The following is a 115343-nucleotide window of genomic DNA, read 5'->3' on the forward strand; positions in this document are numbered from 1 at the left end:
GCTCATCATGACTCATCGTCCTGTTGTGGCGGATTCTTGGTTTGATGATTTCAAGAAAATGAAGATGAGCGCCGATGGGTATGATTATGGCTCAGTCAATCAAGGAGAAACGCTTGAAAACCTGAAGCGAGGAGAAAAACCTTTTGTGTATTTTGCTTCAATCCAATTGCTTCGGTACAATGGCGGACAAACCAATCTGAAAGATTTTGCAGATGTGAATTGGGATTTGATTATCATTGATGAGGCGCACGAGGGAACGCAAACCGAGCTCAGTGATACCGTTATGAAAGAATTGGTCAGAGAGCATACAAAGATACTTGAACTATCTGGGACACCTTTCAATCTTTTGGATCAATTTGACGAGGAGCAAGTCTATACTTGGGACTATGTCATGGAACAACAGGCTAAGAAGAAGTGGGAATTAGAACGACCAAGTGAGCCAAATCCTTATGAAACTTTGCCAAAAGTATCGATGTTCACTTTTGAAATGAAGCATAAGGAACGTTTTTCTGATGAGAGTAAATCGTTCAACTTTAGGGAATTTTTCCGTGTGGCTGAGGATGGTCAACTTGTTTATAAGAAAGAGGTTCGCCAATTCTTAGATAATATCACACATCCAGATAGTCGTACGAACTACCCTTTTTCAACGAAGTCTTATCGTGAAGAGTTGCGTCATACGCTTTGGCTTATGCCAGGTGTTAAGGAAGCTAATGCTTTTGAGGACTTGCTTAAAGAACACCCTATTTTCGGGAAAGAATATAAAATTGTTAATGTTGTTCGAGGAGCAAGTAGCGATGATGGAATTGCTAATGATGCGGACATAGAGAAAGTTCGTTCTGCTATTGGTAAAGACCCTTCGCAGACAAAAACTATTACCCTGACGGTTCGTAAACTAACTACAGGTGTAAATATCCCAGAGTGGACAGCAGTCCTGTTTTTGTCAAATACCAATAGTGCCATGAACTACCTACAAGCTGCCTTTCGTGCTCAGACGCCTTTTTCTCATGAGAAATTGGGAATGAAGACAAATTGTTATGTCTTTGATTTTGCTCCTGATAGAGCCTTGACTGTCATGGCGGAGAGTGCTCAGATTAACTCAGGTGTAGGGAAGAAAAATACGCAAGCGCAAAAGCAAGCTATGGCTCGTCTGTTAAACTTTATGCCAATTTTAGGGGCTTCTGAGCATGGGATGAAGACTTATGATGTCGATAGAATGTTGACACAGCTCAAGAAAGTTTATGCTGAAAAGGCAGTGCGGTCAGGTTTCGAAGATGACAGTCTATATAATGACAATCTTTTAACTTTAACCGCTGATGATGCAAGCATGTTTACCAAACTAAATGCTATCGTTGGTAAGACACAGAGTCAAAAAACACCTAAAAAAGTCATTATTAATGATAATGGTCTAACGGATGAAGAACATGAGCAGGCTGAGCGAGCCAAGAAGAAACCAAAAGCCAAACGGACACCAGAAGAGCTAGAAGCCATCGAAAAGCAAAACGAAGCTAAGAAACAACGTAAGAATATGATTTCTATTTTGCGTGGGGTATCTATCCGTATTCCTATGATGATTTATGGCATGGCGGTTGACTTATCAAAAGATATCACTATTCAAGAATTTATCCAGCAGGTGGATGATGAATCGTGGAAAGAGTTCATGCCAAAAGGTTTCACTAAGGGAATGTTTAGTGAGATTACCAAGTATTATGATGCAGAAGTCTTTATTGAGGCTGGAAGAATTATTCGCCAGCGAGCAAAATCTTTTGATAGTTTGGACTTTATTGAACGGGCAGAAAACATCGCTGAGTTGTTTAGCACCTTTAAAAATCCTGACAAAGAAACTGTGCTGACACCGTGGCGTGTAGTCAATCTTCAAGTGATAAAATCAGTAGGTGGCTTGAATTTCTATGATGATAATTTTGAGTCGGTAACAGATGGAGCGACTTCAAACCTACACTGGGTAGAAAATGAGGTCACATCATCCATCTATCAAAAAGAAACAAAGATCTTAGATATTAACTCGAAGACTGGTCTTTATCCTCTTCACAGTGCTATTAGCCTGTATTATCAAAGAGTGGCGGAAAATGATGACAATCATTTTGAAGCTGACCAGATCTATCAAGAGATTTTAGCAAATAATATCTATGCTATTGCGAAAACACCAATGGCAAAAACCATCACCGAACGCACATTGACCGGTTATCGGAATTACAAAACCAATGTAACCTATATTGAAAACCTAACGGATACCCTAAAAACAGACCTAGACAAAGGGAAAACTCAAGTGGAGGAGGCATTTAGAAACGTGAAATTTGATGTAGTAATTGGAAATCCTCCGTATCAAAATGAAGGAGTTGGAGAGGTAGCCCGTGACGAGCCAATCTATCATAAATTTATGGATTTAGCTTATGAAGTCGCAGATAAGGCAGTTCTGATTACACCAGCTCGTTTTCTCTTTAATGCTGGTCAGACTCCAAAGGTATGGAATCAGAAAATGTTAGAAGACGAACATCTTAAAGTGGTTTACTTCGCTCAAAAATCAGAAGAAGTCTTTCCAAATACAGATATCAAGGGTGGGGTAGCCGTCACTTATCGGGATGTTAATCAAAACTTTGGTGCTATTGAGACCTTCACACCGATTGAATGGCTAAATGACTTGTTGCATTTAGTACGCAATAAAGTTAAGAAATCGTTTAATGAATATCTTTATGGTAAGAGTAGTTATAAATTTAGCAGTAGTCTTTACAATCGTTATCCAGAATTGAAGGGAAGAGTTTCTTTAGCAGAAGAAAAATCGATTGGATCAAATATTTTCGAGAAACTACCAGAGATATTCTCGGATAAAAAACAATCAGATAATCAAATTGGGATATACGGACGTATCAATAATGAGCGTGTTACAAATTGGCTTGATAGCGATTTAATTGAAGAACATCCTAATCTGAATAAATACAAAGTGTTTTTACCTGCTTCCAACGGAAGTGGGGCGATAGGCGAAGTTCTATCGACCCCACTCGTGGGTACCCCACTCGTGGGTACCCCACTCGTGGGTACCCCACTCGTGGGTCATACACAAACCTTTATTTCTTTTGGTGCATTTGATACTGAAGTGGAAGCTGAAAACTGTTTGAAGTACATCAAAACAGATATAGCTCGTGCGATGCTAGGAACACTCAAGGTAACTCAACACAATCAATCGAAAGAGGTTTGGAGCAATGTTCCTTGGTTTGATTTTAATGATTATTCTCAAATAGATTGGTCGAAGTCGGTTGAAGAGATTGAAAGACAGCTTTATGATTATTTTAATGTTCCAGACAATATTATTGCTGAACTGAAAGCGAATGTTAGAAGAATGGACTAGAAATAGAGGAAACGTCGAATTCGGACATTGATTGGTCACAATCAATCGCTGAGTTAGACGGGTAACTCTATCGAAAATAAGGACTTTCAGATGATGAAATTGCCTTTATTGAAAGTAAAGTGAAGGAGATGGAGTAAGGAAAATTTGAAAACGGAGGTGAAGATGACAGAATTTAAATTTAATAAGTTAACACCATTAAACGATGTTGATATCGATGCGTCGCATGAAGCAGCGATGAATTATGCACTAGAAGATAAAGGTATTAAAAATGTAGCGATATCTGGAAATTATGGCTCAGGTAAAAGTAGTTTTATAGAAACTTATAAAAGTAAAAATGGAAATTTCAAACCATTACATATTTCATTGGCACACTTTTCCTCTCTGAATCACCTTGAAAATGGGAGCAATGCTCAATTGGAAATAGTCCAAGGGCGGATTGAAAATAGCGATTCGCTGGAGCAAATTAATATCATTGAGGGGAAAATAATTAATCAATTGTTACATCAGATTGATGCAAAGTATATCCCAATGACTATTTTTAAGTCAAAAAAGAATCCCGTATCATTTGAAGTTATTAAATTTTCTTCCGTATTATTACTATTTTTATTACCTATTTTATTTCTATGGAATTATACGCATTTAGCCATCTTAGTTAGAGAAGGCTTCCCAAATTTTCCTCACATTGGAAGTATCATTCGTTTGCTTGCTTACCTAATTTTAACGTGCAATATGATTTATTCAGTATATAAATTATCTGAATTACAGTTAAAAAGACGTTTAATCAAAAATCTTTCATTTCGTGGTGCGAATATATCTGGAGATGTTGAAGTATTTCAAAGTGAAGAAGACTCCTATTTTGATAAATATTTAGATGATGTTTTATATCTCTTTGATAACTGTCAGAGTGATATTGTCATCTTTGAAGATATTGATCGATTTGAAACAAACCTAATCTTTGAGAAACTAAGAGAAATAAATACGCTTGTTAATAATAAGAGAAAAGATGGGAAGAAACTTTTATTCATCTATCTTATCAAAGATGATATGTTTATTTCGCGAGATAGAACTAAATTTTTTGATTTCATCATTCCAATTATTCCAGTAATTACCTCATCTAATTCAGGTGAAAAGCTAGGAGAAATACTAACAAATTTAGGTGAAGTACACAGTGTTAGTAAAACATTGTTAAAACAAGTGGCGATTTACATTGATGATATGAGACTGGTGTATAATATTTGTAATGAGTTTGTTTTATATAAGAATAACTTATTTAGTCAGAAAGAAAATGATAATAATAAGCTGAATCTTTCATCAGATAAAATTTTTGCAATCATTGTTTATAAAAATATTTTTCCTAAAGATTTTTCATTACTCCAGAAAGACTCAGGATTTGTTCATCAACTTTTTAGTAAGATTAATGATTTGAGACAGGGGAATCTAGATAAAAAATCAACAGAAATTGAGAAAATAGAAGAAAAGATAATTTCTTCTGAACAAGAATTTTCTAGAAATAAACTTGAACTTTATTCAACGTATCTGAAGGTTCCTGAGGGAAGGGTAGCTATTCGAGTAAATGGTAAAACCGAGAGTCAATTTCCTAATAGGTTAGATTTTATACGTGAAATTCTATCGGAAGATGCGAAAATTACTTCCATCGTACCAGATTATTATAACCGAGAGGATAGCAGAGAAGAAACTATTAATAGTATTTTTGCTTTGGATGATATTAGTTTTCAGGAACGGATGAGTGCTATAGAAAATAGAGACCATCTTAAAGAGTTGAATTCTAAATTAGAAAAATTACGCGAAGAGTATGAAAGTGTTAAATCAGAAAAGTTGTCTGTTCTCATTAATCGTAATTTCTTCGAGACTATAATGGAAGAGTATCCTTACTTGAAGACAGAGAAAAACTCTCTAATCATGTATTTATTGAGAAATGGCTATATAGATGAGAGTTTTCCAGACTATATTACTTATTTTTATCCTAATAGTTTGAAGAAGCAAGATAAGGAATTTTTAAATGCAGTTCAAGGTGAGATCAAACTTGACTGGGATTATTCTTTGATAGAAGTTTCAGAAGTCAATGAAAGACTTGATGACTCCGATTTTACGAGAATTTATGCCTTAAACTTTGATTTGTTTGAATATCTTTTACAGAAAAAAGATATGACAAGATTGAAAAGTTATTTATCGGAGTCTAATGTAAAATTTGTTAACAAGTTTTTACAACAAAACTCACGACCTCTTGCAGCAAAAATTTCTGTTCTTTTATACTTAATTGATTTAAATCAGGGAACCTTAAAGTTACTTTTGACTTCTGATGGTATCCTTGAAAAGGAAAAACTGCAGACGATTATTTTATTGTTGTCATTTATTGATTTTTCTGAAGTCAGCTGGCAAGAAGATCTACAAGAGGTAATGTATTCTTTTGTAAATAGTAACTGGTCAGCTATCCAAGAAACCGTTGATAATTTTAACGAGCTCATCAATAATACTCAGATTCAAGATAATTTGAAGTTTATGGAAGTTAAAATTAAAAATTTTAGTTTTGAAGATAGCCATAAAGTGATGAGTGATTTTGTTTATGAAAATAATTTATATGATATTAACGTTCAAAATATCCTAAGTTTGCTCTACTATATGGATGGTGATGTATCAGCTGAATCAGTTAAAAATAAACCGTTTTCGATACTTGAGCAATTTGACAATCTTAATAATTATATTGGTAAGAATTTAGAAACTTATATGTCACAAATATTACCTTTCTTGAATGAAGTCATTCGTGATGAGTTACAAGTGGTTTATAGGATTGTAAATAACACAGCAGTAGCCGAAAACCTCAGAGTTGAATATTTAAAGAAAGTACACGACCACTCTCTTGAAATATCAGAATTAGCAACAATGCCTATTTTAGATGCTGCTATTGAGTTTAATAAGGTAGGATATAACACAGAAAATATTCTAAATTACTTTTGTGAGTATGATACATGGAACGAAAGATTGATTGAATTTGTGAATAATGGTGAGCATTTAGAATTTTCCCAGTTAGTGTTCAAGGAATTTTCAGACAATTTGCAAGAAGAATTTTTTGAAGAAACCGTTAAATGTAACCAATTAGCTAATGATAAATATAAAGAGATTCTTTCAAAATTGGGATGGTGTTTTACAGAATTTAAGAAGGATGATATTCCTGATGATAAAGTAGCTATTTTAATTGATGAGAAAATTATCTCAGAAGTTTTTTCTCTAAACACATTGGATTTTATAAGAGAAAATTACTCAAATCATGTTATTTCATATCTCAAAAAATATTTAGAGGGTTATCTGGCAGAAAAGACAGGCAATTTTGTGGTTTACCATGAACATGAAATGTTAAGTCTTCTTGAACAAGGGCTAACTGATGAAGATAAATTTAAAATTATTGATAGATTTTCTAACAATATATCCCTATCTGACAAGAATTATTCTACAGCAGTTATTGACTATATCTTGCAAAATAAATTTGATGAATCTGATTTAGAATATATTCTGTATGGGTACACTTCTTTTGAATTCAGTACTAGAAAGTTAGTAGAAAAAATCTTTGCGGATTATTTCGATGACATTCTAGAGGAAGGATACTCAGTCAATAAGGAATTATTGCAATCAGTCATCGAAAATACTGATATAGATTTAAGTGAACGTCGATTAATATTGGCAAAATACCTTAATGAGTTTACATATGATGAAGTTTTGAGTTTATTTAGAGTTTTAGATCTTACCGAAATTATTTTGGCGTTAACTGATAGAAAGAATCCTAAGATTAAAAATACAAATTATAATAAATCAATCCTCCAGTATCTAAAAATAAATAAAAAAATTGCCTCCTACCAATTAGAAGGTGATGGATATAGAATATATAGCCGTAAAAAAATAAAGTAGAAGAGGAGTTACAAGTTGGAAAATAAGGAATATTTATCTAATGATTTATCCCTCTACCAATTCTCTCCAGAAAGCCAATATCTAGATAGAAAATCAGCACGCAAGAAGCCTCAGGAATTGCTTAAGCACTTGATTGCTTTTGCAAATGCGGACGGCGGTCAGTTGGTGGTTGGTATTGAAGATGAGAAGCAGGACAATATTATCACTGGTTTCAAGGATGGTAGATCTTATCCCATAGACGATTTCAAAAAGATTGACCGTGAGATGCGGGAGACTCCTCTGGATTTGTCCTTTGAGGAAATCCCTGTGGTTAATCATAAGGGGGAAGATGACCTGATTTTGGTTATCTCAGTTGAATTGTCATCTAACCGAGTGATTGCTGCGCCTAATGATGAGGTTTATCTGCGTCAGGGCGATGAATCGGTTAAATTAAGCTATGAGCAACGTACTCAGCTCAGCTATGATAAGGGACAACGTTTCTTTGAAGATGAAGTAGTACCTGATGCAACCCTGGAAGACATTGATGATAACTTAGTGCAAGATTTCAAAAATCGGTTTGATATTTCAGAACGTTCGACAGAGGAAATTCTTAAAGTACGGCGTTTTCTCGTGAATGGTAAACTGACCAAGGCAGCAATTCTACTTTTTGGTAAATGTCCGTCAGCGTTTTTCCCACAAGCTCGTGTTCGCTTTCAACGCTTTGATGGCACGGATATGGGGACAGGCAGTAGCTTTAATGTCATCAAAGAAGTGACTTTTGATGATGCTTTGCCAGTACTGATTATAAAAGTTCGAGATTTTATCCGTACTCAGTTGCGGGAATTTCAGTACTTAGACGGTAATGGTCAATTTCAAATATTGCCTGAATATCCTGAGTTTGCTTGGTTTGAAGGTGTTGTCAATGCAGTAACTCACCGTGATTACTCTGTCTATGGAGATCACATTCGTGTACTCATGTTCGATGATCGCTTAGAGATTCACAGCCCAGGGAAATTACCCAATATCGTCACCGTTGACAATATCAAGCATGAACGTTTTTCAAGAAATCCTCGGATTGCGAGAACCCTGACTGAATTTGGTTGGGTTCGTGAAATGAACGAGGGTGTTAAGCGTATCTATTCTGAAATGGAATCAGCTTTTCTTCATGAACCTAAATATTCTGAGCCAGGTAATAAGGTAGTTCTAATCCTTGAAAATAACATTGTTAGTCGACATCTACGAACACGAGACAGTTTGGAAAAACAGTTTTCTGATTTTGGAACTCTAAATGCAGATGAACAAGCTATCGTTCACTACATGTATAATTCTGGTGATAAAATGACAACGGCAAAAGCGATTGAAATTACTGGTAGAAGCCGTAAATTTATTGTAAAAACTATGAAAAACTTACAAGAATTGGGCATCCTTAATTGGTACGGCGCAAACAAAAATGATAGAAATCAGTACTATACTTTGGTTGACAGATAGTTTATCCTTTATGAAGTAGGATACAGTAGGATACAGTAGGATACAGTAGGATACAGTAGGATACAGTGTTGGATATCGATTAAAGTAATATGATAATTAAAGAATAAAAATATTCAATTTAAGTTTATATATGACAGAGTTTTAATTTTAAATAGTTTTTATTTGAATTTATATATGTGTAGGAATGTTTAATGGTCGTTGAAGGTTACTATTTTGTTGGTTGCAGTATAGGTCGTAGACTATTACATAGAATAGGTAAAGAGGAGTATGAACTTTTAAAGAAATTCAATCTTGATTTTAATAAATTTTCAAATGTTGTAGATTGTTATAAAAATTTTATAAAATCTAAGAATATGTTAGAAGAGTACATTAATAAAATTGAGACAGATATAGAAGAGATGGAAAAAATATATTCTGAGTTGAAGTTTTTAGTGTTAACAAATATCCTTTTAGGAAGACTATTTGTTGATAACTGTAAAGCATTTTCTACGCAATTAAAATTAGTAGAATTGAAAGAACTGATCAGAATATATGAGCAGTACGATGAGATTCGAATTCTGAAAATATTGCGTGATTTTGGACAACATTTTTCTATTCCAGTCGATAATTTAGTGCAACAAGTAGATCTCCTTAAAGAGAGGGCGACTGTTAAAATATATATTTCGAAATCTGAGCTTGAAAGAAATAAGGGTTCTAATAAACAAAATGACAAATTTATAAGTGAAATCTCAGAAAAAGAAATAGAACTTATTGAGTCTTTCAAAAAATGGTCATTTATCCTTGATAAGGTATTTTTGGATTTAAAAAGCATATACTACAATCAAATATCTTCTGAGATAAAGAGAATAGTTGGAAAGTATTTTAGTCCAGTTATATTGGGAAATAATATTTATCGACCGAATTACATATCAATAGAGTCTTTAGACCAATCAAATATTAGTTTACCGGATAATCCAGATAAAAGATTCAATACATATAGAAATATTGCATTTACTCGGTTTAGTAGGATAGCTATGGATGAATTATTTAGTTTAGAGTTTGATAATGTTCTGTGATAATTTATCCATATAATCAAAAGTATATAGAAACTATATCTTTGATAAAATTGAAAATGTGATATACTACTTCTTAATATAGTATGACCTGATATAATTAAGTTGTAACACCTGTGTATAGTTTGGTAAAATACATACATAATCCAAGGAGATGTTACAATGACAAACAATCGTTACGAGCCTGAGCTCAAACAAAAGGTTCTTCGCCTCTATCTGGAAGAGGGACGAACCAAGAAAAGCCTGACCGAAGAATATAATCTTGGACAAGGCACGCTGACATACTGGTTACAGCAATACCGCAAAGAATGTGATAACAGCCCAACAAAACGGGAAGAATCTGATTCATACGAAGTTGCAAAAAAGCTACGCAAAGAAATTGAAGAACTCAAAAAAGAAAATGATTTTTTAAAAAAAGCGGCAGCATTCTTTGCGAAGGAAATCGATTAGCTCAGTACCAGTTCATCCAGAAATATCAACAGACATTTGGGGTCAGATGGCTTCTTAGAAGAATGAACATCTGTCCAAATGCTTACTATAATTATCTTAAAAACAAAAAACATGCTTATCGTCAGGAAAAGGCAGAGATTCAACGTAAAATTGTTGAAATCTACCACCGAGAAAATGGAGTTCCTGGATACCGAATGATGAACGATTATCTTAAGGGTATCGGAAGCATTCGTTCAGATCTGACAATACATCATTTTATGAATGAATTGGGCTTACGTTCCATCACACGTCGAAAGAAACCAAACTATGTAAAAGGAACTGCCAATAAAATCTTTCCAAACCTTCTGAATAGGGAATTTGATGTAAAAGAACCCAATAAAATATGGTGTACTGATTTTACATATTTAACTCGTCCAGATGGAACAATGCGTTACAATTGCACGATTATAGACCTTTGCGGTCGTGAAGTGGTTGCATCATTAAACAGCAGTCATATCGATATTGAATTGGCAAAGGAAACCTTGAAAATCGCACTAGAACGTCGAAAACCAGCAAAAGGAATTATCCTGCATTCTGATCAAGGGCGTCAATTTACCGCAAAAGAATTCAATAAATTTTGTGATAAAAACTATGTCCAACAAAGTATGAGCAAAGCAGGCTGTCCATATGACAATGCCGTTATGGAAAGATTCTACAATACGCTCAAACACGAATTCTATTATCTCTACATGTTTGATTCAAATGACATTCTTGACCAAAAGCTCTATGAATTCGTTTATGGGAAATATAATCACGTAAGACCACATCGTGCAAACGGTGGACTTACACCTTATGCTGCACGATGTCGTGCAGCGTAAGAAATTTTATACACTAGTGTTACAAAAATGCTTGACTAGGTCAGTATGTGCTGGATGATTATTTATTCCTCAACTACATAAGCTCCGAAAACAGATTTTTAGTAATCTAATGGTAATCCATTGTTTGTAAGATTGGGTTATAATTGCTTATTTATAATGAAAATGGACTTTGAAAGCTTTATTCAATAGCCTTTTACAGATAGTTGACTTATATCACCCAAAACCAGGTCTTAAAAAAGCTCGTAAAGCTTCACAATTCTCAAAACGTTAATTCGTTGCTGGGAAGAACAATACAAACGAAAATACTTTGCAACTTGCAAGGTATTTTTTTGTATGAGAACTGGCTGTACACAATTAGGCTAGCTCTAACGACTTTAGTCGCATAGAGATATGCTATGCACAGTTGCCTCAAGAAAACAAGTAGAGCGATGTTTGATTGGATGGCAACCACTACATAATGGAAATATCTAGAAATGTCTATTATAACTAAATAAAAAAGTTTCAGGAAAATTCATACTTTTCAGAAAGTTAGCTATTAATATTTATCATTTATCAATGATAAAAACAGCATGTTTTAAGGGACTGACCCCAAAAAGTGAGAATTAAATAAAAAGACTTGCCATAATTCGTTTACAATGATAAACTTATTTTAAACATATTCGTTTACATATGTAGACAACTAGGGGGAGGAGGCTGAGCACAATAGAATTTAATACTTATATCACAGATGCAGAATGGGAAGTCATGAGTGTAGTTTGGGCAAATGATCGAGTAACTAGTAAAAAAGTCATTTCCGTATTGCAAGAAAAAATGGACTGGACACAATCCACTATCAAAACGATCTTAGGTCGATTAGTTGGAAAAGGCGTACTAAATACAGAGCAAGAAGGTAGAAAGTTTATTTACACTGCCAATATTGTAGAGAAAGAAGCCGTAAGGGATTATGCAGAAGATATTTTTAACCGTATTTGCAAAAAGAAAGTCGGAAATGTAATAGGAAGCATCATTGAAGATCATGTCTTAAGCTTCGATGATATAGATCGACTAGAGAAAATATTAGAGATAAAAAAATCTTTCGCAGTAGAAGAAGTGGATTGTCAGTGTACAGAAGGGCAATGCGATTGCCATGAAGGCTGTTAAAGAACTTAGAAGACGCGGTGTTGAAGTAATCATGATTACTGGAGATAACAAACGAACAGCCAAAGCGATTGCTAAGCAAGTGGGTATAGACAGTGTATTAAGTGAAGTATTACCTGAAGATAAAGCAGAGGAAGTCAAAAAACTACAAGAGGCAGGCAAGGAGGTAGCGATGGTTGGAGACGGCATTAATGATGCACCCGCATTAGCTCAAGCAGATGTCGGAATTGCAGTTGGATCAGGTACAGACGTGGCGATTGAATCGGCTGATATTGTCCTTATGCGTAATGATTTAACCGCTGTATTGACTGCGATTGATTTAAGTCATGCAGCGCTACGAAACATTAAACAAAACTTGTTCTGGGCTTTTGCTTACAACCTTGTAGGTATTCCAGTTGCGATGGGTCTTTTGTATATTTTTGGCGGACCATTGATGAGTCCAATGTTGGCGGGGCATTCGCCATGAGTTTCAGCTCCGTATCGGTCTTGCTCAATGCTTTACGGTTAAGACGATTCAAACCAGCAGTTGTTTAGAAAACACTTAGCTTATCTGGGATTTAAACTTCTTCCTATTCTATATAATAGGAGAAGATAAAAAAAAGGGGAATAAAATAATGAAAAAAGAAGTCTTATTAGATGGCGTAAAATGTGCAGGTTGTGCGAACACGGTACAAGAAAGATTTTCAGCTATTGAAGGGGTTGAATCTGTAGAGGTTGATTTAGCGACTAAAAAAGCAGTACTTGAAAGTCAAACAGAGATTGATACCGAAACGCTCAATGCTGCTTTAGCAGAAACTAACTATTCAGTATTAAGTGCATAAAGTACGAATACCATTTATTCATAGATAGTAGCTAGAGATAAAGTATAGAACCCTTTTCGTGAGAATTATATGCAGTGTTAGATGAGAAGGTTCTAAAACTTTAAAATCAGTCTCTAATATAATAAAGAGGAATTAAAAATGAGGAATAACAAAAAACATTCGTCACATAGTCATCATAATCACGGTGACATGGATCACTCAAAACACGACCATAATGAAATGGAACATAGTCAGATGGATCACAGCAAGATGAATCATAGTGCGATGGATCACAGTGAAATGGATCATGGCGCAATGGGAGGGCATGCCCACCACCATCACGGAAGCTTTAAGGAACTTTTCTTAAAGTCATTGCCACTAGGAATCATTATTATGCTCTTAGTCCCTTTGCATGGATTTGAACTACCATTCCAGTTTACTTTTCCATATTCTGATATTGTAGTAGCTATTTTATCTACTATATTAATTATTTATGGTGGACGTCCATTCTATCAAGGTGCAGTTGACGAATTTAAACAAAAAAAACCTGGAATGATGGCACTCGTTTCTTTAGGTATAAGTGTTTCATATTTATACAGTATTTATGCTGTGATCATTACCTACGTAACGGGTGAACACGTGATGGACTATTTCTTTGAATTTGCTTCATTACTATTAATCATGTTATTAGGTCACTGGATTGAGATGAAAGCTATTGGAGAAGCAGGAGACGCACAAGCAGAATTGGCTAAGTTAGTGCCGAAAGATGCTCACGTTGTATTAGAAGACGATTCAATTGAAACACGACCAGTTGCTGACTTAAAGGTAGGTGATTTAATTCGTGTTCAAGCCGGAGAAAATGTGCCAGCAGACGGGATTATCGAGCGTGGCGAATCACGTTTAAATGAAGCTCTTTTGACTGGAGAATCAAAAGCAGTTAAAAAAGGCCCTGGCGATGAAGTAATCGGGGGCTCAACAAATGGAGAAGGGGTTCTTTATATTAAAGTGAATGAGACAGGTGATCAATCCTTCATCTCTCAAGTTCAGAATTTAATCAGCCAAGCTCAAAGTCAGCCTTCCAGAGCAGAAAATATTGCTCAAAAAGTTGCAGGGTGGCTCTTCTATATTGCTGTTATTGTCGCGCTAATTGCCTTTGTAGTGTGGATGGTTATAGAAGATATACCAACGGCAGTTATATTTACTATTACTACATTAGTTATTGCTTGTCCGCACGCATTGGGTTTGGCTATTCCATTGGTAACCGCCCGTAGCACGAGCTTAGGAGCTAGCCGTGGCTTACTAGTAAAAGACCGCCAAGCCTTAGAAATAGCTCAAGATGCAGATGTGATGATTTTAGATAAAACGGGTACTTTAACAACTGGTGAATTTAAAGTATTAGATGTAAAACTTCTTAATGACAAATATACAAAAGAGGAAATCATTGCCTTATTGGCAGGTATTGAAGGAGGATCTAGCCACCCAATTGCTCAATCAATTATAAGTTTCGCCGAGCAGCAAAATATACGTCCAGCATCTTTTGATTCGATTGATGTGATTTCCGGTGCTGGAGTAGAGGGCGAAGCAGGTGGGCACCGTTACCAACTAATCAGTCAAAAAGCCTATGGACGTAATCTTGATATGGATATTCCAAAGGGAGCAACTCTTAGTGTCTTAGTAGAAAACGATGATGCCATTGGTGCTGTAGCTTTAGGGGACGAATTAAAACCAAAGAGTAAAGAGTTAATTAAAGCTCTTAAAAAGAACAATATTCAACCAATTATGGCAACAGGTGATAATGAAAAAGCAGCTCAAGGCGCGGCAGTAGATTTAGGGATTGAATATAGATCAAATCAATCTCCACAAGACAAATATGAGTTAGTTAAAACACTTAAAGATGAAGGAAAGAAAGTTATCATGGTAGGTGATGGTGTAAATGATGCTCCTTCTCTTGCCTTAGCAGATGTTGGTATAGCTATAGGTGCTGGAACTCAAGTTGCATTGGATTCAGCTGATGTCATATTGACTCAATCCGATCCAGGAGATATTGAATCATTCATTGAATTAGCACACAAAACAACTCGTAAGATGAAACAAAACCTATTTTGGGGAGCTGGTTATAACTTTATAGCTATCCCTCTAGCTGCAGGAATTTTGGCTCCTATTGGTATCACATTAAGCCCTGCATTAGGAGCAATCCTAATGTCTGTGTCAACAGTCATCGTCGCCATTAATGCTATGTTATTAAGTTTAGATCCAAAAAATAACGGTTAACAGATCGAATGATTGAAACTCCTTAAAGTATCAAGATACAATAGTTTTACAGGAGAAAAAGAGATGTAAGTACTGGCTCTTTGTAAAATCGTGTTGGTAGAAGTAGACGATTTTTCTACCAACACGATTTTTAATTTATTATAGAACTGATTTCTTTTAAAATCCTAAAAGCCACCTATTTCGACAGTTTTATAGCTTGTTATTCTATTTTCTTGACAATAATACCACCGTCTCCACACGTTTTTTAACCATAAAAAGACACCTCCATGAGCATTTGATTATATTATATCAAATCCAACTTGGAGGTGTTTTTATTTAATTCTCATTTACGGGGGTCAGTGCCAATTAAAATTGTGTATTTTTTATTTAAAATGTATTAGAATTAAATTCATATAAAATATGCACGAAAAATAAATCAAAATTAAAAAGTACAAATTAATGAAGTGATTATTGATAAAAATAGTTAATAATTGGTTAAACAAAATATATAACTTGTTTATAAATTTGTAGAAATGAACCATTATAAATCTCCTCTTAAATATTGAAAAAACCATTGGCAGTGGACATATTTTAAGACTATATATTTCTGAAACTAGTTTCACAATACAAATATTGACATGCAATTATTAATTGGTGGATTTTAAGTTGATATCTACAAAGTTTAATGTTAAAATACATTCAAAAATATATTTGAATGAGGTGTTTTATGATTCAAAATGTTGTTACTTCAATAATCCTGTATTCTGGGACAGCCGTAGACTTACTTATTATCCTAATGTTATTTTTTGCCAAAAGAAAAAGCAGAAAAGACATCATTAATATCTATTTAGGACAATTTCTAGGCTCTGTTAGTCTAATATTGCTAAGTTTGCTTTTTGCATTTGTCTTAGATTATATTCCTAGTAAAGAGATTTTAGGTTTGCTCGGTTTGATTCCAATTTTCCTAGGCCTCAAAGTTTTGCTTTTAGGAGATTCTGATGGAGAAGCTATTGCCAAAGAAGGTTTGAGCAAAGATAATAAAAACCTGATTTTTCTAGTCGCTATGATTACTTTTGCAAGTTGTGGTGCTGACAATATTGGTGTCTTTGTCCCATATTTTACTACCTTAAATTTAGCAAATTTGATAGTGACTTTACTTACCTTTCTAGTCATGATTTATCTCTTGGTTTTCTCTGCCCAAAAATTGGCACAAGTCCCTTCTGTTGAAGAAACTTTGGAAAAATATAGCAGATGGTTTATTGCCGTTGTTTATTTAGGATTGGGAATATATATCCTGATTGAAAACAACAGTTTTGACATGCTATGGACTGTGTTAGGCTAGGAGAAAATATTTTGAAAATAGATAGTATCTGCCAAGTGAATGTTATAAATCAACAAAATGTTACAACAGCAACGAACTACCTTGAAAAGGAAAAAGTCCAAAAATCACTTCGCATTTTATCAAAGTTTACCGATAATAAACAGATAAATATCATCTTTTATCTCCTTGCTGTTGAAGAACTATGTGTCTGCGATATAGCCTGTTTACTAAATCTCAGTATGGCATCTGCCTCCCACCATCTTCGTAAACTAGCCAATCAAAACATCTTGGACACTAGAAGAGAGGGGAAAATTATATATTATTTTATAAAAGATGAGGAAATCAGAGATTTTTTTAATCAACTAGGATAACAACTATTTTTACTACTTTACCCATGATTATATATAGGACTTATCTATGAAATTTTTTGATGAAAATTACTCACAAGAAATACCTACTCGTATCAAATGTTTAAGAAAAAAGTATAATTTAAAGCAAAGCGACCTAGGTAATACAGGTCAAGTTAGCCAAGTTGAAAAGGGAGGAATTTGAAAGAATTTGTATTTTTTTTGTTTCATTTATGCCCTATGCTATTGGAATAGTTAGTAGTCATTTCATGAATCATACGGCACAGCTCTTTTATGGACTGATCGTTATTGTTTCAACGGTAGCAAACTGGTTTTTACATAAAGTAATTGATAAACCCAATATAGATCATAAAGAATTACTTGAAGCTACCGCACAATATAGGAAGTTATTGATACCTGACCTAATAATTAAAGGAGTGGGATTGATTCTATCCTTAATTCTCTATCCTCCGATTATGATGTATAGTGTTTTAATTGCGGCATTTTACATCATAACTTTAAAAACACTATCCGAAAAAAGAGTGAATAACTAAAAAACGGTGACCAAAGTTAGGTGTATTATTTTAATGCTTAGATACCTAAACTATTACCCTATTTTAAAAATATTGATTCAGATTTTATGAAATTAAAAAGTAGATATTGTTCAGAAAATCCTTGATATTACGCTGTTTTTAGTCCAACTGAAATCCATACTTTCCAAACCAGGTCTTAAAAAAGCTCGTAAAGCTTCACAATTCTCAAAACGTTAAGAATCGGCTACAATACAGCAATTAAAAATACTTCATGGTTCACACCATGGGGTGTTTTTTATAGTAAGAGGATTTATTTCTACTTTTCTAATCTACCAAGAGTGACTAAGTTTACTTTAGAGCTTTCCTATAGGCAAAACTAAAGAGAGGTTTACATTTTATCAAAAAAATAGTTGACAGTTTTTTCTAAGTTTAGTATACTAGATAAGCTATCGCAAGAGAGCAGGTTTCAGGTTTACAGAAAAGCTAAAAAAGTTCTTGACAAAGTAAGCTTGAGATGATACACTAATATAGTTGTTGTCCGAGAGGGCGGCAGAAATCGGTTTGAAACAGAATTGAAAAAACTTTAAAAAAGTGGTTGACAAGCTATTTCAGATTTGATAGAATATAGAAGTTGTCTCACGAGAGACAAAGACCTTTGAAAACTGAACAAGACGAACCAAACGTGCGGGTTGAGAAATCGACCTGTTAAGAAAATAAATCTGTCAGTGACAGAATGAGAACAAGATTAAATGAGAGTTTGATCCTGGCTCAGGACGAACGCTGGCGGCGTGCCTAATACATGCAAGTAGAACGCTGAAGACTTTAGCTTGCTAGAGTTGGAAGAGTTGCGAACGGGTGAGTAACGCGTAGGTAACCTGCCTATTAGTGGGGGATAACTATTGGAAACGATAGCTAATACCGCATAATAGTGTTTAACACATGTTAGAGACTTAAAAGATGCAATTGCATCACTAGTAGATGGACCTGCGTTGTATTAGCTAGTTGGTGGGGTAACGGCCTACCAAGGCGACGATACATAGCCGACCTGAGAGGGTGATCGGCCACACTGGGACTGAGACACGGCCCAGACTCCTACGGGAGGCAGCAGTAGGGAATCTTCGGCAATGGGGGCAACCCTGACCGAGCAACGCCGCGTGAGTGAAGAAGGTTTTCGGATCGTAAAGCTCTGTTGTAAGAGAAGAACGTGTGTGAGAGTGGAAAGTTCACACAGTGACGGTAACTTACCAGAAAGGGACGGCTAACTACGTGCCAGCAGCCGCGGTAATACGTAGGTCCCGAGCGTTGTCCGGATTTATTGGGCGTAAAGCGAGCGCAGGCGGTTTAATAAGTCTGAAGTTAAAGGCAGTGGCTTAACCATTGTTCGCTTTGGAAACTGTTAAACTTGAGTGCAGAAGGGGAGAGTGGAATTCCATGTGTAGCGGTGAAATGCGTAGATATATGGAGGAACACCGGTGGCGAAAGCGGCTCTCTGGTCTGTAACTGACGCTGAGGCTCGAAAGCGTGGGGAGCAAACAGGATTAGATACCCTGGTAGTCCACGCCGTAAACGATGAGTGCTAGGTGTTAGGCCCTTTCCGGGGCTTAGTGCCGCAGCTAACGCATTAAGCACTCCGCCTGGGGAGTACGACCGCAAGGTTGAAACTCAAAGGAATTGACGGGGGCCCGCACAAGCGGTGGAGCATGTGGTTTAATTCGAAGCAACGCGAAGAACCTTACCAGGTCTTGACATCCCGATGCTATTTCTAGAGATAGAAAGTTTCTTCGGAACATCGGTGACAGGTGGTGCATGGTTGTCGTCAGCTCGTGTCGTGAGATGTTGGGTTAAGTCCCGCAACGAGCGCAACCCCTATTGTTAGTTGCCATCATTCAGTTGGGCACTCTAGCGAGACTGCCGGTGATAAACCGGAGGAAGGTGGGGATGACGTCAAATCATCATGCCCCTTATGACCTGGGCTACACACGTGCTACAATGGTTGGTACAACGAGTCGCAAGCCGGTGACGGCAAGCAAATCTCTTAAAGCCAATCTCAGTTCGGATTGTAGGCTGCAACTCGCCTACATGAAGTCGGAATCGCTAGTAATCGCGGATCAGCACGCCGCGGTGAATACGTTCCCGGGCCTTGTACACACCGCCCGTCACACCACGAGAGTTTGTAACACCCGAAGTCGGTGAGGTAACCTTTTAGGAGCCAGCCGCCTAAGGTGGGACAGATGATTGGGGTGAAGTCGTAACAAGGTAGCCGTATCGGAAGGTGCGGCTGGATCACCTCCTTTCTAAGGAAAAAACGGAAGCACGTTTGGGAAGTCTTGTTTAGTTTTGAGAGGTCTTGTGGGGCCTTAGCTCAGCTGGGAGAGCGCCTGCTTTGCACGCAGGAGGTCAGCGGTTCGATCCCGCTAGGCTCCATTGAATCGAAAGATTCAAGTTGATTGTCCATTGAAAATTGAATATCTATATCAAATTCCACAATTAGAAATAATTGTAGAAAGTAACAAGAAATAAACCGAAACGCTGTGATTTAATGAGTTTAAGGTCAGAAGACCAAAATAAGGTTAAGTTAATAAGGGCGCACGGTGGATGCCTTGGCACTAGAAGCCGATGAAGGACGTGACTAACGACGAAATGCTTTGGGGAGTTGTAAGTAAACATTGATCCAGAGATGTCCGAATGGGGGAACCCGGCATGTGATGCATGTCACTCATTACTGTTAAGGTAATGAAGAGGAAGACGCAGTGAACTGAAACATCTAAGTAGCTGCAGGAAGAGAAAGCAAATGCGATTGCCTTAGTAGCGGCGAGCGAAGCGGCAAGAGGGCAAACCGATGTGTTTACACATCGGGGTTGTAGGACTGCGCTGTGGGAAGTCAAGATTATAGAAGAATTACCTGGGAAGGTAAGCCAAAGAGAGTAACAGCCTCGTATTCGAAATAGTCTTAAACCCTAGCAGTATCCTGAGTACGGCGAGACACGAGAAATCTCGTTGGAATCTGGGAGGACCATCTCCCAACCCTAAATACTCTCTAGTGACCGATAGTGAACCAGTACCGTGAGGGAAAGGTGAAAAGCACCCCGGGAGGGGAGTGAAATAGAACCTGAAACCGTGTGCCTACAACAAGTTCGAGCCCGTTAATGGGTGAGAGCGTGCCTTTTGTAGAATGAACCGGCGAGTTACGATATGATGCGAGGTTAAGTTGAAGAGACGGAGCCGTAGGGAAACCGAGTCTTAATAGGGCGAATTAGTATCATGTCGTAGACCCGAAACCATGTGACCTACCCATGAGCAGGGTGAAGGTGAGGTAAAACTCACTGGAGGCCCGAACCAGGGCACGTTGAAAAGTGCTTGGATGACTTGTGGGTAGCGGAGAAATTCCAAACGAACTTGGAGATAGCTGGTTCTCTCCGAAATAGCTTTAGGGCTAGCGTCGATGTTAAGTCTCTTGGAGGTAGAGCACTGTTTGATTGAGGGGTCCATCCCGGATTACCAATATCAGATAAACTCCGAATGCCAACGAGATATAATCGGCAGTCAGACTGCGAGTGCTAAGATCCGTAGTCGAAAGGGAAACAGCCCAGACCACCAGCTAAGGTCCCAAAATATATGTTAAGTGGAAAAGGATGTGGGGTTGCACAGACAACTAGGATGTTAGCTTAGAAGCAGCTATTCATTCAAAGAGTGCGTAATAGCTCACTAGTCGAGTGACCCTGCGCCGAAAATGTACCGGGGCTAAAACATATTACCGAAGCTGTGGATACCTTTTAGGTATGGTAGGAGAGCGTTCTATGTGTGATGAAGGTGTACCGTGAGGAGCGCTGGAACGCATAGAAGTGAGAATGCCGGTATGAGTAGCGAAAGACAGGTGAGAATCCTGTCCACCGTATGACTAAGGTTTCCAGGGGAAGGCTCGTCCTCCCTGGGTTAGTCGGGACCTAAGGAGAGACCGAAAGGTGTATCCGATGGACAACAGGTTGATATTCCTGTACTAGAGTATATAGTGATGGAGGGACGCAGTAGGCTAACTAAAGCGTGCGATTGGAAGTGCACGTCTAAGCAGTGAGGTGTGATGTGAGTCAAATGCTTACGTCTATAACATTGAGCTGTGATGGGGAGCGAATTTAAGTAGCGAAGTTAGTGATGTCACACTGCCAAGAAAAGCTTCTAGCGTTAATTATACTCTACCCGTACCGCAAACCGACACAGGTAGTCGAGGCGAGTAGCCTCAGGTGAGCGAGAGAACTCTCGTTAAGGAACTCGGCAAAATGGCCCCGTAACTTCGGGAGAAGGGGCGCTGGCTTTAAGTCAGCCGCAGTGAATAGGCCCAAGCAACTGTTTATCAAAAACACAGCTCTCTGCTAAATCGTAAGATGATGTATAGGGGGTGACGCCTGCCCGGTGCTGGAAGGTTAAGAGGAGCGCTTAGCATTAGCGAAGGTGTGAATTGAAGCCCCAGTAAACGGCGGCCGTAACTATAACGGTCCTAAGGTAGCGAAATTCCTTGTCGGGTAAGTTCCGACCCGCACGAAAGGCGTAATGATTTGGGCACTGTCTCAACGAGAGACTCGGTGAAATTTTAGTACCTGTGAAGATGCAGGTTACCCGCGACAGGACGGAAAGACCCCATGGAGCTTTACTGCAGTTTGACATTGAGTATCTGTACCACATGTACAGGATAGGTAGGAGCCTAAGAAGCCGGGACGCTAGTTTCGGTGGAGGCGTTGTTGGGATACTACCCTTGTGTTATGGCTACTCTAACCCAGATAGGTGATCCCTATCGGAGACAGTGTCTGACGGGCAGTTTGACTGGGGCGGTCGCCTCCTAAAAGGTAACGGAGGCGCCCAAAGGTTCCCTCAGAATGGTTGGAAATCATTCGCAGAGTGTAAAGGTATAAGGGAGCTTGACTGCGAGAGCTACAACTCGAGCAGGGACGAAAGTCGGGCTTAGTGATCCGGTGGTTCCACATGGAAGGGCCATCGCTCAACGGATAAAAGCTACCCTGGGGATAACAGGCTTATCTCCCCCAAGAGTTCACATCGACGGGGAGGTTTGGCACCTCGATGTCGGCTCGTCGCATCCTGGGGCTGTAGTCGGTCCCAAGGGTTGGGCTGTTCGCCCATTAAAGCGGCACGCGAGCTGGGTTCAGAACGTCGTGAGACAGTTCGGTCCCTATCCGTCGCGGGCGTAGGAAATTTGAGAGGATCTGCTCCTAGTACGAGAGGACCAGAGTGGACTTACCGCTGGTGTACCAGTTGTCTTGCCAAAGGCATCGCTGGGTAGCTATGTAGGGAAGGGATAAACGCTGAAAGCATCTAAGTGTGAAGCCCACCTCAAGATGAGATTTCCCATGATTTTATATCAGTAAGAGCCCTGAGAGATGATCAGGTAGATAGGTTAGAAGTGGAAGTGTGGTGACACATGTAGCGGACTAATACTAATAGCTCGAGGACTTATCCAAAGTAACTGAGAATATTGACAGCGCGTCGGAAACTTGTTAAAATATATAGGTATTCAATTTTGATTGGATAATCAATCAGAGTTAAGTGATGATAGCCTAGGAGATACACCTGTTCCCATGCCGAACACAGAAGTTAAGCCCTAGAACGCCTGAAGTAGTTGGGGGTTTCCCCCTGTTAGATATGGTAGTCGCTTAGCTTTTATCCGCCATAGCTCAGTTGGTAGTAGCGCATGACTGTTAATCATGATGTCGTAGGTTCGAGTCCTACTGGCGGAGTAAAGAAGACGGTAACAACGGCTGAGGCTGTTGTTTTTTTCTTACTTCATAAGCATTTTTGGACCATGACATTTTTGTCATGGTCTTTTTGCGCTTTCCTTTTTATAATGGGATTACCTTTTAAGTAAGGGAAACTAACTGTCAAGGAGATTCGAAAATGATGGAAACATTTGAAAGCTATTTTGAAAAGGTCAAACCGATTGTGCTTAAGTTGCGTCGTCACTATTTTGTCAAATTATGGGACTATGATGATTGGTTACAAGAGGGACGGGTGGTTCTGTTCCGTCTCCTGCAAGAAAAGCCTAATTTGTTGCAGGACGACTTGTCTCTTTATGCCTATTTTAAAACGAAGTTTTCCAACTATCTCAAGGATGTGATTCGCCATCAAGAGAGTTTGAAACGCAAGTTTAATCAGCTGCCATATGAGGAGATTAGTGACGTGGGGCATTGTTTGGCGCAAACAAGGTTTCTGGATCTGGCGGATTATGTGGCTTATCAGGAGCGGCTGCAGGCGGTTGAGCAGCGATTAGGAGTGGGAGCAAAAGAAAAACTAGCGAAGGTGATGCGAGGGGAGCGCTTTGAGGGGAAAAAGGCCTTCTTGACTAAAATTGAGCCCTTCTTTAATGAGTTTAGGGAAAAATAGCAAATAGAATTTTAAAACATGAATTTTTTTAAAAAAATATCAAAAATAATTCGCTTTTTGATGAATTTGTATCCGAATTAAATGGAATTTTTCTAAAAATTATGATAAAATTGAACCAATATTATTTTGGAGGCCTCTCATGAAAGCAATTATTACTGTTGTTGGTAAGGATAAGACAGGTATTGTAGCAGGTGTTTCAGCAAAAATTGCTGAATTAGGTTTGAATATTGATGATATTTCTCAAACTGTTTTGGATGATTTCTTTACGATGATGGCTGTTGTTTCATCTGATGAAAAGCAAGATTTTACTTATTTACGTTCAGAATTTGAAGCTTATGGTGAAACGTTGAATGTTAAAATTAATATTCAAAGTGAAGCTATTTTTGATGCTATGTATAACATTTAAGGAGGAAAGACGTGGATATTAAACAAGTTACTGAAACCATTGCGATGATTGAGGAACAAAATTTTGATGTTCGTACCATTACAATGGGAATTTCTCTTCTTGATTGTATTGATCCAGATATTAATAAGGCTGCAGATAAGATTTATAAGAAAGTTGTCGAAAAAGCTGGTTCTTTGGTAGCTGTTGGAGATGAAATTGCGGCTGAATTAGGTATTCCAATTGTCAATAAACGTGTTTCTGTAACACCGATTGCTATTATTGGAGCGGCGACTGATGCGACTGACTACCTTTCGTTGGCTCATGCTTTGGATAAGGCTGCGAATGAAATTGGAATTGATTTTATTGGTGGTTTTTCTGCCTTGGTTCAAAAGGGTTACCAAAAAGGTGATAAAATTCTTATCAACTCTATTCCTCGTGCGCTTGCTGAAACATCAAAAGTTTGCTCATCCGTCAATATTGGTTCTACAAAATCAGGGATTAATATGACAGCAGTTGCTGATATGGGGCGCATTATTAAGGAAACGGCTGAATTGTCTGATTTGGGTGCAGCAAAATTAGTCGTGTTTGCAAATGCGGTTGAAGATAATCCATTTATGGCTGGTGCTTTCCATGGTGTTGGTGAAGCTGATGTTGTCATCAATGTCGGTGTTTCTGGTCCTGGTGTTGTAAAACGTGCTCTTGAAAAAGTTCGCGGTGAAAGTTTTGACGTTGTTGCTGAAATGGTTAAGAAAACAGCCTTTAAGATTACACGTATTGGTCAATTGGTTGGCCAGATGGCGAGTGAACGTTTAGGGGTTAAATTTGGTATTGTTGATCTTTCTCTTGCGCCTACACCAGCGGTTGGTGATTCTGTGGCTCGTGTTCTTGAAGAAATGGGGCTTGAAACAGTTGGTACTCATGGAACAACTGCAGCGCTTGCACTTTTAAATGACCAGGTTAAAAAAGGCGGTATTATGGCTTGTAACCAAGTTGGTGGTTTGTCTGGTGCTTTTATTCCTGTATCTGAAGATGAAGGTATGATTGCTGCTGTTCAAAATGGCTCACTTAACTTGGAAAAACTTGAAGCAATGACAGCTATTTGTTCTGTTGGTTTGGATATGATTGCTATTCCTGAAGATACTCCTTACGAAACAATCGCTGCTATGATTGCTGATGAAGCAGCTATTGGTGTGATTAATCAAAAAACAACAGCTGTTCGTATTATTCCAAAAGGTAAAGAAGGCGATATGATTGAATTTGGTGGTCTTCTTGGTACAGCACCTGTAATGAGTGTTAATCATAATTCATCTGCTGATTTCATCAAACGTGGTGGTCAAATTCCTGCTCCTGTTCATAGCTTTAAAAACTAATTACTTTGTTTGATATTTACCTAGAGTAAGCAAAGATTGCTATCCTAGGTATTTTTTTTGCTTAAATTTTAAAAAATGATTTCAGGTTATCAAAGCTGCGTGTCAACTGATGAAGCTTTTGAAAAATATGATATAATAAAAGAGCTGAAAAAAGTAAAAAATTCATTATTTTTGTTGTCGTACACCTATGTTTTTTATAGGAATTAATTCTGGGAGGAAGCGTTATGGTTAAAACAAGATTGTATATTGCTCGTCATGGAAAAACGATGTTCAATACGATTGGTCGTGCTCAAGGTTGGAGTGATACTCCTTTAACTGTTGATGGTGAGCGTGGGATTCAAGAGCTTGGTTTAGGGTTGAAAGATGCAGGAATTGTTTTTAAAGAGGCGTTTTCGAGCGATAGTGGACGTACTTTACAGACAATGGAGATTATTTTACGTGAATGTCAACAGGAAAATATTCCATATACTCGTGATAAACGTATTCGCGAATGGTGTTTTGGTAGCCTAGATGGCGCATACGATGGCGAGCTCTTTAATGGTGTGTTGCCACGTGTATTTGATAAGGATATAACTAAGTTGTCTTATCAAGAATTGGCGGCAGGTATTTATCAAGTCGATACAGCTGGTTGGGCTGAGACTTGGGAAGTTTTGAGTAGCCGTATTTTAGAGGGATTTACTGCTATTGCTGAGAAAATCGAGACTTTGGGTGGTGGAAATGCTATTGTTGTTAGCCATGGGATGACTATTGGAACGTTTTTGTGGTTAATTGACCACGCAACGCCAAGAAGTTTGGGGTTGGACAATGGTAGTATTTCCGTTGTTAGTTTTGAAAATGGAAAATTTACAATAGAGTCTATCGGCGATGTTAGTTATCGTTTACGTGGTAGGCAAATATTAGAAGAAAGAAAAAATGAGAAAAAAGCGTAGTTTACCAACTCTTATCCTAGGGTTGTTAGTTATTGTAATTTTTATAATCGGTATTTTTGTTTTTGTCCAAGGTGACAAATTGTCATTGAGAGGAAATGCTCAAAAGTCATCAACGGATAGTTCAAGCTTAGTGAGCTCTAAGTCTTCAACGAGTTCAACAGCTTCAGCGACGGATTTGCCAGATTGTTCATCGAGTGATTGGGAGCTTGTTTTAGTTAATCGTGATAATATTACAGCTGAGATGAATCCTGATTTAACGCAAATTGATAATATCTATGTGGATTCACGTATTGCTGATAATGTTCGAAACTTTTTGGCAGCAGCGCAAGCTATTGATAGCAGTGAACATTTGATTTCTGGCTACCGAAGTGTGGCTTATCAAGAAGAATTATTTAATTCCTATGTGTCACAAGAAATGGCAGCTAATCCAAGCTTAACGCAAGAAGCGGCGGAGGATTTGGTTAAGACGTATTCACAGCCTGCTGGTGCTAGTGAACATCAGACTGGACTTGCTATTGATATGAGTACGGTAAATTCTTTGAATGAGAGTGATGCTAATGTTGTTGCGCAAGTCGCAGCTATTGCTCCTGAATATGGTTTTGTCCTACGTTTTCCTGAAGGTAAGAGTGATTCAACGGGAGTCAATTACGAAGATTGGCATTTCCGCTATGTTGGTGTTGAATCTGCTAAATACATGACAGAAAGCAACTTAACCTTAGAAGAATATGTGGCTTTGTTGAAGGAGAATAATCGATGAAATCTCGCTTTTCTCTGAAACAATTTTTGACTTTTGTTTTTATCTTTTTTATTGGAATTCTTTTGCTTTGCTTGCACCATGCAACGCCAAGTGCTACGAAGAAGCAGAGTGTTTCTTATACGCAAACAGAGTTTATTGAAGAAATTGCTCCGACGATTCAAAAAGTAGCAGCGTCATATGGCGTACGTCCTTCGATTATCATTGCCCAAGCTGTTTTGGAATCAAATTATGGGACGAATTTATTGGCAGTAAAATATCATAATTTATTTGCGGTGCAGGCACAGGATGGTCAAACGGCGATAAAATTAACTTATAAGAGTTATTTTGTTAATGAGTGGCAGACTGAGACAGTTCGCTTTGCGGTTTATAAATCTTGGACGGCTGCTATTTATGATTATTTTGATTTATTACAATCTGGCAAATTAAGTGATGGGGCGTATGATATTTTAGTGTCTAATACGGGTTATAAAAAACCAGCACAATCCTTGCAGGATATGGGATTCAGTACAGACCCTGACTATGCTACGAAATTGATTGCTATTATTGAAGAAAACAACTTAACAGCGTATGATAAATAGAAAAATAGCACTCTACTAAAAAGAGTGCTATTTTTTGAGTTTTTCTCTTGACATTCGTTTTTAAAGGAGTATAATAAAATTATAAATTAGCAGTCGTGGTTTATGAGTGCTAAGTGTAGAAAGGAGCAAGGTTATGATTACCCGACGTCAAAGTGATATTTTGAATTTGATTGTCGAATTATTTACACAGACGCATGAACCTGTCGGCTCTAAGACTTTACAGGCAACCATTAACTCGAGTAGTGCAACGATTCGTAACGATATGGCGAAGCTAGAAAAGTTGGGCTTACTTAAAAAGGCTCATACGTCAAGTGGGCGAATGCCAAGTGCTGCTGGTTTTAAGTATTTTGTTGAGCATTCATTGAGTCTTGACAGTATCGATGGACGTGATATTTATCAGGTCATCAAAGCTTTTGATTTTGAAGCTTTTAAACTTGATGATATTCTACAAAAAGCAAGTCAGGTTTTGGCTGATATGACTGGTTACACGTCAGTGATTTTGGATGTCGAGCCAGCTCGTCAAAAACTTACAGCTTTCAATATTGTTCAATTATCGAGTCATGATGCTCTAGCTGTTTTAACCTTGGATGAATCCAAACCGGCAACAATTCAATTTGCCATTCCTAAAAACTTCATGTTGGAAGATTTTATAACTTTGAAAGAAATCGTCGATGAGCGTTTACTTGGACGAACGGTGATGGATATTCATTATAAGTTACGAACAGAGATTCCGCAGATTTTGCAAAAATATTTTACTGTGACAGACAATGTGTTAGATTTGTTCGACTATATTTTCGTAGAATTATTTAAAGAATTGGTTTTTGTAGCTGGTAAGGTTAATTCGCTTGATTATGCTAATCTGGAAACATATCGTTTCTTAGATAATGACCAAAGGGTTGCGGTTGCTCTTCGCTCTTCAATAAAAAAAGATGAAATTGCAACGGTTCAAGTTGCAGATAGTCAAGAAGCAGCGCTAGCTAATGTGACTGTTTTGACACATAAGTTTCTGATTCCTTATCGTGGATTTGGGCTTCTTAGCTTGATTGGTCCGATTGATATGGATTATCGCAGAAGTGTTAGCTTGATAAATGTTATCAGGCGTGTTTTAGCGATGAAACTTGGTGATTATTATCGTTACCTCAATAGTAATCATTACGAGGTTAACTAAGTTTAGTAATTAAATTGATAAAAAGATAAGGGAGGGACACAGTGTCAGAAGAAACTAAAAACGAAGAACTTCAAGAAGAAGTTGAAACCACTGATGTTGTGACTGAAGAAAAAGTAGAAGAGCAGCCTCAAGAAGATGCTCAAAATGAAGAATTGCAAAAAGCACTTGAGCGTGCGGAAGATTTTGAAAATAAATACCTTCGTGCTCATGCTGAAATGCAAAACATTCAACGTCGCGCTAATGAAGAACGTCAGCAATTGCAAAAATACCGTTCACAAGATTTAGCCAAAGCAATTTTACCAAGTTTGGATAATTTGGAAAGAGCACTTGCTGTTGAAGGATTGACAGATGATGTGAAAAAAGGTCTTGAAATGACACGTGATAGCTTGATTCGTGCGCTTAACGAAGAAGGTGTTGAAGAAGTGGTTGTCGAAATCTTTGACCCCAACTTACATATGGCAGTTCAAACTCTTCCAGCTGATGAAGAACATCCTGCAGATAGCATTGCTCAAGTGCTTCAAAAGGGTTACAAACTTCATGAACGTCTATTGCGTCCAGCTATGGTTGTTGTTTACAGCTAATCGTTAGCAAAGACTTGACCGCAATGTCATAAAACTATAACTGAAAGAAAAAAAGATCAATCATAAAAAAGAGGGATAAAATATGTCTAAAATTATTGGTATTGACTTAGGTACAACAAACTCAGCCGTTGCAGTTCTTGAAGGAACTGAATCAAAAATTATTGCAAATCCAGAAGGTAACCGTACAACTCCTTCAGTTGTTTCATTCAAAAACGGTGAAATCATTGTTGGTGATGCTGCTAAACGTCAAGCAGTAACTAATCCAGATACAGTTATTTCTATCAAATCTAAAATGGGTACTTCTGAAAAAGTATCTGTAAATGGTAAAGAATACACTCCACAAGAAATTTCAGCAATGATTCTTCAATACCTTAAAGGTTATGCTGAAGATTACCTTGGTGAAAAAGTAACAAAAGCTGTTATCACAGTTCCTGCATACTTCAACGATGCTCAACGTCAAGCAACAAAAGATGCTGGTAAAATCGCTGGTCTTGAAGTAGAACGTATCGTTAACGAACCAACTGCAGCCGCTCTTGCATACGGTCTTGATAAAACTGATAAAGATGAAAAAATCTTAGTATTCGACCTTGGTGGTGGTACATTTGATGTTTCTATTCTTGAACTTGGTGACGGTGTCTTTGACGTACTTGCAACAGCAGGTGATAACAAACTTGGTGGTGACGACTTCGACCAAAAAATTATTGATTGGTTAGTTGCTGACTTCAAGAACGAAAATGGCATAGACCTTAGCCAAGATAAAATGGCTCTTCAACGTTTGAAAGATGCTGCTGAAAAAGCTAAAAAAGACCTTTCAAGTGTGACTCAAACACAAATCTCACTTCCATTCATCACTGCTGGAGCTGCTGGACCTCTTCACTTGGAAACAAGCCTTACTCGTGCTAAATTTGATGATTTGACTCGTGACCTTGTTGAACGTACTAAAACTCCAGTTCGTCAAGCTTTATCAGATGCTGGTCTTTCAATCTCTGAAATTGATGAAGTTATCCTTGTTGGTGGTTCAACACGTATTCCTGCCGTTGTCGAAGCTGTTAAAGCTGAAACTGGTAAAGAACCAAATAAATCTGTTAACCCTGACGAAGTAGTTGCCATGGGTGCCGCTATCCAAGGTGGTGTTATCACTGGTGATGTTAAAGACGTCGTTCTTCTTGACGTTACTCCATTGTCACTTGGTATCGAAACTATGGGTGGTGTATTTACAAAACTTATTGATCGTAACACAACTATCCCAACATCTAAATCACAAGTGTTCTCAACAGCTGCTGATAACCAACCAGCCGTAGATATCCACGTTCTTCAAGGTGAACGTCCAATGGCTGCTGATAACAAAACTCTTGGTCGTTTCCAATTGACTGATATTCCAGCTGCACCTCGTGGCATTCCTCAAATCGAAGTAACATTTGATATTGACAAAAACGGTATCGTATCTGTTAAAGCTAAAGATCTTGGTACTCAAAAAGAACAACACATCGTTATTCAATCTAACTCTGGTTTGACTGATGAAGAAATTGAAAAAATGATGAAAGATGCAGAAGCTAACGCAGAAGCTGATGCTAAACGTAAAGAAGAAGTTGAACTTCGTAACGAAGTTGATCAAGCTATCTTTGCAACAGAAAAAACAATCAAAGAAACTGAAGGCAAAGGCTTTGATAAAGAACGTGATGCTGCTCAATCTGCTCTTGATGAATTGAAAGCTGCTCAAGAAGCTAACAATCTTGAAGATATGAAAGCTAAACTTGAAGCTCTTAACGAAAAAGCTCAAGCTCTTGCTGTGAAATTGTACGAACAAGCTGCAGCTGCACAACAAGCCCAAGCAGGTGCTGAAGGTGCACAATCAACTGATTCATCAAATAATGGTGATGATGTTGTTGACGGTGAGTTTACTGAAAAATAATTCATCAATGATTATCAAGAATATATTTGACTGTTTACTTATTTTAGTAAGTTTAGTGTGAATTTTTCTTGGTAAATTATAAAATTCAGAGGTTGCGAGAATATCAACCTCTGTTTTTGGATAAATAGAGAAATCATAGAATTATTTTTAATAACCTTTTTAATGATAAAGAAAGGAAAGTGTTTAGAAATGAACACGGGCTACGGACGGTGACAAAAAGATAGATTTTCCTAGGACGTAAACGTCCGTTGTCAAATCTTCTATTTTGGCTTTGTCCGCTTAACGCCCTTTGTATCTTAATTATGAATAATACAGAATTTTACGATCGTTTGGGTGTTTCTAAAGACGCTTCGCAAGATGAGATTAAAAAAGCTTATCGAAAAATGTCGAAGAAGTACCACCCAGATATTAACAAAGCACCTGGTGCTGAAGAAAAGTACAAAGAAATTCAAGAGGCTTATGAAACGCTAGGTGATGAGCAAAAACGTGCCGCTTATGACCAATATGGTGCTGCGGGAGCTAATGGCGGCTTCGGTGGCGGCTTCGGTGGCGGATCTGGTGGCTTTGGCGGTTTCGATGGTGGTGCTGGCTTTGGTGGTTTTGAAGATATCCTCTCAAGCTTCTTTGGTGGCGGTGGAGGCATGCGTAATCCAAATGCGCCACGTCAAGGTGATGATCTTCAATACCGTGTGAATTTGAGTTTTGAAGAAGCCGTTTTTGGTGTAGAAAAAGAAGTGGTTTATAACCGTGAATCAACTTGTTCAACATGTTCTGGTACAGGTGCTAAACCTGGAACTAGCCCTGTAACATGTAGTCGTTGTCATGGCTCAGGAGTTATTAATGTTGATACACAAACACCTCTTGGTATGATGCGTCATCAAGTAACTTGTGATGTCTGCCATGGTACAGGTAAAGAAATCAAAGACCCTTGTCCTACTTGTCATGGTACTGGTCATGAAAAGAAAACTCATAAAGTATCTGTTAAGATCCCAGCAGGTGTTGAAACCGGTCAACAAATTCGCTTAAAAGGTCAAGGTGAAGCAGGCTTTAACGGCGGACCTTATGGTGACCTCTTCGTTATTATCAATGTTTTACCAAGTAAGCAATTTGAACGTAATGGCTCAACCATTTACTACAACATGAATATTAGCTTTGTTCAAGCAGCTCTTGGTGATACTGTCAAAGTGCCAACGGTGCATGGTGATGTTGAAATGACAATCCCAGCTGGAACACAAACTGGTAAGACATTCCGTCTTAAAGGTAAAGGTGCTCCGAAATTGAGTGGTGGAGGTCAAGGAGACCAACATGTAACCGTCAATATCGTAACACCAACCAAACTTAATGATGCTCAAGTCGAAGCGCTTAAAAACTTCGCAGCAGCAGGTGGTGACAAAGTTGTTAATCCTAAGAAAAAAGGATTCTTTAACAAAATGAAAGACGCCTTTGACGGTGAATAAACTCTCACAGAGATTGGAAACTAACATTTCCAATCTCTTTTTTATATAAAATTCTGTATGGGGACAGTTTGTTCTAAATTTTCTGGAAAGTCTTTTGTTAAGATGATAAAATACACTCATGGTGAGATATAAAGCAACGATTTCCTATGACGGTAGGCTTTTTGCTGGCTTTCAACGACAGCCGAGTGAGCGTTCTGTTCAGGAAGAATTAGAAAAAACATTACAGAAATTAAATAGTGGTAATCCAGTTAAAGTGCATGGTGCTGGTCGTACAGATTCAGGGGTGCATGCTTATGGACAGGTCGTACATTTTGATCTGCCACAGGCGCGTGATGTGGAAAAATTACGATTTGGTTTGGATACGCAGTCTCCAGAAGATATAGATGTGGTGAAAGTCGAGCAAGTCAGTGATGAGTTTCATGCCCGTTACAATAAGCACAGCAAGACTTATGAGTTTTTAGTAGATGCTGGGCGACCCAAAAATCCAATGATGAGGCATTATGCGATGCATTACCCCTATCCCTTAGATTTGATAAGTATGCAAGAGGCTATTAAGGATTTGGTAGGAACACATGATTTTACAGGTTTCACGGCTTCTGGGACTTCTGTCGAAAATAAAGTTCGCACGATTACGCGAGCAACAGTTGCTATTGATGACAAAACAGGTTTCTTTGTGTTTACATTCAGTGGCAATGGCTTTCTTTACAAGCAAGTACGCAATATGGTTGGAACCTTGTTGAAAATTGGTAATGGTCGTATGCCAGTTAGTCAGATTAAGACGGTTTTAGAGTCGAAAAATCGTGATTTAGCAGGCCCTACGGCAGCGGGGAATGGTCTCTATTTAAAGGAGGTTAATTATGACAAATAAGTACATTTTAGCCATTTCAGGAAATGATATTTTTAGTGGCGGTGGTCTTTATGCTGATTTGGCGACCTATACAACCAATCACTTGCATGGTTTTCTAGCGATAACTTGCTTAACGGCATTGACAGAAAATGGATTTGATGTTTTTGCGACAGATGAAACAGTTTTTTCTCACCAATTAAATAGTCTCAAAGATGTTCCTTTTTCAGGGATAAAACTTGGCTTGTTGCCAAACGTGAAAGTTGCTGATCTAGCACTTGAATTCGTTGAATCGCACGTTGGAATTCCAATTGTTCTTGACCCAGTTTTGGTTTGTAAAGAAAAGCATGATGTTGAAGTTTCAGCGCTTCGTGATGAACTCTTGAAATTTTTTCCATATGTGACCATTATCACGCCGAATTTGGTAGAAGCTGAGCTATTGACCCAAACCTCAATCAAAACTTTGGATGATATGAAAGCTGCGGCGAAAAAATTGCACCAGTTAGGAGCGAAAAACGTGGTTGTTAAAGGTGGCAACCGATTAAGTAAGGAAAAAGCGGTTGACGTTTTTTACGACGGTGAAAACGTGACTGTTTTTGAGACACCTGTCCTTGAAAATAATAATATCGGTGCTGGTTGTACATTCGCTTCAAGCATTGCAAGCCAATTAGTACTTGGAAAGTCTGCCAAAGCTGCTGTTGAACAATCTAAAGAGTTCGTTTATCAAGCGATTCGTCATTCAGACCAATATGGAGTGAAACAAAATTATGAAGAAAACTAATACGCGTGACTTAACCTTAATGGCTGTTTTGACAGCTTTGAGTGTTGTTTTGGCTTACATTCATATTCCAACCCCAACAGGTTATTTGACCTTGTTAGATGTTGGAATTTATTTTACTGCTTATTATTTAGGTTCAAAATCTGGAGCAATTGTCGGTGGCTTATCTGGCTTTCTTATTGACCTTTTGCTGGGCTATCCACAATATATGTTTCATAGTCTGATTGCACATGGAGCACAAGGATTTTTTGCAGGCTGGAATGGGAAAAAACGTATTCTGGGTCTTGTACTAGCTAGTGTTTCAATGATTGGCTGGTATTTTGTAGCCGCCTTGTTGTTGGGGTATGGCTTGGGTGCTGCTTGGGCAGGTATTTTAGGAAATGTTTTACAAAATTTCTTTGGAATGTTTGTTGGTTACCTTGTCTATCTTGCTTATCTGCGTTTTGAAAAACATTAGTGTATAATGAAGTAAAAGGAGGATTGACATGAACCTACAAGAATTAGAAAAGCAAACACGTGCTATTGTGATTGATATTGTTGAACGCTCTGCTATTAAAAAAGGTCAAATTTTTGTTCTTGGCTTGTCCTCAAGTGAGGTTGCAGGTGGTTTGATTGGGAAAAATAGCAGTTCTGAAATCGGTGAAGTGATTGTTAAGACGATTTTAGATGTACTAAATGAGCGTGGAATTTATCTAGCTGTGCAAGGTTGTGAACATTTAAATCGTGCTTTGACGGTTGAACGCGAATTAGCTGAGAAAAAAGAATTAGAAATCGTTAATGTTATTCCAAATCTGCATGCGGGCGGAAGTGGACAAGTCGCTGCTTTCAAGTTCATGCAAGATCCTGTCGAGGTTGAAGAAATCGTGGCACATGCTGGGCTAGATATTGGAGATACCTTTATTGGTATGCATGTCAAGCGCGTACAAGTGCCGTTAATTCCAGTGCAACGTGAGTTGGGCGGCGCTCATGTGACTGCTTTAGCGAGCCGACCAAAATTAATTGGTGGCGCGCGTGCAACTTATACATCAGACCCAATTCGAAAATTTTAAAAATAAATAAAGAGGACACTTGGGGTCCTCTTTTATAATATTCTATTTTGTAAGTGTCGGGTTGGCATACATCGTTAACAATGCAATGTCATTTTCCAAAAGCGCTTTTTGGTAAAGACGGTAAAAGTTAGAATAAATGTAACTTTGTTTGCCGTTTTGCACGAAAATCTCAACACGGAAAACAAGTTGTGCAATGTTATTTGTACGTGGTCCTAAAATGGTTGGACTACCAACGATTTCAGGATAAGATGGTAGCTGTTCTTTGTTGATCGTCTTAATGATATTTGAGATTTTTTCTAAGTCTGTGTGAGCGTAGATTGGCATATCAATCTGAACACGCATATCACCACGTGATTTGTTAGAAACAATAGTAATATTACGATTAGGAATGAAATGAAGTGTTCCGTCGAAACCGCGAATTTTTGTGGTACGAATACCGACGCTTGAAATATTTCCTTCAACTGTTCCAATAACGACAGAATCACCGACTTCAAATTGATTTTCAAGAAGAATAAAGAATCCGTTAACCATGTCAGTTAAAAAGCCTTGTGCACCAAGCCCAATAGCGACCCCAGCAAGACCAGCACCAGCCAATAAACTAGAAACTGGAACACCAAGAATACTCAACAGCCAATAAAGTAGGAAAAAGTAGATGGTGTAGTTCATGATGTTGTGCAAAAGTTTGCTGATTGTCTCTTGGCGAGCTTCCGTTTGGCGTGAAAGCGTAATCGATTTTTCTACCGCATGTTTAAAAACAAAATCAGCAACACGCTTTACAATTAAGAAAAATAGAAAAAGAAGTATCAATGAAACCGCCTTAGAAATAAGATCCACAGCGATTTGTTCGATTTGTAATTGTTCGAGATATTTAGAGATAATAGTCATACCATTAGTTTATTAAAAAAACGAATAGCAAGCAAGAGTTTAATATAAATTAAGAATTGCTGAAATTTATATATAGGACAGTAAAATGAGAAAAGTTGACCGTAATGTCATTAAGAGCCTGTTCAATACGCACCAATTCTGCGAATAGAGTGGTAATTGCCTTAGGATTTTTACACAAAAAACTTTTAAAAGCCTGTGAAATATGGTAAACTAAACTGTATATAAAATTTTAAGGAGAAATGACTTCATGTCTGTATCATTTGAAAACAAAGCTACTAACCGTGGCGTGATTACATTCACAATCGGTCAAGATAAAATCCAACCAGCTCTTGATCAAGCTTTCAACAAAGTTAAGAAAAATTTAAACGCACCTGGATTCCGTAAAGGACACATGCCACGTGCCGTATTTAACCAAAAATTTGGTGAAGAAGCACTTTACGAAGATGCTTTGAACGCTATCCTTCCAGCAGCATATGAGGCAGCAGTTGCTGAACTTGGCCTTGATGTTGTTGCTCAACCAAAAATTGACATTCAATCAATGGAAAAAGGTCAAGAATGGACATTGACTGCAGAAGTTGTTACAAAACCAGAAGTAAAACTTGGAGACTATAAAGACCTTGAAGTTTCAGTTGAAGCTACAAAAGAAGTAACTGATGCTGAAGTTGACGAAAAAATTGAACGCGAACGCAACAATCTTGCTGAACTTATCATCAAAGAAGACGCTGCAGAACTTGGCGATACAGTTGTTATTGACTTCGTAGGTTCAGTTGACGGTGTTGAATTTGACGGTGGTAAAGGTGATAACTTCTCACTTGAACTTGGTTCAGGTCAATTCATCCCTGGTTTTGAAGACCAATTAGTAGGTGCTAAAGCTGGTGAAACTGTAGAAGTTAACGTAACATTCCCAGAAAACTATCAAGCAGAAGACCTTGCTGGTAAAGATGCTAAATTTGTAACAACTGTTCACGAAGTTAAAACTAAAGAAGTTCCAGCTCTTGATGACGAATTAGCTAAAGATATCGACGAAGAAGTTGAAACTCTTGACGAATTGAAAGCTAAATACCGTAAAGAACTTGAAGCAGCTAAAGAAATCGCATATGATGATGCTGTTGAAGGTGCTGCACTTGAATTGGCAGTCGCTAACGCTGAAATCGTTGAATTGCCAGAAGAAATGGTACATGACGAAGTGCACCGTGCTATGAACGAATTCATGGGCAACATGCAACGTCAAGGTATCTCTCCAGAAATGTACTTCCAATTGACTGGTACAACTGAAGAAGACCTTCACAAACAATACGAAGCTGACGCTGACAAACGTGTTAAAACTAACCTTGTTATCGAAGCTATCGCTAAAGCTGAAGGATTTGAAGCTTCTGACGAAGAAATCGAAAAAGAAATCAACGACCTTGCTTCAGAATATAACATGGAAGTTGAACAAGTTCGTAAACTTCTTTCAGCTGATATGCTTAAACACGACATCGTTATGAAGAAAGCTGTTGACGTTGTCACAAGCACTGCAAAAGTAAAATAATTTATCTTAGATAAATACCTATAAAGTCAGGTAATCGTAAGATTACTTGGCTTTTTATGCCCTTTATCAGAAATTCTTATAAATCTTTTGACGAATTGACAAAATTAGCGTAAAATAGAGAGTAACGAAATTTAAGATAATAGGGTTTTTGTGGCTATTTGCTCATATCCTAAATAATAAGGAGAACTACCTTGGAATTAGAAGTATTTGCTGGACAAGAAAAAAGCGAACTTTCAATGATTGAAGTTGCCCGTGCGATTTTAGAAGAACGTGGACGTGATCATGAAATGTATTTCAGCGATCTTGTAAATGAGATCCAAAACTACCTTGAAAAATCAGATGCAGAAATTCGTGAAGCATTGCCATATTTTTATTCTGTATTGAACGTTGACGGAAGTTTTATTCCACTTGGGGATAACAAATGGGGACTCCGTTCATGGTATGCTATTGATGAAATTGACGAAGAAATCATCACTCTTGAAGAAGATGAAAATGGAGCACCAAAACGTAAACCGAAACGTGTTAATGCCTTCATGGATGGTGATGAAGATGCCATTGATTATTCAGATGATGATCCAGAAGATGAAGATTTCACACCTGAATCATCTGATTTAGAATACGATGAAGAAAATCCAGATGACGAAACATCAGAAGTTGAGTCATACGATTCAGAAATCAACGAAATTATTCCAGATGAAGATTTGGACGAAGAAGTTGACATCAACGAAGAAGACGACGAAGACGATGATTTAGACGAAGAGTAGTCATCAGCATTAGTTTTTTACTAAATTAAAAAAAGTTGTCAATTATCATTTGACAAACGCCACAGGATAGTTTATATTATTATTCGGGCACCTCTTTTTTAGAGGTCGTATGAAAGCTCCCTAACTTTTTAGGGAGCTATTTTTGTTTTCCTAAAAGTAAATGTTTATTTACTTTTTTATCAAATATCTTATGGATGTTTTGATTTGTTGTTATTCTTAATCTTCAAGCACTTATCGTTTGCTATTATTTTATTTAAAAGGAGTTTTATTTAATGACTAAGTATATTTTTGTTACTGGTGGTGTTGTTTCTTCTATCGGTAAGGGAATCGTGGCTGCAAGTCTTGGTCGTCTTTTGAAAAATCGCGGTCTTAAAGTAACTATCCAAAAATTTGACCCTTATATTAACATTGACCCAGGTACAATGAGCCCTTATCAACACGGTGAAGTTTACGTGACAGACGATGGTGCTGAAACTGACCTTGATCTTGGTCACTATGAACGTTTTATTGACATCAACCTTAATAAATATTCTAACGTAACAACTGGTAAAATTTATAGCGAAGTTCTTCGTAAAGAACGTAAAGGTGAATATCTTGGTGCAACTGTCCAAGTTATCCCACACATCACAGACGCTTTGAAAGAAAAAATCAAACGTGCCGCGGCAACAACTGATTCTGATGTTATCATCACAGAAGTTGGTGGTACAGTTGGTGATATTGAAAGTCTTCCATTCCTTGAAGCCCTTCGTCAAATGAAAGCAGATGTTGGTGCTGATAATGTTATGTACATTCACACAACGCTTCTTCCATATCTTAAGGCTGCTGGTGAAATGAAAACTAAACCAACACAACATTCTGTTAAAGAATTGCGTGGTCTTGGGATTCAACCTAATATGTTGGTTATCCGTACAGAAAAACCAGCTGGTCAAAATATTAAAAATAAGTTGGCACAATTCTGTGATGTTGCTCCAGAAGCTGTTATTGAATCGCTTGATGTGGATCACATTTATCAAATTCCACTTAACATGCAAGCTCAAAACATGGACCAAATCGTTTGTGACCACTTGAAATTGGATGTGCCCAAAGCTGATATGTCAGAATGGTCTGCAATGGTTGATAAGATTATGAATCTTAAAAAATCAACTAAGATTGCTCTTGTTGGTAAATATGTCGAATTGCCAGATGCTTACCTTTCAGTTGTTGAAGCTCTTAAACACTCAGGTTATGTTAATGATACGGCTATTGACCTTAAATGGGTTAATGCCAACGATCTTACAGCTGACAATGTTGAAAAAATGCTTAGTGATGCTGATGGTATCATCGTCCCAGGTGGATTTGGTCAACGTGGTACAGAAGGTAAAATTGAAGCAATCCGCTATGCGCGTGAAAAAGACATGCCAATGCTTGGTATCTGTCTTGGTATGCAATTGACTTGTGTGGAATTTGCTCGCAACGTATTGAACTTGGAAGGTGCAAATTCAGCTGAGCTTGATCCAGATACTAAATATCCAATTATTGATATTATGCGTGACCAAATTGACATCGAGGATATGGGTGGAACACTCCGCCTTGGGCTTTACCCATGTAAATTAAAACCAGGTTCACGTGCAGCACACGCTTACAACAACCAAGAAGTTGTTCAACGTCGTCACCGTCACCGTTACGAATTTAACACTAAATTCCGTGATCAATTTGAAGAAGCAGGTTTTGTTTTCTCAGGTGTATCACCAGATAACCGCTTGATGGAAGTTGTTGAATTGCCAGAGAAAAAATTTTTTGTGGCTGCTCAATATCACCCAGAACTTCAAAGTCGTCCAAACCGTCCAGAAGAGCTTTACACAGCCTTTGTGACAGCAGCGATTGAAAACAGCAAATAATCACTAAAACAGATTAACACTCTTTAAGCTAAAAGCTTGGGAGTGTTTTTTTGATAATACAATTCTAATGAATCTATACCCCTTTTATTTTTAGGAAAAAATAGTATAATAGTGAGCATGAGAAAAATAAGAATTAGAAAACGTCGTATTTTATTAGGAATTATTGCTCTACTTTTTGTAGTAAGTGTCGGAGCAAGTTTTTATTTTTTCCATGTAGCACAAATTCGTGAAGAAAAATCATTCATTAATAATAATGGTCGTTCAAAAGACAATCCTCTCTACGCCTATGAGCAGAGTTTTAACCAACTGACAAAAGAAACACTTTGGATGACCAACCAAGGTTTAAAACAAGATGCTTGGTATGTTCCTGCAGAAACAGCAACAAATAAAACGGTTATTGTTGTTCATGGCTTTACAAACGATAAGGAAGATATGAAGCCTTATGCTTGGATGTTTCATGAGCTAGGTTACAATGTCCTTATGCCAGATAATATGTCTCATGGTGACAGCGAAGGGCAAATCATTGGATATGGCTGGAACGACCGCTTAAATGTCATAAAATGGGCGGAGCTGCTAGTTGAACAAAATTCAGACAGCGAAATTACCTTGTTTGGTGTTTCTATGGGAGCAGCAACGGTTATGATGGCTTCTGGTGAAGAAAGTTTGCCTGACCAAGTTGTTAATATTATTGAAGATTGTGGTTATAGTAGTGTCTGGGATGAGTTAAAATATCAAGCTAAAGAAATGTATAATCTCCCAGCTTTCCCAATTCTTTATGAAGTATCTGCAATTTCAAAAATTCGTGCAGGCTTTTCTTACGGTCAAGCAAGTAGTGTGAACCAATTAAAAAATAACACCCGTCCAGTTCTTTTCATCCATGGCGGTGATGATACTTTTGTGCCAACAAGTATGGTTTACAAGAATTATCAAGCCACACAAGGCGAGAAAGAATTGTATATCGTTAAAGGTGCGGGACATGCCAAATGCTTTGAAACTGATCCTCAATCATATATTGAAAAAATTTCAACTTTCTTGAAAAAATATGAAAAATAGTGTTGACAGCCAAAAGATAAGTTGATATAATTTTATATGTTGTTAAGGAACAGCGGAAATGGCGGAATTGGCAGACGCGCAGGACTAAGGATCCTGTGATCGCTTTAGATCGTGAGGGTTCAAGTCCCTCTTTCCGCAGAGCAGACAAGCTAAGGCTTGTCTTTTTTGGACTCATTGTCAACTGTAGTGGGTGACTTATAGCTAAGCACGAGAGGAGACGAAATGCGTCTTCTCTTTTTGCATGTTTAAAGCGATAAAGATACGTTTTTTAAAGTTGTCAAAGTTCCTGAATCCAAAGGCATTACGCTTGATGTCTTTGATGAGTTTGTTGGTTGCCTCCAGTTTGGCGTTAGAATAAGGAAGCTCAATAGCGTTTATGACGTGTTGCTTGTGGTGAAGGATAGTTCTCAGAGCTGTTTTAAAGGTTTGATTGAGATGTGGTAAGGCTTCTTCAATCAAGTCAAAGAAGTAGTCAGCGTTTTTCTCTTGCAGGTGGAACAGTAGGAGCTGGTAGAGGTCATAATACCCTTTCAACTCAGGGACAAGGTGGAATATCTCGGTCAAACATTCTTTTGGTGTGAGCGTTTCTCCAAAAGTCCTTGAACGAAAGCTGTTTAGAGAGAGTTTACGACTGTCTTTCAGCACGGATTTCCAGTAGTATTTGAGGGCACGATATTCTAAAGATTTCTTGTCGAACTGTTTCATAAGTTGAATACGTGTGTGATTAAGAGCACGGCTCATGTGTTGAACAATGTGGAAACGGTCAATAACAATCTTAGCTTTGGGAAAGAGCTTAGGAATCATCGGGATGTAGCTGCCAGACATATCAACGGTAACGACTTTCACGCTGTTCCTAGCCTCTTTAGAATACCTGAAGAAATGATTGCGAATGGTTGTTTGTGTCCGATTCTCAAGGATGGTGATGATTTTCTTGGTCTCAAAATCCTGTGCAATGAAGGCAAGCTTTCCTTTTTGATACGAAAACTCATCGATGGAGAGGATTTCAGGCAGACGAGAGAAGTCCTCTTTGAAAGTGAATTCCCTGAGTTTTCGGTGTACGGTAGAGGTTGAAATCGCTAAATCCTGAGCAATGTGTGTTAAGGCTTGACGATTGACCAAGGCTTGCGCGACCTTCTGTCTGAGAGGTTCAGAGATTTGACAGTTTTTCTGTACCAAGCTGGTTTCAGAGACGGTTACCTTACGACAATTCTTGCATTGAAAACGCCGTTTCTTGAGCCTAATAAGACTGGGGAAGCCAGCCACCTCAAGAAATGGTATTTTCGATGGCTTTTGGAAGTCATATTTTATCTGTTTTCCCTGACAGTGATTACAGTTTCCAGGAGCGTAGTCCAGTGTAGCTATCATCTCAATGTGTGTCTTGTGTTTCAAAACTTTGTTCAACGTGATATTTTTGTCTTTAATTCCAATCAATTGTGTAGTATGATAGAGTTGTTCCATATGATGCTTTCTAATGTGAGTTTGGTCGCTTTTCATTATAAGTTATATGGGACTTTTTGTGTATATTCAAAAAGCCCTATAATTCCACAGTGGAGTTACCCACTACAGAAATTATAGAGCTCTTTTTTGTTTTCAATGGAAAATAATAGTATGAAATAAAGCTTTCATTTTCAGTAAATTTTGTCATTTGTGGGCGTTTTTTCATAGAAAATCAGTCAAATTTCAAGTAACACTAGCAATCTGATGAGATTTGTGATAAAATGTACGTGTAAAAGGGATTATCCCAAAAAATAAATAGGAGGCCTATATAATGGCAATCGTTTCAGCGGAAAAATTTGTCAAAGCAGCCCGTGACAACGGATATGCAGTTGGTGGATTTAACACAAACAACCTTGAATGGACTCAAGCAATTTTACGTGCAGCAGAAGCTAAAAAAGCTCCAATCCTTATCCAAACTTCAATGGGTGCTGCAAAATACATGGGTGGTTACAAACTTTGTAAAGCACTTATCGAAAACCTTGTAGAATCAATGGGTATCACTGTACCAGTTGCTATTCACCTTGACCACGGTCACTTTGAAGATGCATTGGAATGTATCGAAGTTGGTTACACTTCAGTAATGTTCGACGGTTCACACCTTCCAGTTGAAGAAAACCTTAAATTGGCTAAAGAAGTTGTTGAAAAAGCACACGCTAAAGGCATCTCAGTTGAAGCTGAAGTTGGTTCAATTGGTGGTGAAGAAGACGGTATCATCGGTGAAGGTGAATTGGCACCAATCGAAGACGCTAAAGCAATGGTTGAAACTGGTATTGACTTCTTGGCTGCAGGTATCGGTAACATTCACGGTCCTTACCCAGAAAACTGGAAAGGTCTTCACCTTGACCACTTGCAAAAATTGACTGAAGCTGTTCCAGGCTTCCCAATCGTATTGCACGGTGGATCAGGTATCCCTGACGATCAAATTCAAGCAGCTATCAAACTTGGTGTAGCTAAAGTTAACGTTAACACTGAATGTCAACTTGCATTCGCTAAAGCTACTCGTAAATTTGTTGCTGAATACGAAGCAAACGAAGAAGAATACGATAAGAAAAAACTTTTCGACCCACGTAAATTCTTGAAACCAGGTTTCGAAGCTATTACAGAAGCTGTTGAAGAACGTATCGACGTATTTGGTTCAGCAAACAAAGCTTAATCAGTTATAATACATGATTAAATCAAGGTTTATCCGAAAGGATAAGCCTTTTTAGTATGATTTTGCCCCCAATTTGCCCCCATTAATACTTTGATGAGTTATTGCTGAGTTAATGAATCAATTAGAGGTGTGATTGTGTCTTTTGTCTTTTGAGTTACATGGAGATATATATTAGTAACTCTACTTCCTCTATTATGCCCTACTCGATCTACTTCATCAAAAGTTTGAAAAGCAGTAAATGGATTGACTTGTTCCTTTTTAGTTCGCTTTGAATCAAGGATTCTAATGGATTAAGACTAGAATCGGAAATTTCGTCCCCTAATTCAATTTGTAGGTTATCGGCTGTCCCAATATTCCAATGAAGACTCAAAAGTCCATACGCTCGGTCTTTACGTTCTGCGTTTGCGAGCGGGTGGTCAAGCAGGCGGAGCACTTCATCCCATTCGTCACGTTTTGCAGCTTTCTCAATTAATTCATCACGTTTGTCTTCTACTTTGCTCATAATTGTTTCCTTTCGTCTTAGAACGGAAAGAAACAAGCTCAGGGTTTGACAAAAAAGCACATCAAAACAACGGAGAATCAGAATAGTGAGCAAACGACTAATGTCAGTTCACTATTTGTTTCAGTCCGTCCGTTTGATGCGCATCATATTTGTATTTGGACTATTTTTTATTTACAAGTTACCTTGCATAATCTTATTCTACTAAAGATAAAAAGGCTTTCCCATGACTTCTCAAGTCAATTATTTAATATTTTTATTTATTTTTCGTTTCTTTCTTGGAAAGGTTTTCGTGGTATAATGAAAGTAACAAATATTTGACAAGGAGCTTTATTATGGCTAACGAAAATATGCTACAGAACGAAGCTATAAAAGACTTTGACTTTGAGGCAATGGAGGATTTGATTTCTCAACAATTAGAAGATCAAATTGCTGATTTGGAAGTGATAAAGGAACAGCGTGATAAAATCGGCACGCCAGAAAGTTTGGTGAATGCGGTTATTGATGCTGCTGTGGAAGGATTTAATAATAATATTGCACAACAGTTTGGCGAAGATTTCATTCGTAACAATGGTGGTTTGAACCTTGATTTAAGCAGGGATGCACACTTCCAAACCGTGGACAATTTTGCTGATGGAAAATTTGCAGAGCACAATCCACATGCTGGGGAATATCAGCAAAAGCATGAAGCCATGCAAAGCAACTTTGAAAAAGATGCTCAAGGGAATATCAGATATCATACAGACCGCTCTGGGAAAACTAAAGTAAATCTTGTTAAAGGGGCTCGTACACCCTATGATAAAAATAGACCAAGTGGGTCAAAAGAGCGTGGGACAGATATGGATCATACTATGTCAGCAGGAGAGCTGATGAGGGATCCAGCTGCTAATTTGTATATGTCGGAAGATGCAAGAATTGCTTTTGCAAACAGTCCGCAAAACCTCAATGAAATAAACAGTGCTTGGAATCAATCTAAAGGGGATTTGTCAATGGAAGATTGGCTGAACCATCCCAATGCTAACGGGCAAACACCAAAAGAGATTTGGGGAATTACTGATAATCAAGAAAAGGCACTAAGAAAGAAAGATAACGAAGCTAGACAAGCCAAACAAAATGCGGAACAAGCAGGAAAAGACGAGATAGAAGAACTGGGCAAAGCTTCCCGTCGTGATGAAGGCGTGAGGATACTAAAAGGTGCAGGAAAAGCAGTTCTGATGTCCTTGTTGGCAGGCTTTGTCAAGGAAGTTCTAAAAGAAATGATTATTTGGATCAAAGAAAAAGGGCGGAAACTGAATACTCTGATGGATCATTTCAAATCTGCTTTGTCAAACTTTATTAGAAACCTAAAAGAGAATCTTTTCCAATCTACGAGAACGGCTGTGACGACCGTTGTAACCGCAATCTTTGGGGAGGTCGTAACAGTTATTAATAAAGCTATTACCTTCCTCAAACAAAGCTGGAAAACCGTGAAAGATGTCATGACTTATATGAAAAGTCCTAATCACAAGCGAGAGTCCTCAGTTGAGATGATGTCAGGAATTTCAAAAATTGTAGTTACGGGGCTTGCGACAGTTGGTACCATCGCTTTTAGTGAAGTGGTTGGTAAAGGATTAGTTGCTGTTTTTCCGGCGTTAGCTGCTGGTGGTATTGCAGATATGATTGGGCTATTGATCAGTGGGATAGTGATGGCGATTATTAGCATGCTTATCATGAGGCAGATCGATAAGTTCATTGATAATAAACTGAAAGAAGAGTCATCTAAAGCAATAATCGCTAAGCAAAATGAGATCTTAAATCTACAAGAACAACAGATTGCTGTGGCTGGAGCTAAAATAGAAGTAAAGAGGAGAAATACCCAAAATTTCATTCAGCAGACTCAAGAAAACGCTAGGGCAGCACTCAAAAGGATTTCTGACAACGACAATATAGAAATCTCGAAGATAGATTTTATATCTGAAAATAAAAGTGAATTAGATAGACAACAAAAAGAACTAGATAGTCTATCTAAGATATTGGATGATTTGTTGTGAGATTTCCAGATGTAAGAGATAATGGTATGTATAAAACAAATACATCGTAGTAAAAGATTTTAACAAGATAGATAACACGGGACACTTCCCAAATTTTTCTGACTATAGATCTGTTGAAATAAGGGGACATTATGAATAATGACAAATTAAATAAATTAAAAGTTTTTCTTTCGTGGGCATATCCAAAAGGTTCTTCGTTTGAGAAAGCAGACCTAGATATGTTAGATATAAATGCTTATGTGGAAATCCAAGGCTGGCAGGAAATTTATTACCTTATCGATGTTCTTGTGAAGGAAGGATTTTTGACTAAGGATTATCGGTTTGGAAAGTATTTTTATCAAATTAATTTTTCTAAAACAACAGAAAAAGATAATAAAATTGTAGAAAAAACAAAGAGTAACTCACGAAATAAAAAAGCTCAAAGTAACACAATAGTTGCGTGTGATAATAAAGAAAAGAAGCAGACTGTAGAGCAAAATACTGGTGATACTAGTCTCCAGCTCGCCAAGAAGGTCAATGAATTAGAGAAAAAGAAAAAGGAGATAAAGTCCTTAGTCCGAAGTATTAATTCAAGTGAAAATTTGCCGACGGTTGCGGAAAGGGGGGGACTTTTTGGTCGGTTTGATTATAAAGTTACGGGAGAAGAATTAAATAATTTTACCTCAAAGGTTCAAAGTAGGTTAATTGGGCAAAATCAAGCAATAAAAAAAACCACTCAAGAATTTGGCTCAGTATATACTTCAATTATTGAAACTTTAGGACTGGTAAATGTTTCTCTGGCAGGAGCTGTAAAGGCTTCTAATCAAGCACATGAAGCGGGAGTTAAAGCTGGGAAAAATGCCGCAAAAGTTAAGACAGCACAAGATGACATAAAAAAATTAGTTATAATAAACAATACATTGCTTCAAAATCATAAAGAAGTCATCCAAAAATTGAAAACTCATAAAGAAAAACTTGATGAAATTGAACATATTACAGATGTAGATAAGCTTTACTCAGATTTTTATGTGAAGAGCCAGGAACTTGAAAAAGAAAATAATAAGATTTCTGAGCAAATCATAACTGTAAGTAGTGAAATTGAAACGCTAAAAACAGAATTAGATGATTTATCGGATACGATTAGAAATTTTGATGAATCCTTATCAAAAGAGATGGAAGCTCAAAAAACTGGAATTGATGCAGCCTTTCTGCAAGTGGCTCAAGACTTAAAAGATATTCAGAGTGAAACGGAATCTAAAGTTGAAACTCTCAGCTCTGATATTAATAAGGTAGTTCTAAATCAGAAAAAAGGTTTTGATGAAAAGTTGGATCACTTAGATGATACAGTTAAAAAACTGGAAGAATCCAACTTAGAAAAGATACATGAGCTGAAAAATACAAGTGATGAAGCTTTTGCAAAAATTGCTAAAAAGATTGAAGAAAATCAAAATGAAAGTCTAACTCAAGTCAAAAGTATCCACTCAGAAATGGAAGAACAATTGAATGAACTGAAGGAATATTTCCAAAATCAACTAAAAAGAACAAGACTTCTCGCAATAATCTCATTTATTGCATTTATCATTTTGCTCGTATTGATACTTAGTGAGGTAATTTAATGATTTCAGAGAGCTACATAATTAAGCTAGAGAAGGAAGCGAAAAAACTCGACATTATCTATGGTACGGAAAATGAGTTTGAAAAGCTTGTAGCAGAAATTGCCACAGACATAGCAGGACAAGCGAGCCTTCTGTTTTTAAAAAAAATAGGTGAAGAGCAAAAGAAAATAAATTCTCCAAAAACTTCAAAATTCCTAAATGAAGCGAGAGAACTTTTATTTACCTTTTTAGGTTCAAAACAAATTGAAAACATGGTCGATGTTTTAAAGGAAGAAGCGAATTTTTCTTTGCCGGAACTCTTACATAATTTAGATACCTTAGTTGGTTTGGAAAACGTTAAACGTCAAGTGACGGATTTAATTACATACAATCAAATTCAACACTTACGAACAAAAAAAGGTTTAGCGAAATCCAATAGAACCTTGCACATGGCATTTCTAGGAAATCCCGGTACTGGTAAAACTACAGTGGCTCGAATCGTTGGGCATATGTATAAAGCGATTGGTTTATTGAGTAAGGGACAGTTTATCGAAGCGAGTCGTACTGACTTGATTGCAGAGTATCAGGGACAGACGGCAATCAAAGTTAAGCGACTTATCAATCGTGCAAAAGGTGGAGTTTTGTTTATAGATGAAGCTTACAGTATCACAGAAAATAATCATACAGACAGCTATGGTAAAGAAAGCTTGACAGAACTCACGAAAGCACTTGAGGATTATCGAGATGACTTGGTCGTGATTGTGGCAGGCTATACAGATCTCATGGAGCAATTTTTTGAGTCAAATCCTGGCTTGAAATCAAGGTTTAATAGCTTTATTTTTTTTGAAGATTATTCGATTGATGAGCTAGTGGAGATTTTTAAAAATATTTGTGAGGAAAGTGATTATTCTGTTGATGAAGCGATGATTGAAAAAGTTAGACTATGGCTTCAAAACAAGCTAGATGAAAAAAATGGAAACTTTGCTAACGGTCGAGTGGTGCGTAATTTGTTTGATGATATTACGATGAACCAAGCTAAAAGACTTGTACGAGACGCTCATGAAGAATTAGATAAGAATTTATTGGAAAAATTATTGCCAGAGGATGTACCAGAGTTAAAGGGATAATCTAGGACAAAAGATAAATTTAAAACTTAATTTAAAGTCAAAATGGATTGGGAGTATTGGGTAGAGAACCAGATATTCAAAAATATCTTCATATCCTTTAATATGAAGAAAAATATTGCATGAGGGATATTCTGAGGATAACTGGGTTGGAAAGTCTTGTCCTTAAATATTATTTGAACAATGGCTAGAACAATTAGATAAAGTAAAATGGGAGTATCATAGCTTTGACCACGGGAAAAAATACAGATATTGATTAATTTTTCAGTTTTTCTTTCTGGTTGTTTTCTGATAACGGAGGTTTGCTCAAATGCTATAAGAAATAAATTAGGAGGTCTATCATCTAAAAAAAATGTATGTAACTAAAAATAATTTAACTAATGGTGTGAACTTTTAGTATTTATCAGCTCAATTCGTGTATTTTTAGGATAAAGTTCACACCATTCAGATGAAATTAGTTGGAATTGGATGAAATTGTGAGTTTTGAAAACTTGTGGAAACATTGATATTACAAGCTTTTGAAATTTATTCAAAGAAAAATCTTTCCAACCAGGTCTTAAGAAATGAAGTATCCATAACTAGGATTCTTGCCCCGAATTGGCCCCCATTAATACTTTGATGAGTTATTGCTGAGTTAATGAATCAATTAGAGGTGTGATTGTGTCTTTTGTCTTTTGAGTTACATGGAGATATATATTAGTAACTCTACTTCCTCTATTATGCCCTACTCGATCTTGAATAGCTTCAAGTGGAACGCCTTGTTCTGCAAGAAAACTTATATGAGTATGCCTGAAGATATGAGTTGAAATATGTTTATTAAAACTTATCTTTTCATCAATATTTATACCGACACGTCTTTGATTGCCTTTTTTATTCTTCTTCCCATTTTGAGAAGAGTTTAGAAAATTATTTAGAACACTATAATGTAAAGGGGATCCATTGAAATCAGGTTTGTTTTTACTTTTAGATGTAAAAATCCAACCGTTATCTTTGTAGTCAGGGTTGAATTGAATATGCTTAATGTTTTCTTCAATTTCTTCACGAAGTATCTCAATTGCTCTATCTGAGAGTTGAACCTTTCTATAGCTTTGTAAGTTTTTTACATTTCCTTCGTAATTAGATTCTGAAGCTCCAGAATGAGTAGCTCGACTTCTAATTACAGAAGCTATTTTTTTATCAAAATCAATAGTTTCAATTTTTAAGCCTAAAACTTCACTAATTCTCATACCAGTAAGTGCCTGGAACTCAAATATTCTTGCGTATTGTTCGTTATATTTTTTAACTATCTCTAAGACCTCCCTAAGTTCCGATGACTCTAAGTAATAATCTTCAATATTTTTCTCCTTAAGAATTTTAATCTCTTCCTCAAGTCCTTTTTTGCCAATTGTAATGTAGGGCATAGGATTCTGGTCTGGAGAGATAAAGTTATTAGCAATTGCGTATTTAAAAATAGATGATAAATCTGATTTTACACTTTGAGCTATTCTTTTGTGACTCCCGATAGGATATAAAGAATCGATAAAGTTTTTAATTAAATTTGTAGGGATATTTTTTATTAGGGTCTCTTGAGGAATATACTTTTGAATATGATTTCTATACCTACCCTCCTCACCTGCTAATGTTTTAGGTTGAACTAACTTCTGATTTAATCTTTCTTGATGCCATAAGGTCCAAACTTCATTTAAAGTTATATTTTCTTTATCTTTGAGTGATTTTTTTGTTATTTCTTCAAACGTTTCATTTGCTTTAATTTGGAGTTCCTTATAAACTAAAGATTTTATTTGAGGAGATATTTTTATTTTTCCATTTTCATCTGCTTTATTTGGAACAGTATACCATTCTGAGAGAATTTCACGCCTTTTTTCTGTTAGAGGGTTAATAAAGCGGGTTCTGAATTTAACATCTACATAACCTTTTTTAGATGATTTTTTTATACTCTTCTGAACAATAGAGTGGAGGCGGATATTATTCATCAACTTACCTCCTTATATCTTTTGTTTTGTCTAAATCGCAAAAACATCAAAAAACCATTGAAGTTTATCCACACTGTTCTATGTCCAGAGTTAATGACATATTCTGCAAAAGTTGGATGTAGTCTCATTTCAGTTAGTAGATTATTAAGGGTTTTTAATTTTAATCCTTCAAATCGTTTTATTAAAGCCATTTTATCTCCCCATTCTGCTTCACAGTTTTCCACAGGTACATATTTTATTTTTAGCATATTAGTTCCTTTCTAATTTTATTTCCCAATCACATAAGTGGGTTCTGTTGCGAAGTTTGAAAATCAAACGAGCCCTCTCTGAACTCAGAATATCTTAGGCTGGTATTCCCATTAATACCTTGATTTCAGTAGACACCGAAAAGCCGAAGAGCGTTCCATTTCTTCGGTTCTTTTTATATATTCCTCGAATGGTCTCCATGCCCTTAATCGTGGAAGAGGCTGTACGGAGACTTTGATAAAATTTATTCCGTCGTTTAATAGGTCGATGGTCTTGTTCTATTAAATTGTTAAGATACTTCACAGTTCGGTGCTCTGTCTTAGTATATAAACCCACACTCTGTAACTTTCTAAAGGCGGAGCCAAGAGAAGGTGCTTTGTCTGTCACGATGACTCTAGGCTGTCCAAACTGTTTATGAAGTCGTTTTAAGAAAGCATAGGCTGCTTGAGTATCCCGTTTCTTTCGTAACCAGATATCTAAGGTTAAGCCGTCCGCATCAATTGCACGATAAAGATAATGCCAACGTCCCTTAATTTTGATATAGGTTTCGTCCATTTTCCATGAATAGAAGGATTGTCTATTTTTCTTCTTCCAAAGATAATAGAGGACTTTGCTGTACTCTTGCACCCAACGATAAATCGTAGTATGACAAACATTTATTCCACGATCATATAACAATTCCTGAACTTCACGATAGCTTAGATTGTAACGCAGGTAGTAACCAACAGCGACAATAATGACGTCTTTTTTGAATTGTTTGCCTTTAAAATGATTCATTACTCTGTCCTCTCTGTCTTTTTTCTCAATTTTACACTAAAATAGATTTTTTGGAAAACTTTGCAACAGAACCATATATAGCAAACATAGTAAATGGTAATGGAGGTTATTGGGGAACAAATGGTGTGAGTCAAGGAGTCTTGCGTCGAACAAATTTGGCTCCAGGAGTTATTGCTTCAGGATTTACTGACCATTTTACAGGATATGGAACGTCTACTACAGCTCGAACCTCACCATATGGTCATGTGGCAGTAGTAACTGGGGTGAACCCAGATGGAACATTTAACGTTCAAGAAGCTGGATATGGTGGGACATTTCCTTGGGGAAATGTTAGAACAAATATTAGCCCAGAAAATGTAGTATTCCTACTCCCAAATTAAAAAATACAATACTAGATACATATCTAGTATTGTATTTTTAGATAACTGCCAATTAATTTAATAATATCCTTAATTCCAGATGTGGCGTTGAAAAGTTGTACGGATTTTCGTAAGTTTCCAGAATTAATATAGAATTTTGCTTAAGTTTTTTAAGTCTAATTAATTCATCCGTTATCTTATCAGGTTCAATATGTTGTGCTTGAACACAGACATGATCAATATGCAAAATTTTTATGTTTTTTAACTTTGATGAGTGGCCCCGAACTTTTAAGGCAAGAAATTTATCGTAGTTACCATACTGGAGTGAATAATAACACCCAATTCGGTTAAAAAATTCTATTTCTAAATCCTTCAACATAGAGATAGTTTTATTAATTGTATCATAGTACTTATTTGAAAAAAATACATCATCGAAAGGTATCAAGATAAAATCCTCATGAGTTTGCTCTAAATCAACATTAATTGATGAGTCTAGTTTTTGAGATAAGCTTATTTCATTTTGTATATATTCTAAAAATTGCTTATCCTCTTTTAATTGCTTTTCTTTTAATTCTAATATGTTACTAGCTTTTCTAATGATTTCGGTCAAATTGATCTCAGTTTCGGACTTAATAAAGTCGTTAAAAGTCCCTAGAGGAATTCCATAATCAGCACATAATTTTATAATTTTCACATATGGAATATGTGCATGAGAGTAATAGCGGTAACCATTATTAGCATCAATTAATGCTGGATGTAAAATGCCGATAGACTCATAATATCTTAAAGCCTTGATATGTATACCAGAATAGCTGCTAAGTTTTCCTATAGTCAAATAATTTTTATTTTCCATTCTTTCTCCTTGACCTTACCGTAAAGGTATAGTTTATAATATCAGTATAACATATAAAAATATTTATATCATTTAGAAGAGGTATCTAATATGAAAAGCTTAATTACAGCTTTAAAAGAAAAGAGAGCATTACGCTTATATTTTATCGGAATAATAATTTTTATCATCGGATTATTACTCCCAATATCAAGTACAGTCAGAGTTTTAATTAGCATAATAGCAACTATTTTATCGGGATATCATGTAATGCTTGAAGGGATAGATGATACCATAAAAGAGACAGTCAAAAAGAAAAGATTTACTCCTAATACGCATATTTTAATGACACTTGCCGCAATAGGTGCAATTTTCTTAGGAGAAGCCGTTGAAGCTGCTCTACTAATCTTTATATTCGCAGGGGCACACTTTCTTGAAGAATATGTTGAGGGAAAAAGTAAACGGGAAATTACTAAACTAATAGAACTAAATCCTACGGAAGCTCGTTTAATTAATAATGAGGGAAATATAGAAGTAGTTTCGATTGATAAATTAAAAATAGGTGATAGACTTCAAGTTTTGAATGGAGCGCAAGTTCCAACTGATGGTATCATACTTAATGGTTCAACAAGCATTGATGAGTCAACCATAAATGGTGAAAGTATTCCTCGAGAAAAAAATGTTGGTGATATTGTTTTTGGTTCAACCATTAATGGTACAGGTACATTCACTATGAGAGTATCCAAGGATAGCAAGGATACAGTATTTTCTAAAATATTAACTATGGTTGAAGAGTCACAAAATAACCTTTCACCAACTGCCGATTTCATAAAACGTTTTGAACCACACTATGTCAACGGAGTATTAGTAATATTTTTAGCTTTAATTATATTTTCTCCAATGTTTTTAGGCTGGACATTAACGGAAACAATTTCAAGAAGTTTAGTCTTTCTAGTCTCTGCTTCACCATGTGCATTAGCTGTTGCTGCAATTCCTGCAACATTAGCTGGAATATCATCTTTAGCAAAACAAGGAATACTATTTAAAGGTGGTAATTTTCTTTCAAATTTAATTAATTTAAAAGCTGTCGCTTTTGATAAAACAGGAACATTGACAGAAGGAAAACCAAAAGTAGTAGATTTCTATTTTAATCCCGAACTTGATGGTGAATCCTTTAGAAATACATTAGTAGCAATGGAAAAGCAAAGTAATCACCCATTAGCAAATGCTATAGTTAATAAATTTGAAATTCAAAAAGTTGACTACGATATCAAAGTAGAAAATGAACTTGGGACAGGGTTGAGCGCAACCTACCAAGGAGAAAGCTATCGAATTGCTAAACCAAGTGCTTTTAAAATCGTAAGTCAAGAATGGATTGAAAAACAGGAAAACTTTGAAAATGAAGGAAAAACGGTGGTATTTATTGCTGTTAACGATAAAGTCGAAGGCTTAATAGCAATTCAAGATACTCCTCAAAAGACTGCAATTTCGGCAATTCAATATTTAAATAAGAATCAAATAAAGACTATTATGATAACTGGTGATGCAGTATTAACGGGAAAGGCAATTGGGAAACAGTTAGGCGTAAGAGATGTGCAGGCAAATGTAATGCCTGATGAAAAGGCAAAAATAATAAATGAAAATAAAGAAAAATATGGTCCAACCGCGATGATCGGAGATGGTGTGAATGATGCACCAGCACTTGCTGTAGCAGATGTAGGTATTGCGATGGGAGATGGCACGGATGTAGCTATAGAAACTGCAGATGTAGTATTAATGAATAATGACCTTGGTAATTTTGTGAGTGCACATAAAACTTCTAAAAGATTAAAAAATATTGTAACTCAAAATATAATATTTGCTTTATTAGTTGTTCTATTTTTAGTGTATATTAGTCTATGGAAAAATACCTCGGTGGTACTAAGCATAACATTGCATGAGGGAAGTACGCTGGTTGTTCTGCTAAATTCATTGAGATTATTATTGCCAAATAAAAAAGATATAGAAGGAGAGCTATAAATGTTTAAAAATATATTTCAAAACTTAACTGAACAAGCACAAGAAATTTTGGGGAATATAACCGAAAATATTCCTGAACAAATTCAAAATGTTGCAGGAGGTATAACCGAAAACATTCCTGAACAAATTCAAAATGTTGCAGGAGGTATAACCGAAAACATTCCTGAACAAATTCAAAATGTTGCAGGAGGTATAACCGAAAATATTCCTGAACAAATTCAAAATGTTGCAGGAGGTATAACCGAAAACATTCCCGAACAGATTCAAAATGTTGCAGGAGGTATAACCGAAAACATTCCCGAACAGATTCAAAATGTTGCAGGAGGTATAACCGAAAACATTCCTGAACAAATTCAAAATGTTGCAGATAGTATTACGAAATTTTTGGGATAATATAAATTTTTCTCATCTTTTGAGAATATGAAATTAAATTATGCTCCAATCAAATGTATCAAACTAGGTTGAAACTCAATGACCAACTCGTTATATACCACGAGCCAATCAGAAAGCTTGATATTCGCTCAACCAGATACATCTGAGGAATCCTCCTTTATAAAGATTTTAAATATATTAATTGGGCCACTGAAATCAGGTGGCTTTTTTTGTTCAGTATTGAGGTCGGTATTAGGGGCAGTATTAGGGTCGGTATCAAGGTCAGTATCAAGGTCAGTATTAGGGTCAGTATTAGGGTCGGTATTGAAAAGTGTTATCGACCTTAAGAATGGACTAACAATTATTTATAGCCATGCTTTGAGAAAAAGCAAACTTTTTCGGAAAGATGTATATCATTTCAATTCGTTTTAAATCCTCTATTTGTTTTTGCGCTTCCTTTTGTTTTTTAGAAATAAATTCGAACATATCTTGACAACGAACTTCATCTTTATCTACAACACCAAGTAATTTATAAATCTCGCTTAAAGAAAAACCAAGTTCCTGTATTCGTTTAATAAACCGGTTCTGTTGCAAAGTTTTAAATAAAGAATAAAATCCCTTACGGTATCTATGATTTAAGCTGGGATTCCCAATAATACCTTGATTTCAGTACAGACCGAAAACCCGAAGAGAGTGCCTTCTTTTCGGGTTTTCTTATATAATCCTCGGATGGCTTCCATACCTTTAATCGTGGTAGAGGCAGTGCGTAAACTTCGATAGAATTTATTGCGTCTCTTTACTGGACGATGGTCTTGTTCAATCAAATTATTCAGGTATTTAATGGTACGATGTTCTGTCCCTTGATAAAAGCCGTATTCTTTTAGTTTCTTAAAGGCACTTGTAATAGAGGGGGCTTTATCTGTGACTACAACCTTCGGTTCATCAAACTGCTTCACTAACCGCTTAAGAAAAGCATAGGCTGCTTGTGTGTCCCGTTTTTTACGTAACCAAATATCCAAGGTTAAACCATCTGCATCGATGGCTCGATACAAATAATGCCATTTTCCTTTAATTTTGATGTACGTTTCATCCATTTTCCATGAATAAAAGGATTTTTTATTTTTCTTTTTCCAAATTTGATAGAGTCGTTTGCCATATTCTTGCACCCAACGATAAATCGTCGTATGAGAAACGTTAATGCCACGATCATATAAGATTTCTTGAACTTCACGATAGCTAAGGTTATAACGAAGATAGTAGCCCACGGCTACAATAATCACATCCTGCTGAAATTGCTTTCCTTTAAAATGATTCATCGTCATTCCTCCTGCTATCTTTTTCTATTATTCTACCTTATCTGATAGTAGATTTAAAACTTTGCAACAGAACCGGTTATAATAATTGGCGGACCTATTGTTGCAATTGTATGTGGAGTCGGAACTTACTACTATATCATGAGAAATGAAGATTAAAGTTGAAACAAAAAAACAGATTGTTTTAAAATGTAAATCTGTTTTTTTGTTTGGTCTGATTTTATCACACCAATTATGTGATCAGAAAATGACCATTTTATGAACATTCAAACATTCACTTGAATATAGATGGATGTTCTGATACAATACATTCAAACAAACATTTGAATGTAAAGGAATGATCGTATGAATAATGAAATTTGTGAAATAACTTGTATTCATGAAGACAAAGTTAATCGTGCTAAATCTAAACTAGCAAACTTTGATACTCCGTCAGTAAGTGGTTTCTTTAAAATATTGTCAGATGAAAATCGACTTAAAATTGTACATGCTTTAGTTCATGAAGATGAGCTATGTGTTTGTGATATTGCTAATATCATTGATGCTTCGGTCGCAACAACTTCACACCATCTGAACTCCTTAAAAAAATTGGGAGTAGTTGATAGTCACAAGGATGGTAAGTTAGTCTACTATTTTATTAAAAATATCAAAATCTTAAATCTTATGGAGCTTGGCGTAAATTTTAAAGAAGAGGTGCTAGCATGAGTGAGAAAATGACCGAAAAAACCTATCGAATAGAAGGATTAAGCTGTACAAATTGTGCAGGTAAATTTGAAAAAAATGTAAAGCAGTTGCCAGGAGTTACGAGTGCAACAGTAAACTTTGGTGCAAGTAAGATTTCAGTAGAAGGCCAAACAACAATTGAAGAACTCGAAGAAGCGGGAGCCTTCGAAAATCTTATCATTCGTGATGATCAAGAAAATGATGAACAAGTTAGATCAAAAGAGTCTTTTATTAAACGGAATATCGCTTTAATCATCTCTCTTGGTTTTATACTTGTTGCTGTGATTTCCCAACTATCATTGGGCGAAGATCATTTATTAACGAAAGCTCTTTATATATTGGCAATAATAATTGGTGGATTTGATTTATTTAAAGAAGGGTTCTCTGATTTGATCAAATTGGACTTCTCCATGGAATCTTTAATGACTATTGCAATTATTGGGGCCGCATTTATTGGAGAATGGGCCGAAGGTTCTATTGTAGTAATACTATTTGCTATTAGCGAAGCTTTGGAACGATTTTCAATGGATAAAGCAAGACAGTCGATTCGTTCTCTTATGGATATAGCTCCCAAAGAAGCTCTTATCAGGAGAAACAATGTAGAGCAATTAGTCAGTGTCGATAAAATCGATATCGACGATATTATGATCATTAAACCCGGACAAAAAATAGCCATGGATGGGCTTGTTATCAACGGTCATTCTTCAGTAAATCAAGCAGCAATAACAGGAGAATCGGTTCCTGTTGAAAAACAGTTAGATGATGAAGTGTTTGCAGGAACACTAAATGAAGAAGGTGTTCTTGAAGTCAAAGTAACAAAAAAAGTAACGGATACAACGATTGCCAAAATCATTCACTTAGTTGAAGAAGCGCAAGGAGAACGAGCTCCTGCACAAGCCTTTGTAGATAAATTTGCAAAATACTATACGCCATTCATAATTATTATGGCCCTTTTGATAGTGGTTGTTCCTCCGCTATTCTTTGGTGGTGACTGGAATAAATGGCTTTACCAAGGGTTATCCATTTTAGTTGTCGGATGTCCTTGTTCATTAGTGATCTCAACACCTGTTTCAATTGTTTCGGCTATTGGTAATGCAGCAAAAAATGGTGTTTTAGTAAAAGGCGGAGTCTATCTGGAAGAAATTGGTCATTTGAGAGCAATTGCTTTCGATAAGACTGGAACCTTAACAAAAGGAAAGCCTGTCGTAACGGATTTCATTGCAACCAGTTCTGAAACTGATATAAATTATCTATCGATTATTTCATCGTTGGAATCTCTTTCTCAACACCCATTAGCTTCTGCTATTTTAAACGAAGCGGATAAAACTAATGTGGATTACAAGTCAATACAAATAGAGGATTTCCAATCTATCACAGGTAAAGGACTTACAGGTATACATCAAAACATACGTTACTATATTGGAAGCCCTAAACTGTTTTCTGCATCAGTAATCGAAGAAACAGCGGTCAAAGTACAATACAGACAATTTCAAGAACAAGGGAAAACCGCCATGTATTTCGGTACTGACGAACAAATTTTAGGAGTAATTGCTGTCGCGGATGAAGTAAGAGATTCAAGTGCTGCCGTTATTTCTGAACTCCACAAGTTGTCAATTGAACACACTATTATGCTTACTGGTGATAATACTAAAACCGCTGAATCTATTGGTAAGCAATTAGGTGTGACTGAAATAAAAGGAGATCTAATGCCTCAAGAAAAATTAGATTCGATTAAAGCGTTGCGGACAACTTATAATAAAGTAGCAATGGTGGGCGACGGCATTAATGATGCACCAGCATTAGCTGCATCGACGGTTGGTATTGCAATGGGCGGTGCAGGAACAGATACGGCTCTCGAAACTGCTGATGTTGCTCTAATGGGCGACGATTTACAAAAATTACCATTCATTGTTAGACTTAGCCGTCAAACTCTAAAAGTAATTAAGCAAAATATCACCTTCTCATTAGGTATAAAACTATTAGCTCTACTACTAGTCATACCAGGTTGGCTAACACTATGGATTGCTATTGTAGCAGATATGGGAGCAACGCTTTTAGTAACATTAAACGGATTACGATTGATGAAAGTTAAATAACACAACAAATAAAAGAAGGCATGTTTATAAGCGTGCCTTCTTTTTATGATACATTTTTAGTTTTTTTGAACGCTAGTTATGAAGCAAACTATGCGCCATTTAAATATTAAAATGACAGTCTAACCTTATTAAGTAGGTGTTCCCATTAATACTTTGATTTCCTTAGATAATAAAAAGCTCCAGAGAAATAAAATAAGATCTTCAAATTATAAATTTCATCTCTTTAAAAATGGTTCTGTTGCGAAGTTTGAAAATCAAACGAGCCCTCTCTGAACTCAGAATATCTTAGGCTGGTATTCCCATTAATACCTTGATTTCAGTAGACACCGAAAAGCCGAAGAGCGTTCCATTTCTTCGGTTCTTTTTATATATTCCTCGAATGGTCTCCATGCCCTTAATCGTGGAAGAGGCTGTACGGAGACTTTGATAAAATTTATTCCGTCGTTTAATAGGTCGATGGTCTTGTTCTATTAAATTGTTAAGATACTTCACAGTTCGGTGCTCTGTCTTAGTATATAAACCCACACTCTGTAACTTTCTAAAGGCGGAGCCAAGAGAAGGTGCTTTGTCTGTCACGATGACTCTAGGCTGTCCAAACTGTTTATGAAGTCGTTTTAAGAAAGCATAGGCTGCTTGAGTATCCCGTTTCTTTCGTAACCAGATATCTAAGGTTAAGCCGTCCGCATCAATTGCACGATAAAGATAATGCCAACGTCCCTTAATTTTGATATAGGTTTCGTCCATTTTCCATGAATAGAAGGATTGTCTATTTTTCTTCTTCCAAAGATAATAGAGGACTTTGCTGTACTCTTGCACCCAACGATAAATCGTAGTATGACAAACATTTATTCCACGATCATATAACAATTCCTGAACTTCACGATAGCTTAGATTGTAACGCAGGTAGTAACCAACAGCGACAATAATGACGTCTTTTTTGAATTGTTTGCCTTTAAAATGATTCATTACTCTGTCCTCTCTGTCTTTTTTCTCAATTTTACACTAAAATAGATTTTTTGGAAAACTTTGCAACAGAACCGATTTTACGATAAAAAGGTAGAGTTTGAACTGAAATATAGCAATATACTGCATTTAGCAAAAAGAAAAAACGCTTGAAATTAGCGCTTTTCTTATGTATTGATTTGTATTGAATGCTTACATAACCTCATTCTGAGGTACAGTAAAGTCTGTACTTTTATTTTTTTAAAAATAATATAAAAAGCACTCTAGCTTCTATAGTTTAAACAAAACTACAGATTTTAGAGCGCTATTGCTATCAGAAGGAATATACATATGAGGTTAGAAAGGATCTCAAAGTAATCTAAAGAAAGCTGATTTTTCACCTGAGTAATATTGTAATGTTAAGGATTTGTCATAGTTCTTGGTGTTGTTTTAAAAGTGAGTAGTTAGGAATACAACAACCTTAAATTTCTTGTAAAGTAATCCCATGTTTTAAGTAAAAAATCAACCGATTTTAGAACTATTTATCGTCCTTTTTAACCATATTTTTAACGCCTTCAATTGTTCCTTCAACAGCATCTTTGGCATCTTTGGCAACTTCTTTAACTTTTGAAACTCCTTTTTCAGCAGCTCCTTCTTTTTCGGTCTTTTTATCATCAGTTACTTTTCCGACACCTTCTTTAATAGCACCTTTAGCTTGATTAAGTTTTTCTTCTACTGACATAGTGTTACCCTCCATTGGAAAATTAGATTATTGAAAATGAACGTTTTTAAACTTTTTTAGGCATAAAAGAATTTAGTGAACTCTTGGTTCTGCTTTAGCAGTCTCTTTGGTATCTTCGGCAACTCCTTTAACTTTTTCCTTTGCAGCTGAGAAGCCATCACTCAATCCCTCTTTTGCGCTTTCAAACTTATCGGAAGTAAATTCACTTGTTGATTCAACAACTCCAGTTGCTCGATCTTGCAGGCTTACTGAGTCTGCTTCATGTTGCTCTTTAGTCTTGATATCAACAACATCTACATTAACTTCAACCACTTCCAAATTAGTCATATTAGAAATTTCTGAAACAACAACCTCTTTGATTTTCTTGTATAATTCAGGAATATTCTTTTGATATTCGACAACTGCTTTCAAATCCACAGCAACTTGCTTTTTACCAACTTCAACATTGATTCCGCTTGCAACGTTATCAGTATTGATAAGTTTTCCAGTTAGTTTTGAGAAAAAGCCGCCATCAATATCCAGTAAACCTGGAACATTTTCTAAAGAAAGACCAATAATTTTTTGAATGACTTTATCTTCATAGGTCAATTCGCCTTTTACTTCTTTTACTTCTTTTACTTTTTGTTCTACATTTGACATATAAATCACCTTTACTATTTAAATAATTGTTTTTGTTGAATATAATATCCAATTCCAACTCCTAGAGTGGCGCAAATCAAGACAAATAAAGTCTTAAAAAAACCATAGGATAGGATGAGGCACGCTAAGATAGCACCCGCCAATCCGGAAAGAAATAGATATTGGTATTTTTTAAACCATTCCATTTTTTTACTTCCTTACTTTACACGACTAACAGTTTTTTTACGTGGTGGTTTAGGCTTGTATTCTTTTACAGAAATATACAGTTTTACACGATGATTCATTCCAAAAAACTGTTTCAATCCATCAGCTATCTCATCTTTAATTATTTGAGTTTGTTTAATAATGTTGTCTGATGGAAGCATTTGTCCTTCTACGTGAACTAAACATTTATTCTTACGACAGTCTACCTTAATAGTAGGATCTTTTATAAAATTGTGATTAGCAACCACACAACGTACAAATCCTTCAATAGCTGAATTTTTTAATTTTAGGTTCCCATCGACATCAGGTAACTGAATCTCTAAATATTGTTTAGGATAAAAGAGTGTAACAAGCATTAGAAACAACACTACAGCTGAAAGTACTAGAGCACCCCAGAAAATATATCTTGAAAGATAAAATTCTAAAAAGGAATTTTTATTCCAACCAACTAAATGAAGTCCTAAGCCACTGAATTTAAGATAATCTAGTAAAATAGGAATCAAAATTGTCAAGATTAAAATACATAAAATAAGGTAAAATATTTTTTTGTTTTTTGACATATTGAATCCTTTCATCAATAGAATTTGAATTTTAATCTATTCCTGTCAAGAAAGGTTCAAGTTCAATCTTTTTTTCCTAGGAAAAATGATACTACTGAAACAACAATAACCGCTCCTAAGATTGATGGAATTAATGCCATTCCAGCTAGACTAGGTCCCCATGCACCGAAAAGTGATTGTCCAACAGATGAACCGACTAAACCTGCAATGATATTAGCGATTATTCCCATGGAATCTCCCTTTTTAGTGATTCCACCTGCAATAAGACCGATAAGTCCTCCTACGATAATAGCCCAAAGCATAATGTCTTCCCCTTTCTAAATTGTGGAAAGTTAGATTATTTGGAAAATCAAATAATCTAAAGAGTTATATTTTAGCTAAAGTATTTTTTATATTAATCTTAACAATCATAAGATTAATATATAGCATATACCTTTGCGAATATTATAGGTCAATAAAAATGATAAGTCAAAGAAAATGATCTCGCTTACAAAAAAATAGAATGAATTCTGTTAATCGTTTTGCAATCAATTGTATAGATTTGCAAGTATATTTCTGATATGATTCTTGTTATTTTTTGAACAGTTTTGTAAATAATCTTCATTTATTCTACCTTATTTGATAGTAGATTTAAAACTTTGCAACAGAACCAAAAATATAACTCATTTTGTGTCTAATTATTTGCCTTTAGTACAATAGACAAATGTGTTGATTTGTCTAATAGTTTCGAAAGGTTTTTCTTTACAAGAAGTAATGAAAAGCCTATAATCAAGTTAAGAAGGATGTTTATTTAGTGTCTATACAAAGGAGGCCCATTTATGTATTACAGTAACGGAAATTATGAAGCTTTTGCACGTCCAAGAAAGCCCAAAAATGTGGATCAAAAATCAGCGTATATTATTGGAGGAGGGCTGGCCGGATTGGCGACCGCTGTTTTCTTGGTGCGCGATGGACAAATGTCCGGGGAAAAAATTCATATATATGAGGAATTGCCTACTCCGGGTGGGTCGTTAGATGGAGAAAAGCGTGCCAACATCGGTTTTGTGACACGTGGTGGTCGAGAAATGGAAAATCATTTTGAAACTATGTGGGACATGTATCGATCAATTCCTTCTTTAGAAATTAAAGATGCCTCTTACTTAGATGAATTTTATTGGCTAGATAAAGATGATCCAAATTCATCTAATACTCGCCTAATTTATAACCGGGGACAACGCGTCCCAACGGATGGCCTGTATACTTTGGACGAAAAATCTAAAGAATTAATAGATTTAGTTTTAACCCCTGAGTCAAAACTGGGTAAGACGACTATTGAGGAATTTTTCTCAAATGAGTTCTTTGAAAGTAACTTTTGGATGTACTGGGCAACTATGTTTGCTTTTGAAAAGTGGCACTCTGCAGTTGAGATGCGTCGATACACGATGCGATTTATTCATCATATTGATGGATTACCTGATTTTAGTGCCCTAAAGTTCAATAGGTACAATCAGTATGAGTCTATGGTTCTACCAATTATAAAGTATTTAGAGTCATACAATGTCGAATTCATCTATAATACACAAGTTAATAATGTTGTGGTAGATTTCGAAAATGACGAAAAAATTGCCAAAAAACTCGTGATCCAGGATGGTGATGATGTCAGCCTATCACGTGATGATCTTGTATTCGTTACAAATGGTTCTATTACAGAAAGTTCAACATACGGAAGCCATGATAAACCCGCTCCTATATCAAAAGAGTTGGGTGGTAGCTGGTCACTATGGAAGAATCTGGCAGAGCAATCTAATGATTTCGGTCATCCAGAAGTATTCTATGATAACCTACCTGAAAAAAGTTGGTTCGTATCAGCGACAGCCACTATAAAAACACCAGAAATTGAACCTTACATTGAACGTCTCACCAATCGTGATTTGCATGATCACAAAATTAATACTGGTGGGATAATTACCATAACCGATTCGAACTGGTTGATGAGTTTTGCTGTTCATAGGCAGCCACATTTCAAAGAACAAAAAGAAAATGAAACAACTGTATGGATATATGGACTATATTCAGATACCAAAGGAAATTTTGTTAATAAGACTATCGTAGAAAGTTCTGGGGAAGAAATTACGCAAGAACTCCTTTATCACCTTGGGGTCCCTGAGTCCAAAATCAAACAATTGTCTAACCAAAACAATGTAAATACCGTTCCAGTATTTATGCCATTTATTACATCATACTTTATGCCCCGAATTGCGGGGGATAGGCCAGATATTGTTCCTAAAGGGTCTGTTAATTTAGCATTTATTGGTAATTTCGCAGAGTCACCTAGTAATGACACCGTATTTACTACTGAATATTCAATTAGGACAGCCATGGAATCTGTATATACTTTGCTTGAAGTTGAACGTGCTGTTCCTGAAGTTTATGGATCCATTTATGATATTCGAGAACTACTTAAAGCCATCTACTATATGGGAGATAAAAAAACCATTGATGAGGCTAATTTAGGAATTCCTAAATTAGCTAAAGTAGTTCTAAAAAAGAAGATAAAGGGAACGTTTATCGAAGAGCTACTTAAAGAGAGTAAATTACTATAAAACATGGTAGCTGTTAAAACTCTCTGAATTATCAAAAACTGTTGCAAATTATTATAATGCGACATATTTCGATATGTAATAAGCTTTTCATTTTTGAAAAAGACTTGATGATTATATTTCATCAAGTCTTTTTTATAGCTACGTATTTTTTAAGAAATAACCTAATTACGGGAAAATGTATATGGGAAGTCCGGACTGCTTTATTTCTAAATCATAATCCGAGATAATCATTGGGAACTCTAACATTTAAAGGAACCACAACACTAGTGAGTAGTAAAATTCAATCATTAAAGGAAGAACGTAATGCCGATAAATTACGAAACACTTATGATGAAATTGTAAATGAGTTGCTTTCGGAACGAGAACAGGCAATCAGAATTGCTCAGGCATATAAAGAAGAATATGAAAAAGTACATATTGATGATAAAGATATTGAGTATTTGCACAATACTTTAGAACGGGTTATTTCTCTACTATCTTCATTTATTATTGTTGAAGATGGGAAAGAAGATTCAATGAAACAATTAGTTGCTTTACTTAACAAGGATACTTTAAAGACTATGCAATTATTGGGATTTAATTACAAGGAGGCAATAGAGGAACCTCTAACGGAGGTTTGTTCAAATGCTATAAGAAATAAATTAGGAGGTCTATCATCTAAGAAAAACGTACGTAACAAAAAATAATTTAACTAATGGTGTGAACTTTTAGTATTTATCAGCTCAATTCTTTGTAATTTTGGGGTAAAATTCAGACCATTCAGATAAAATTAGTTGAAATTGATTGAAATAACACTTTCAGAAAAGCGTAGAAATGCTTGATATTAAAGACTTTTGAAATTTAGTCAAACAAAAGTTGTTCAAACCAGGTCTTACGATTTGTGGCAAATTCAATTTAATATTTTGCCTCAAATTATCCACACTTTTTATAGAACTAAGAGGAATAATGAAGTTCTCTTCCTATTAATATGGTTGTTTAAAATCTTAAATATAGCGTTTTACGGTGTAATGGGAAGTATGGCGAATAAATCAACTATGTTCAGCTAACAAAGCTTAATTAGATTATATAGGCTTGAAAATAAAGGGTTTGTCCAATATGGACAAGCCTTTTTCTTATGTTTTGCCTCCATTTTGCCCCCGATTTCTAAATTTCAGTTCGTTTTGATTATAGAAGTAGCGGAATTATGTTTATTTTGTCAATTGATCAATCATTGGAGTGATTGTGTTCTTAGTCTTCTGTGTAACGTGTAAATAGATTTGTGTTACTCGACTCCCCCTTGTGTGTCCAACACGATCTTGAATAGCCTCCAAGGGTACTCCTTGTTCAGCTAAAAAGCTGATATGCGTGTGTCGGAAGATATGAGTTGTAATATGTTTCTTGAAACTAAGCTTATTGTCAATATCGATGCCTGCTCGTCTCGGCTTTCCCTTGCGGTTTAGTTTACCATTTTCTGAAGAGTTGAGGAAGTTGTTTAAGACACTGTAATGAAGAGGAGTTCCATTGTAATCAGGTTTATGGATGTTCTTAGATGTGAAAATCCATCCATTATCTTTATAGTCTGGATTGAATTCTATATGATGATGATTTAATTCAATTTCTTCTTGTAGAATTTCAACAGCCCGCATTGATAATTGAACGTTTCGATAACTTTGTACATTTTTAACGTTACCTTCATAGTTATCTTCTGAGGCTCCTCCATGAGTAGCACGAGTTCTAATAACTGAGGCTATATTTTTATTAAAATCAATAGCTTCCTCCTTTAAACCAAGTACTTCACCAATACGCATCCCGGTTAGTGCTTGAAATTCAAAAATATGTGCATACTGCTCATTGTACTTACGAACAATGGATAATACTTCTTTGAGTTCCCAAGATTCAAGATATTGATCTTCTATATCTGATTTCTTTAAACGTTCTAATTCGTCAGAAAGCCCTTTCTTACCAATTGTTATATAAGGCATGGGATTCTGGTCAGGCGTAATATAATCATGTGCAATAGCATACTTGAATATGGCAGACAAGTCTGATTTAATTGATTGAGCTATTCGTTTGTGGTTTCCGATTGGGTAAAGTTGATCTATAATCTCTTTGATTAAACTAGTGGGAATATTTTTTAGTATCGTTTCTTTTGGAATATGAGGTAAAATGTGGTTTCTATATCTACCATCTTCCCCAGCAAAAGTTTTAGGAGCTACTAACTTCTGTTCAATTCTCGTTTGGTGCCATTCATGCCAAACTTCATACAAAGTGATATTGCTTCGTTTTCGTAAAGATTCTTTTGTTAGTTGTTCATAAAGTATATTTGCTTTATCTTGAAGATCACTAAATATAAGCGATTTTACTTGTGCTGAAAGTTTGATTCGACCATCATCATCTTTTTTATTAGGTAATGAATACCAATCAGAAACTATTTCTCGCCTTTCAGGATACTGTCAATAATTATGTGTAAACACTCAAGTAGAGTTGAAGAATGTTAATCAAATAAGCTTTCAAGTGTGTCAGCACATTGGCCAAACCCTTTATGGATGCGTTGATTTTGCTTGAAATTATAATCTTCAAACAGGGTAACTAAATAACGTCCCAGAGCCTCCTCGTTAGGAAAAATGAATCTTCTTTTTCGTTTGACGTTTGATTTCTTTGTTAAGAGACTCAATGAGGTTTGTCGAATAAATGCTATGCCAAATCTGGTAGGGAAACTGATAAAAAGTTAAAAGATTATCCGTATTCTCCAAACTTTCCATGACTTTCCTATACTTTGGTTTCCATTCGGCGATAAAGTTCTCTAAAGCTTGCACTGCCATTTCTAAATTTTCAGCACGATAAATCGTTTTAAATTGCTCCAGAATAACCGCTCTATCTGCTCGTTTCACTTTACTAGCTAGATTTCGACTAATATGAATTAAGCAACGTTGTTGTTTAGCTAATGGGTAAGCCTGATTGATAATCTCTTCAAGCCCCTTGAAGCCATCGGTCACTACAAGAGAAACCTGTTGGATTCCTTGGTTTTGAAGCTTGTCTAACAGGGTGGACCAAGAAGCATTGTTTTCATTTGGGGCGATTTCATATCCAAGAACAGCCTTCTGTCCTTCTGGTGTAATGCCAAGTGCGATATGAATACATTCTTTACTAACGGTTCCACGTCTTAATGGAAGATAGGTTCCGTCAAGAAATAAAACAGAGTAATTGGCTTCTAAGCTTCGCTCATGAAAAGTAGCGACATTCTCCTGAGTTGCTTTTGAGATATTAGAAATTGTGGCAGGACTATAGTGATGACCATACATTCGTTCGATGATATCACTAATTTCTCGAGTCGTTACACCGGTTTGATAGAGTTTGATAACCATCTCTTCCAAGTGGTCATCTCGACGTCCATAAGCGGGAAGCAAAGCTGGACTAAAGTTCCCATTACGATCTCTAGGAATACTCAACTGAACAGTCCCATATTTGGTTTCGAATTTCCGTGCATAGCTTCCGTTACGACTATTCCCAGAATTATAGCCTAATTTATCGTAAGGTTCATACCCTAAAAAGGCTGATAACTCTGCTTGAAGCAGATCATTCATAGCTGTTTCAAGAGAAGTACGGAAAAATTCATCAATATCTTGCTTTTGGGCTAGGAAGTTAAGTAGTTCTGTGGTAAACTGAGTCATAGGAATAAATCTCTTTCTAGTAATGTTTTGCAACTCTACTATAACGGATTTATTCCTTTTTGTGTTTACACAACTTATTTTACACTACCTTTTTACAAGGTTGTAATATAACAAAAGATTGATAATGTAAAATAATATCTATTTAAAATTATTTTATTGTAAAAATATTATGCAGAAAATAAAAAAAGAAACACATTAAATTGTATCTCTTTTTATTTATAAAACTTATCTTTGAAGAAGTAATTTATAACTTTTCCAAAATAATATTCTTTCAAAGCAAGGTATTGAGAGGATTTAACACTTTTTCATGGGATATGAATTCATACATAATACCTGCTTCCTTAATGTAAAAATTAAACTTATCGAAGCCATTTCTTTTATAAAAATCTTTTCTTTTAATTCTTTGCTCATTATTAGTAGCAGAGGAATCTATTTTTTCAAAGGTTAGACAGATAGCATAATTAGAATATTTTTTCTTAATTTCTTCTAAAACTTGACCACCATATCCTTTTGACCTAAGGGAATCATCGATGGCAAAGTAGGATATAAAAGTCAACTTATCATGCTTAACCAGATAGATCATACTAATCCAAGAATCATCATCATAAATACTTAAAAAATCGACATTTTCATCTTTAGTTTTTGTCATGAAAAAGAAAAAAGGTAATCTTTTCTCTGCTGGAAATGCTTTTAAATAAAGCTTTTTCAGTTGATCTTTTTCTTTTTTATCTGTATTATATTTGGTTACTCTTTTAAATTTAATCATACTTTCTACTTTCAATTATACTTTCATTCATTATACATTTTTCTTGAAAACTTTTCTAAATTACTAAATTTCTGTGATAGAATTATTATTATAAAGGTTAAAGGAGACATGAGATAAATATAGCAGTTTATTGTGGAGTAAGTTTAGGGAACAATCTAGCCTATGAGAATGTAGCAGTTGAGCTGGGTAAATGGATTGCTGCAAACAATAATAGCTTGATTTACGGTGATGGCAATGTTGGTCTTATGGGAATTCTTGCCGATACTGTGATAGATAGTGGTTCTAAGGTAATTGGGATTATGCCTACTTTTTTACAAGAAAGAGAATTAGCTCATGATAAGTTAGATAGTCTTGAAATTGTAGAAAATATGTCCCTTAGAAAGCAAAGAATGCTTAAATTATATGATGTTTGCCTTGCCATTCCTGGTGGACCAGGAACTTTAGAAGAAATAGCTGAAGCATATTCATGGATTAGGGTTGGGCAAAGTTCAAGTCCATGTATCTTCTTGAATATCAATAGTTACTATGATCTACTTGAACAATTCTTTGATAAAATGGTAGAAGAAGGATTTTTAAGTTTGGTTGATCGAAAAGCCTTGAAATTTGTTAGTGGAATTGATGAGCTAGATCAGTTAATTAAGTCTTATAAAAATATCTAGATCAGTTAATTAAGTCTTATAAAAATATAAATAATGATAAATAAAAAAATCTTAGTTTCCTAAGATTTTTTTGTATATTAATGTGCTTTCTTTCTGATGCGAGCAACGGGATCTAATTTCTTTTCAATAATCCCCATTCCCCAGTCAGCTAGAATAGCCATAAGAGCTGTTGGTAAGGCACCGGCAAGGATTATAGCTCCTCCATTTGTGGCATTGGTACCACGGATGATGATGTCTCCAAGTCCACCAGCTCCGACGAAGGCTCCAATTGCAACAACTCCAATAGCCATAACAAGTGCATTTCTGATACCTGCCATGATTACTGAGATTGAAAGTGGAAGTTCAATCATAAATAGGCTTTGCCACTTATTCATTCCCATTCCACGACCTGCATCCAATACATTTTTATCGACCTGCCTAATCCCTGTGTAAGTATTAGTAAGGATAGGTAGTAGTGAATAAAGGAAGGTAGCAATCAATACAATTTTAACCCCAAGACCAAAGGCCAACATTAGCATGGAAACCATGGCTAGAGAAGGAACTGTTTGAATGATACTTGCAAGTCTAATAACCCAGTGGGCCATTTTCTTTCTGCGTGCGATGTAGATACCAATTGGTATGGCAACTGCAGCAGCAAAGAGTACCCCGTAAATTGAGATAAGGAAATGTCTTATGAATTGATGGAAGACATAGGCTCCATTTTCCTGGAAGTAGACAATAAATTGTTCAAATAGGTTCATATTTTCCATTTATTTTACCTCCTTATCTTCAAAGTAATTATGTTTTTCAAGGAATTCACGGGCTACAACAGATGGCTCTTTCAAGTTGTTATCAGCCTCGTAATTTAGTTTTTGCATTTCTTTAGTATCGATTGTATTTGTTAATTTTTCCAAAGCTTTCTTCACTTCTGGTTCCTGTTCAAGAAGCTTGTTGTCAACTACAGCACAGGCATCGTAAGCGGGGAAGAAGTGTTTATCATCTTCAAGCATGACCAAATCATAGCTACTGATACGTCCATCAGTGGTATAACCTAAAACGACGTCCATTTTCTTTTCAGCAACAGCCGTATAAACTAGACCAATCTGCATGGTATGAAGATTGTCAAAGCCAAAACCGTAAGCCTTCTTGAATCCTTCATATCCATCCCCTTCACGGGTTCTCCACGCAGTGTCTACACCAACAGTTAACTTGTCCTTATATTTTTCCATGTCGCTAATTTTCTTCAAATTATACTTTTTAGCTGTATCTTTACGTACAAGATAAACATAAGAATTGGCGAATCCATAAGTGGGCATCCAAGTTTGATTGAATTTTTTTCGAATTCATCATGAACAATATTCCATGCCTTTTTGGGATCACTTTCTGCTGGTAGTCCTAGAGTTGTTGTAAGGTCAGTACCAGTGTATCGTGCTGCAGAAATTTGTGCATCTCCGTCAAGCATGGCCTGATGGTTGATGGTAACTGTGGCAAGATTGTTGAGTACACGGGTATCACGTCCTGTATAGTGAGTAACCATGTCAGCAACCATACTACCAAGAGTTTGATACTCTGATGTAATTCCACCTGCAACTACTATTTGATTATTTTCAGTTTTTGGAGGTATAATTGTGAAGTAGCCCCATAAAAGAACACCAATAGAAATGGCTCCTATTAATATAGTTTTTATATGTTTCATAATCTTAGCTCTCCCTTTCTTTTTTGATACCTAAAGGCCGTAATCTTTTCTTGGAATTTAGTTAGAAGCATGTCTACTAAAAGTGCAAGTAAGATTACAGGGATTGTTCCTGCAAATATCAGGGCAGGTTGGTAATTATAAAGTCCACTAAAGATTAGATCTCCAAGTCCCCCTGCACCGATAAATGAAGCAAGAGTAGCCCAAGAAATTACATAAACAGCAGATAAGTGAATACCAGCCATGATAGTTGGGAAGGCTAAGGGAAGTTCTACTGAACGAATAGACTGCCAGTTGGTCATTCCCATACCTTTTGCTACGTCTGTATAGTCGTCACTAACTTGACTCATTCCTATATATGTATTCCTCAAGATAGGTAGGAGTGAATAAATAAATAGGGCAACAATAGCAGGAGTTCGACCTACTCCAAAGATTGGTATCATAAGAGTAAGAAGAGCAAGTGAGGGAATTGTTTGCAAGGCACTTACAATATTTATAACTGGTCCTGCAATTTTAGAGTGGCGTGTAAGAATAATTCCTAAAGGTACAGCAACAATAATTCCTAGTAATAGGGCAAAGAAAGAGATGTACAGATGTTCTCCTGTTTTACTTAAAATTTCATCTCCATATTCTCCCATGAAAGCTTGAAATTTAGCACTAAATTCAGCCATATCATACCTCCTCTGGATTGATGTCAGAGACGATTTGGCTAGTAGCACTTGCTATTGTGTCTTCATTTCCACAAATAACATCATAAACAATGTCAACGATAGAAGAACGTGTAAGAATTCCAATTACTTTATTATCCTTATCAACAACTGGAACGTATTTGAGATCACGTTTTAAGATGCGTTGAAGGGTATTACGCAGATAGTCTGTTTCTTTAACAGTAAACATATCTGTATTTACAATATCGCCGACGCTAGATGCCTTATCATGCATTCTATTTAAATCTTCAACGTCAACAAATCCTTTAAAAACACCAGCATTATCAGTGACTAGGAGCATATCAACTCTTTTGTCCTTCATAAGCTTGATGGCGTCATTTAGCGATTTTTCAGTACTAACTGTTATTGGCTTCATAAGCATAATTTCAGCAACTGTGGTAGTATCTGGTTTTGCTTGTAGAAGTCTTTCTTTACCAATCAAATCTTCAACAAAAGAATTTGCTGGATTTTGTAATATATTGTTTGGTGTATCAAATTGTAAAATTTCACCCTTATCCATGATAACGATGCGACTAGCAAGAGCCAGAGCTTCATCCATATCATGGGTAACAAATATGATTGTTTTTCCTAATTTTTCTTGTAAGTTTTTAACAAGTTCTTGTAAGGAATCACGAGTTATTGGATCAAGTGCACCGAAGGGCTCATCCATTAAAATTATATCCTGATCAGCAGCAAGCGCACGAACTACACCGATACGTTGTTGCTGACCACCAGATAGTTCAAATGGATAACGATCTAACATTTCTGTAGGTAATTCAACAAGATTTATCATTTCTTCAGCAGTTTTATTTCTAGTAGCTAAATCAGTTTTTAGTAATTTAGGAACTAGTGTTATATTATCTCTAATAGTCATGTGAGGCATAAGCCCGATACTTTGAATAACATAACCAATTTTTCTTCTAAGATTTACAGGATCAATTTTTGAAATATCTTCCCCATCGATATGAATGCTTCCAGTTGAAGGATTCGTCATACGATTTATCATTCGCATTAGCGTTGTTTTTCCGCTACCACTAGTTCCGATAAAACAGATAAATTCTCCCTTATTGAAGGCAAGATTGATATTCTCAACTGCAACCTTCTTACCTTCGTAAACTTTTGAAACATTTTGAAATTCAATGAAATTACTCATTTTTTAACCTCCTTTTTCAATAATTTTTTTATGAATTCTCCTATGGTATTATTATGACATAAAATTAAAAAAAATGTGTGTTTGAACTCATATTCTAGTTTCATATGTAATTAATTTGGTTAAGATAATTTATTGAGAACCCTTATAAAATAAAGCTTGATGGCATAAAAAAAGCAATAACTTTTCTTTTAAAGTTATTGCTTGAAAATTATGCTGGATAGACACAAACAGCTTCAGGAACGAAGAAGTCGTCTTGAACTTTAGTTAAAAGTCCTGTTTGTTCATCTTTTAAATATGTTGTTACATTATCAGTATCTTGATTGGCTACTATAAGAACTTTCTCGCCTTTTGAAAGGTTGATATCGCGTGGAATGTCTCCAAAAGAAGAGATAGTTTGAATCTTTTCTAGAGTACCATCTGCAAGTGATTCATATACTACAATGCTGTTGTGACCTCTATTACTTGCATAGACAAATTTGTCATCTGAAGTCATACGGATAGCAGCTGTAGCATTAAATTCCTCCTTGTCAGCGTCATCTGGTAGAGTTGAAATTGTTTGTAACTTGTGAAATTCTCCTAGGCCGTCATATATGAGTACTTCGATGGTAGAATTAAGCTCACAAATCAGGTAGGCAATTTTATCAGTATTCTTAAATACTAAGTGTCTTGGTCCAGAACCTGGGCCTGGCATCATAGCTATTGATTTCTTTTAACTTGCCATCAATTAAATCATAAGTAGTTACTTTATCAGTACCTAAGTCACATGTTACGAGATATTTATCCGGTGTTAAATCTGTATAGTGGACATGAGGAACTTCTTGGTTTTCATGGGGACCAAAACCAGTATGTTGTATCCAGTCACTAAGGTGAAGTTTGCCGTCTTGATCACGCTTATAAACCATTACTTGCCCAGTATGATAATTAGCTCCGTAAACAAAATCACGGTCTTCATCAATTGCTAGAAAACATAAGGAAGCTCCATCTTTTACTACATAATTTAAAAGTTCATTATTAGCATCATAGGCTGCAATTCCACCTTGACCGTCATTTGAACCTACAGAATATATATTACCTTTTTTATCAATAGAAAGATAAGTAGGGCTGTGTTCTTTAATTTTTAGTTCTAAATCACTTAGAATTCCTGTATCAGTATCTAGCTGAGCCGTATAAATTCCTTCTGAAATACGTCTAGTATAGGTACCGAAATATATTGTTTCTTTCATAAAAATATCACCTCAAATAATTATGTATATATTTTAAATAATTATGTATATATTTTACCATATTTTGGGGAAATGTTTTTGGTCAGATAACAAGCTATGCTATAATAAAATATATTAAAGAAAAATAGGTAGGTGTATGAATGAATCAAAATAGACCAAACACGAGAACTTCTTGGTTGATACTGTCAATAATTATGTGTAAACACTCAAGTAGAGTTGAAGAATGTTAATCAAATAAGCTTTCAAGTGTGTCAGCACATTGGCCAAACCCTTTATGGATGCGTTGATTTTGCTTGAAATTATAATCTTCAAACAGGGTAACTAAATAACGTCCCAGAGCCTCCTCGTTAGGAAAAAGAATCTTCTTTTTCGTTTGACGTTTGATTTCTTTGTTAAGAGACTCAATGAGGTTTGTCGAATAAATGCTATGCCAAATCTGGTAGGGAAACTGATAAAAAGTTAAAAGATTATCCGTATTCTCCAAACTTTCCATGACTTTCCTATACTTTGGTTTCCATTCGGCGATAAAGTTCTCTAAAGCTTGCACTGCCATTTCTAAATTTTCAGCACGATAAATCGTTTTAAATTGCTCCAGAATAACCGCTCTATCTGCTCGTTTCACTTTACTAGCTAGATTTCGACTAATATGAATTAAGCAACGTTGTTGTTTAGCTAATGGGTAAGCCTGATTGATAATCTCTTCAAGCCCCTTGAAGCCATCGGTCACTACAAGAGAAACCTGTTGGATTCCTTGGTTTTGAAGCTTGTCTAACAGGGTGGACCAAGAAGCATTGTTTTCATTTGGGGCGATTTCATATCCAAGAACAGCCTTCTGTCCTTCTGGTGTAATGCCAAGTGCGATATGAATACATTCTTTACTAACGGTTCCACGTCTTAATGGAAGATAGGTTCCGTCAAGAAATAAAACAGAGTAATTGGCTTCTAAGCTTCGCTCATGAAAAGTAGCGACATTCTCCTGAGTTGCTTTTGAGATATTAGAAATTGTGGCAGGACTATAGTGATGACCATACATTCGCTCGATGATATCACTAATTTCTCGAGTCGTTACACCGGTTTGATAGAGTTTGATAACCATCTCTTCCAAGTGGTCATCTCGACGTCCATAAGCGGGAAGCAAAGCTGGACTAAAGTTCCCATTACGATCTCTAGGAATACTCAACTGAACAGTCCCATATTTGGTTTCGAATTTCCGTGCATAGCTTCCGTTACGACTATTCCCAGAATTATAGCCTAATTTATCGTAAGGTTCATACCCTAAAAAGGCTGATAACTCTGCTTGAAGCAGATCATTCATAGCTGTTTCAAGAGAAGTACGGAAAAATTCATCAATATCTTGCTTTTGGGCTAGGAAGTTAAGTAGTTCTGTGGTAAACTGAGTCATAGGAATAAATCTCTTTCTAGTAATGTTTTGCAACTCTACTATAACGGATTTATTCCTTTTTGTGTTTACACAACTTATTTTACACTACCAAAATTTGTTATTATTTGAGTCTTCAATAAGATTTGAATACTCTTACCTTGTGATGATAGATTGGTCTTCTCCATACCAGTCTTATATCGCAAGGTTTTTAAGTTTTTTGTGGGTCTATGTCAACTGTAGTGGGTGACGAAAAGCTAATATCTAAAGATAGTCTGGTAGAAAAAAATAAGATTATTTACTACTTATTGATTTAGAATAATAGTGAAGCTATTAATTTGTGGCAAATTTAGTTTAATATTTTGCCTCAAATTAGCCACACTTTTTATAGAATTAAGAGGAATAATGAAGTTCTCTTCCTATTAATATGGTTGTTTAAAATCTTAAATATAGAGATTTACGATGTAATGGGAAGTATGGCGAATAAATCAACTATGTTCAGCAAACAAAGCTTAATCAAACTTCGTTTTAGAAAAACTTCCCATTTGGGGAGTTTTTTATTTTTTGTGTTAACTGTTATTATTTAATTGACAAATTTTAGCTGAGTGATATAATGTCTTTGTTAGCCGATTTAGCTCAGTCGGTAGAGCAACGCACTCGTAACGCGTAGGTCGTAGGTTCGATTCCTGCAATCGGCAGATAATTTTAGATCCTGATAATCATCAGGATTTTTTGTTTACAAAATGTTTTAGAATTTCTGGCGGAAATCAGTTTGAATCTGGGAAATTGTTAGTGCTTTCGCAATTATTTTTGCTGATTATTTGCTAAAAAGCTTGCGAAAGCATGGTGAATATGATATTATTTTATAGTATGTGGTGTAAAGCACCTATAATCTAAGTAGGAGGACACAGATAAATATGGCTAAGGTTTGTTATTTCACAGGTCGTAAGACTGTATCAGGAAACAACCGTTCACACGCAATGAACAAAACAAAACGTGCATTTAAACCAAATCTTCAAAAAGTTACTATTCTTGTTAATGGAAAACCTAAAAAAGTTTGGGCATCAGCTCGTGCGCTTAAATCTAGTAAAGTAGAACGCGTATAAAATGAAAAGCCGAAAGGCTTTTTTCTTTGTTTTATAGCCGGTAATCTTTTATTATTTTTTACAAGACGGCTAATATATGGTAGAATAAACTGATAAAAACTTTTGAGGTAGTAAATATGACTGTGAAAATTAATACAAAGGATGGCCAAATTGAGTTATCTGACGACGTTATTGCAACTGTTGTTGGAGGTTCCGCAACAGAAATTTTTGGTGTTGTTGGTATGGCAAGTAAAAGTGCTCTTAAGGATAATTTTCAAGCGCTTCTGCGTAAAGAAAACTACGCAAAAGGTGTTGTTGTCAAATCAACAGAAAGTGGTATTTCAGTCGATGTTTACACTGTAATGTCGTATGGTGTAAAAATTTCTGAGGTATCAAAAAACATTCAGGAACGTGTCAAGTTTAATCTTGAAAACCAACTTGGCCTTTCAGCAGATACGGTGAATGTTTACGTACAAAATATTAAAGTTGTAGGAGAAGATTAGTGTCAAATATTACAACCAGTTTATTCCAAGAAATGGTTCAAGCTGCTAGTACACGTCTTGGAAATCAAGCAGAATATGTAAACTCCCTTAATGTTTTCCCTGTCCCAGACGGTGATACAGGAACAAACATGGGAATGACAATTGAAAATGGTGCCAAAGAAGTTGCGGATAAACCTGCAAGTACTGTTGGAGAAGTTGGACAAATTCTATCAAAAGGTCTTTTGATGGGAGCACGTGGTAATTCAGGTGTTATCACATCTCAATTATTCCGTGGTTTTGGTCAAGCAATCAAGGATAAAGAAGAGTTAACTGGTCAAGATTTAGCTCATGCTTTCCAATCAGGTGTAGAAGTAGCTTACAAAGCTGTCATGAAACCTGTTGAAGGTACTATTTTAACTGTTTCTCGTGGAGCAGCAACTGCCGCTCTTAAGAAAGCTGAAGAAACTGACGATGCTGTTGAAGTAATGCGTGCTGCACTTGATGGTGCTAAACGTGCTTTGGCTAAAACACCAGAAATGCTTCCTGTTTTGAAAGAAGTTGGTGTTGTCGATTCAGGTGGCCAAGGTTTAGTCTTTATTTATGAAGGATTTTTAGCTGCTTTGACTGGTGAATACATCGCTTCTGAAGATTTCAAAGCAACTCCAGCGGTAATGACTGAAATGATTAATGCTGAACACCACAAATCAGTAGCTGGACACGTTGCAACTGAAGACATTAAATACGGTTATTGTACTGAAATCATGGTTGCACTTAAACAAGGACCTACTTATGTTAAAGAGTTTAACTATGAAGAGTTCCAAGGCTATTTGAGTGGCTTAGGTGATTCACTTATCCTTGTTAATGATGATGAAATTGCTAAAGTTCATGTTCACACAGAAGACCCAGGTCTTGTCATTCAAGAAGGTCTTAAGTACGGAGCGCTTAAAAAAGTTAAAGTTGATAACATGCGTAACCAACACGACGCTGTTCTTGAAAAAGACCAAGCGGCAGCTATTAGCCAAGAAGAAAAAGACTTTGCTATTGTTGCAGTATGTGCTGGTGACGGTTTAGCTGATATCTTCAAATCACAAGGCGTTGACTACGTTATTTCTGGTGGTCAAACAATGAACCCATCAACAGAAGATATTGTTAAAGCGATTAATGCTGTTAACGCTAAAAATGTTATTATCTTGCCAAATAACAAAAATATCTTCATGGCTGCACAATCAGCAGCAGAAGTGTCTGAAGTGCCAACAGCAGTCGTTGAAACGCGTACTGTACCTCAAGGATTTACAAGCTTGTTAGCTTTCAATCCCGCACAATCATTGGAAGAAAATGTTGAAGCAATGACAGCTAGCCTTTCTGACGTTATTAGCGGTAGCGTGACACTTGCTGTTCGCGATACTTCTATTGATGGTCTTGAAATCCACAAAGATGACAACCTTGGTATGGTTGATGGTAAAATCGTGGTTTCAAATCCAGATATGACAACTACATTGAAAGAAACATTTGCCAAAATGATTGACGTAAATAGTGAAATCATCACTATTTACGTTGGTGAAGAAGGAAATCAAGAATTAGCAGAAGAAATTTCTGAATATCTTGAATCAATTTACGAAGATGTTGAAGTTGAAATTCATGATGGTAAACAACCAGTTTATCCATACTTGATGAGTGTTGAATAAAAACATAATAAAGAGAGTCTGAACAATTCAGGCTCTTTTTTTCTGCCCTGCCCTCAAAGAGCAATACCTATGTAAGAAATGTGTTGTTTTTATAGGAAAATAGTTTTATCTATAATAGAATCAATTTATCCTATTATATAATAGAAAATGGTACTTATATTTTGAAAAGAGAAAAAATTTTCAACTAACAAAATTTTCTGAAAATTATCTTGACTTTATTTTATAAAGTGGTAACATGGAGTGTAAGATTTAATTGATAGGGGAAAACAGATGAGAAGTGACATGATTAAGGTAGGTGTGGATAAAGCACCAGCCCGTGGTCTTCTTTATGCAACCGGGCAAGTAAAATCTGTTAAAGACATGCAAAAACCATTTATCGCAATTTGTAATTCTTACATTGATATTGTTCCTGGACATGTTCATTTGCGTGAGTTGGCAGATGTCGCCAAGGAAGCTATTCGTGAAATGGGTGGTATCCCTTTTGAATTTAATACAATTGGTGTTGACGACGGGATTGCTATGGGACATATCGGGATGCGTTATAGCCTTCCATCACGTGAAATTATTGCAGATGCTGCTGAGACAGTTATTAATGCGCATTGGTTTGACGGTGTTTTCTACATTCCAAACTGTGATAAAATTACGCCAGGGATGATTCTAGCTGCCCTTCGTACAAATGTTCCTGCAGTTTTCTGTTCAGGTGGGCCAATGAAAGGTGGCGTTGATATGACTGGACATCAAGCGACTTTATCAAGCCTTTTTGAAGCGGTCGGAACATATCAAGCTGGCGATATGTCAAAAGCAGAATTAGATTATTTAGAACAAAATGCTTGTCCAACTTGTGGTTCTTGTGCGGGAATGTTCACAGCTAATTCGATGAACTCTCTTATGGAAGTGCTTGGTCTTGCTCTTCCTGGAAACGGTACGGTTCTTGCTGTTTCTGACCAACGTCGTGAATTGGTACGCCAAGCGGCAAAACATTTGATGGACAATGTTAAAAATAATTTGCGTCCACGTGATATTATCACAAAAGAAGCTATTGATGATGCTTTTGCCCTTGATATGGCTATGGGTGGTTCAACCAATACGGTTCTTCATACCCTTGCGATTGCGCGTGAAGCAGGTATTGAGTACAATCTAAAAGATATTAATGAAATTGCTAAGAAAACGCCATACCTGTCTAAAATTGCACCTTCAAGCGTTTATACCATGCATGATGTTCAAGAAGCTGGCGGTATTTCAGCGATTATTAATCAATTGATTAAAAAAGGAACAATTAAGGGTCACCGCATTACAGTTACAGGTAAAATATTGAAAGAAAATGTAGCTGGCGCAGAAATCAAAAATGAGGAAATCATTCACCCACTTGAAAGTCCAATTTCACCAGTAGGTGGTTTATCAATTCTTTACGGTAACATTGCCCAAGATGGCGCTGTTATCAAGGTTGGTGGGGTTGACCCATCTGTTAAAACCTTCCGTGGTAAGGCTATCTGTTGTGATTCACAAGATGAAGCCCTTAAATTAATTGATAATGGAACGGTTAAAAAAGGTCACGTTGTCGTTATTCGTTACGAAGGACCTCAAGGTGGTCCAGGTATGCCAGAAATGCTTGCGCCAACCTCTAAAATCGTTGGACGTGGACTTGGTAAAGATGTGGCATTGATTACAGACGGTCGTTTTTCTGGAGCAACACGTGGTATTGCGATTGGTCACGTTTCACCAGAAGCGGCAGAAGGTGGTAATATCGCCCTAATCGAAGACGGTGATGAAATCTATATTGATTTAACTAATCGTACAATTGATTTGCTTGTTGATGATGCAACGCTGGTAGAACGTCGTAAACACTTGAAACCATTCAAATCAAAAATTTCAAGCGGTTGGTTACGTCGTTACACAGCTTTCGCTTCATCTGCGAATTTTGGTGGTTCAATGATGAATCAAGAAGAATTTGAAGAACGTAAAGCTGAACGTGAAAGTCAGGATAAAGAATAAAGTTAAAAATAATTTGTGAAAGTGGACAAATATTTGCTCACTTTCACTTGCTTTATTTTTTTTTAATGTTATTATAGTAACAAGCTGTTGGAATTTTTAGATAATTTGGAATTTACATGCAAAGGAGGACTTTGTGAAACAGATTAGATTAAAAGAATCCAAAAACGGATCAGAATTGCTATTAGAGACCTTAGCTGGTCTGGGAATAGATACAATTTTTGGCTATCCTGGTGGAGCTGTTTTACCGCTTTATGACGCTATATATAATTTTGATGGTATTCGCCATATTTTGGCACGTCATGAGCAAGGAGCCCTCCACGAAGCAGAAGGATATGCTAAATCAACAGGAAAACTTGGGGTTGCCATTGTAACCAGTGGTCCAGGTGCAACTAATGCCATTACTGGTATTGCTGACGGAATGAGTGATAGTGTTCCAATGCTTGTCTTTACTGGACAAGTTGGAATGTCAGGTATTGGGAAAGATGCTTTTCAGGAAGCTGATATTATCGGTATCACAATGCCAATTACAAAATACAATTATCAAATTCGCGATGTTGCGGATGTGCCTCGCATTGTAACAGAAGCCGTTCATATCGCAACAACAGGGCGTACAGGTCCAGTTGTTATTGATTTGCCAAAAGACGTTTCAGAGACGAAAACAAGCTTTTATCATGACCCAACGGTTAATCTTCCTAGCTATCAGCCAACGGTTGAACCTAATGTGCTTCAAGTGAAGAAAATTTTAACTCAATTGAAAAAGGCTAAAAGACCGTTGATTATCGCTGGTGGTGGCGTTAACTATGCAGGGGCTTCGCAAGAATTAATTGCCTTTGCCGAACGTTATAATATTCCAGTTGTTTCTACGTTATTAAGCTTGGGAGCTATGCCAATTGATCATCCCTTATCTTTGGGGATGGGAGGAATGCATGGTTCATACGCGTCTAATATGGCATCAACGCAGTGTGATTTTATGCTTAATTTTGGTTGCCGTTTTGCGGACCGCTTAACAGGAAATCCAAAGACATTTGCGAAAAAAGCAGTTGTAGCTCACGTTGATATTGACCCTGCAGAAATTGGGAAAGTTGTAAAAACACAGATTCCTATCGTAGGTGATGCCAAACGTGCTTTGGAAATTCTCCTTGAAGCAGATGAAGTTAAGACACGTCACGATGATTGGACAGAATCAGTTCTTGCTAATAAAGCAAAAGCACCATTTAGCTATGATTTCGATGAAACTATTATCAAACCACAGCATGCTATTGCAGCAATTGGTAAGATAACAAATGGAGATGCTATCGTTGTTACCGACGTTGGTCAACATCAAATGTGGGCAGCACAATTCTACCCATATAAAAATGCACGTCAACTCATTACATCTGGTGGACTAGGAACAATGGGATTTGGAATTCCTGCTGCTATTGGTGCTAAACTAGCCAATCCTGATAAAGAAGTTATACTCTTTGTTGGTGATGGTGGTTTCCAAATGACTAACCAAGAGTTAGCATTGCTAAATGGTTACGGTGTTCCAATTAAGGTAGTCTTGATTAACAATCATTCACTTGGTATGGTTCGTCAGTGGCAAGAATCATTCTATGATGAACACCGTAGCGAATCAACATTTGATGATGAACCAAATTTCCAATTAATGGCAGAAGCTTACGGCATTGCTCATTATAAGTTTACAAATCCTAACACTTTGGAAGAAGATTTGAAAGTTATTACTGAGAATAAGCCAATGTTGGTTGAGGTTGCGATTTCTAATCGTGAACACGTTTATCCGATGGTTCCAACTGGTAAATCAAATAGTGAGATGTTGGGGGTGAAGTTTAATGCGTAGAATGTTGACAGCTAAGCTTCAAAATTCAACAGGTGTTCTTAACCGTTTTACAGGTGTTCTTTCACGACGTCAGGTTAATATTGAATCTATTTCAGTCGGGCATACTATGGAACCAAACATTTCCCGAATTACAATTATCATTGATGTTGAGAGTTTGGAAGAAGTTGAACAGATTATTAAACAGTTAAATCGTTTAATTGATGTTCTGCGTGTCCGTGATATTACGGATATTCCTCACTTAGAACGTGAAGTCATTTTGGTTAAGTTAACGGCGCCAACAAGCAAACGTGCTGAAATTCTGGCTGTTATTCAGCCATTCCGTGCCAGTGTTGTTGATGTTGCTCTAAAATCAATTACGATTCAGGTAACAGGTGATGCAGATAAAATTGAAGCACTTCTTCGTGTAGTAAAACCGTATGGTATTCAAAATCTTGCTCGCACAGGTGCAACAGGATTCTCAAGAGATTTTTCTTGATAAACATTAATTTAGTTAACTCTGATGCCTTGGGCATTTAAAATAAAAAATAGAAAAGAGATATTTATTATGGCAGTAACAATGGAATACGAAAAAGATGTAAAAGTAGCAGCTCTTGATGGTAAAAAAATTGCTATTATTGGTTATGGCTCACAAGGTCATGCCCATGCACAAAACTTGCGTGATTCAGGTCATGATGTTATCATTGGTGTTCGCCATGGTAAATCATTTGATAAAGCAAAAGAAGATGGTTTTGATACTTATGAAGTAGCAGAAGCAACTAAACTTGCAGATGTTATCATGATTTTGGCACCAGATGAAATTCAAGCGGACCTTTACGCCAAAGAAGTTGCTCCTAACCTTGAAGCTGGTAATGCTCTTGGATTTGCCCATGGTTTCAACATCCGTTTTGAATACATTAAAGCTCCAGAAACTGTTGATGTCTTTATGTGTGCGCCTAAAGGACCTGGTCACCTTGTACGCCGTACTTACACTGAAGGATTTGGTGTGCCAGCACTTTACGCTGTTTACCAAGATGCTACTGGTAACGCTAAAGACATTGCTATGGACTGGGCTAAAGGTATCGGTGCTGCGCGTGTTGGACTTCTTGAAACAACATTTAAAGAAGAAACTGAAGAAGATCTTTTCGGTGAACAAGCAGTTCTTTGTGGTGGTTTAACTGCCCTTATCGAAGCTGGTTTTGAAGTTCTTACAGAAGCTGGTTATGCTCCTGAATTGGCATACTTTGAAGTGCTTCATGAAATGAAACTTATCGTCGACCTTATTTATGAAGGTGGCTTCAAGAAAATGCGTCAATCAATTTCAAATACAGCTGAATTTGGTGACTACGTATCAGGACCACGTGTTATCACTAAAGATGTTAAAGAAAATATGAAAGCCGTTCTTGCTGATATCCAATCTGGTAAATTTGCAGAAGACTTTGTTAATGACTATAAAGCAGGTCGTCCAAAACTTGAAGCTTACCGTAAAAAAGCTGCAGACCTTGAAATCGAAAAAGTGGGTAGCGAACTTCGTAAAGCGATGCCATTTGTTGGACAAAACGATGACGACGCATTCAAAATTTATAACTAATTTTTGAAAAAAACTACTGATAAAATGCCGATGTTTGTCATCGGTTTTTTATCTATTGGTTGACTAATGGTTTAAACTTTTCTATGTATGTATAGAAAAATCAAAATTTTTGAATATAAGAAGGTAGGTTTATGATTTTAGCTAAGGATGTTGTCAATGCCTATGACGTTTTAAAGGGTGTTGTTGAGCGTACACCGCTTGATTTTGACCGCTATTTGTCAGAAAAATATGGTGCAACAGTTTATTTAAAACGTGAAAATATGCAAAAAGTGCGTTCGTTTAAAATTCGTGGGGCATATTATGCTATCCATGAGTTGTCTGATGAGGAGAAAAAACGTGGTGTGGTTTGTGCTTCTGCTGGAAATCATGCACAAGGTGTTGCTTTTACTTGTCACGAGATGAAAATTCCTGCAACAATTTTTATCCCTGTCACGACGCCGCAACAGAAAATTGGACAAGTTAAATTTTTTGGTGGACCTTACGTCACTATTAAACTTGTTGGTGATACTTTTGATGCTTCCGCACAAGCTGCACAAGAATTCACTAAGTCGGAAGGGATGACCTTTATTGATCCGTTTGATGACGAAGATGTTCAAGCTGGTCAAGGAACAGTCGCTTATGAAATCTATGAGCAAGCCCAAGAAGAAGGTGTTGTCTTTGATCAAATTTATGTTCCAGTTGGTGGAGGAGGTTTGATTTCAGGAGTAGCCACTTATATTAAAGATGTGGCACCTGAAATTGAGGTTGTTGGTGTGGAAGCTTCAGGTGCTCGTAGTATGCGTGCTGCCTTTGATAAAGGGCATCCTATCAAATTAGAAGAAATCGATAAATTTGCAGACGGTATTGCCGTGCAAAAAGTCGGATATAAAACATTTGAAACAGCTCGCAAGTATGTTGATAAATTGGTCGGTGTGGACGAAGGTTTGATTTCTGAAACATTGATTGATATGTACTCTAAACAAGGGATTATCGCAGAACCTGCTGGAGCAGCGTCAATTGCAGCACTTGAAGTTATGAAAGATGACATCAAAGGAAAAACAATTGTTTGCATCATTTCTGGTGGGAACAATGACATTAATCGTATGCAAGAAATGGAAGAGCGTGCGCTTATTTACGACGGTGTCAAACACTACTTTGTGGTCAATTTCCCACAACGTCCAGGTGCGTTACGTGAATTTGTAAATAATATTCTTGGACCAAATGATGATATTACGCGTTTTGAGTACATCAAACGTGCCAACAAAGGAAGAGGACCAGTTCTGATTGGTATTACTTTAGGTGATAAAAATGATTACAATGCTTTGATTGATCGTTTGTCAGCATTTGACCCTTCTTACATCAATTTACATGGGAACGAAAGTCTTTATAATTTGCTCGTTTGATAGCAATCAAACCTAGTTATGGATTACACCCTGACTAGGTTTTATATGTCTTTTTGCTTGACTTTTTAGAGAAATGAAATATAATTGTATTAATTGATAGGTACAAAGATGTGACAAGAAATGTTGCTATTTCTTATATTTTGGCCAGTTTTTACTTATTTTTGAAAGTCATAGATTATGGCTTAAAGGAGATTTATCATGATTTTAATTGTTTTAGCAATTTTTCTAATTATTATTTTGAGTGTGGTTGCTAGCACGCTTTATGTGGTACGTCAACAAACTGTTGTTATTATCGAACGTTTTGGGAAATACCAAACAACATCTGGTAGTGGTATACATGTGCGTCTACCGTTTGGAATTGATAAAATTGCTGCGCGTATTCAGTTGCGTCTTTTGCAATCTGAAATCGTTGTGGAAACGAAAACCAAGGATAATGTTTTTGTGACTTTGAATGTTGCTACACAATACCGCGTTAATGAACAAAATGTTACAGATGCCTACTATAAACTCATGCGTCCAGAAGCTCAAATTAAGTCATACATCGAAGATGCCCTACGTTCATCAGTACCAAAATTGACTTTGGATGAATTATTTGAGAAAAAAGATGAAATAGCGCTTGAAGTACAACATCAAGTGGCTGAAGAAATGTCAACTTATGGTTATCTTATCGTTAAAACATTGATTACTAAAGTTGAACCAGATGCTGAAGTTAAACAATCAATGAATGAAATCAATGCGGCACAACGTAAACGTGTGGCAGCTCAAGAATTGGCTAATGCTGATAAGGTTAAAATTGTCACAGCTGCCGAAGCTGAAGCAGAAAAAGATCGTTTGCATGGTGTTGGTATTGCACAACAACGTAAAGCTATCGTGGATGGTCTTGCTGAATCAATCCAAGAATTGAAAAATGCTAATGTTGGAATGACAGAAGAACAAATCATGTCTATCCTTTTGACCAACCAATACCTTGATACGCTAAATACTTTTGCGGCTAAAGGCAACCAAACACTTTTCTTGCCAAATCACCCAGAGGGAATCGAAGACATTCGTACCCAAATTTTGTCATCATTAAAGGCAAAATAATAACCAAAAAAAAAAGACCTATTGCAGGCGGAAGGAAGCCTTGCAATAGGTCTTTTAATCTGGCAATGTTAGGGATTAATAATGTAAGGAATTAATTTGCTTTTTTGAAGCGTTTATAATCATGAATGATTTTCAACGTACGTTTCCGTGTTTTTATATTGGGACTTTTTAATCTACAATAAGCAGATGCTAAATCAACTTTTTCAGCCATATCAACCTCCTTGTGATAGATTTATTAACGTTAACGAAAAATAGTACAACACAAAATGATTAACTGGTAAAGTATTTTGTGTTATACTAAATTTTTTAAGAGAATTTGATTATTTTTTGTGTGATATGTTGACTTAACCATTTTCTTAAAGCGGTTTGATGCAGCATAGTGCCCATACCAATGCTCAAGAGGTTAAGGGTGACATCTCCTAAATCAAAAATACCAAGGTGGAAAACGTATTGGGCTGTTTCAATCGTCAGTAAACCAAAGAAAGCTAGGATAAAGTTTTCTTTGGAAGGTCGGAAAAGAAAGCCTGATGGTATAAACATCACAAGGTTCATAATAGTAACAAAGCGACTGCCACTTGTAAAGTCAGAAATAAACGATAATGGATTAAAAGAATAGCCTTGGATACCGATATTTTTCAGCAAAATCACATAAATCAAAATCATAAAATAAATGAAGTAAGAGACAGCGACTGTCAAACTTGTAATCTTCTTAGTATAAACTAAGTGCATTAGAATGAACGTGAAATAAGTTAAAATCAGTGTAATAATAGTATTTAAGGTAAGGGTAAATGAGACATCATAAGAGGAAATGTAATGGGTATAAGTCATCAGATAGTGTTCATAAAACCAACTTGAAAAAGCAAAAGATACAAGAGTTAATGCGATATTGATGATATTTCTTTTTAAAGTTGCCATTTTGATTTCCTCCTTCTAGTGATTAATAGTTGGGTTAATTTTTATTATCGTTAGTATAAGCTAGGAAACTTATAATTACATTAAAAAGATTTTTTGGAAAAATGTTAGCAATTTTATGCTATTTAGAAACTAAAAAAAGCTGAGACGTTGTTGTCTCCAGCTTTGTATTTAAACTTTATTTTAAGAAACGTTGTAAGAAAACTTTTGTACGTTCTTGTTGTGGATGTTCAAAGATTTGTTCAGGTGTTCCCTCTTCGGCGATAACGCCTTTATCCATGAAAATCACACGGTCAGAAACTTCTTTGGCGAATTCCATTTCGTGAGTAACGATAATCATTGTTAAACCAGATTTGGCAAGGTCTTGCATTGTTTTTAAAACTTCTCCAACCATTTCTGGGTCAAGGGCTGAAGTTGGTTCATCAAAGAGCATTGCTTCAGGGTTGACAGAGAGGGCGCGTGCGATAGCCACACGTTGTTTTTGACCACCAGAGAGTTGTTTTGGTTTTGCTTTCCAGTATTGTTCTGTCATACCGACTTTTGTAAGATTTTCTTTGGCAATTTTTTCAGCTTCGTCACGTGAACGTTTGAGAACAGTTGTCTGAGCAACGATGGCATTTTCTAAAACATTAAGATTTTCAAAAAGGTTAAATGATTGGAAAACCATGCCTAATTTTTCACGATATTCTGTCAAATTATAATCTTTTTCAAGAACATTTTGACCGTGAAAGAGGATCTCACCAGCTGTTGGTTCTTCTAAAAGATTGATAGAACGAAGAAATGTCGATTTTCCTGAACCTGATGAACCGATAATCGAAATAACTTCACCTTTAGTTACTGAAAGTGAAATATCTTTGAGGACTTCATTTTGTCCGTAAGATTTTTTTAAATGTTTAATATCAATGATAGCTTGTGTCATTATTTCACCTCTTTCGTTTGGTTTTGGTTAGCACCAGTTGTGTAAGTGTCCGCATCGAAACGACGTTCAATAAATCGTAGGATACGTGTCACAGTAAAGGTGAGGACAAAGTAAATAATCGCGATAATAGTAAATGTTTGGAAATATTGATAAGTTTGTGTCGCAACGGTGTTACCTGAGAAGTAAAGTTCGACAACGGAAATAACGTTCAATACAGAAGTATCTTTGATATTGATGACAAATTCATTACCTGTTGCTGGCAAAATATTGCGGACAACTTGTGGAAGAACGATTTTGCGCATGGTTTGTCCGTGGGTAAATCCGAGTGCTGTTGCGGCTTCAAATTGACCTTTATCAACGGCGAAGATACCGCCGCGGACGATTTCACTCATGTAAGCACCAGTATTGATTGAAACGATAAGGACAGCGGCTAAGGTACGGTCAATTGAGATTCCAAAAGCTTGAGCAGTACCATAGTAAATAACCATCGCTTGTACAATCATTGGCGTACCACGAAAGACTTCAATATAGACATTGAGTACCCAACCGAAAGCTTTTTGAAGTCCAGCTAATACTTTATTGGTAGCTTTTGGAGCGGTACGATAAACACCAATGAGAAGTCCGATAAAGAGACCGACAACTGTACCAATAATTGAGATGAAGAGTGTCACTCCAGCACCACGTAAGAATTGATTCCAGTTATTTTTGAAAATTGTCCACATGTCAGTGAAGAAGTTGCTGTTTTCATCTTCTTCAGAATTATCAGATGGTTGTTCTTCAATCATTTTATCCATGAGTTCCAAACGTTCATCTTCTGAAATACCAGCTAAAACAGCGTTGACTTTAGCGAGCATTTCTGTGTCGTCTTTGCGAAGACCAACGGCAATAGCTGTATCAGATACTGATGTTGAAAAACCTTGACCTTCTTCAAAGGAAATCATCTTGAAGTCGCTATTAGCGTTTTCGGCTGAGATGGCATCTGGACGTTCAGAAACATAACCATCAATGATACCAGATTCAAGGGCTTGACGCATTTGGTTGAAGTCACCCATGGCAGTTTCTTTAGTTGCACCACTAATTTGGTCAATGAGGTTATAAAGGTAAACACCTTGTTGAGATGTTAATTTTGCACCTGAAAAGTCAGCTAGGGATGTAGCATTGGCATAATCGCCTTTTTTAGAAACAACGATTACGGGATAACTTGTGTAGTAACTATCTGAAAAGGCAATTTCTTTTTTGCGTTCATCAGTTGGGCTCATTCCGGCAGCAATCATATCGATTTTCCCAGAAGTAAGTGCAGGAATTAACCCTGTCCAAGTTGTTTTGACAACGAGAAGTTCCTTGCCTAAACTGTCTGCAATTTTCTTAGCAATTTGGACATCATATCCGTTAGCATATTGATTAGTTCCTTCAATAGGAACAGCTCCGTTAGAATCATCATCTTGTGTCCAGTTAAAGGGAGCGTAGGCAGCTTCCATACCGACACGAAGGTATTCGTCAGCGTGTATGCTAGTCATTCCTCCAAAGAGAAGAAGAACAGCTGCAAAACAACTTAAAAGTAACTTTTTCATTTAAGACTCCTGTCTATTCTTATATCCTACTATTTTACAAGAAATAGATTTTGATTTCAATATAATCATCCTAAAAATGGAATATTTATACAATGAAATATGGTAAAATAAGGGGAGAGGAAAGGGGTAGGAGATGATGAAAAAATTAACATTATTTTTGCTTGCTATTGTTACATTTTTGGGATTGTCTGTTCAGGTTAATGCTGATGTTGACTACAGTATTAGCCATTATGACGGTGTCTTAACAATACATGACGATAATTCAGCTGACTTTATTCAGACGATTACGTATCAGTTTGATTCGTCTTATAATGGGCAAATTGTAACATTGGGAGAAGCTGGTAATATGCCAGATGGTTTTTCGGTAAATAGTCAACCTGAAGTTTCGGTAGAAGTTAATGGAACTAGCAGAGAAGTTAATACTAGCATTTCTAATCTTGGTGATGGTTACGAAGTAAAAATTTATAATTCTGGTTCGAGCGGTGATACTGTCGTGGTTACTGTCCACTGGCAATTATCACAATTATTATTTCCGTATTTAGATGTTGCTGAACTAAACTGGGTGCCAATCAGTGATTGGGATGAAACATTACGAAATGTGAATTTTACAGTAAACACGGATAAGTCAACCTCCAATCGTCAATTGTGGGCACATACAGGTTATCTGAATTCAACAACAGTTACCAAAACGTCGAATGGCTATCAGATTTCAGCTAAAAATGTTAGTGGTAAATTGGAGTTACACGCTTATTGGGACCATTCAATTTTTGAAAATGTTAGTTTATTACCTAAAAATCAGAAATCAACCATTTTGGAACAAGAAGCTAAAATTACTCGTAGAAGTCGGATCTTACAGGTTTTATTATTTGATATTTTACCAGCAACTGCTATTCTTCTAATATTAGGCGCTTTAGTGGTATCTTTTAAAGCAATCAGACTAGCTAAGCAATATGAACGTTTTGACAAAAAAATACGTTCTTACGAAGCGCCAGAGGACTGGTCACCCCTTTTAGTTTTAAAATACATTTATGATGTGGATTTACAATATTTGGATACTAAGGGGAGTTCAATCTCACAAAAATTTAATTTTGAAACAGCTATACAAGCAACTTTGCTTGATTTGATTGACCGTAAGGTTATTAGTGTTGATGATAAGGAGTTGGTCTGTCATCTTGATATGTCGATAACGGATTATGAAGCTAAAGTGATTGATATGGCATTTGGTGGAAAAGAGAAAATAACTATTGATAATCTCTTTGCTAATTACTATTTCGATGATGCTTTAGTGAAGAAGTGTAAAAAACAGTATAAAGGTAAAACGTTAGAAAGTAAGTTGAATAAGCTTGGAAATGATTTCAACTGCCGATATAATGCTAAATTGAATAAAATAAATAAGTTGGTAAAAAAAGAGATCACACATCAAAAATTACCAATTATTCGCCAAAAATTATCTGAGGAGACCAAGACGTCTATTTCAATAGCACGTAAACTGTTGCTAGTTGCCATGATTATAGTTGTCTTAGGAGGACTTTATTCATTTATTCAAGAACATTCGATTGCTTTTCTGTATGGATTAATTTTGGCAATTGTGATTTTTGTGATGTTCTATATTAGTAAAAAAGTGCAATATTCTGCAGAACATGGAACGTTAACTGCTGAGGGGCAACAGCGTGTCCAAGCATGGGTTAGCTTTACTAATATGATGCGGGACATCAATAAATTTGATAAAGTCGATATTCAAGGTGTCGTTGTTTGGAATCGCATTTTGGTTTATGCAACTTTGTTTGGTTATGCTAAACAGGTGCAAAAATACCTTGATTTCAATGATATTAAATTTGCAAATGAATCGGTTATTTTAACCAATCAAGAAGTGGGGTATATGATTGGTATGCGTACGCATCAGCTAGGTTTAGCTAGTCACAATGCGGATTCGGCTGCTCATTTTTCAGTTTCTTCTGATAGCTCTGGCTCTGGCGGCGGAGGAGGATTCTCTGGCGGCGGAGGCGGAGGTGGAGGAGGAGCGTTTTAAAAACGCTTCAAATCTGCTATAATTGAAGAGATATAAATTTAAGGAGAACTTATGTTATTTTTCGAACTACTGAAGGCTATCTTTTTGGGGATAGTTGAGGGAATTACAGAGTGGTTGCCTGTTTCAAGTACAGGGCACTTGATTTTGGTTCAAGAGTTTATCAGTTTGAACCAAAGCAAAGCGTTTTTGGATATGTTCAATATTGTTATCCAATTGGGGGCAATCTTGGCTGTTATCGTAATTTACTTTAAACGTTTAAACCCATTTCAACCTGGTAAAACAGCGCGTGAAGTCCAATTAACATGGCAATTATGGTTAAAAGTTGTGATTGCTTGTATTCCATCAATTTTGATTGCGTTGCCGCTTGATGATTGGTTTAACGCACATTTTAATTACATGGTTCCAATCGCCATTGCTTTGATTGTTTATGGGATTGCTTTTATCTGGATTGAAAAACGCAATGCTAATGTTGAACCGCAGGTTACTGAACTTGCTCGTATGCCTTATTTAACCGCTTTTTGGATTGGTTGCTTCCAAGTTCTTAGTATTATTCCAGGGACAAGTCGTTCAGGTGCTACAATTCTAGGGGCAATTATTGTGGGAACAAGTCGTTCAGTTGCTGCTGATTTTACTTTCTTTCTCGCTATCCCAACAATGTTTGGTTATAGTGGTTTGAAGGCGGTTAAGTTCTTCTTAGATGGAAATGTTCTTAGTTTCAGTCAATTTTTAATTTTAATGGTTGCTAGTGTAACAGCATTCCTTGTCAGCCTTTACGTTATCCGCTTTTTGACTGACTATGTTAAAAAACATGATTTCACTATTTTTGGTAAATATCGTATCGTTTTAGGTTCGATTCTTATTGTGTATAGTATCTTGAAAGCTATATTTTAATAACTAAGCAGCCTCTCAAGGGCTGCTTTTATAGCGTAAAAATTGAAAAATTCCGACTTTTCTTGTATAATAAAATAACTACTCGTGCGAGGTAATTAGTATGGAAATGAAACAGATTAGCGAGACAACGCTAAAAATAACGATTAGTATGGAAGATCTAGAAGAACGTGGCATGGAGTTGAAAGACTTTTTGATTCCACAAGAAAAGACAGAAGAGTTCTTCTACTCAATAATGGACGAATTAGATTTACCAGATAATTTCAAAGATAGTGGAATGCTTAGCTTTCGTGTAACGCCAAGAAAAGACCGTATTGATGTCTTTGTTACAAAATCTGAAATTAATAAAGAAATTAACTTTGAAGATTTAGCTGCATTCGACGACGTGTCAAACATGTCACCTGAGGAATTTTTCAAAACATTGGAACAAACAATGATTTCTAAAGGTGATACTGAGGCGCATGAAAAATTAGGAAAAATTGAAGAAATGATGGAAGGTGCTGTTGAGGATGTTCTCACAGAACAAGTTCAAGCAGAGCCAACAGAAGAGGATATTAATCCATCTGATTATGTTCATTATGTCCTTGATTTTCCAACACTTGAAGCTGTCGTATCTTTTGCTAAAGCAATTGATTTTCCAGTTGAAGCATCAGAACTCTACAAAGATGGTGGTCTTTACCACATGACCATTTTACTTGATTTGCAAAATCATCCGTCTTACTATGCGAATTTGATGTATGCTCGTTTGTTGGAATATGCTAGCGCAGGTACAAAAACGCGTGCTTATTTGCAAGAGCACGGTGTTGAAATGTTAGCAGATGACGCTGTTACAAAATTAAAAATGATTGAGTTGATATAATATGGCCCCTTTTACAATTGAATATGTTCTTGTTTTAATCGGCGCTTTCTTACTGTCATTATTTTTGACACCGATTGTTCGTTTTATTGCATTTCGTGTTGGAGCTGTTGATAATCCAAATGCTAGACGTGTCAACGAAGTACCTATGCCAAGTAGTGGTGGATTAGCGATTTTTATCTCTTTCTTAATTTCAGCCTTAATTCTAATGCCAAGGGTTTTGAAAGAGCCGATATGGACAATATCTTATTTTGATTATATTTTGCCAGTTGTTATTGGTGGATTAATTATCACAACGACTGGTTTTATTGATGATATTTACGAATTGAAACCTAAGACAAAAATGACAGGCATTATTCTTGGAGCTGTTGTTGTCTGGGCATTTACAGATTTCCGCTTTGATAGTTTTAAAATACCATTTGGCGGTCCCTTGCTCGAATTTAATTCAGTGATTACTTTCTTTTTAACCGTCTTTTGGATTATTTCGATTACCAATGCAATGAATTTGATTGACGGTTTAGATGGTTTGGTTAGTGGCGTATCAATCATTAGCCTTGTTACAATGGCTTTGGTTTCGTATTTCTTTTTACCGCAAACTGATTTTTACCTAACGTTGACAATCTTACTCTTGATTGCTTGTATTGCAGGTTTCTTCCCTTATAATTACAATCCTGCGATTATTTATTTGGGAGATACAGGTGCCCTGTTTATAGGGTTTATGATTGGTGTTTTATCATTGCAAGGGTTGAAAAATTCAACAGCTGTTGCTGTGGTAACGCCTGTTATCATCCTTGGTGTGCCAATACTAGATACTACTGTGGCGATTATTCGCCGTAAATTGTCAGGGCGCCCAGCGACGGAAGCAGACAAAATGCACTTGCATCACCGCCTTTTGGCAATGGGATTCACGCATCGTGGAGCGGTTTTAGTGGTTTATGGTATTGCCATTCTCTTTTCACTTATCGCCTTGTTGCTAAATGTTTCTAGCCGTCTTGGTGGTGTGTTTCTAATGGTTGGTGTTGTCTTTGCTTTAGAAGTCTTTATTGAAGGGCTAAAAATTTGGGGAGTAGGACGTACACCACTCTTTGATACGCTTAAATTTATCGGAAATAGCGATTATCGCCAAGCAACCATGCTAAAATGGAAAAATCGCAAAAATAATAAGTGATTGAAAAGCCTATTATGGCTTTTTTTGATATAATGATTAGTAACCCTATAGAACTGCGGTAATTTTCAGAAAAAAGTTACTGTCGTATTTGATTAATTGGAGGAATGTACACATGTCTGTACTTGAAATAAAAGATCTTCATGTTTCTATTGAAGATAAAGAAATTTTAAAAGGTGTCAATCTAACCCTTAAGACTGGTGAGATTGCTGCGATTATGGGACCTAATGGTACTGGTAAATCAACTTTATCAGCAGCTATTATGGGAAATCCAAATTATGAGGTTACTCAAGGGGAAATTTTGCTTGACGGTGAAAATATCCTTGAACTCGAAGTTGACGAACGTGCACGTCTCGGGCTTTTTCTTGCTATGCAATACCCATCTGAAATCCCAGGAATCACCAATGCTGAATTTATCCGTGCAGCTATGAATGCTGGAAAAGAAGATGACGATAAAATTTCAGTTATAGATTTCATCACAAAACTGGATGAAAAAATGGAATTTCTTGGCATGAAAGAAGAAATGGCAGAACGTTACCTTAACGAAGGTTTCTCAGGTGGTGAGAAAAAACGTAATGAAATTCTTCAACTGCTAATGCTCGAACCTAAATTTGCACTTCTTGACGAAATTGATTCAGGACTTGATATTGATGCTCTTAAAATTGTTTCAAAAGGTATTAACGCTATGCGTGGCGATAATTTTGGAGCTATGATTATCACCCACTATCAACGACTTCTCAACTATATTACACCAGATGTGGTGCATATTATGATGGATGGACGTGTTGTTCTTTCAGGTGATGCTGAACTTGCTGCCCGTCTTGAAAAAGAAGGTTATGCAAAAATTGCAGAAGAACTTGGACTAAAATACGAAGAAGAAGTGTAATTGATGATGTCAAAGTCTGCTTTTGGCAGACGATACTCGTATGATGACTATGAAAAGGAGTAAACATCAAATTATGACGAAAGAATCTATCCTAAATTTTTCACAAACAAAGGCAGAACCTTTATGGCTACAAGAACGTCGTTTGACTGCCTTTGATAATATAGATAAATTGCCATTACCTGAAATCAACCGTGTTAAATTTCACCGCTGGAACTTAGGTGATGGGACGATTTCAGAGGACCAAGCACTTGCTAATGTCCCTGATTTCACAGCACTTGGAGACAATCCAAAACTTGTTCAAGTTGGTACACAAACCGTTTTAGAACAATTACCAACTGATTTGATTAATAAAGGTGTTATTTTCACCGATTTTTATACAGCTTTGGAGGAAATTCCTGATATTATTGAAAAGTATTTTGGAGCAGCGCGTGATTTTAAGGAAGATAAGTTAGCTGCTTATCATACCGCTTATTTTAATAGCGCAGCTGTTCTTTACGTTCCTGATAATATTGAGATTGAAGAGCCAATCGAAGGCTTATTTTATCAAGATAAAGCTAGTGATGTGCCGTTTAACAAGCATATTTTAATCATTGCAGGACGAAATAGTCGCATTAATTATTTGGAACGCTTTGAAACAATTGGAGAGGGTGATGCTCAAGCAACAGCGAATATCAGTGTTGAGGTTATTGCGCTTGATGATAGCCAAGTGAAATTTTCAGCTATTGACCGTCTGGGTGAGAATGTCACAACATACATTAGTCGTCGTGCTCGCCACGGTAAAGATGCTAGTGTCGATTGGGCACTCGGTGTCATGAATGAAGGCAATGTTATCGCTGATTTTGATTCAGATTTGTATGGGAATGGTAGCCATGCCAATCTTAAAGTTGTTGCTGCATCATCAGGACGTCAAGTCCAAGGCGTGGATACACGTGTGACAAACTACGGTTGCAATTCAATTGGTCACATTTTACAACATGGTGTTATTTTAGAACGTGGGACACTGACATTTAACGGTATTGGACATATTATCAAGGGAGCAAAAGGAGCAGATGCGCAACAAGAAAGCCGCGTTTTAATGCTTTCTGATAAAGCACGTTCTGACGCCAATCCGATTTTGTTAATTGATGAAAATGATGTAACGGCAGGTCATGCGGCTTCAATTGGACAAGTTGACCCAGAAGATATGTATTATTTGATGAGTCGTGGACTTGATAAGGATACAGCAGAGCGCTTGGTTATTCGTGGTTTCTTGGGTGCTGTTATTACGGAAATTCCTGTAAAGGAAGTCCGTGATGAAATGATTGCGGTATTAGACCGTAAATTGGAGAATCGTTAGAATGTCAGCATTAGATGCTCATAACATTTATCAAGACTTTCCTATTCTTGACCAAATTATCAATGATGAACCATTAGTTTACCTTGACAATGCGGCAACAACACAGAAACCACAACAAGTTCTTGATACACTTAACGATTATTACCATAAGACAAATGCCAATGTTCACCGTGGTGTTCATACTTTGGCTGAACGTGCAACGGCTGCTTACGAAGATAGTCGTGAAAAGGCACGCCAATTTATTAATGCCAAGTCAACAAAAGAAATTCTTTTCACACGAGGCACTACAACTGGACTGAACTGGGTAGCACGTTTTGCAGAAGAAGTGCTCCAAAAAGACGATGAAGTTCTCATTTCAATCATGGAACACCATTCTAATGTCATTCCATGGCAAGAAGCTTGCCGTAAAACGGGAGCAAAATTAGTTTACGCTTACCTCAAAGACGGACAACTTGACATGGCAGACTTGCAAAGCAAATTGTCACCCAAAACAAAATTTGTTAGTGTTGCCCACGTTTCAAATGTCCTTGGTTCAATTCAACCTGTCAAAAAAATAGCAGAGCTAGCTCACCGAGTTGGGGCATATATGGTTGTTGATGGTGCGCAATCAGCACCTCACATGATCATTGATGTTCAAGATTTGGACTGCGATTTCTTTGCTTTTTCGGGACATAAAATGCTAGGACCAACGGGTATTGGTGTCCTTTATGGTAAAGAAGAATTGCTTAATCAAATGTCACCAGTCGAATTTGGTGGCGAAATGATTGATTTTGTCTATGAACAAGAGGCAACATGGAAAGAATTACCATGGAAGTTTGAAGCAGGAACACCCAATATTGCGGGAGCTATTACTTTGGGAGCTGCTATTGATTACTTAACCAATATTGGTATGGACGCCGTACATGCTCACGAACAAGAATTAGTAAATTACGTCCTTCCGAAATTGCAAGTTATTGATGGTTTGACGGTTTACGGACCACAAGACCCAAATCAACATATGGGAGTAATTGCCTTTAACTTAGATGGCTTACACCCACACGATGTGGCAACGGCAGTAGATTATGAAGGTGTCGCTGTGCGTGCAGGACACCATTGTGCACAACCATTGATTACTTATCTTGGTATTCATTCAGCGGTGCGTGCAAGTTTTTATATCTATAATACGAAAGAAGATTGTGATAAACTGGTAGAAGCAATTCTTAAAACAAAGGAGTTCTTCAATGGCACTTTCTAGATTAGATAGTCTTTATATGGCGGTAGTTTCTGACCACTCCAAAAGTCCACATCATCATGGAAAATTAGAAGATGTGGACCAAGTCAATCTTAACAATCCAACTTGTGGCGATATGATTTCTTTATCAGTGAAGTTTGACGGTGACCGCATTTCGGATATCGCTTTTGCAGGTGATGGTTGTACCATTTCGACAGCTTCATCAAGCATGATGACAGATGCCGTTATCGGTAAAACAAAAGAAGAAGCACTTGAACTGGCTGAGATTTTTTCTAAAATGGTTCAAGGTGAGAAAGATGACGCTCAAAAAAGACTAGGCGAAGCTAGTTTTTTATCAGGGGTTTCAAAATTTCCACAGCGAATCAAGTGTTCAACACTTGCTTGGAATGCTCTGAAAAAAGCTATTGAAAACGATAGTAAGGATTAGAAAGGTAACTAGATGTCTGAAAAAAATGAAAAAGTAACCCCAAAGCCAATTGATATCGGTGATTATAAATTTGGTTTTCATGACGATGTAACGCCTATTTTTTCGACAGGAAAAGGAATCAGCGAAGCTGTTGTTCGTGAAATGTCAGCAGCAAAAGGCGAACCAGAATGGATGCTTGAGTTCCGCTTGAAATCATTGGAAATTTTCAATAAAATGCCAATGCAAGATTGGGGACCTGATTTATCAGATATTAATTTTGATGAGATTAATTATTATCAAAAGGCTTCTGACAGACCAGCACGTTCATGGGACGATGTTCCAGATAAAATTAAAGAAACATTTGAACGTATCGGAATTCCTGAAGCTGAACGTGCCTACCTTGCAGGAGCATCAGCTCAGTACGAATCAGAAGTTGTTTATCATAACATGAAAGATGAGTATGATAAGTTAGGAATTATTTTTACCGATACGGATTCTGCTTTGAAAGAGTATCCTGATCTCTTCAAAAAATATTTTGCCAAACTAGTTCCGCCAACGGATAACAAATTAGCAGCTTTGAATTCAGCGTTTTGGTCAGGTGGGACATTCATCTACGTGCCAAAAGGGGTTAAGGTCGATATTCCTTTGCAAACTTATTTCCGTATTAACAATGAAGCAACAGGGCAATTCGAACGAACATTGATTATCGTTGATGAGGGGGCAAGCGTTCATTATGTCGAAGGATGTACCGCACCAAATTATTCATCAGCAAGTCTGCATGCTGCTATCGTTGAAATTTTTGCACTTGAAGGCAGTTATATGCGTTATTCAACGATTCAAAACTGGTCAGACAACGTGTATAACTTGGTAACAAAACGTGCCACAGCTAAGAAAAATGCAACTGTTGAATGGATTGACGGTAACCTTGGTGCGAAAACAACCATGAAATACCCATCTGTTTACCTTGACGGCGAAGGTGCGCGCGGCACAATGTTGTCAATTGCTTTTGCTAATAAAGGGCAACACCAAGACACAGGTGCAAAAATGATTCACAATGCACCACACACCTCATCTTCGATTGTTTCAAAGTCCATTGCCAAAGGTGGCGGAAAAGTTGACTATCGTGGTCAAGTGACTTTCAATAAGGAATCTAAAAAATCAGTTAGTCATATTGAATGTGATACCATTATCATGGATGATATTTCACGTTCAGATACCATTCCTTTCAACGAAATTCACAATTCACAAGTTGCACTTGAGCATGAAGCTAAAGTTTCAAAAATCTCAGAAGAACAACTTTATTATCTTATGAGCCGAGGGCTTTCAGAACAAGAAGCAACAGAGATGATTGTTATGGGATTTGTTGAACCGTTCACAAAAGAATTACCAATGGAATACGCCGTTGAACTTAATCGGTTGATTAGTTATGAAATGGAAGGTTCTGTTGGGTAATAGACTAAAAGAGACAAGCCAAAGGCTTGCCTCTTTTATATATGAAAATTAAAGTTTTTCATTAACAAAAGTGACGAAGTGATTCCACCATACCTTGAAGAAAATACTTCTATCAACATCTGTCTTAGCAACTGCAGTTACACTTGGTTCAGAATCAAGATAACCTGTTCCTACAATTTGGGTGTCATTATAAGTAATGGTTCCAACTTTTTGCCCTTTAGTAATAGGAGCATCATAGCCGTCTGCATTAGTTGAAAAATAAGCAGAAACATCAGTATTAATACGACGGACAACTTTTAAATCTTCAGAAGCGACAGCAGCAACTGATTTTGCTTTACCGTCATTAACCGTAGCTTTACTACTTTGGTAAGATTTCCCTGCCTTAACAAGTGTCACCATTTCATAGTTTGATTTGACATAATCTAGCAAGTCATTTATTGCTTCAAAACGAGCGTATTCATCATCTTCCCAACCATCTGCATTCATAACAACAGAAATAATACGCATACCATTTTCAGTTGAAGTAGCCACAAAAGAAGCGCCAGCTAATTCTGTCGTACCTGTTTTAAGACCGTCAACCCCTGATCGTTCATATAGCATACCTTCTAACATATAGTTGTAGGTATTCATAGTAGTGCCATCAAAGTCAGCAGTTGTTTGACTTGTGATTTTTAAAATATCAGGATATTCAGTGATTAAGTGTTGAGCGATAATAGCAACATCTCGAGCACTCATCATATTTTCATCGGTCGAACTTGAACCTGGGTAGATATTGTCACCAAGATAGCTATTATTAAGACCAGAAGCATTGACGATTGTGGCGTCTGTGATGCCCCATTCTTTCAGTTGTGCTTTCATCATATCGACAAATTTACTTTCAGTACCGCCGATTTGTTCCGCAAGGGCAATGGCTGCGCTGTTTGCACTAGCAACCATTGCTGCATTTACAAGTTGTTCAACCGTATATTCGCGTGCTTCCATAGGAACATTACTAGCATCAGAATTCGCTGTTAAATCATAAGCATAATCTGAAATAGAAACTTTGGTATCCCAAGAAAGTTTTCCTTCATCAATAGCTTTATAAACTAAGTAAACAGTTAAAATCTTAGTTATAGATGCAATGCCGTCAGGTGTGGTTGCATCTTTTTCATATAAAACTTTTCCTGTGGTAGCTTCAACAGCAATAGCGTGTTCGGCAGCTACATCAAAATCATCATCTGCGCTAACTTTGCTTGCTACTGCAAGAAAAGTCAGAAAAATTGCAAAAAACGCGAAAATCTTCTTCATTAGAAGTTCCATCCTTTGTAAAAAATTAATCATTATGATTATACCATATAATTACCATGTTAGATAATCTGACAAAAAATTCTGACAAAAGTATTTTCTTTAAGAAAAGTTTATGATATAATTCTATTTGTCAAATAATATAATTTAGAGAAAACACCAGGAGGGGCGTCACGTGTTATTAAAAAGTAAAACATGGAAACGCATTGGCTTTGGGGCGGTTACGCTAGTTTCTGCAGCTGTTTTGGCAGCTTGTGGAGGTAGCAGTTCATCGTCGTCTTCAAGCAGTGATGAAATTAATTGGTATACACCAACAGAAATTAGCACTTTGGATATTTCAAAAGTTACAGATACTTATTCATCAATCGCTATCGGTAACTCAGGAAGCAACCTTCTTCGCCGTGACGAAGATGGTAATTTACAACCTGACTTAGCTGAAAGCGTTGAGGTATCTGATGATGGTTTGACATATACAGCAACATTACGCGACAATTTAAAATGGTCAGACGGTAGTGATTTGACTGCTGAAGACTTCGTTTATACATGGCAACGTATTGTTGATCCATCAACAGCTTCAGAGTATGCTTATCTTGTATCAGATGCACACGTTTTGAATGCTGAAGAAGTTATTGCAGGAACTAAAAGTGTTGATGAACTAGGCGTTAAAGCTGATGGAAATAAAGTCATCTTTACATTGTCTAGCCCATCACCACAATTTGAAAGTCTTCTTTCATTTGCAAACTTTATGCCACAAAGCAAAGAGTTTGTTGAAGAAAAAGGAGACGATTACGGAACAACTTCCGACAACGCTTTGTATTCAGGACCATATACTGTTGAAGATTGGAACGGAACAAGCGGAACATTCACACTTGTGAAAAACAAATACTATTGGAATGCTGATAACGTTAAAACTAAAAAAGTAAATGTTCAAACTGTTAAGAAAGCTGATACAGCCGTACAAATGTATAAAGACGGTGAGCTTGATACAGCTAGCATTTCAGCAACAGATGCAATCTATAACGCTAATAAAAACCGCGATGATGTTGTAGATGTTCCAGAAGCAACAACAGCTTACATGGTTTACAATGAATCCGGTTCAACAGAAGCTTTGACAAATACAAAAATTCGTCAAGCACTTAACTTAGCAACTGATCGTAAAGGTATTGTCAAATCAGCTATTGATACCGGTTCTACGGCAGCTAATGCTTTAGTTCCAACAGGACTTGAAACATTGCCTGACGGAACTGACTTGTCTGATTATGTTGCTGCTGATTACAGCTATGATGAAGACAAAGCTGCAAAACTCTTCAAAGAAGGTTTGGCAGAACTTGGTACTGACTCAATTACATTGACAATCACAGCTGATTCAGATAATGCTGTTGCTAAAGCTGCAGTTGACTATATTAAACAAACATGGGAAAATGCTCTACCAGGTTTGACAATTGAAGAAAAATTCGTCACTTTCAAACAACGTCTGCAAGATTCTAAGAATCAAAACTTTGATATTGTAGTATCACTTTGGGGTGGTGACTATCCAGAAGGTTCTACCTTCTACGGATTGTTTACTTCAACATCTTCATACAACTATGGTCAAATTTCTGATGCTGCATATGATGCTGCTTACCAAAAAGCTCTTACAACAGACGCTTTAGATCCAGCCGCAGCAGCTGAAGATTATAAGACAGCGGAAGCAGAGCTTTATAACAACGCTCACTATAACCCACTTTACTTCCGCAGTACAAAATCACTTCAAAACCCATCAATCAAGGGACTTGTTCGTAATTCTACTGGATTACAAGTTGACTTTACATACGCTTATAAAGAGGATTAATCTTTAATAGTGACTATATTGGGCAAGAATTGGTTGCGACTAATTCTTGCTTTTGTTGACAGGAAATTTTTTTCTCCTGCCAACAAAAACAATAAAGAGAAGGAAATATTATGGTAAAATACATTCTTAAACGTGTTGCGATTCTGCTTGTAACACTCTGGGTCGTGGTTACCCTGTCGTTTTTCCTCATGCAAGTTATGCCTGGGACACCTTACAATAACCCAAAACTAACTGATGAGATGATTGCTCTAATGAACAAACAATATGGTTTGGATAAGCCAGTATGGCAACAATACCTTACTTATCTTTGGAATGTTCTTCACGGTGACTTTGGTACAAGTTACCAATCAATTAGCCAACCAGTATCACGCTTGATTTCACAACGTTTGGGCGTTTCTATCCAACTCGGTGTTCAAGCTCTTGTTATTGGACTTATTGCTGGTATTTTGGTTGGTGCTGCTTCAGCACGTAACAAAAATAACTGGATTGACGGTGTCCTTAGTATCATCTCAACATTAGGTATTTCTGTGCCTTCATTCATTATCGGTCTTTTCCTTTTGGTACTTTTTGGTTTCAAATGGAACTTATTCCCACTTGCTGGTTGGGGAACATTTGCACAGACTGTCATGCCATCAATTGCCTTGGCAATTCCAGTATTTGCTCAAGTAACACGTTTCTTCAGGGGACAAATGATTGAAACATTGAGTTCAGATTATATCCAATTAGCAACTGCTAAAGGGTTGACTAAACGTCAAGTAACTCGTAAGCACGCTTACCGTAACTCAATGATTCCAGTATTAACTTTGGTTGGACCTATGGCAGCAAACCTTTTGACAGGTTCAGCATTGATTGAACAAATTTTCTCAATTCCAGGAATTGGTCAACAATTTGTCACATCTATTCCAGCTAAAGACTACCCGGTAATCATGGGGACAACTATTGTATATGCAATGATGTTGATGGTTGCCATTTTGGTAACAGATATTGCAACAAGCATCGTTGACCCTCGTGTACGCTTGCAGTAAGGAGAGTAACATGGCAGAAAAAAATAGAGAATTTAAACTTGTTGGCGTTGGTTCAGCCAGCTCACAAGAAAAAATCGAAAAGCCTGCTCTTTCTTTCATGCAAGATGCTTGGCGTCGTTTGAAAAAAAACAAATTAGCTGTCGCTTCAATGTGGTTCTTGGCTATCTTGATTGTCTTTTCAATGATTTCAGTCGTTTTAGTTCCGCGTGATGATGCTAATGCATTTAACACAAAAGAAGTTACGACATATCGTAACCTTCCACCAAAAATTAGTGATAATCTTCCATTCTGGAATGGTACAATTACTTATCCTGGAAATACGGAAGCAACAGATGTTTATGCTGACCAAGGTGTACCAGAAGGAACGAAATTCATTTTAGGTACTGATAATTTGGGACGTAGTATCGCCAAACGTATTATTGTCGGTGTTCGTATTTCCCTTCTTATCGCAATCGTAGCTACTTTGATTGACCTCTTGATTGGTGTAACATACGGTTTAATTTCAGGTTATGTCGGCGGTAAAGTCGATATGATTATGCAACGGATCATTGAAGTTATTTCATCAATTCCTAACTTGGTTATTGTAACAATGCTAGGACTTTTGCTTGGTAATGGCGTCACATCAATCATCATTTCAATCGCTATCGTCGGTTGGACTTCAATGGCTCGTCAAGTGCGTAACTTAACACTTTCTTATCGTGAACAAGAGTTTGTCCTTGCAGCTCGTTCATTGGGTGAAAGTGCGCCAAAAATTGCCTTTAAACATATTCTTCCAAACATTTCAGGGATTATTATTGTTCAAATCATGATGACAGTTCCAAGTGCCATCATGTACGAAGCTGTTCTTTCAGCTATCAACCTTGGGGTGAAACCACCTACAGCATCACTTGGTTCATTGATTACTGATGCCCAAGAATATTTACAATATTACCCTTATCAAGTTATTTTGCCAGCCCTTGCTTTGGTATTGATCTCACTTGCCTTCATCTTATTAGGGGATGGACTTCGTGATGCATTCGATCCAAAATCTGGTGATCGTTAGGAGGAAAAACTATGACTGAAGAAACAATTTTACAAGTTAAAAACCTCCGTGTAGATTTCCATACCTATGCTGGGGAAATTAAAGCTATTCGTGATGTCAGCTTTGACTTAAAAAAAGGTGAAACGCTTGCCATAGTTGGTGAGTCAGGTTCAGGTAAATCTGTAACAACAAAAACGTTGATGGGCTTGTCAGCTTCAAATGCAGAAGTTACAGGAGACATCGATTTCAAAGGTAAAAAATTAACAGAATTAAAAGAAGACGAATGGATTAAGGTTCGTGGAAATGAAATTGCAATGATTTTCCAAGACCCTATGACAAGTCTTGACCCAACAATGAAAATTGGTCAACAAATTGCTGAACCAATTATGATTCATGAAAAAGTTTCTAAACAAGAAGCTTTAAAACGTGCTTTGGAACTCATGAAAAATGTCGGTATTCCAAACGCAGAAGAACATATTAATGATTATCCGCACCAATGGTCAGGTGGTATGCGTCAACGTGCTGTTATTGCGATTGCCTTGGCAGCAAACCCAGATATTTTGATTGCTGATGAACCTACAACAGCCTTGGACGTAACCATTCAAGCACAAATTTTGAATTTGATGAAACAAATTCAAAAAGAACGTGGTTCATCAATCGTCTTTATCACACATGACCTTGGTGTTGTTGCGGGTATGGCTGATCGTGTTGCTGTTATGTATGCTGGTAAGATTATTGAATATGGAACAGTAGATGAAGTATTCTATAACCCACAACATCCATATACTTGGGGGCTTTTGAATTCAATGCCAACAACTGATACTGAAGCAGGAAGCCTTCAATCTATCCCAGGGACACCGCCAGATCTCCTTAATCCACCAAAAGGTGATGCTTTTGCACCACGTAACGAGTTTGCTTTAGATATTGATTACGAAGAAGAACCACCAATGTTTAAAGTTAGTGATACGCATTTTGCAGCTACATGGTTGTTAGATGAACGTGCACCTAAAGTAACACCACCATTACCAATTCAAAAACGTTGGGCAAAATGGAAAGAACTTGAAGGGAGAAAAGCTTGATGACTGAAAATAGAAAAAAGCTTGTTGAACTTAAAAATGTATCATTGACTTTTAACGAAGGTAAAAAGAACGAAGTAAAAGCTATTGATAATATCAGTTTTGATATTTACGAAGGTGAAGTTTTCGGTCTTGTTGGAGAATCAGGTTCTGGTAAGACAACTGTTGGTCGTGCTATTTTGAAATTGTACGACATTAATAAAGGTGAAATTGATTTTGATGGTGAAACTATCTCTCATCTTAAAGGGAAAGAACTGCACGAATTCCGTAAAAATGCTCAAATGATTTTCCAAGACCCACAAGCTAGTCTTAATGGTCGTATGAAAATTCGTGACATTGTTGCGGAAGGACTTGACATCCATAAATTAGTTAACAGTAAAGAAGAACGTGACCAAAAAGTTCAAGATTTACTTGCTTTAGTTGGACTTAACAAAGACCATTCAACACGCTATCCACATGAATTTTCAGGTGGACAACGTCAACGTATTGGTATCGCTCGTGCTCTTGCTGTTGAACCAAAGTTCATCATTGCCGATGAACCAATTTCAGCCCTTGACGTGTCAATCCAAGCTCAAGTTGTTAACCTTATGCAAAAACTTCAAAGAGAACAGGGGTTAACATATCTCTTTATCGCTCACGATTTGTCAATGGTTAAATACATCTCAGATCGTATTGGGGTTATGCACTGGGGTAAAATGCTTGAAATTGGAACATCTGATGATGTCTATAATCATCCAATTCACCCATATACTAAGAGCTTATTGACCGCAATTCCAGAACCAGACCCAGAATCTGAAAGAAATCGTATCCATGAAGAATACGATCCAAGTGCAGAACTAGATGGTCAACCACGTGAAATGCGTGAAATTACACCTGGCCACTTTGTTTTTTGTACAGAAGCAGAAGCAGAAGTTTATAAACAAGAATTATAAGACAAAGAGAAGGGTTTCCTTCTCTTTTTTGCATATCTAAATTTTAGTCTCTAATTGCTCTCTTTTCCCACTCTACACCCTTTCTATAAGCTCCTTAGTCATAATTCTCTATTTTACCCAAAAAGGCAACAAGCCACTCTAAAAAACTTACGGACAAGTAGTTGACAGTTTTTTCTAAGTTTAGTATACTAAATAAGCTATCGCAAGAGAGCAGGTTTCAGGTTTACAGAAAAGCTAAAAAAGTTCTTGACAAAGTAAGCTTGAGATGATACACTAATATAGTTGTTGTCCGAGAGGGCGGCAGAAATCGGTTTGAAACAGAATTGAAAAAAACTTTAAAAAAGTGGTTGACAAGCTATTTCAGATTTGATAGAATATAGAAGTTGTCTCACGAGAGACAAAGACCTTTGAAAACTGAACAAGACGAACCAAACGTGCGGGTTGAGAAATCGACCTGTTAAGAAAATAAATCTGTCAGTGACAGAATGAGAACAAGATTAAATGAGAGTTTGATCCTGGCTCAGGACGAACGCTGGCGGCGTGCCTAATACATGCAAGTAGAACGCTGAAGACTTTAGCTTGCTAGAGTTGGAAGAGTTGCGAACGGGTGAGTAACGCGTAGGTAACCTGCCTATTAGTGGGGGATAACTATTGGAAACGATAGCTAATACCGCATAATAGTGTTTAACACATGTTAGAGACTTAAAAGATGCAATTGCATCACTAGTAGATGGACCTGCGTTGTATTAGCTAGTTGGTGGGGTAACGGCCTACCAAGGCGACGATACATAGCCGACCTGAGAGGGTGATCGGCCACACTGGGACTGAGACACGGCCCAGACTCCTACGGGAGGCAGCAGTAGGGAATCTTCGGCAATGGGGGCAACCCTGACCGAGCAACGCCGCGTGAGTGAAGAAGGTTTTCGGATCGTAAAGCTCTGTTGTAAGAGAAGAACGTGTGTGAGAGTGGAAAGTTCACACAGTGACGGTAACTTACCAGAAAGGGACGGCTAACTACGTGCCAGCAGCCGCGGTAATACGTAGGTCCCGAGCGTTGTCCGGATTTATTGGGCGTAAAGCGAGCGCAGGCGGTTTAATAAGTCTGAAGTTAAAGGCAGTGGCTTAACCATTGTTCGCTTTGGAAACTGTTAAACTTGAGTGCAGAAGGGGAGAGTGGAATTCCATGTGTAGCGGTGAAATGCGTAGATATATGGAGGAACACCGGTGGCGAAAGCGGCTCTCTGGTCTGTAACTGACGCTGAGGCTCGAAAGCGTGGGGAGCAAACAGGATTAGATACCCTGGTAGTCCACGCCGTAAACGATGAGTGCTAGGTGTTAGGCCCTTTCCGGGGCTTAGTGCCGCAGCTAACGCATTAAGCACTCCGCCTGGGGAGTACGACCGCAAGGTTGAAACTCAAAGGAATTGACGGGGGCCCGCACAAGCGGTGGAGCATGTGGTTTAATTCGAAGCAACGCGAAGAACCTTACCAGGTCTTGACATCCCGATGCTATTTCTAGAGATAGAAAGTTTCTTCGGAACATCGGTGACAGGTGGTGCATGGTTGTCGTCAGCTCGTGTCGTGAGATGTTGGGTTAAGTCCCGCAACGAGCGCAACCCCTATTGTTAGTTGCCATCATTCAGTTGGGCACTCTAGCGAGACTGCCGGTGATAAACCGGAGGAAGGTGGGGATGACGTCAAATCATCATGCCCCTTATGACCTGGGCTACACACGTGCTACAATGGTTGGTACAACGAGTCGCAAGCCGGTGACGGCAAGCAAATCTCTTAAAGCCAATCTCAGTTCGGATTGTAGGCTGCAACTCGCCTACATGAAGTCGGAATCGCTAGTAATCGCGGATCAGCACGCCGCGGTGAATACGTTCCCGGGCCTTGTACACACCGCCCGTCACACCACGAGAGTTTGTAACACCCGAAGTCGGTGAGGTAACCTTTTAGGAGCCAGCCGCCTAAGGTGGGACAGATGATTGGGGTGAAGTCGTAACAAGGTAGCCGTATCGGAAGGTGCGGCTGGATCACCTCCTTTCTAAGGAAAAAACGGAAGCACGTTTGGGAAGTCTTGTTTAGTTTTGAGAGGTCTTGTGGGGCCTTAGCTCAGCTGGGAGAGCGCCTGCTTTGCACGCAGGAGGTCAGCGGTTCGATCCCGCTAGGCTCCATTGAATCGAAAGATTCAAGTTGATTGTCCATTGAAAATTGAATATCTATATCAAATTCCACAATTAGAAATAATTGTAGAAAGTAACAAGAAATAAACCGAAACGCTGTGATTTAATGAGTTTAAGGTCAGAAGACCAAAATAAGGTTAAGTTAATAAGGGCGCACGGTGGATGCCTTGGCACTAGAAGCCGATGAAGGACGTGACTAACGACGAAATGCTTTGGGGAGTTGTAAGTAAACATTGATCCAGAGATGTCCGAATGGGGGAACCCGGCATGTGATGCATGTCACTCATTACTGTTAAGGTAATGAAGAGGAAGACGCAGTGAACTGAAACATCTAAGTAGCTGCAGGAAGAGAAAGCAAATGCGATTGCCTTAGTAGCGGCGAGCGAAGCGGCAAGAGGGCAAACCGATGTGTTTACACATCGGGGTTGTAGGACTGCGCTGTGGGAAGTCAAGATTATAGAAGAATTACCTGGGAAGGTAAGCCAAAGAGAGTAACAGCCTCGTATTCGAAATAGTCTTAAACCCTAGCAGTATCCTGAGTACGGCGAGACACGAGAAATCTCGTTGGAATCTGGGAGGACCATCTCCCAACCCTAAATACTCTCTAGTGACCGATAGTGAACCAGTACCGTGAGGGAAAGGTGAAAAGCACCCCGGGAGGGGAGTGAAATAGAACCTGAAACCGTGTGCCTACAACAAGTTCGAGCCCGTTAATGGGTGAGAGCGTGCCTTTTGTAGAATGAACCGGCGAGTTACGATATGATGCGAGGTTAAGTTGAAGAGACGGAGCCGTAGGGAAACCGAGTCTTAATAGGGCGAATTAGTATCATGTCGTAGACCCGAAACCATGTGACCTACCCATGAGCAGGGTGAAGGTGAGGTAAAACTCACTGGAGGCCCGAACCAGGGCACGTTGAAAAGTGCTTGGATGACTTGTGGGTAGCGGAGAAATTCCAAACGAACTTGGAGATAGCTGGTTCTCTCCGAAATAGCTTTAGGGCTAGCGTCGATGTTAAGTCTCTTGGAGGTAGAGCACTGTTTGATTGAGGGGTCCATCCCGGATTACCAATATCAGATAAACTCCGAATGCCAACGAGATATAATCGGCAGTCAGACTGCGAGTGCTAAGATCCGTAGTCGAAAGGGAAACAGCCCAGACCACCAGCTAAGGTCCCAAAATATATGTTAAGTGGAAAAGGATGTGGGGTTGCACAGACAACTAGGATGTTAGCTTAGAAGCAGCTATTCATTCAAAGAGTGCGTAATAGCTCACTAGTCGAGTGACCCTGCGCCGAAAATGTACCGGGGCTAAAACATATTACCGAAGCTGTGGATACCTTTTAGGTATGGTAGGAGAGCGTTCTATGTGTGATGAAGGTGTACCGTGAGGAGCGCTGGAACGCATAGAAGTGAGAATGCCGGTATGAGTAGCGAAAGACAGGTGAGAATCCTGTCCACCGTATGACTAAGGTTTCCAGGGGAAGGCTCGTCCTCCCTGGGTTAGTCGGGACCTAAGGAGAGACCGAAAGGTGTATCCGATGGACAACAGGTTGATATTCCTGTACTAGAGTATATAGTGATGGAGGGACGCAGTAGGCTAACTAAAGCGTGCGATTGGAAGTGCACGTCTAAGCAGTGAGGTGTGATGTGAGTCAAATGCTTACGTCTATAACATTGAGCTGTGATGGGGAGTGAATTTAAGTAGCGAAGTTAGTGATGTCACACTGCCAAGAAAAGCTTCTAGCGTTAATTATACTCTACCCGTACCGCAAACCGACACAGGTAGTCGAGGCGAGTAGCCTCAGGTGAGCGAGAGAACTCTCGTTAAGGAACTCGGCAAAATGGCCCCGTAACTTCGGGAGAAGGGGCGCTGGCTTTAAGTCAGCCGCAGTGAATAGGCCCAAGCAACTGTTTATCAAAAACACAGCTCTCTGCTAAATCGTAAGATGATGTATAGGGGGTGACGCCTGCCCGGTGCTGGAAGGTTAAGAGGAGCGCTTAGCATTAGCGAAGGTGTGAATTGAAGCCCCAGTAAACGGCGGCCGTAACTATAACGGTCCTAAGGTAGCGAAATTCCTTGTCGGGTAAGTTCCGACCCGCACGAAAGGCGTAATGATTTGGGCACTGTCTCAACGAGAGACTCGGTGAAATTTTAGTACCTGTGAAGATGCAGGTTACCCGCGACAGGACGGAAAGACCCCATGGAGCTTTACTGCAGTTTGATATTGAGTATCTGTACCACATGTACAGGATAGGTAGGAGTCTAAGAAGCCGGGACGCTAGTTTCGGTGGAGGCGTTGTTGGGATACTACCCTTGTGTTATGGCTACTCTAACCCAGATAGGTGATCCCTATCGGAGACAGTGTCTGACGGGCAGTTTGACTGGGGCGGTCGCCTCCTAAAAGGTAACGGAGGCGCCCAAAGGTTCCCTCAGAATGGTTGGAAATCATTCGCAGAGTGTAAAGGTATAAGGGAGCTTGACTGCGAGAGCTACAACTCGAGCAGGGACGAAAGTCGGGCTTAGTGATCCGGTGGTTCCACATGGAAGGGCCATCGCTCAACGGATAAAAGCTACCCTGGGGATAACAGGCTTATCTCCCCCAAGAGTTCACATCGACGGGGAGGTTTGGCACCTCGATGTCGGCTCGTCGCATCCTGGGGCTGTAGTCGGTCCCAAGGGTTGGGCTGTTCGCCCATTAAAGCGGCACGCGAGCTGGGTTCAGAACGTCGTGAGACAGTTCGGTCCCTATCCGTCGCGGGCGTAGGAAATTTGAGAGGATCTGCTCCTAGTACGAGAGGACCAGAGTGGACTTACCGCTGGTGTACCAGTTGTCTTGCCAAAGGCATCGCTGGGTAGCTATGTAGGGAAGGGATAAACGCTGAAAGCATCTAAGTGTGAAGCCCACCTCAAGATGAGATTTCCCATGATTTTATATCAGTAAGAGCCCTGAGAGATGATCAGGTAGATAGGTTAGAAGTGGAAGTGTGGTGACACATGTAGCGGACTAATACTAATAGCTCGAGGACTTATCCAAAGTAACTGAGAATATTGACAGCGCGTCGGAAACTTGTTAAAATATATAGGTATTCAATTTTGATTGGATAATCAATCAGAGTTAAGTGATGATAGCCTAGGAGATACACCTGTTCCCATGCCGAACACAGAAGTTAAGCCCTAGAACGCCTGAAGTAGTTGGGGGTTTCCCCCTGTTAGATATGGTAGTCGCTTAGCTTTTATCCGCCATAGCTCAGTTGGTAGTAGCGCATGACTGTTAATCATGATGTCGTAGGTTCGAGTCCTACTGGCGGAGTAAAGAAGACGGTAACAACGGCTGAGGCTGTTGTTTTTTTCTTACTTCATAAGCATTTTTGGACCATGACATTTTTGTCATGGTCTTTTTGCGCTTTCCTTTTTATAATGGGATTACCTTTTAAGTAAGGGAAACTAACTGTCAAGGAGATTTGAAAATGATGGAAACATTTGAAAGCTATTTTGAAAAGGTCAAACCGATTGTGCTTAAGTTGCGTCGTCACTATTTTGTCAAATTATGGGACTATGATGATTGGTTACAAGAGGGACGGGTGGTTCTGTTCCGTCTCCTGCAAGAAAAGCCTAATTTGTTGCAGGACGACTTGTCTCTTTATGCCTATTTTAAAACGAAGTTTTCCAACTATCTCAAGGATGTGATTCGCCATCAAGAGAGTTTGAAACGTAAGTTTAATCAGCTGCCATATGAGGAGATTAGTGACGTGGGGCATTGTTTGGCGCAAACAAGATTTCTGGATCTGGCGGATTATGTGGCTTATAAGGAGCGGCTGCAGGCGGTTGAGCAGCGATTAGGAGCGGGAGCAAAAGAAAAACTAGCGAAGGTGATGCGAGGGGAGCGCTTTGAGGGGAAAAAGGCCTTCTTGACTAAAATTGAGCCTTTTTTTACTGACTTTAACTCTAATTGGTAAGGTAAA

Annotated in this window: 91 protein-coding genes, 6 tRNA genes, 6 rRNA genes and 5 pseudogenes (1 of these 108 running past the window's edge); 79 read left to right on the forward strand and 29 right to left on the reverse strand. The window is 37.2% G+C overall.

The genetic code is table 11. From position 1 onward, the window contains the following. The 32 genes and pseudogenes from SMA_RS01480 to SMA_RS01635 all read left to right on the forward strand — a co-directional run. Positions 1–3361, forward strand: partial view of an Eco57I restriction-modification methylase domain-containing protein gene (locus tag SMA_RS01480; protein ID WP_014293899.1) — the 3' portion only. 1034 nt of this gene lie to the left of the window's left edge; 3361 of the gene's 4395 nt are visible here — the last part of the coding sequence; its start codon lies beyond the left edge, outside the window; it ends in the stop codon at positions 3359–3361. Between the two features lie 162 nt (positions 3362–3523). Then, positions 3524–7282, forward strand: a complete 3759-nt coding sequence (locus SMA_RS01485; protein ID WP_014293900.1) for a YobI family P-loop NTPase — start codon at positions 3524–3526, stop codon at positions 7280–7282. Positions 7283–7297: 15 nt separating this feature from the next. Further along, on the forward strand, positions 7298–8749 hold the full coding sequence (locus tag SMA_RS01490; RefSeq protein ID WP_014293901.1) for an ATP-binding protein: 1452 nt from the start codon (positions 7298–7300) through the stop codon (positions 8747–8749). A gap of 191 nt (positions 8750–8940) precedes the next feature. Further along, positions 8941–9804 (forward strand): hypothetical protein, encoded by an 864-nt coding sequence (locus tag SMA_RS01495; protein WP_014293902.1) that lies wholly within the window; start codon positions 8941–8943, stop codon positions 9802–9804. 159 nt (positions 9805–9963) lie between these two features. Continuing rightward, positions 9964–11108, forward strand: a protein-coding gene (locus SMA_RS10750; RefSeq protein ID WP_145971683.1) for an IS3 family transposase whose coding sequence is annotated in 2 segments (ribosomal slippage) — positions 9964–10225 and positions 10225–11108 — 1146 coding nt in all. Because the reading frame shifts where the segments join, the coding sequence is not laid out codon by codon here. Between the two features lie 693 nt (positions 11109–11801). After that, positions 11802–12248: a CopY/TcrY family copper transport repressor gene (locus SMA_RS01510; protein WP_039670415.1), complete on the forward strand. Its 447-nt coding sequence runs from the start codon at positions 11802–11804 to the stop codon at positions 12246–12248. Positions 12249–12270: 22 nt separating this feature from the next. After that, a pseudogene (locus tag SMA_RS01515) lies at positions 12271–12779 on the forward strand (HAD-IC family P-type ATPase); the annotation flags it as partial. A gap of 80 nt (positions 12780–12859) precedes the next feature. Beyond that, complete coding sequence (tcrZ, locus tag SMA_RS01520; RefSeq protein WP_002294571.1) at positions 12860–13066, forward strand: copper chaperone TcrZ; 207 nt, start codon at positions 12860–12862, stop codon at positions 13064–13066. A 138-nt stretch (positions 13067–13204) separates the two neighbouring features. Then, positions 13205–15316: a heavy metal translocating P-type ATPase gene (locus SMA_RS01525; RefSeq protein ID WP_014293906.1), complete on the forward strand. Its 2112-nt coding sequence runs from the start codon at positions 13205–13207 to the stop codon at positions 15314–15316. A gap of 706 nt (positions 15317–16022) precedes the next feature. Beyond that, on the forward strand, positions 16023–16637 hold the full coding sequence (locus SMA_RS01530) for a CadD family cadmium resistance transporter (RefSeq protein ID WP_014293907.1): 615 nt from the start codon (positions 16023–16025) through the stop codon (positions 16635–16637). An 11-nt stretch (positions 16638–16648) separates the two neighbouring features. Next, positions 16649–16987 carry a Cd(II)/Zn(II)-sensing metalloregulatory transcriptional regulator CadX gene (gene cadX, locus SMA_RS01535; RefSeq protein WP_014293908.1) on the forward strand — a complete coding sequence of 113 codons (339 nt, stop codon included), beginning with the start codon at positions 16649–16651 and terminating at the stop codon, positions 16985–16987. Between the two features lie 46 nt (positions 16988–17033). Further along, complete coding sequence (locus SMA_RS11785) at positions 17034–17168, forward strand: hypothetical protein (RefSeq protein WP_006531373.1); 135 nt, start codon at positions 17034–17036, stop codon at positions 17166–17168. A 64-nt stretch (positions 17169–17232) separates the two neighbouring features. Continuing rightward, on the forward strand, positions 17233–17517 hold the full coding sequence (locus SMA_RS01540; protein ID WP_230937540.1) for a hypothetical protein: 285 nt from the start codon (positions 17233–17235) through the stop codon (positions 17515–17517). A 724-nt stretch (positions 17518–18241) separates the two neighbouring features. Further along, positions 18242–19790 (forward strand): 16S ribosomal RNA (locus tag SMA_RS01545). Positions 19791–19847: 57 nt separating this feature from the next. Next, positions 19848–19920, forward strand: a tRNA-Ala gene (locus tag SMA_RS01550). Between the two features lie 144 nt (positions 19921–20064). Then, positions 20065–22964: ribosomal RNA gene (locus SMA_RS01555) — 23S ribosomal RNA — on the forward strand. An 81-nt stretch (positions 22965–23045) separates the two neighbouring features. Next, positions 23046–23161: ribosomal RNA gene (gene rrf, locus SMA_RS01560) — 5S ribosomal RNA — on the forward strand. Together the 16S, 23S and 5S rRNA genes with 2 tRNA genes alongside form the textbook arrangement of a ribosomal RNA operon. Before the next feature lie 5 nt (positions 23162–23166). Beyond that, a tRNA-Asn gene (locus SMA_RS01565) sits at positions 23167–23240 on the forward strand. A gap of 160 nt (positions 23241–23400) precedes the next feature. Next, a complete protein-coding gene (locus SMA_RS01570; RefSeq protein WP_044563186.1) occupies positions 23401–23883 on the forward strand; it encodes a sigma-70 RNA polymerase sigma factor region 4 domain-containing protein in 483 nt (160 codons plus the stop codon). A 139-nt stretch (positions 23884–24022) separates the two neighbouring features. After that, on the forward strand, positions 24023–24289 hold the full coding sequence (locus tag SMA_RS01575; protein ID WP_009853366.1) for an ACT domain-containing protein: 267 nt from the start codon (positions 24023–24025) through the stop codon (positions 24287–24289). An 11-nt stretch (positions 24290–24300) separates the two neighbouring features. Then, positions 24301–25638 (forward strand): PFL family protein, encoded by a 1338-nt coding sequence (locus tag SMA_RS01580; protein WP_014293911.1) that lies wholly within the window; start codon positions 24301–24303, stop codon positions 25636–25638. A gap of 224 nt (positions 25639–25862) precedes the next feature. Further along, positions 25863–26567, forward strand: coding sequence for a histidine phosphatase family protein (locus SMA_RS01585; RefSeq protein ID WP_014293912.1), 705 nt, complete (start codon positions 25863–25865; stop codon positions 26565–26567). Next, the gene (locus tag SMA_RS01590) at positions 26551–27324 is read left to right on the forward strand and encodes a M15 family metallopeptidase (RefSeq protein WP_014293913.1); all 774 of its coding nucleotides are present in this window, start codon (positions 26551–26553) and stop codon (positions 27322–27324) included. Before SMA_RS01585 ends, SMA_RS01590 begins: the two co-directional genes overlap by 17 nt. Then, complete coding sequence (locus SMA_RS01595; RefSeq protein ID WP_014293914.1) at positions 27321–27902, forward strand: glycoside hydrolase family 73 protein; 582 nt, start codon at positions 27321–27323, stop codon at positions 27900–27902. The genes SMA_RS01590 and SMA_RS01595 overlap by 4 nt, the downstream gene beginning before the upstream one ends. 133 nt (positions 27903–28035) lie before the next feature. Next, on the forward strand, positions 28036–29070 hold the full coding sequence (gene hrcA / locus SMA_RS01600; protein ID WP_014293915.1) for a heat-inducible transcriptional repressor HrcA: 1035 nt from the start codon (positions 28036–28038) through the stop codon (positions 29068–29070). Positions 29071–29111: 41 nt separating this feature from the next. Beyond that, positions 29112–29651, forward strand: coding sequence for a nucleotide exchange factor GrpE (gene grpE / locus SMA_RS01605; RefSeq protein WP_014293916.1), 540 nt, complete (start codon positions 29112–29114; stop codon positions 29649–29651). Positions 29652–29733: 82 nt separating this feature from the next. Further along, positions 29734–31563 (forward strand): molecular chaperone DnaK, encoded by a 1830-nt coding sequence (gene dnaK / locus SMA_RS01610; RefSeq protein ID WP_014293917.1) that lies wholly within the window; start codon positions 29734–29736, stop codon positions 31561–31563. 302 nt (positions 31564–31865) lie between these two features. After that, complete coding sequence (gene dnaJ, locus SMA_RS01615) at positions 31866–33020, forward strand: molecular chaperone DnaJ (RefSeq protein WP_014293918.1); 1155 nt, start codon at positions 31866–31868, stop codon at positions 33018–33020. A gap of 118 nt (positions 33021–33138) precedes the next feature. Beyond that, positions 33139–33888 carry a tRNA pseudouridine(38-40) synthase TruA gene (gene truA, locus SMA_RS01620; RefSeq protein WP_014293919.1) on the forward strand — a complete coding sequence of 250 codons (750 nt, stop codon included), beginning with the start codon at positions 33139–33141 and terminating at the stop codon, positions 33886–33888. Beyond that, positions 33878–34645: a bifunctional hydroxymethylpyrimidine kinase/phosphomethylpyrimidine kinase gene (locus SMA_RS01625; protein ID WP_014293920.1), complete on the forward strand. Its 768-nt coding sequence runs from the start codon at positions 33878–33880 to the stop codon at positions 34643–34645. The genes truA and SMA_RS01625 overlap by 11 nt, the downstream gene beginning before the upstream one ends. After that, the gene (locus SMA_RS01630) at positions 34632–35099 is read left to right on the forward strand and encodes an ECF transporter S component (RefSeq protein ID WP_014293921.1); all 468 of its coding nucleotides are present in this window, start codon (positions 34632–34634) and stop codon (positions 35097–35099) included. The genes SMA_RS01625 and SMA_RS01630 overlap by 14 nt, the downstream gene beginning before the upstream one ends. Before the next feature lie 28 nt (positions 35100–35127). Beyond that, on the forward strand, positions 35128–35691 hold the full coding sequence (locus SMA_RS01635) for a TIGR01440 family protein (protein ID WP_014293922.1): 564 nt from the start codon (positions 35128–35130) through the stop codon (positions 35689–35691). A 42-nt stretch (positions 35692–35733) separates the two neighbouring features. Here SMA_RS01635 and SMA_RS01640 read toward each other — a convergent pair whose 3' ends face one another. Next, positions 35734–36576 (reverse strand): mechanosensitive ion channel family protein, encoded by an 843-nt coding sequence (locus tag SMA_RS01640; protein WP_014293923.1) that lies wholly within the window; start codon positions 36574–36576, stop codon positions 35734–35736. Positions 36577–36823: 247 nt separating this feature from the next. Between SMA_RS01640 and tig the strand changes: the two genes are divergently transcribed. The 5 genes from tig (at position 36824) to SMA_RS01665 (ending at position 41939) form a co-directional block, all read left to right on the forward strand. Continuing rightward, entirely contained in the window at positions 36824–38107 is a 1284-nt protein-coding gene (gene tig / locus SMA_RS01645) for a trigger factor (protein WP_014293924.1), read from the forward strand. Between the two features lie 191 nt (positions 38108–38298). Then, complete coding sequence (gene rpoE / locus SMA_RS01650) at positions 38299–38871, forward strand: DNA-directed RNA polymerase subunit delta (RefSeq protein ID WP_014293925.1); 573 nt, start codon at positions 38299–38301, stop codon at positions 38869–38871. A 272-nt stretch (positions 38872–39143) separates the two neighbouring features. Further along, positions 39144–40748, forward strand: coding sequence for a CTP synthase (gene pyrG, locus SMA_RS01655; protein WP_014293926.1), 1605 nt, complete (start codon positions 39144–39146; stop codon positions 40746–40748). Positions 40749–40865: 117 nt separating this feature from the next. Further along, positions 40866–41801, forward strand: a complete 936-nt coding sequence (locus tag SMA_RS01660) for an alpha/beta hydrolase (RefSeq protein ID WP_014293927.1) — start codon at positions 40866–40868, stop codon at positions 41799–41801. Between the two features lie 52 nt (positions 41802–41853). Further along, a tRNA-Leu gene (locus SMA_RS01665) sits at positions 41854–41939 on the forward strand. Between the two features lie 63 nt (positions 41940–42002). On the opposite strand, the gene SMA_RS01670 is transcribed toward SMA_RS01665, so the two are convergent. Then, on the reverse strand, positions 42003–43259 hold the full coding sequence (locus SMA_RS01670; protein ID WP_014293928.1) for an ISL3 family transposase: 1257 nt from the start codon (positions 43257–43259) through the stop codon (positions 42003–42005). Between the two features lie 310 nt (positions 43260–43569). Here SMA_RS01670 and SMA_RS01675 point away from each other — a divergent pair, with 310 nt between their 5' ends. Next, complete coding sequence (locus SMA_RS01675; protein WP_014293929.1) at positions 43570–44451, forward strand: class II fructose-bisphosphate aldolase; 882 nt, start codon at positions 43570–43572, stop codon at positions 44449–44451. 208 nt (positions 44452–44659) lie between these two features. Here the strand turns inward: SMA_RS01675 and SMA_RS01680 are convergent, their stop codons facing one another. Then, positions 44660–44953 (reverse strand): hypothetical protein, encoded by a 294-nt coding sequence (locus SMA_RS01680; protein WP_048816333.1) that lies wholly within the window; start codon positions 44951–44953, stop codon positions 44660–44662. Between the two features lie 332 nt (positions 44954–45285). Between SMA_RS01680 and SMA_RS01685 the strand changes: the two genes are divergently transcribed. The 3 genes from SMA_RS01685 to SMA_RS01695 all read left to right on the forward strand — a co-directional run bounded on the left by SMA_RS01685 (position 45286) and on the right by SMA_RS01695 (position 49681). Next, positions 45286–46980, forward strand: coding sequence for a hypothetical protein (locus SMA_RS01685; RefSeq protein WP_014293930.1), 1695 nt, complete (start codon positions 45286–45288; stop codon positions 46978–46980). A gap of 131 nt (positions 46981–47111) precedes the next feature. Then, on the forward strand, positions 47112–48575 hold the full coding sequence (locus tag SMA_RS01690) for a coiled-coil domain-containing protein (protein WP_014293931.1): 1464 nt from the start codon (positions 47112–47114) through the stop codon (positions 48573–48575). Beyond that, positions 48575–49681, forward strand: coding sequence for an AAA family ATPase (locus SMA_RS01695; RefSeq protein WP_014293932.1), 1107 nt, complete (start codon positions 48575–48577; stop codon positions 49679–49681). Before SMA_RS01690 ends, SMA_RS01695 begins: the two co-directional genes overlap by 1 nt. Positions 49682–50301: 620 nt before the next feature. Here the strand turns inward: SMA_RS01695 and SMA_RS01700 are convergent. From SMA_RS01700 to SMA_RS01710, 3 genes are all read right to left on the reverse strand, one after another. Continuing rightward, positions 50302–51651 carry a tyrosine-type recombinase/integrase gene (locus tag SMA_RS01700; protein ID WP_014293933.1) on the reverse strand — a complete coding sequence of 450 codons (1350 nt, stop codon included), beginning with the start codon at positions 51649–51651 and terminating at the stop codon, positions 50302–50304. Further along, complete coding sequence (locus tag SMA_RS01705; protein WP_014293934.1) at positions 51651–51899, reverse strand: hypothetical protein; 249 nt, start codon at positions 51897–51899, stop codon at positions 51651–51653. Before SMA_RS01705 ends, SMA_RS01700 begins: the two co-directional genes overlap by 1 nt. A gap of 94 nt (positions 51900–51993) precedes the next feature. After that, complete coding sequence (locus SMA_RS01710) at positions 51994–52674, reverse strand: IS6 family transposase (protein WP_014293935.1); 681 nt, start codon at positions 52672–52674, stop codon at positions 51994–51996. Between the two features lie 140 nt (positions 52675–52814). On the opposite strand from SMA_RS01710, the gene SMA_RS01715 reads away from it, so the two are divergent. Further along, on the forward strand, positions 52815–53054 hold the full coding sequence (locus SMA_RS01715; RefSeq protein ID WP_228750713.1) for a hypothetical protein: 240 nt from the start codon (positions 52815–52817) through the stop codon (positions 53052–53054). Positions 53055–53106: 52 nt separating this feature from the next. On the opposite strand, the gene SMA_RS01720 is transcribed toward SMA_RS01715, so the two are convergent. Beyond that, positions 53107–53886, reverse strand: coding sequence for a MerR family DNA-binding transcriptional regulator (locus tag SMA_RS01720; RefSeq protein WP_014293936.1), 780 nt, complete (start codon positions 53884–53886; stop codon positions 53107–53109). 90 nt (positions 53887–53976) lie between these two features. On the opposite strand from SMA_RS01720, the gene SMA_RS01725 reads away from it, so the two are divergent. Together SMA_RS01725 and SMA_RS01730 are read left to right on the forward strand one after the other, a co-directional pair. Then, positions 53977–55881 carry a heavy metal translocating P-type ATPase gene (locus SMA_RS01725; protein ID WP_003134160.1) on the forward strand — a complete coding sequence of 635 codons (1905 nt, stop codon included), beginning with the start codon at positions 53977–53979 and terminating at the stop codon, positions 55879–55881. Next, a complete protein-coding gene (locus SMA_RS01730) occupies positions 55882–56274 on the forward strand; it encodes a hypothetical protein (RefSeq protein WP_014293937.1) in 393 nt (130 codons plus the stop codon). 396 nt (positions 56275–56670) lie between these two features. Here the strand turns inward: SMA_RS01730 and SMA_RS01735 are convergent. Together SMA_RS01735 and SMA_RS01740 are read right to left on the reverse strand one after the other, a co-directional pair. Then, positions 56671–56835, reverse strand: a pseudogene (locus SMA_RS01735) (MerR family DNA-binding protein); the annotation flags it as partial. Between the two features lie 53 nt (positions 56836–56888). Further along, positions 56889–57569 (reverse strand): IS6-like element IS1216 family transposase, encoded by a 681-nt coding sequence (locus tag SMA_RS01740; RefSeq protein ID WP_014293938.1) that lies wholly within the window; start codon positions 57567–57569, stop codon positions 56889–56891. A 342-nt stretch (positions 57570–57911) separates the two neighbouring features. On the opposite strand from SMA_RS01740, the gene SMA_RS01745 reads away from it, so the two are divergent. Both SMA_RS01745 and SMA_RS01750 read left to right on the forward strand, forming a co-directional pair. Further along, positions 57912–58271: an ArsR/SmtB family transcription factor gene (locus SMA_RS01745; protein WP_003726380.1), complete on the forward strand. Its 360-nt coding sequence runs from the start codon at positions 57912–57914 to the stop codon at positions 58269–58271. Continuing rightward, positions 58268–60385: a heavy metal translocating P-type ATPase gene (locus SMA_RS01750; RefSeq protein WP_001291323.1), complete on the forward strand. Its 2118-nt coding sequence runs from the start codon at positions 58268–58270 to the stop codon at positions 60383–60385. The genes SMA_RS01745 and SMA_RS01750 overlap by 4 nt, the downstream gene beginning before the upstream one ends. A 285-nt stretch (positions 60386–60670) precedes the next feature. Here SMA_RS01750 and SMA_RS01755 read toward each other — a convergent pair whose 3' ends face one another. From SMA_RS01755 to SMA_RS01780, 6 genes are all read right to left on the reverse strand, one after another. Continuing rightward, positions 60671–61351 carry an IS6 family transposase gene (locus SMA_RS01755; RefSeq protein WP_014293935.1) on the reverse strand — a complete coding sequence of 227 codons (681 nt, stop codon included), beginning with the start codon at positions 61349–61351 and terminating at the stop codon, positions 60671–60673. A 514-nt stretch (positions 61352–61865) separates the two neighbouring features. Next, positions 61866–62069, reverse strand: coding sequence for a CsbD family protein (locus SMA_RS01760; protein ID WP_014293939.1), 204 nt, complete (start codon positions 62067–62069; stop codon positions 61866–61868). A gap of 72 nt (positions 62070–62141) precedes the next feature. Further along, on the reverse strand, positions 62142–62708 hold the full coding sequence (locus tag SMA_RS01765) for an Asp23/Gls24 family envelope stress response protein (protein WP_014293940.1): 567 nt from the start codon (positions 62706–62708) through the stop codon (positions 62142–62144). 14 nt (positions 62709–62722) lie between these two features. Further along, positions 62723–62893, reverse strand: a complete 171-nt coding sequence (locus SMA_RS10765) for a DUF2273 domain-containing protein (RefSeq protein ID WP_014293941.1) — start codon at positions 62891–62893, stop codon at positions 62723–62725. Positions 62894–62905: 12 nt separating this feature from the next. Continuing rightward, positions 62906–63472 carry an alkaline shock response membrane anchor protein AmaP gene (gene amaP, locus SMA_RS01775; RefSeq protein WP_014293942.1) on the reverse strand — a complete coding sequence of 189 codons (567 nt, stop codon included), beginning with the start codon at positions 63470–63472 and terminating at the stop codon, positions 62906–62908. Positions 63473–63534: 62 nt separating this feature from the next. Then, positions 63535–63774, reverse strand: coding sequence for a GlsB/YeaQ/YmgE family stress response membrane protein (locus tag SMA_RS01780; protein WP_014293943.1), 240 nt, complete (start codon positions 63772–63774; stop codon positions 63535–63537). Between the two features lie 516 nt (positions 63775–64290). On the opposite strand from SMA_RS01780, the gene SMA_RS01785 reads away from it, so the two are divergent. Beyond that, positions 64291–66054 (forward strand): oleate hydratase, encoded by a 1764-nt coding sequence (locus SMA_RS01785; protein ID WP_014293944.1) that lies wholly within the window; start codon positions 64291–64293, stop codon positions 66052–66054. A 230-nt stretch (positions 66055–66284) separates the two neighbouring features. Beyond that, positions 66285–66740: a hypothetical protein gene (locus SMA_RS01790; RefSeq protein ID WP_014293945.1), complete on the forward strand. Its 456-nt coding sequence runs from the start codon at positions 66285–66287 to the stop codon at positions 66738–66740. Positions 66741–67241: 501 nt separating this feature from the next. Here the strand turns inward: SMA_RS01790 and SMA_RS10635 are convergent. The 3 genes and pseudogenes from SMA_RS10635 to SMA_RS01805 form a co-directional block, all read right to left on the reverse strand. Next, positions 67242–68300: a tyrosine-type recombinase/integrase gene (locus SMA_RS10635; RefSeq protein ID WP_014293946.1), complete on the reverse strand. Its 1059-nt coding sequence runs from the start codon at positions 68298–68300 to the stop codon at positions 67242–67244. A gap of 227 nt (positions 68301–68527) precedes the next feature. Beyond that, positions 68528–69704 (reverse strand): annotated as a pseudogene (locus tag SMA_RS01800) (IS256-like element IS1191 family transposase). A gap of 271 nt (positions 69705–69975) precedes the next feature. Further along, the gene (locus SMA_RS01805) at positions 69976–70470 is read right to left on the reverse strand and encodes a GNAT family N-acetyltransferase (RefSeq protein ID WP_014293948.1); all 495 of its coding nucleotides are present in this window, start codon (positions 70468–70470) and stop codon (positions 69976–69978) included. A 113-nt stretch (positions 70471–70583) separates the two neighbouring features. Between SMA_RS01805 and SMA_RS01810 the strand changes: the two genes are divergently transcribed. Then, complete coding sequence (locus SMA_RS01810; protein WP_044562984.1) at positions 70584–71129, forward strand: LOG family protein; 546 nt, start codon at positions 70584–70586, stop codon at positions 71127–71129. Between the two features lie 77 nt (positions 71130–71206). Here the strand turns inward: SMA_RS01810 and SMA_RS01815 are convergent, their stop codons facing one another. From SMA_RS01815 to SMA_RS01840, 6 genes and pseudogenes are all read right to left on the reverse strand, one after another. Continuing rightward, the gene (locus tag SMA_RS01815) at positions 71207–71878 is read right to left on the reverse strand and encodes an ABC transporter permease (protein ID WP_014293950.1); all 672 of its coding nucleotides are present in this window, start codon (positions 71876–71878) and stop codon (positions 71207–71209) included. Next, positions 71879–72804, reverse strand: a pseudogene (locus tag SMA_RS01820) (osmoprotectant ABC transporter substrate-binding protein). After that, positions 72801–73472 (reverse strand): ABC transporter permease, encoded by a 672-nt coding sequence (locus tag SMA_RS01825; protein ID WP_014293951.1) that lies wholly within the window; start codon positions 73470–73472, stop codon positions 72801–72803. The pseudogene SMA_RS01820 and the gene SMA_RS01825 overlap by 4 nt, the downstream one beginning before the upstream one ends. A 1-nt stretch (position 73473) precedes the next feature. Then, positions 73474–74661, reverse strand: coding sequence for a betaine/proline/choline family ABC transporter ATP-binding protein (locus SMA_RS01830; protein ID WP_014293952.1), 1188 nt, complete (start codon positions 74659–74661; stop codon positions 73474–73476). Between the two features lie 208 nt (positions 74662–74869). Further along, positions 74870–75884, reverse strand: a pseudogene (locus tag SMA_RS01835) (lactonase family protein). Positions 75885–76110: 226 nt separating this feature from the next. Beyond that, positions 76111–77286: an IS256-like element IS1191 family transposase gene (locus SMA_RS01840; protein ID WP_014293953.1), complete on the reverse strand. Its 1176-nt coding sequence runs from the start codon at positions 77284–77286 to the stop codon at positions 76111–76113. Positions 77287–77887: 601 nt separating this feature from the next. On the opposite strand from SMA_RS01840, the gene SMA_RS01845 reads away from it, so the two are divergent. From SMA_RS01845 to SMA_RS01890, 10 genes are all read left to right on the forward strand, one after another. Next, positions 77888–77960, forward strand: a tRNA-Thr gene (locus SMA_RS01845). 219 nt (positions 77961–78179) lie between these two features. Beyond that, the gene (gene rpmB, locus SMA_RS01850; protein WP_014293954.1) at positions 78180–78368 is read left to right on the forward strand and encodes a 50S ribosomal protein L28; all 189 of its coding nucleotides are present in this window, start codon (positions 78180–78182) and stop codon (positions 78366–78368) included. Positions 78369–78484: 116 nt separating this feature from the next. Beyond that, positions 78485–78850, forward strand: coding sequence for an Asp23/Gls24 family envelope stress response protein (locus tag SMA_RS01855; RefSeq protein WP_009853384.1), 366 nt, complete (start codon positions 78485–78487; stop codon positions 78848–78850). Then, a complete protein-coding gene (gene fakA, locus SMA_RS01860) occupies positions 78850–80514 on the forward strand; it encodes a fatty acid kinase ATP-binding subunit FakA (protein ID WP_014293955.1) in 1665 nt (554 codons plus the stop codon). The genes SMA_RS01855 and fakA overlap by 1 nt, the downstream gene beginning before the upstream one ends. A gap of 270 nt (positions 80515–80784) precedes the next feature. Then, entirely contained in the window at positions 80785–82506 is a 1722-nt protein-coding gene (gene ilvD / locus SMA_RS01865; protein ID WP_014293956.1) for a dihydroxy-acid dehydratase, read from the forward strand. A 133-nt stretch (positions 82507–82639) separates the two neighbouring features. Beyond that, a complete protein-coding gene (locus tag SMA_RS01870; RefSeq protein WP_014293957.1) occupies positions 82640–84343 on the forward strand; it encodes an acetolactate synthase large subunit in 1704 nt (567 codons plus the stop codon). Further along, positions 84336–84818: an acetolactate synthase small subunit gene (gene ilvN / locus SMA_RS01875; protein WP_014293958.1), complete on the forward strand. Its 483-nt coding sequence runs from the start codon at positions 84336–84338 to the stop codon at positions 84816–84818. The genes SMA_RS01870 and ilvN overlap by 8 nt, the downstream gene beginning before the upstream one ends. 69 nt (positions 84819–84887) lie before the next feature. Beyond that, complete coding sequence (gene ilvC, locus SMA_RS01880; RefSeq protein WP_014293959.1) at positions 84888–85910, forward strand: ketol-acid reductoisomerase; 1023 nt, start codon at positions 84888–84890, stop codon at positions 85908–85910. Positions 85911–86041: 131 nt separating this feature from the next. Continuing rightward, complete coding sequence (gene ilvA / locus SMA_RS01885) at positions 86042–87292, forward strand: threonine ammonia-lyase IlvA (protein WP_014293960.1); 1251 nt, start codon at positions 86042–86044, stop codon at positions 87290–87292. A 198-nt stretch (positions 87293–87490) separates the two neighbouring features. Then, on the forward strand, positions 87491–88375 hold the full coding sequence (locus SMA_RS01890) for an SPFH domain-containing protein (protein ID WP_014293961.1): 885 nt from the start codon (positions 87491–87493) through the stop codon (positions 88373–88375). 91 nt (positions 88376–88466) lie between these two features. On the opposite strand, the gene SMA_RS11280 is transcribed toward SMA_RS01890, so the two are convergent. From SMA_RS11280 to SMA_RS01905, 4 genes are all read right to left on the reverse strand, one after another. Continuing rightward, positions 88467–88586, reverse strand: a complete 120-nt coding sequence (locus SMA_RS11280) for a putative metal homeostasis protein (RefSeq protein WP_014293962.1) — start codon at positions 88584–88586, stop codon at positions 88467–88469. A gap of 95 nt (positions 88587–88681) precedes the next feature. Beyond that, complete coding sequence (locus SMA_RS01895; protein ID WP_014293963.1) at positions 88682–89290, reverse strand: VanZ family protein; 609 nt, start codon at positions 89288–89290, stop codon at positions 88682–88684. 175 nt (positions 89291–89465) lie between these two features. Then, positions 89466–90206, reverse strand: a complete 741-nt coding sequence (locus SMA_RS01900) for an amino acid ABC transporter ATP-binding protein (RefSeq protein ID WP_009853394.1) — start codon at positions 90204–90206, stop codon at positions 89466–89468. Further along, a complete protein-coding gene (locus SMA_RS01905) occupies positions 90206–91777 on the reverse strand; it encodes an ABC transporter permease subunit (RefSeq protein WP_014293964.1) in 1572 nt (523 codons plus the stop codon). The genes SMA_RS01900 and SMA_RS01905 overlap by 1 nt, the downstream gene beginning before the upstream one ends. Positions 91778–91910: 133 nt before the next feature. Between SMA_RS01905 and SMA_RS01910 the strand changes: the two genes are divergently transcribed. The 9 genes from SMA_RS01910 (at position 91911) to sufB (ending at position 102026) form a co-directional block, all read left to right on the forward strand. Then, positions 91911–93806 (forward strand): DUF2207 domain-containing protein, encoded by a 1896-nt coding sequence (locus SMA_RS01910; RefSeq protein ID WP_048816335.1) that lies wholly within the window; start codon positions 91911–91913, stop codon positions 93804–93806. 51 nt (positions 93807–93857) lie between these two features. Further along, positions 93858–94697: an undecaprenyl-diphosphate phosphatase gene (locus tag SMA_RS01915; RefSeq protein ID WP_014293966.1), complete on the forward strand. Its 840-nt coding sequence runs from the start codon at positions 93858–93860 to the stop codon at positions 94695–94697. A gap of 100 nt (positions 94698–94797) precedes the next feature. Continuing rightward, on the forward strand, positions 94798–95553 hold the full coding sequence (mecA, locus tag SMA_RS01920; protein WP_014293967.1) for an adaptor protein MecA: 756 nt from the start codon (positions 94798–94800) through the stop codon (positions 95551–95553). A 1-nt stretch (position 95554) separates the two neighbouring features. Next, positions 95555–96718, forward strand: a complete 1164-nt coding sequence (locus tag SMA_RS01925) for a glycosyltransferase family 4 protein (protein WP_014293968.1) — start codon at positions 95555–95557, stop codon at positions 96716–96718. 112 nt (positions 96719–96830) lie between these two features. Next, positions 96831–97601: a Fe-S cluster assembly ATPase SufC gene (gene sufC, locus SMA_RS01930; RefSeq protein WP_014293969.1), complete on the forward strand. Its 771-nt coding sequence runs from the start codon at positions 96831–96833 to the stop codon at positions 97599–97601. Between the two features lie 73 nt (positions 97602–97674). Then, positions 97675–98937, forward strand: a complete 1263-nt coding sequence (gene sufD, locus SMA_RS01935; protein WP_014293970.1) for a Fe-S cluster assembly protein SufD — start codon at positions 97675–97677, stop codon at positions 98935–98937. 1 nt (position 98938) lies between these two features. Continuing rightward, positions 98939–100171, forward strand: a complete 1233-nt coding sequence (locus SMA_RS01940; RefSeq protein WP_014293971.1) for a cysteine desulfurase — start codon at positions 98939–98941, stop codon at positions 100169–100171. Further along, the gene (gene sufU, locus SMA_RS01945; protein WP_014293972.1) at positions 100158–100595 is read left to right on the forward strand and encodes a Fe-S cluster assembly sulfur transfer protein SufU; all 438 of its coding nucleotides are present in this window, start codon (positions 100158–100160) and stop codon (positions 100593–100595) included. Before SMA_RS01940 ends, sufU begins: the two co-directional genes overlap by 14 nt. A 12-nt stretch (positions 100596–100607) precedes the next feature. Beyond that, positions 100608–102026: a Fe-S cluster assembly protein SufB gene (gene sufB, locus SMA_RS01950; protein WP_014293973.1), complete on the forward strand. Its 1419-nt coding sequence runs from the start codon at positions 100608–100610 to the stop codon at positions 102024–102026. Positions 102027–102074: 48 nt separating this feature from the next. On the opposite strand, the gene pbp3 is transcribed toward sufB, so the two are convergent. Beyond that, positions 102075–103313 (reverse strand): D-alanyl-D-alanine carboxypeptidase PBP3, encoded by a 1239-nt coding sequence (gene pbp3 / locus SMA_RS01955; protein ID WP_014293974.1) that lies wholly within the window; start codon positions 103311–103313, stop codon positions 102075–102077. Positions 103314–103485: 172 nt separating this feature from the next. On the opposite strand from pbp3, the gene SMA_RS01960 reads away from it, so the two are divergent. The 11 genes from SMA_RS01960 (at position 103486) to SMA_RS02010 (ending at position 115337) form a co-directional block, all read left to right on the forward strand. Continuing rightward, positions 103486–105141 (forward strand): peptide ABC transporter substrate-binding protein, encoded by a 1656-nt coding sequence (locus SMA_RS01960; protein WP_014293975.1) that lies wholly within the window; start codon positions 103486–103488, stop codon positions 105139–105141. 110 nt (positions 105142–105251) lie between these two features. Continuing rightward, entirely contained in the window at positions 105252–106166 is a 915-nt protein-coding gene (locus SMA_RS01965; protein ID WP_014293976.1) for an ABC transporter permease, read from the forward strand. A gap of 10 nt (positions 106167–106176) precedes the next feature. Then, a complete protein-coding gene (locus tag SMA_RS01970) occupies positions 106177–107208 on the forward strand; it encodes an ABC transporter permease (protein ID WP_014293977.1) in 1032 nt (343 codons plus the stop codon). Between the two features lie 11 nt (positions 107209–107219). Then, positions 107220–108266: an ABC transporter ATP-binding protein gene (locus tag SMA_RS01975; RefSeq protein WP_014293978.1), complete on the forward strand. Its 1047-nt coding sequence runs from the start codon at positions 107220–107222 to the stop codon at positions 108264–108266. After that, positions 108266–109195: an ABC transporter ATP-binding protein gene (locus SMA_RS01980; protein WP_014293979.1), complete on the forward strand. Its 930-nt coding sequence runs from the start codon at positions 108266–108268 to the stop codon at positions 109193–109195. The genes SMA_RS01975 and SMA_RS01980 overlap by 1 nt, the downstream gene beginning before the upstream one ends. A 497-nt stretch (positions 109196–109692) precedes the next feature. Then, a 16S ribosomal RNA gene (locus SMA_RS01985) occupies positions 109693–111241 on the forward strand. 57 nt (positions 111242–111298) lie between these two features. Beyond that, positions 111299–111371, forward strand: a tRNA-Ala gene (locus SMA_RS01990). A gap of 144 nt (positions 111372–111515) precedes the next feature. After that, positions 111516–114415 (forward strand): 23S ribosomal RNA (locus SMA_RS01995). Positions 114416–114496: 81 nt separating this feature from the next. Further along, positions 114497–114612: ribosomal RNA gene (rrf, locus tag SMA_RS02000) — 5S ribosomal RNA — on the forward strand. Positions 114613–114617: 5 nt separating this feature from the next. Continuing rightward, positions 114618–114691 (forward strand) — tRNA-Asn (locus SMA_RS02005). Between the two features lie 157 nt (positions 114692–114848). Next, complete coding sequence (locus SMA_RS02010) at positions 114849–115337, forward strand: sigma-70 RNA polymerase sigma factor region 4 domain-containing protein (RefSeq protein ID WP_014293980.1); 489 nt, start codon at positions 114849–114851, stop codon at positions 115335–115337. Positions 115338–115343: the final 6 nt, after the last annotated feature.

The organism is Streptococcus macedonicus ACA-DC 198, assembly GCA_000283635.1.
Taxonomy (GTDB): Bacteria; Bacillota; Bacilli; order Lactobacillales; family Streptococcaceae; genus Streptococcus; species Streptococcus macedonicus.

Bases quoted from the DNA above. Each gene is read 5' to 3' on its own strand.
- SMA_RS01485 (WP_014293900.1), top strand. From the start codon at position 3,524: ATGACAGAATTTAAATTTAATAAGTTAACACCATTAAACGATGTTGAT.
- SMA_RS01495 (WP_014293902.1), top strand. From the start codon at position 8,941: ATGGTCGTTGAAGGTTACTATTTTGTTGGTTGCAGTATAGGTCGTAGA.
- tcrZ (WP_002294571.1), top strand. From the start codon at position 12,860: ATGAAAAAAGAAGTCTTATTAGATGGCGTAAAATGTGCAGGTTGTGCG.
- SMA_RS01525 (WP_014293906.1), top strand. From the start codon at position 13,205: ATGAGGAATAACAAAAAACATTCGTCACATAGTCATCATAATCACGGT.
- SMA_RS01530 (WP_014293907.1), top strand. From the start codon at position 16,023: ATGATTCAAAATGTTGTTACTTCAATAATCCTGTATTCTGGGACAGCC.
- SMA_RS11785 (WP_006531373.1), top strand. From the start codon at position 17,034: ATGAAATTTTTTGATGAAAATTACTCACAAGAAATACCTACTCGTATC.
- SMA_RS01540 (WP_230937540.1), top strand. From the start codon at position 17,233: ATGAATCATACGGCACAGCTCTTTTATGGACTGATCGTTATTGTTTCA.
- SMA_RS01570 (WP_044563186.1), top strand. From the start codon at position 23,401: ATGGAAACATTTGAAAGCTATTTTGAAAAGGTCAAACCGATTGTGCTT.
- SMA_RS01575 (WP_009853366.1), top strand. From the start codon at position 24,023: ATGAAAGCAATTATTACTGTTGTTGGTAAGGATAAGACAGGTATTGTA.
- SMA_RS01585 (WP_014293912.1), top strand. From the start codon at position 25,863: ATGGTTAAAACAAGATTGTATATTGCTCGTCATGGAAAAACGATGTTC.
- SMA_RS01590 (WP_014293913.1), top strand. From the start codon at position 26,551: ATGAGAAAAAAGCGTAGTTTACCAACTCTTATCCTAGGGTTGTTAGTT.
- SMA_RS01595 (WP_014293914.1), top strand. From the start codon at position 27,321: ATGAAATCTCGCTTTTCTCTGAAACAATTTTTGACTTTTGTTTTTATC.
- hrcA (WP_014293915.1), top strand. From the start codon at position 28,036: ATGATTACCCGACGTCAAAGTGATATTTTGAATTTGATTGTCGAATTA.
- dnaK (WP_014293917.1), top strand. From the start codon at position 29,734: ATGTCTAAAATTATTGGTATTGACTTAGGTACAACAAACTCAGCCGTT.
- dnaJ (WP_014293918.1), top strand. From the start codon at position 31,866: ATGAATAATACAGAATTTTACGATCGTTTGGGTGTTTCTAAAGACGCT.
- truA (WP_014293919.1), top strand. From the start codon at position 33,139: ATGGTGAGATATAAAGCAACGATTTCCTATGACGGTAGGCTTTTTGCT.
- SMA_RS01625 (WP_014293920.1), top strand. From the start codon at position 33,878: ATGACAAATAAGTACATTTTAGCCATTTCAGGAAATGATATTTTTAGT.
- SMA_RS01630 (WP_014293921.1), top strand. From the start codon at position 34,632: ATGAAGAAAACTAATACGCGTGACTTAACCTTAATGGCTGTTTTGACA.
- SMA_RS01635 (WP_014293922.1), top strand. From the start codon at position 35,128: ATGAACCTACAAGAATTAGAAAAGCAAACACGTGCTATTGTGATTGAT.
- SMA_RS01640 (WP_014293923.1), bottom strand. From the start codon at position 36,576: ATGACTATTATCTCTAAATATCTCGAACAATTACAAATCGAACAAATC.
- tig (WP_014293924.1), top strand. From the start codon at position 36,824: ATGTCTGTATCATTTGAAAACAAAGCTACTAACCGTGGCGTGATTACA.
- pyrG (WP_014293926.1), top strand. From the start codon at position 39,144: ATGACTAAGTATATTTTTGTTACTGGTGGTGTTGTTTCTTCTATCGGT.
- SMA_RS01660 (WP_014293927.1), top strand. From the start codon at position 40,866: ATGAGAAAAATAAGAATTAGAAAACGTCGTATTTTATTAGGAATTATT.
- SMA_RS01670 (WP_014293928.1), bottom strand. From the start codon at position 43,259: ATGGAACAACTCTATCATACTACACAATTGATTGGAATTAAAGACAAA.
- SMA_RS01675 (WP_014293929.1), top strand. From the start codon at position 43,570: ATGGCAATCGTTTCAGCGGAAAAATTTGTCAAAGCAGCCCGTGACAAC.
- SMA_RS01680 (WP_048816333.1), bottom strand. From the start codon at position 44,953: ATGAGCAAAGTAGAAGACAAACGTGATGAATTAATTGAGAAAGCTGCA.
- SMA_RS01685 (WP_014293930.1), top strand. From the start codon at position 45,286: ATGGCTAACGAAAATATGCTACAGAACGAAGCTATAAAAGACTTTGAC.
- SMA_RS01690 (WP_014293931.1), top strand. From the start codon at position 47,112: ATGAATAATGACAAATTAAATAAATTAAAAGTTTTTCTTTCGTGGGCA.
- SMA_RS01695 (WP_014293932.1), top strand. From the start codon at position 48,575: ATGATTTCAGAGAGCTACATAATTAAGCTAGAGAAGGAAGCGAAAAAA.
- SMA_RS01700 (WP_014293933.1), bottom strand. From the start codon at position 51,651: ATGAATAATATCCGCCTCCACTCTATTGTTCAGAAGAGTATAAAAAAA.
- SMA_RS01705 (WP_014293934.1), bottom strand. From the start codon at position 51,899: ATGCTAAAAATAAAATATGTACCTGTGGAAAACTGTGAAGCAGAATGG.
- SMA_RS01710 (WP_014293935.1), bottom strand. From the start codon at position 52,674: ATGAATCATTTTAAAGGCAAACAATTCAAAAAAGACGTCATTATTGTC.
- SMA_RS01720 (WP_014293936.1), bottom strand. From the start codon at position 53,886: ATGGAAAATAAAAATTATTTGACTATAGGAAAACTTAGCAGCTATTCT.
- SMA_RS01725 (WP_003134160.1), top strand. From the start codon at position 53,977: ATGAAAAGCTTAATTACAGCTTTAAAAGAAAAGAGAGCATTACGCTTA.
- SMA_RS01730 (WP_014293937.1), top strand. From the start codon at position 55,882: ATGTTTAAAAATATATTTCAAAACTTAACTGAACAAGCACAAGAAATT.
- SMA_RS01740 (WP_014293938.1), bottom strand. From the start codon at position 57,569: ATGAATCATTTTAAAGGAAAGCAATTTCAGCAGGATGTGATTATTGTA.
- SMA_RS01745 (WP_003726380.1), top strand. From the start codon at position 57,912: ATGAATAATGAAATTTGTGAAATAACTTGTATTCATGAAGACAAAGTT.
- SMA_RS01750 (WP_001291323.1), top strand. From the start codon at position 58,268: ATGAGTGAGAAAATGACCGAAAAAACCTATCGAATAGAAGGATTAAGC.
- SMA_RS01755 (WP_014293935.1), bottom strand. From the start codon at position 61,351: ATGAATCATTTTAAAGGCAAACAATTCAAAAAAGACGTCATTATTGTC.
- SMA_RS01760 (WP_014293939.1), bottom strand. From the start codon at position 62,069: ATGTCAGTAGAAGAAAAACTTAATCAAGCTAAAGGTGCTATTAAAGAA.
- SMA_RS01765 (WP_014293940.1), bottom strand. From the start codon at position 62,708: ATGTCAAATGTAGAACAAAAAGTAAAAGAAGTAAAAGAAGTAAAAGGC.
- SMA_RS10765 (WP_014293941.1), bottom strand. From the start codon at position 62,893: ATGGAATGGTTTAAAAAATACCAATATCTATTTCTTTCCGGATTGGCG.
- amaP (WP_014293942.1), bottom strand. From the start codon at position 63,472: ATGTCAAAAAACAAAAAAATATTTTACCTTATTTTATGTATTTTAATC.
- SMA_RS01780 (WP_014293943.1), bottom strand. From the start codon at position 63,774: ATGCTTTGGGCTATTATCGTAGGAGGACTTATCGGTCTTATTGCAGGT.
- SMA_RS01785 (WP_014293944.1), top strand. From the start codon at position 64,291: ATGTATTACAGTAACGGAAATTATGAAGCTTTTGCACGTCCAAGAAAG.
- SMA_RS01805 (WP_014293948.1), bottom strand. From the start codon at position 70,470: ATGATTAAATTTAAAAGAGTAACCAAATATAATACAGATAAAAAAGAA.
- SMA_RS01815 (WP_014293950.1), bottom strand. From the start codon at position 71,878: ATGGAAAATATGAACCTATTTGAACAATTTATTGTCTACTTCCAGGAA.
- SMA_RS01825 (WP_014293951.1), bottom strand. From the start codon at position 73,472: ATGGCTGAATTTAGTGCTAAATTTCAAGCTTTCATGGGAGAATATGGA.
- SMA_RS01830 (WP_014293952.1), bottom strand. From the start codon at position 74,661: ATGAGTAATTTCATTGAATTTCAAAATGTTTCAAAAGTTTACGAAGGT.
- SMA_RS01840 (WP_014293953.1), bottom strand. From the start codon at position 77,286: ATGACTCAGTTTACCACAGAACTACTTAACTTCCTAGCCCAAAAGCAA.
- rpmB (WP_014293954.1), top strand. From the start codon at position 78,180: ATGGCTAAGGTTTGTTATTTCACAGGTCGTAAGACTGTATCAGGAAAC.
- SMA_RS01855 (WP_009853384.1), top strand. From the start codon at position 78,485: ATGACTGTGAAAATTAATACAAAGGATGGCCAAATTGAGTTATCTGAC.
- ilvD (WP_014293956.1), top strand. From the start codon at position 80,785: ATGAGAAGTGACATGATTAAGGTAGGTGTGGATAAAGCACCAGCCCGT.
- ilvN (WP_014293958.1), top strand. From the start codon at position 84,336: ATGCGTAGAATGTTGACAGCTAAGCTTCAAAATTCAACAGGTGTTCTT.
- ilvC (WP_014293959.1), top strand. From the start codon at position 84,888: ATGGCAGTAACAATGGAATACGAAAAAGATGTAAAAGTAGCAGCTCTT.
- ilvA (WP_014293960.1), top strand. From the start codon at position 86,042: ATGATTTTAGCTAAGGATGTTGTCAATGCCTATGACGTTTTAAAGGGT.
- SMA_RS01890 (WP_014293961.1), top strand. From the start codon at position 87,491: ATGATTTTAATTGTTTTAGCAATTTTTCTAATTATTATTTTGAGTGTG.
- SMA_RS11280 (WP_014293962.1), bottom strand. From the start codon at position 88,586: ATGGCTGAAAAAGTTGATTTAGCATCTGCTTATTGTAGATTAAAAAGT.
- SMA_RS01895 (WP_014293963.1), bottom strand. From the start codon at position 89,290: ATGGCAACTTTAAAAAGAAATATCATCAATATCGCATTAACTCTTGTA.
- SMA_RS01900 (WP_009853394.1), bottom strand. From the start codon at position 90,206: ATGACACAAGCTATCATTGATATTAAACATTTAAAAAAATCTTACGGA.
- SMA_RS01905 (WP_014293964.1), bottom strand. From the start codon at position 91,777: ATGAAAAAGTTACTTTTAAGTTGTTTTGCAGCTGTTCTTCTTCTCTTT.
- SMA_RS01910 (WP_048816335.1), top strand. From the start codon at position 91,911: ATGATGAAAAAATTAACATTATTTTTGCTTGCTATTGTTACATTTTTG.
- SMA_RS01915 (WP_014293966.1), top strand. From the start codon at position 93,858: ATGTTATTTTTCGAACTACTGAAGGCTATCTTTTTGGGGATAGTTGAG.
- mecA (WP_014293967.1), top strand. From the start codon at position 94,798: ATGGAAATGAAACAGATTAGCGAGACAACGCTAAAAATAACGATTAGT.
- SMA_RS01925 (WP_014293968.1), top strand. From the start codon at position 95,555: ATGGCCCCTTTTACAATTGAATATGTTCTTGTTTTAATCGGCGCTTTC.
- sufC (WP_014293969.1), top strand. From the start codon at position 96,831: ATGTCTGTACTTGAAATAAAAGATCTTCATGTTTCTATTGAAGATAAA.
- sufD (WP_014293970.1), top strand. From the start codon at position 97,675: ATGACGAAAGAATCTATCCTAAATTTTTCACAAACAAAGGCAGAACCT.
- SMA_RS01940 (WP_014293971.1), top strand. From the start codon at position 98,939: ATGTCAGCATTAGATGCTCATAACATTTATCAAGACTTTCCTATTCTT.
- sufU (WP_014293972.1), top strand. From the start codon at position 100,158: ATGGCACTTTCTAGATTAGATAGTCTTTATATGGCGGTAGTTTCTGAC.
- sufB (WP_014293973.1), top strand. From the start codon at position 100,608: ATGTCTGAAAAAAATGAAAAAGTAACCCCAAAGCCAATTGATATCGGT.
- pbp3 (WP_014293974.1), bottom strand. From the start codon at position 103,313: ATGAAGAAGATTTTCGCGTTTTTTGCAATTTTTCTGACTTTTCTTGCA.
- SMA_RS01965 (WP_014293976.1), top strand. From the start codon at position 105,252: ATGGTAAAATACATTCTTAAACGTGTTGCGATTCTGCTTGTAACACTC.
- SMA_RS01970 (WP_014293977.1), top strand. From the start codon at position 106,177: ATGGCAGAAAAAAATAGAGAATTTAAACTTGTTGGCGTTGGTTCAGCC.
- SMA_RS01975 (WP_014293978.1), top strand. From the start codon at position 107,220: ATGACTGAAGAAACAATTTTACAAGTTAAAAACCTCCGTGTAGATTTC.
- SMA_RS01980 (WP_014293979.1), top strand. From the start codon at position 108,266: ATGACTGAAAATAGAAAAAAGCTTGTTGAACTTAAAAATGTATCATTG.
- SMA_RS02010 (WP_014293980.1), top strand. From the start codon at position 114,849: ATGATGGAAACATTTGAAAGCTATTTTGAAAAGGTCAAACCGATTGTG.